This window comes from Streptomyces sp. NPDC090119 (genome assembly GCF_044747085.1).
In the GTDB taxonomy this organism is placed as follows: Bacteria; Actinomycetota; Actinomycetes; order Streptomycetales; family Streptomycetaceae; genus Streptomyces.
Genome location: NZ_JBIVDK010000005.1, coordinates 504,611 through 617,406 on the forward strand (window position 1 = coordinate 504,611; position 112,796 = coordinate 617,406).

The 112,796-nt window shown below is 72.2% G+C and carries 101 protein-coding genes, 6 tRNA genes, 1 other RNA gene and 1 riboswitch (2 of these 109 running past the window's edge); of the genes, 50 read left to right on the plus strand and 58 right to left on the minus strand.

Features of this window, described 5'->3' with window-relative positions; all coding sequences use genetic code 11:
- Positions 1 to 456, minus strand: partial view of a GNAT family N-acetyltransferase gene (locus ACIPPM_RS23815; RefSeq protein WP_401451180.1) — the 5' portion only. Its footprint begins 411 nt before the window's first position; the window shows 456 of its 867 coding nt (coding positions 1-456); the start codon lies at positions 454 to 456; its stop codon lies beyond the left edge, outside the window.
- A 342-nt stretch (positions 457 to 798) separates the two neighbouring features.
- Here ACIPPM_RS23815 and ACIPPM_RS23820 point away from each other — a divergent pair, with 342 nt between their 5' ends.
- Positions 799 to 2,031, plus strand: coding sequence for a globin domain-containing protein (locus ACIPPM_RS23820; RefSeq protein ID WP_401451182.1), 1,233 nt, complete (start codon positions 799 to 801; stop codon positions 2,029 to 2,031).
- A gap of 15 nt (positions 2,032 to 2,046) precedes the next feature.
- Here ACIPPM_RS23820 and ACIPPM_RS23825 read toward each other — a convergent pair whose 3' ends face one another.
- The 5 genes from ACIPPM_RS23825 to ACIPPM_RS23845 form a co-directional block, all read right to left on the minus strand.
- Positions 2,047 to 2,529 carry an NUDIX domain-containing protein gene (locus tag ACIPPM_RS23825; protein ID WP_401451184.1) on the minus strand — a complete coding sequence of 161 codons (483 nt, stop codon included), beginning with the start codon at positions 2,527 to 2,529 and terminating at the stop codon, positions 2,047 to 2,049.
- Between the two features lie 89 nt (positions 2,530 to 2,618).
- Positions 2,619 to 3,524: a LysR family transcriptional regulator gene (locus ACIPPM_RS23830; RefSeq protein WP_401451187.1), complete on the minus strand. Its 906-nt coding sequence runs from the start codon at positions 3,522 to 3,524 to the stop codon at positions 2,619 to 2,621.
- Positions 3,525 to 3,716: 192 nt separating this feature from the next.
- A complete protein-coding gene (locus tag ACIPPM_RS23835) occupies positions 3,717 to 4,859 on the minus strand; it encodes a cystathionine gamma-lyase (RefSeq protein ID WP_401451189.1) in 1,143 nt (380 codons plus the stop codon).
- Complete coding sequence (locus ACIPPM_RS23840) at positions 4,856 to 5,347, minus strand: low molecular weight protein-tyrosine-phosphatase (protein ID WP_401451192.1); 492 nt, start codon at positions 5,345 to 5,347, stop codon at positions 4,856 to 4,858. The genes ACIPPM_RS23835 and ACIPPM_RS23840 overlap by 4 nt, the downstream gene beginning before the upstream one ends.
- A gap of 7 nt (positions 5,348 to 5,354) precedes the next feature.
- Positions 5,355 to 5,732, minus strand: coding sequence for a phage holin family protein (locus ACIPPM_RS23845; RefSeq protein ID WP_389003596.1), 378 nt, complete (start codon positions 5,730 to 5,732; stop codon positions 5,355 to 5,357).
- Between the two features lie 59 nt (positions 5,733 to 5,791).
- On the opposite strand from ACIPPM_RS23845, the gene ACIPPM_RS23850 reads away from it, so the two are divergent.
- From ACIPPM_RS23850 to ACIPPM_RS23865, 4 genes are all read left to right on the plus strand, one after another.
- Entirely contained in the window at positions 5,792 to 6,109 is a 318-nt protein-coding gene (locus ACIPPM_RS23850; protein ID WP_401451195.1) for a cupin domain-containing protein, read from the plus strand.
- A gap of 130 nt (positions 6,110 to 6,239) precedes the next feature.
- Positions 6,240 to 6,452: a DUF5326 family protein gene (locus ACIPPM_RS23855; RefSeq protein WP_401451197.1), complete on the plus strand. Its 213-nt coding sequence runs from the start codon at positions 6,240 to 6,242 to the stop codon at positions 6,450 to 6,452.
- A gap of 203 nt (positions 6,453 to 6,655) precedes the next feature.
- Positions 6,656 to 7,513: an IclR family transcriptional regulator gene (locus tag ACIPPM_RS23860; protein ID WP_401451200.1), complete on the plus strand. Its 858-nt coding sequence runs from the start codon at positions 6,656 to 6,658 to the stop codon at positions 7,511 to 7,513.
- A gap of 97 nt (positions 7,514 to 7,610) precedes the next feature.
- Complete coding sequence (locus tag ACIPPM_RS23865) at positions 7,611 to 8,048, plus strand: SsgA family sporulation/cell division regulator (RefSeq protein ID WP_161147327.1); 438 nt, start codon at positions 7,611 to 7,613, stop codon at positions 8,046 to 8,048.
- 119 nt (positions 8,049 to 8,167) lie between these two features.
- Here the strand turns inward: ACIPPM_RS23865 and ACIPPM_RS23870 are convergent, their stop codons facing one another.
- On the minus strand, positions 8,168 to 9,643 hold the full coding sequence (locus ACIPPM_RS23870; protein WP_401451203.1) for a YibE/F family protein: 1,476 nt from the start codon (positions 9,641 to 9,643) through the stop codon (positions 8,168 to 8,170).
- A 71-nt stretch (positions 9,644 to 9,714) separates the two neighbouring features.
- Positions 9,715 to 9,887, plus strand: a riboswitch (TPP riboswitch).
- Here ACIPPM_RS23870 and thiC point away from each other — a divergent pair.
- On the plus strand, positions 9,880 to 11,685 hold the full coding sequence (thiC, locus tag ACIPPM_RS23875; RefSeq protein ID WP_401451206.1) for a phosphomethylpyrimidine synthase ThiC: 1,806 nt from the start codon (positions 9,880 to 9,882) through the stop codon (positions 11,683 to 11,685). It overlaps the preceding riboswitch by 8 nt.
- Before the next feature lie 24 nt (positions 11,686 to 11,709).
- On the opposite strand, the gene ACIPPM_RS23880 is transcribed toward thiC, so the two are convergent.
- The 3 genes from ACIPPM_RS23880 to ACIPPM_RS23890 all read right to left on the minus strand — a co-directional run bounded on the left by ACIPPM_RS23880 (position 11,710) and on the right by ACIPPM_RS23890 (position 15,249).
- Positions 11,710 to 12,573, minus strand: coding sequence for a hypothetical protein (locus ACIPPM_RS23880; protein ID WP_401451209.1), 864 nt, complete (start codon positions 12,571 to 12,573; stop codon positions 11,710 to 11,712).
- 194 nt (positions 12,574 to 12,767) lie between these two features.
- Positions 12,768 to 13,841 carry a metallophosphoesterase gene (locus ACIPPM_RS23885; protein WP_393913288.1) on the minus strand — a complete coding sequence of 358 codons (1,074 nt, stop codon included), beginning with the start codon at positions 13,839 to 13,841 and terminating at the stop codon, positions 12,768 to 12,770.
- 295 nt (positions 13,842 to 14,136) lie between these two features.
- Entirely contained in the window at positions 14,137 to 15,249 is a 1,113-nt protein-coding gene (locus tag ACIPPM_RS23890) for a LacI family DNA-binding transcriptional regulator (protein ID WP_389003572.1), read from the minus strand.
- A 418-nt stretch (positions 15,250 to 15,667) separates the two neighbouring features.
- Here ACIPPM_RS23890 and hisC point away from each other — a divergent pair, with 418 nt between their 5' ends.
- From hisC to cydD, 4 genes are all read left to right on the plus strand, one after another.
- Positions 15,668 to 16,762 carry a histidinol-phosphate transaminase gene (hisC, locus tag ACIPPM_RS23895; RefSeq protein ID WP_401451212.1) on the plus strand — a complete coding sequence of 365 codons (1,095 nt, stop codon included), beginning with the start codon at positions 15,668 to 15,670 and terminating at the stop codon, positions 16,760 to 16,762.
- A 222-nt stretch (positions 16,763 to 16,984) separates the two neighbouring features.
- On the plus strand, positions 16,985 to 18,493 hold the full coding sequence (locus ACIPPM_RS23900; RefSeq protein WP_401451215.1) for a cytochrome ubiquinol oxidase subunit I: 1,509 nt from the start codon (positions 16,985 to 16,987) through the stop codon (positions 18,491 to 18,493).
- Positions 18,494 to 18,509: 16 nt separating this feature from the next.
- Complete coding sequence (gene cydB, locus ACIPPM_RS23905) at positions 18,510 to 19,514, plus strand: cytochrome d ubiquinol oxidase subunit II (protein ID WP_401451217.1); 1,005 nt, start codon at positions 18,510 to 18,512, stop codon at positions 19,512 to 19,514.
- A 59-nt stretch (positions 19,515 to 19,573) separates the two neighbouring features.
- A complete protein-coding gene (cydD, locus tag ACIPPM_RS23910; RefSeq protein ID WP_401451220.1) occupies positions 19,574 to 23,128 on the plus strand; it encodes a thiol reductant ABC exporter subunit CydD in 3,555 nt (1,184 codons plus the stop codon).
- A gap of 9 nt (positions 23,129 to 23,137) precedes the next feature.
- On the opposite strand, the gene ACIPPM_RS23915 is transcribed toward cydD, so the two are convergent.
- Positions 23,138 to 24,064, minus strand: a complete 927-nt coding sequence (locus ACIPPM_RS23915) for an HAD family hydrolase (RefSeq protein WP_401451222.1) — start codon at positions 24,062 to 24,064, stop codon at positions 23,138 to 23,140.
- Positions 24,065 to 24,171: 107 nt separating this feature from the next.
- On the opposite strand from ACIPPM_RS23915, the gene ACIPPM_RS23920 reads away from it, so the two are divergent.
- Positions 24,172 to 25,074 carry an LLM class flavin-dependent oxidoreductase gene (locus ACIPPM_RS23920; protein ID WP_401451224.1) on the plus strand — a complete coding sequence of 301 codons (903 nt, stop codon included), beginning with the start codon at positions 24,172 to 24,174 and terminating at the stop codon, positions 25,072 to 25,074.
- A gap of 13 nt (positions 25,075 to 25,087) precedes the next feature.
- Here ACIPPM_RS23920 and ACIPPM_RS23925 read toward each other — a convergent pair whose 3' ends face one another.
- Positions 25,088 to 25,636 carry an RNA 2'-phosphotransferase gene (locus tag ACIPPM_RS23925; protein ID WP_401451227.1) on the minus strand — a complete coding sequence of 183 codons (549 nt, stop codon included), beginning with the start codon at positions 25,634 to 25,636 and terminating at the stop codon, positions 25,088 to 25,090.
- Positions 25,637 to 25,920: 284 nt separating this feature from the next.
- The gene (locus ACIPPM_RS23930; RefSeq protein WP_401451229.1) at positions 25,921 to 27,672 is read right to left on the minus strand and encodes an SDR family oxidoreductase; all 1,752 of its coding nucleotides are present in this window, start codon (positions 27,670 to 27,672) and stop codon (positions 25,921 to 25,923) included.
- A 183-nt stretch (positions 27,673 to 27,855) separates the two neighbouring features.
- Between ACIPPM_RS23930 and ACIPPM_RS23935 the strand changes: the two genes are divergently transcribed.
- Genes ACIPPM_RS23935 through ACIPPM_RS23950 form a run of 4 tightly spaced genes read left to right on the plus strand, consistent with a single transcriptional unit; the run spans position 27,856 to position 31,363 of the window.
- Positions 27,856 to 28,818, plus strand: a complete 963-nt coding sequence (locus tag ACIPPM_RS23935; RefSeq protein ID WP_389004455.1) for an ABC transporter ATP-binding protein — start codon at positions 27,856 to 27,858, stop codon at positions 28,816 to 28,818.
- Positions 28,808 to 29,725 carry an ABC transporter permease subunit gene (locus ACIPPM_RS23940; RefSeq protein ID WP_401451231.1) on the plus strand — a complete coding sequence of 306 codons (918 nt, stop codon included), beginning with the start codon at positions 28,808 to 28,810 and terminating at the stop codon, positions 29,723 to 29,725. The genes ACIPPM_RS23935 and ACIPPM_RS23940 overlap by 11 nt, the downstream gene beginning before the upstream one ends.
- Positions 29,722 to 30,633, plus strand: a complete 912-nt coding sequence (locus ACIPPM_RS23945; RefSeq protein ID WP_393594377.1) for an ABC transporter ATP-binding protein — start codon at positions 29,722 to 29,724, stop codon at positions 30,631 to 30,633. The genes ACIPPM_RS23940 and ACIPPM_RS23945 overlap by 4 nt, the downstream gene beginning before the upstream one ends.
- 10 nt (positions 30,634 to 30,643) lie before the next feature.
- Positions 30,644 to 31,363 (plus strand): ABC transporter permease subunit, encoded by a 720-nt coding sequence (locus ACIPPM_RS23950; RefSeq protein WP_393594378.1) that lies wholly within the window; start codon positions 30,644 to 30,646, stop codon positions 31,361 to 31,363.
- A 308-nt stretch (positions 31,364 to 31,671) separates the two neighbouring features.
- Here ACIPPM_RS23950 and ACIPPM_RS23955 read toward each other — a convergent pair whose 3' ends face one another.
- The 9 genes from ACIPPM_RS23955 to ACIPPM_RS23995 all read right to left on the minus strand — a co-directional run bounded on the left by ACIPPM_RS23955 (position 31,672) and on the right by ACIPPM_RS23995 (position 41,733).
- Complete coding sequence (locus tag ACIPPM_RS23955) at positions 31,672 to 32,475, minus strand: HAD family hydrolase (RefSeq protein WP_401451234.1); 804 nt, start codon at positions 32,473 to 32,475, stop codon at positions 31,672 to 31,674.
- A complete protein-coding gene (serS, locus tag ACIPPM_RS23960; protein WP_401451236.1) occupies positions 32,472 to 33,749 on the minus strand; it encodes a serine--tRNA ligase in 1,278 nt (425 codons plus the stop codon). The genes ACIPPM_RS23955 and serS overlap by 4 nt, the downstream gene beginning before the upstream one ends.
- 389 nt (positions 33,750 to 34,138) lie before the next feature.
- On the minus strand, positions 34,139 to 35,071 hold the full coding sequence (pheA, locus tag ACIPPM_RS23965; RefSeq protein ID WP_401451238.1) for a prephenate dehydratase: 933 nt from the start codon (positions 35,069 to 35,071) through the stop codon (positions 34,139 to 34,141).
- Between the two features lie 113 nt (positions 35,072 to 35,184).
- Positions 35,185 to 36,462, minus strand: a complete 1,278-nt coding sequence (efeB, locus tag ACIPPM_RS23970; protein ID WP_401451241.1) for an iron uptake transporter deferrochelatase/peroxidase subunit — start codon at positions 36,460 to 36,462, stop codon at positions 35,185 to 35,187.
- Between the two features lie 8 nt (positions 36,463 to 36,470).
- A complete protein-coding gene (locus tag ACIPPM_RS23975; protein ID WP_401451243.1) occupies positions 36,471 to 38,774 on the minus strand; it encodes a copper resistance protein CopC in 2,304 nt (767 codons plus the stop codon).
- Positions 38,775 to 38,787: 13 nt separating this feature from the next.
- Positions 38,788 to 39,240 carry a copper chaperone PCu(A)C gene (locus ACIPPM_RS23980; protein ID WP_161187838.1) on the minus strand — a complete coding sequence of 151 codons (453 nt, stop codon included), beginning with the start codon at positions 39,238 to 39,240 and terminating at the stop codon, positions 38,788 to 38,790.
- The gene (locus ACIPPM_RS23985; RefSeq protein ID WP_401451245.1) at positions 39,237 to 39,899 is read right to left on the minus strand and encodes an SCO family protein; all 663 of its coding nucleotides are present in this window, start codon (positions 39,897 to 39,899) and stop codon (positions 39,237 to 39,239) included. Before ACIPPM_RS23985 ends, ACIPPM_RS23980 begins: the two co-directional genes overlap by 4 nt.
- A 91-nt stretch (positions 39,900 to 39,990) precedes the next feature.
- Positions 39,991 to 40,737 (minus strand): YcnI family protein, encoded by a 747-nt coding sequence (locus tag ACIPPM_RS23990; protein ID WP_401451247.1) that lies wholly within the window; start codon positions 40,735 to 40,737, stop codon positions 39,991 to 39,993.
- A gap of 144 nt (positions 40,738 to 40,881) precedes the next feature.
- Positions 40,882 to 41,733 carry a hypothetical protein gene (locus ACIPPM_RS23995; protein WP_401451249.1) on the minus strand — a complete coding sequence of 284 codons (852 nt, stop codon included), beginning with the start codon at positions 41,731 to 41,733 and terminating at the stop codon, positions 40,882 to 40,884.
- 222 nt (positions 41,734 to 41,955) lie between these two features.
- Between ACIPPM_RS23995 and ACIPPM_RS24000 the strand changes: the two genes are divergently transcribed.
- A complete protein-coding gene (locus ACIPPM_RS24000) occupies positions 41,956 to 42,405 on the plus strand; it encodes an ATP-binding protein (protein WP_393594389.1) in 450 nt (149 codons plus the stop codon).
- Positions 42,406 to 42,467: 62 nt separating this feature from the next.
- Here the strand turns inward: ACIPPM_RS24000 and ACIPPM_RS24005 are convergent, their stop codons facing one another.
- Both ACIPPM_RS24005 and ACIPPM_RS24010 read right to left on the minus strand, forming a co-directional pair.
- Positions 42,468 to 43,937, minus strand: coding sequence for an aminopeptidase P family protein (locus tag ACIPPM_RS24005; RefSeq protein WP_401451251.1), 1,470 nt, complete (start codon positions 43,935 to 43,937; stop codon positions 42,468 to 42,470).
- 130 nt (positions 43,938 to 44,067) lie between these two features.
- Positions 44,068 to 45,444: a SpoIIE family protein phosphatase gene (locus tag ACIPPM_RS24010; protein ID WP_401451253.1), complete on the minus strand. Its 1,377-nt coding sequence runs from the start codon at positions 45,442 to 45,444 to the stop codon at positions 44,068 to 44,070.
- 605 nt (positions 45,445 to 46,049) lie between these two features.
- Here ACIPPM_RS24010 and ACIPPM_RS24015 point away from each other — a divergent pair.
- Complete coding sequence (locus ACIPPM_RS24015) at positions 46,050 to 46,715, plus strand: bifunctional DNA primase/polymerase (protein WP_401451255.1); 666 nt, start codon at positions 46,050 to 46,052, stop codon at positions 46,713 to 46,715.
- A 55-nt stretch (positions 46,716 to 46,770) separates the two neighbouring features.
- The gene (locus ACIPPM_RS24020) at positions 46,771 to 47,322 is read left to right on the plus strand and encodes a hypothetical protein (protein WP_401451258.1); all 552 of its coding nucleotides are present in this window, start codon (positions 46,771 to 46,773) and stop codon (positions 47,320 to 47,322) included.
- A gap of 205 nt (positions 47,323 to 47,527) precedes the next feature.
- On the opposite strand, the gene ACIPPM_RS24025 is transcribed toward ACIPPM_RS24020, so the two are convergent.
- From ACIPPM_RS24025 to ACIPPM_RS24035, 3 genes are all read right to left on the minus strand, one after another.
- On the minus strand, positions 47,528 to 48,499 hold the full coding sequence (locus ACIPPM_RS24025) for a DUF5926 family protein (protein ID WP_389003492.1): 972 nt from the start codon (positions 48,497 to 48,499) through the stop codon (positions 47,528 to 47,530).
- A gap of 138 nt (positions 48,500 to 48,637) precedes the next feature.
- A complete protein-coding gene (locus ACIPPM_RS24030) occupies positions 48,638 to 49,279 on the minus strand; it encodes an ATP-binding protein (RefSeq protein WP_401451261.1) in 642 nt (213 codons plus the stop codon).
- Between the two features lie 57 nt (positions 49,280 to 49,336).
- Positions 49,337 to 50,155, minus strand: a complete 819-nt coding sequence (locus tag ACIPPM_RS24035) for a glycerophosphodiester phosphodiesterase (protein WP_401451263.1) — start codon at positions 50,153 to 50,155, stop codon at positions 49,337 to 49,339.
- A gap of 415 nt (positions 50,156 to 50,570) precedes the next feature.
- Here ACIPPM_RS24035 and ACIPPM_RS24040 point away from each other — a divergent pair, with 415 nt between their 5' ends.
- Complete coding sequence (locus tag ACIPPM_RS24040) at positions 50,571 to 52,019, plus strand: S1C family serine protease (protein WP_401451264.1); 1,449 nt, start codon at positions 50,571 to 50,573, stop codon at positions 52,017 to 52,019.
- Between the two features lie 70 nt (positions 52,020 to 52,089).
- Positions 52,090 to 52,176, plus strand: a tRNA-Ser gene (locus tag ACIPPM_RS24045).
- A 60-nt stretch (positions 52,177 to 52,236) separates the two neighbouring features.
- On the opposite strand, the gene ACIPPM_RS24050 is transcribed toward ACIPPM_RS24045, so the two are convergent.
- The 3 genes from ACIPPM_RS24050 to ACIPPM_RS24060 all read right to left on the minus strand — a co-directional run bounded on the left by ACIPPM_RS24050 (position 52,237) and on the right by ACIPPM_RS24060 (position 54,397).
- Positions 52,237 to 53,004 (minus strand): phosphotransferase, encoded by a 768-nt coding sequence (locus tag ACIPPM_RS24050; protein WP_401451503.1) that lies wholly within the window; start codon positions 53,002 to 53,004, stop codon positions 52,237 to 52,239.
- A gap of 44 nt (positions 53,005 to 53,048) precedes the next feature.
- Positions 53,049 to 53,435: a VOC family protein gene (locus ACIPPM_RS24055; protein WP_401451506.1), complete on the minus strand. Its 387-nt coding sequence runs from the start codon at positions 53,433 to 53,435 to the stop codon at positions 53,049 to 53,051.
- 107 nt (positions 53,436 to 53,542) lie between these two features.
- Complete coding sequence (locus ACIPPM_RS24060; protein WP_401451267.1) at positions 53,543 to 54,397, minus strand: bifunctional DNA primase/polymerase; 855 nt, start codon at positions 54,395 to 54,397, stop codon at positions 53,543 to 53,545.
- Between the two features lie 551 nt (positions 54,398 to 54,948).
- Between ACIPPM_RS24060 and ACIPPM_RS24065 the strand changes: the two genes are divergently transcribed.
- Positions 54,949 to 55,539: a SigE family RNA polymerase sigma factor gene (locus ACIPPM_RS24065; RefSeq protein ID WP_401451270.1), complete on the plus strand. Its 591-nt coding sequence runs from the start codon at positions 54,949 to 54,951 to the stop codon at positions 55,537 to 55,539.
- Between the two features lie 178 nt (positions 55,540 to 55,717).
- Positions 55,718 to 57,370: a long-chain fatty acid--CoA ligase gene (locus ACIPPM_RS24070; protein WP_401451271.1), complete on the plus strand. Its 1,653-nt coding sequence runs from the start codon at positions 55,718 to 55,720 to the stop codon at positions 57,368 to 57,370.
- Between the two features lie 60 nt (positions 57,371 to 57,430).
- Here ACIPPM_RS24070 and ACIPPM_RS24075 read toward each other — a convergent pair whose 3' ends face one another.
- A complete protein-coding gene (locus tag ACIPPM_RS24075) occupies positions 57,431 to 61,657 on the minus strand; it encodes a PAS domain-containing protein (protein ID WP_401451273.1) in 4,227 nt (1,408 codons plus the stop codon).
- Positions 61,658 to 61,968: 311 nt separating this feature from the next.
- On the minus strand, positions 61,969 to 62,574 hold the full coding sequence (locus ACIPPM_RS24080; RefSeq protein WP_401451276.1) for an SSI family serine proteinase inhibitor: 606 nt from the start codon (positions 62,572 to 62,574) through the stop codon (positions 61,969 to 61,971).
- Positions 62,575 to 62,774: 200 nt separating this feature from the next.
- Here ACIPPM_RS24080 and ACIPPM_RS24085 point away from each other — a divergent pair.
- Positions 62,775 to 62,865 (plus strand) — tRNA-Ser (locus ACIPPM_RS24085).
- A gap of 214 nt (positions 62,866 to 63,079) precedes the next feature.
- Positions 63,080 to 63,152 (plus strand) — tRNA-Arg (locus ACIPPM_RS24090).
- 54 nt (positions 63,153 to 63,206) lie between these two features.
- Here ACIPPM_RS24090 and ACIPPM_RS24095 read toward each other — a convergent pair.
- Complete coding sequence (locus ACIPPM_RS24095; RefSeq protein ID WP_401451509.1) at positions 63,207 to 64,328, minus strand: helix-turn-helix domain-containing protein; 1,122 nt, start codon at positions 64,326 to 64,328, stop codon at positions 63,207 to 63,209.
- Positions 64,329 to 65,473: 1,145 nt separating this feature from the next.
- Here ACIPPM_RS24095 and ACIPPM_RS24100 point away from each other — a divergent pair.
- Positions 65,474 to 66,220 (plus strand): hypothetical protein, encoded by a 747-nt coding sequence (locus ACIPPM_RS24100; protein ID WP_401451279.1) that lies wholly within the window; start codon positions 65,474 to 65,476, stop codon positions 66,218 to 66,220.
- A gap of 59 nt (positions 66,221 to 66,279) precedes the next feature.
- Here ACIPPM_RS24100 and ACIPPM_RS24105 read toward each other — a convergent pair whose 3' ends face one another.
- Together ACIPPM_RS24105 and ACIPPM_RS24110 are read right to left on the minus strand one after the other, a co-directional pair.
- A complete protein-coding gene (locus tag ACIPPM_RS24105; RefSeq protein WP_401451511.1) occupies positions 66,280 to 66,426 on the minus strand; it encodes a DUF4287 domain-containing protein in 147 nt (48 codons plus the stop codon).
- 714 nt (positions 66,427 to 67,140) lie between these two features.
- Positions 67,141 to 67,611, minus strand: coding sequence for a MarR family transcriptional regulator (locus ACIPPM_RS24110; protein ID WP_401451281.1), 471 nt, complete (start codon positions 67,609 to 67,611; stop codon positions 67,141 to 67,143).
- A gap of 78 nt (positions 67,612 to 67,689) precedes the next feature.
- Between ACIPPM_RS24110 and ACIPPM_RS24115 the strand changes: the two genes are divergently transcribed.
- From ACIPPM_RS24115 to ACIPPM_RS24150, 8 genes are all read left to right on the plus strand, one after another.
- Positions 67,690 to 68,040 carry an HGxxPAAW family protein gene (locus ACIPPM_RS24115; RefSeq protein WP_401451283.1) on the plus strand — a complete coding sequence of 117 codons (351 nt, stop codon included), beginning with the start codon at positions 67,690 to 67,692 and terminating at the stop codon, positions 68,038 to 68,040.
- Positions 68,041 to 68,088: 48 nt separating this feature from the next.
- On the plus strand, positions 68,089 to 68,964 hold the full coding sequence (locus tag ACIPPM_RS24120) for a DUF2797 domain-containing protein (RefSeq protein ID WP_401451285.1): 876 nt from the start codon (positions 68,089 to 68,091) through the stop codon (positions 68,962 to 68,964).
- 73 nt (positions 68,965 to 69,037) lie between these two features.
- The gene (locus ACIPPM_RS24125; RefSeq protein WP_401451288.1) at positions 69,038 to 69,778 is read left to right on the plus strand and encodes a response regulator transcription factor; all 741 of its coding nucleotides are present in this window, start codon (positions 69,038 to 69,040) and stop codon (positions 69,776 to 69,778) included.
- On the plus strand, positions 69,775 to 71,370 hold the full coding sequence (locus ACIPPM_RS24130; RefSeq protein WP_401451290.1) for an ATP-binding protein: 1,596 nt from the start codon (positions 69,775 to 69,777) through the stop codon (positions 71,368 to 71,370). The genes ACIPPM_RS24125 and ACIPPM_RS24130 overlap by 4 nt, the downstream gene beginning before the upstream one ends.
- Before the next feature lie 14 nt (positions 71,371 to 71,384).
- Positions 71,385 to 72,704, plus strand: a complete 1,320-nt coding sequence (locus tag ACIPPM_RS24135; protein ID WP_401451292.1) for a glycosyltransferase — start codon at positions 71,385 to 71,387, stop codon at positions 72,702 to 72,704.
- Positions 72,701 to 74,914 carry an ArnT family glycosyltransferase gene (locus tag ACIPPM_RS24140; RefSeq protein ID WP_401451294.1) on the plus strand — a complete coding sequence of 738 codons (2,214 nt, stop codon included), beginning with the start codon at positions 72,701 to 72,703 and terminating at the stop codon, positions 74,912 to 74,914. The genes ACIPPM_RS24135 and ACIPPM_RS24140 overlap by 4 nt, the downstream gene beginning before the upstream one ends.
- Positions 74,915 to 74,977: 63 nt before the next feature.
- A complete protein-coding gene (locus ACIPPM_RS24145) occupies positions 74,978 to 76,417 on the plus strand; it encodes an MFS transporter (protein WP_401451297.1) in 1,440 nt (479 codons plus the stop codon).
- 69 nt (positions 76,418 to 76,486) lie between these two features.
- Positions 76,487 to 77,257, plus strand: coding sequence for a TetR/AcrR family transcriptional regulator (locus ACIPPM_RS24150; RefSeq protein WP_401451299.1), 771 nt, complete (start codon positions 76,487 to 76,489; stop codon positions 77,255 to 77,257).
- Between the two features lie 35 nt (positions 77,258 to 77,292).
- Here ACIPPM_RS24150 and ACIPPM_RS24155 read toward each other — a convergent pair whose 3' ends face one another.
- The 4 genes from ACIPPM_RS24155 to ACIPPM_RS24170 form a co-directional block, all read right to left on the minus strand.
- Positions 77,293 to 77,763, minus strand: a complete 471-nt coding sequence (locus tag ACIPPM_RS24155; protein ID WP_401451302.1) for a PPOX class F420-dependent oxidoreductase — start codon at positions 77,761 to 77,763, stop codon at positions 77,293 to 77,295.
- Between the two features lie 25 nt (positions 77,764 to 77,788).
- The gene (locus ACIPPM_RS24160; RefSeq protein ID WP_401451305.1) at positions 77,789 to 78,610 is read right to left on the minus strand and encodes a YceI family protein; all 822 of its coding nucleotides are present in this window, start codon (positions 78,608 to 78,610) and stop codon (positions 77,789 to 77,791) included.
- Between the two features lie 93 nt (positions 78,611 to 78,703).
- Entirely contained in the window at positions 78,704 to 81,226 is a 2,523-nt protein-coding gene (locus ACIPPM_RS24165) for an MFS transporter (RefSeq protein WP_401451308.1), read from the minus strand.
- 13 nt (positions 81,227 to 81,239) lie between these two features.
- Positions 81,240 to 81,731, minus strand: coding sequence for a MarR family winged helix-turn-helix transcriptional regulator (locus tag ACIPPM_RS24170; protein ID WP_393594438.1), 492 nt, complete (start codon positions 81,729 to 81,731; stop codon positions 81,240 to 81,242).
- Between the two features lie 205 nt (positions 81,732 to 81,936).
- Here ACIPPM_RS24170 and ACIPPM_RS24175 point away from each other — a divergent pair, with 205 nt between their 5' ends.
- Complete coding sequence (locus ACIPPM_RS24175) at positions 81,937 to 82,131, plus strand: hypothetical protein (RefSeq protein ID WP_161189568.1); 195 nt, start codon at positions 81,937 to 81,939, stop codon at positions 82,129 to 82,131.
- A 94-nt stretch (positions 82,132 to 82,225) separates the two neighbouring features.
- On the opposite strand, the gene ACIPPM_RS24180 is transcribed toward ACIPPM_RS24175, so the two are convergent.
- From ACIPPM_RS24180 to ACIPPM_RS24215, 8 genes are all read right to left on the minus strand, one after another.
- Positions 82,226 to 83,185 (minus strand): RNA polymerase sigma factor SigF, encoded by a 960-nt coding sequence (locus tag ACIPPM_RS24180; protein ID WP_401451312.1) that lies wholly within the window; start codon positions 83,183 to 83,185, stop codon positions 82,226 to 82,228.
- Positions 83,186 to 83,499: 314 nt separating this feature from the next.
- Entirely contained in the window at positions 83,500 to 84,351 is an 852-nt protein-coding gene (locus tag ACIPPM_RS24185; protein ID WP_202494712.1) for an RNA polymerase sigma factor SigF, read from the minus strand.
- A gap of 184 nt (positions 84,352 to 84,535) precedes the next feature.
- Positions 84,536 to 84,829 (minus strand): Dabb family protein, encoded by a 294-nt coding sequence (locus tag ACIPPM_RS24190; protein WP_401451314.1) that lies wholly within the window; start codon positions 84,827 to 84,829, stop codon positions 84,536 to 84,538.
- A gap of 29 nt (positions 84,830 to 84,858) precedes the next feature.
- Entirely contained in the window at positions 84,859 to 85,038 is a 180-nt protein-coding gene (locus tag ACIPPM_RS24195) for a hypothetical protein (RefSeq protein WP_030806336.1), read from the minus strand.
- Positions 85,039 to 85,217: 179 nt separating this feature from the next.
- Positions 85,218 to 85,302, minus strand: a tRNA-Ser gene (locus ACIPPM_RS24200).
- A 68-nt stretch (positions 85,303 to 85,370) separates the two neighbouring features.
- A complete protein-coding gene (gene tadA / locus ACIPPM_RS24205) occupies positions 85,371 to 85,835 on the minus strand; it encodes a tRNA adenosine(34) deaminase TadA (RefSeq protein WP_389003412.1) in 465 nt (154 codons plus the stop codon).
- A gap of 53 nt (positions 85,836 to 85,888) precedes the next feature.
- On the minus strand, positions 85,889 to 86,425 hold the full coding sequence (locus tag ACIPPM_RS24210; protein ID WP_401451514.1) for a hypothetical protein: 537 nt from the start codon (positions 86,423 to 86,425) through the stop codon (positions 85,889 to 85,891).
- Positions 86,426 to 86,741: 316 nt separating this feature from the next.
- The gene (locus ACIPPM_RS24215) at positions 86,742 to 86,966 is read right to left on the minus strand and encodes a hypothetical protein (protein ID WP_401451317.1); all 225 of its coding nucleotides are present in this window, start codon (positions 86,964 to 86,966) and stop codon (positions 86,742 to 86,744) included.
- A gap of 97 nt (positions 86,967 to 87,063) precedes the next feature.
- Here ACIPPM_RS24215 and upp point away from each other — a divergent pair, with 97 nt between their 5' ends.
- Positions 87,064 to 87,699 carry a uracil phosphoribosyltransferase gene (upp, locus tag ACIPPM_RS24220; RefSeq protein WP_393594443.1) on the plus strand — a complete coding sequence of 212 codons (636 nt, stop codon included), beginning with the start codon at positions 87,064 to 87,066 and terminating at the stop codon, positions 87,697 to 87,699.
- 57 nt (positions 87,700 to 87,756) lie between these two features.
- On the opposite strand, the gene ACIPPM_RS24225 is transcribed toward upp, so the two are convergent.
- Positions 87,757 to 88,398, minus strand: coding sequence for a LytR C-terminal domain-containing protein (locus tag ACIPPM_RS24225; protein WP_401451320.1), 642 nt, complete (start codon positions 88,396 to 88,398; stop codon positions 87,757 to 87,759).
- Positions 88,399 to 88,521: 123 nt separating this feature from the next.
- Entirely contained in the window at positions 88,522 to 88,818 is a 297-nt protein-coding gene (locus tag ACIPPM_RS24230; protein ID WP_003986294.1) for a type II toxin-antitoxin system VapB family antitoxin, read from the minus strand.
- 131 nt (positions 88,819 to 88,949) lie between these two features.
- On the opposite strand from ACIPPM_RS24230, the gene ACIPPM_RS24235 reads away from it, so the two are divergent.
- Positions 88,950 to 90,524, plus strand: a complete 1,575-nt coding sequence (locus tag ACIPPM_RS24235) for a helicase HerA-like domain-containing protein (RefSeq protein ID WP_401451322.1) — start codon at positions 88,950 to 88,952, stop codon at positions 90,522 to 90,524.
- Between the two features lie 29 nt (positions 90,525 to 90,553).
- Here the strand turns inward: ACIPPM_RS24235 and ACIPPM_RS24240 are convergent, their stop codons facing one another.
- From ACIPPM_RS24240 to ACIPPM_RS24260, 5 genes are all read right to left on the minus strand, one after another.
- On the minus strand, positions 90,554 to 90,676 hold the full coding sequence (locus ACIPPM_RS24240; protein WP_401451324.1) for a hypothetical protein: 123 nt from the start codon (positions 90,674 to 90,676) through the stop codon (positions 90,554 to 90,556).
- A 56-nt stretch (positions 90,677 to 90,732) separates the two neighbouring features.
- Complete coding sequence (locus ACIPPM_RS24245) at positions 90,733 to 91,056, minus strand: hypothetical protein (RefSeq protein WP_401451326.1); 324 nt, start codon at positions 91,054 to 91,056, stop codon at positions 90,733 to 90,735.
- A 113-nt stretch (positions 91,057 to 91,169) separates the two neighbouring features.
- Positions 91,170 to 91,787 (minus strand): HdeD family acid-resistance protein, encoded by a 618-nt coding sequence (locus ACIPPM_RS24250; protein WP_401451517.1) that lies wholly within the window; start codon positions 91,785 to 91,787, stop codon positions 91,170 to 91,172.
- A 155-nt stretch (positions 91,788 to 91,942) separates the two neighbouring features.
- Positions 91,943 to 92,542: an HhH-GPD-type base excision DNA repair protein gene (locus ACIPPM_RS24255; protein ID WP_401451328.1), complete on the minus strand. Its 600-nt coding sequence runs from the start codon at positions 92,540 to 92,542 to the stop codon at positions 91,943 to 91,945.
- Positions 92,543 to 92,566: 24 nt separating this feature from the next.
- Positions 92,567 to 93,289 carry a siderophore-interacting protein gene (locus ACIPPM_RS24260; RefSeq protein ID WP_401451330.1) on the minus strand — a complete coding sequence of 241 codons (723 nt, stop codon included), beginning with the start codon at positions 93,287 to 93,289 and terminating at the stop codon, positions 92,567 to 92,569.
- 82 nt (positions 93,290 to 93,371) lie between these two features.
- On the opposite strand from ACIPPM_RS24260, the gene ACIPPM_RS24265 reads away from it, so the two are divergent.
- From ACIPPM_RS24265 to ACIPPM_RS24300, 8 genes are all read left to right on the plus strand, one after another.
- Positions 93,372 to 95,708: a penicillin acylase family protein gene (locus tag ACIPPM_RS24265; protein ID WP_401451332.1), complete on the plus strand. Its 2,337-nt coding sequence runs from the start codon at positions 93,372 to 93,374 to the stop codon at positions 95,706 to 95,708.
- Positions 95,701 to 96,309: a GNAT family N-acetyltransferase gene (locus ACIPPM_RS24270; protein WP_401451334.1), complete on the plus strand. Its 609-nt coding sequence runs from the start codon at positions 95,701 to 95,703 to the stop codon at positions 96,307 to 96,309. The genes ACIPPM_RS24265 and ACIPPM_RS24270 overlap by 8 nt, the downstream gene beginning before the upstream one ends.
- A gap of 91 nt (positions 96,310 to 96,400) precedes the next feature.
- Positions 96,401 to 98,107, plus strand: a complete 1,707-nt coding sequence (locus ACIPPM_RS24275; RefSeq protein ID WP_401451337.1) for a copper resistance CopC/CopD family protein — start codon at positions 96,401 to 96,403, stop codon at positions 98,105 to 98,107.
- Between the two features lie 6 nt (positions 98,108 to 98,113).
- Positions 98,114 to 98,707, plus strand: a complete 594-nt coding sequence (locus ACIPPM_RS24280) for a poly-gamma-glutamate hydrolase family protein (protein WP_401451340.1) — start codon at positions 98,114 to 98,116, stop codon at positions 98,705 to 98,707.
- Positions 98,704 to 99,237 (plus strand): hypothetical protein, encoded by a 534-nt coding sequence (locus ACIPPM_RS24285; protein WP_401451343.1) that lies wholly within the window; start codon positions 98,704 to 98,706, stop codon positions 99,235 to 99,237. Before ACIPPM_RS24280 ends, ACIPPM_RS24285 begins: the two co-directional genes overlap by 4 nt.
- A 511-nt stretch (positions 99,238 to 99,748) precedes the next feature.
- Entirely contained in the window at positions 99,749 to 100,561 is an 813-nt protein-coding gene (locus tag ACIPPM_RS24290; RefSeq protein ID WP_401451346.1) for a hypothetical protein, read from the plus strand.
- Positions 100,562 to 100,782: 221 nt separating this feature from the next.
- The gene (locus tag ACIPPM_RS24295; RefSeq protein ID WP_355287986.1) at positions 100,783 to 101,145 is read left to right on the plus strand and encodes a hypothetical protein; all 363 of its coding nucleotides are present in this window, start codon (positions 100,783 to 100,785) and stop codon (positions 101,143 to 101,145) included.
- Between the two features lie 127 nt (positions 101,146 to 101,272).
- Complete coding sequence (locus ACIPPM_RS24300; protein ID WP_401451348.1) at positions 101,273 to 101,653, plus strand: site-specific integrase; 381 nt, start codon at positions 101,273 to 101,275, stop codon at positions 101,651 to 101,653.
- Positions 101,654 to 101,912: 259 nt separating this feature from the next.
- Here the strand turns inward: ACIPPM_RS24300 and ACIPPM_RS24305 are convergent.
- Positions 101,913 to 102,000 (minus strand) — tRNA-Ser (locus ACIPPM_RS24305).
- Positions 102,001 to 102,119: 119 nt separating this feature from the next.
- Here ACIPPM_RS24305 and ffs point away from each other — a divergent pair.
- From ffs to ACIPPM_RS24335, 6 genes are all read left to right on the plus strand, one after another.
- Positions 102,120 to 102,216, plus strand: an RNA gene (ffs, locus tag ACIPPM_RS24310) — signal recognition particle sRNA small type.
- Between the two features lie 104 nt (positions 102,217 to 102,320).
- The gene (locus ACIPPM_RS24315; RefSeq protein ID WP_401451350.1) at positions 102,321 to 104,543 is read left to right on the plus strand and encodes a DNA polymerase III subunit gamma and tau; all 2,223 of its coding nucleotides are present in this window, start codon (positions 102,321 to 102,323) and stop codon (positions 104,541 to 104,543) included.
- Positions 104,544 to 104,979: 436 nt separating this feature from the next.
- Complete coding sequence (purD, locus tag ACIPPM_RS24320; protein WP_401451352.1) at positions 104,980 to 106,248, plus strand: phosphoribosylamine--glycine ligase; 1,269 nt, start codon at positions 104,980 to 104,982, stop codon at positions 106,246 to 106,248.
- Between the two features lie 276 nt (positions 106,249 to 106,524).
- Entirely contained in the window at positions 106,525 to 108,282 is a 1,758-nt protein-coding gene (locus tag ACIPPM_RS24325) for a hypothetical protein (protein WP_401451354.1), read from the plus strand.
- Between the two features lie 308 nt (positions 108,283 to 108,590).
- Positions 108,591 to 110,099 carry a N,N-dimethylformamidase beta subunit family domain-containing protein gene (locus ACIPPM_RS24330; protein ID WP_401451357.1) on the plus strand — a complete coding sequence of 503 codons (1,509 nt, stop codon included), beginning with the start codon at positions 108,591 to 108,593 and terminating at the stop codon, positions 110,097 to 110,099.
- Between the two features lie 93 nt (positions 110,100 to 110,192).
- On the plus strand, positions 110,193 to 111,089 hold the full coding sequence (locus ACIPPM_RS24335) for a phosphoribosylaminoimidazolesuccinocarboxamide synthase (RefSeq protein ID WP_401451359.1): 897 nt from the start codon (positions 110,193 to 110,195) through the stop codon (positions 111,087 to 111,089).
- 39 nt (positions 111,090 to 111,128) lie between these two features.
- Here the strand turns inward: ACIPPM_RS24335 and ACIPPM_RS24340 are convergent.
- The 3 genes from ACIPPM_RS24340 to ACIPPM_RS24350 all read right to left on the minus strand — a co-directional run.
- Positions 111,129 to 111,204, minus strand: a tRNA-Gly gene (locus tag ACIPPM_RS24340).
- A gap of 23 nt (positions 111,205 to 111,227) precedes the next feature.
- Positions 111,228 to 111,854 carry a response regulator transcription factor gene (locus tag ACIPPM_RS24345; RefSeq protein ID WP_401451361.1) on the minus strand — a complete coding sequence of 209 codons (627 nt, stop codon included), beginning with the start codon at positions 111,852 to 111,854 and terminating at the stop codon, positions 111,228 to 111,230.
- A 29-nt stretch (positions 111,855 to 111,883) separates the two neighbouring features.
- Positions 111,884 to 112,796, minus strand: the 3' portion of a protein-coding gene (locus tag ACIPPM_RS24350; RefSeq protein ID WP_401451363.1) for a histidine kinase. It continues 368 nt past the right edge of the window; the window shows 913 of its 1,281 coding nt (coding positions 369-1,281); its start codon lies off the right edge, out of view; its stop codon occupies positions 111,884 to 111,886.

Genomic DNA, 112,796 nt, shown 5'->3' on the forward strand with positions numbered 1-112,796 from the left:
CGCGGCCCGCGTCGCCACCGACGGCTCCGACCCGTCCGGCGTGAAGTGCCCCATGAGCATCTCCGCCCGGCCCACGGTCTTGAAGCCGATCTCCTCGTACAGCGGGCGGCCCACCGGCGTGGCGTGCAGGGTCAGGGGAGTGCCGTCCATGGCCGCCACGACATGCCGCATCAGGCGGCGCCCCACGCCCTTGCGGGAATGGCGTTCGGCGACCAGGACCATACCGATGGCACCCAGTTCCAGCCGCTGCCCGGAGCCGTACTCCGTGACGACGCACGCGGCGACGAGGCCACCGTCGGGATCGTCGATGCCGAAGCCGTTTCCGGCGGTCAGCAGGAGCCCCCACTTGTGTTCCTCGCGGGACCACCCCCGGTCCTCGGACAGATCGGCGCAGGCGGCGAGATCGCGCGGAGTCAGACGGCGGATGGGCAGCGCGGCGAGTGAAGAGATCGGCACGCCGGTCAGGCTGTCCGAAGGACACCCTCCACGTCCACCGGATTCGGAGACTTCTTACCGCTTCCGGCCAGTTCCGGCAGGGGTGTTTCACGTGAAACACCCCTGCCGAACGACGCACCGCGCACCGAAGTCGATCAACCCGGTGGACTCGCAAGAGGTTTGGCGGCCAACAGCGTAACCGGACGAAGCGCGTCAAGAGCTGTGTTTCCGGGTAACCCGACGCGGCATCCGGCCACGGTGCCACGCTGCGGAACGAGTGCTGCGGTCCTCCGCCTCGTCGGGGCTCACGCGCTTCCGAGGGGGAGAGCGCAGACCGTCGCAGGAGTGCGAGCGAGGGCACACATGGAAGCTCCGGCCACCCCGTCGGGGAACGACGGCCTCCCGGACCACGGCGACCGACGCCTGAGCCGCGGAGCCGAGACCGAGCCGGTCGTCGCGCGCCCGGCGCGGCCGCTCGCCCAGGCGTCCTGGGACGCGCTGCTGATCCGCCGCACGATGGCGGAGATCGCGCCCGTCGCCGACAAGGTGACCTCGTACTTCTACGCCCTCCTCTTCGTGCGCCACCCGGAGCTGCGGCCCCTGTTCCCGCCCGCGATGGACACCCAGCGGGACCGGCTGCTGCGGGCACTGCTCACGGCGGCGGAGCACATCGACAACACGCCCGTGCTCGTCGACTACCTGCAGAACCTCGGCCGGGGGCACCGCAAATACGGCACCCGGGCCGAGCACTACCCGGCCGTGGGCGCGTGCCTGATCGGCGCTCTGCGCACCTACGCCACCCACACCTGGAACCCGCAGGCGGAGGCGGCCTGGGGCCGGGTCTACGCGACCATCTCCCAGGTCATGATCGACGCTGCCGCGACGGCCGGCCGGGAGGCTCCGCCCTGGTGGCATGCCGAGGTCGTCACCCACGACCTGAGGACGCCCGACGTCGCGGTCCTCACTCTGCGCCCCGACCAGCCGTACCCCTTTCTGGCCGGGCAGTACGCGAGTGTGGAGACCCCTTGGTGGCCGCGCGTCTGGCGGCACTACTCCTTCGCCTCCGCACCCCGCGCCGACGGCCTGCTCACCTTCCATGTGCGGGCGGTTCCGGCAGGCTGGGTCTCCAACGCCCTGGTGCACCGCGCCTGCCCCGGGGACATCGTGCGCCTCGGGCCACCGGTCGGCTCGATGAGCGTCGACCACGGCACCGACAGCGGCCTGCTCTGCCTGGGCGGTGGCACCGGTATAGCCCCGATCAAGGCCATGGCCGAGGAGGTGGCCCAGCACGGCGCCCGCCGCCCGGTGGAGGTGTTCTACAGCGCCCGCCATGACCACGACCTGTATGACATCGACACCCTGCTCCGGCTGCGGCAGGCCCACCCCTGGATATCCGTCCGGTCGGTCATCGACCGGGAGGACCGCCACCTCCACGACGCCGTGCGGGCGCGCGGCCCCTGGCGGGACTACGACGCCTATCTCTCCGGTCCGCCCGGCATGATCCGCAGCGGTGTCTCCGCATTGCAGTCGCTCGGTGTCCCCGCGCCCCGCATACGGCACGACCCGGTCGAGGACCTGGTGGTCGCCGGTTTCTGAGTGAGCGGGCCCCGGCTAGCCGAGGTCGGGGGCGTGCATGGCGCGGACGCCTTCGATGTTGCCGTCCAGGTAGTGGCGCAGCGACAACGGCACGAGGTGGACGGAGGCGATGCCGACCCGGGTGAACGGGATACGGACGATCTCGTACTCCCCGGCCGGCTCCTCCACCTCGGGGCCATGGCGGAGGGAGGGGTCCATGGACTCCAGTCGGCAGACGAAGAAGTGCTGGACCTTCACCCCGGTCGCGCCGCCGTCCTCGCCGATGTGCTCCACGGTGTCCACGAAGCAGGGCACGACATCGCTGATCTTGGCGCCGAGTTCCTCGTACACCTCGCGGTGCAGGGCGTCCACGACGGTCGGGTCCGCTGGCTCGACCCCGCCACCGGGGGTGACCCAGTAGGGATCGACGCCGGGCTTGGTGCGCTTGATCAGGATGAGGTCGTCACCGTCCAGCAGGACGGCGCGGGCGGTGCGCTTGACCACGGGTCGGACGGTCATGGGAACAATGTGGCCCGGCTGGTTCCACGTGAAACATCGCAGGCGACTTCGGCCGCACGACGGGGAGGCATTCCCGGCGGAAAGTCCCCTCAGCACCAGCGAGAGGCCGCCCGCTGAAGCCACTCGTGTGCCCGCGCCACATGGGGCAGAGCCAGCGATCCGGTGCGCACCACCAGGAAGTACGTCCGCAGCGGCGGTACGGCCGGGTCATGCAGCAGCACCACCTCGGCGCGGTCCAGGGCAGCGGCGCACAGATAGCGCGGCAGCACCGCGAGCCCGGCGCCCGCTCGGGCGCATGCCAGCACGGCGCGCAGGTCGGGGACGATGACCGTGCCGGAGACCCCCGGACGTGTGTCGAAGACGGCGGCCCAGTAGCGCGAGACGAAGGGCAGCGACTCGTGGACCTCGACCACGGGCAGGTTCTTCAGCGCGGCCGCCCCGGTCCGCCGTAGCGCTTCCGGACCGATCCGCTCGGCCCAGCACGGGGCGGCGACCAGCACATGCTCCTCGTCGCAGAGCGGGCTCGCGCTCAGCAGGGCACCGCGCGGCCGGAGCGTACTGATGGCCAGCTCGTGATGGCCTGCCGCGAGACCTTCCAGCACCTCCTCCGCGGTGCCGAAGGAGGCGCGCAGGGCGAGGCCCTGGCCGTCGGCGCCGGTCAGCTCCGTCAGGGCGGGCAGCGCGCGCTCGGCGGTGAACTCCGGGGGCCCGGCGAGATGGAGTGTGCGCAGCGAGGACTCGTCGTCCAGGCCGCTCTCGGCTATCTCCACCAGGGCGTCGAGATGCGGTGCCGCTTTGTGGGCCAGCTCGTCGCCGATGGTCGTGGGCGTCACCCCGCGGGCCTGCCGCAGGAAGAGGGGGCGGCCGAGCTGGCGCTCCAGCGTGCGGATCTGGGAGGTGACGGCGGGCTGGGACAGGCCCAGCAGGGCGGCGGCGCGGGTGAAGGAGCCGGCCCGGTGCACGGTGACGAAGGTCCGCAGCAGGGCCAGGTCCATGCGGGTCCCCCTTTCCCTGCCTCCTTCAGTGGCTGGGCAGGCCCCAACTATAAATAAGTCGATAGGTCTCTGTCGTTACCGTGATTGGACACTGACGCAGAGTCAACTAGCCTTGTTCGCGCGGTTCTTCGCGCGCGGAACCGGTGACGGTCCGAGCCACGAGGGGGGAGGCTCGGACCGTCCGCACCGCCTTCAGCCCGCGGACTCGCCGGACTCGTTCAAGGCGCGCAGCACGTCCGCCACCAGGTCGTCGGCGTCCTCGGCCCCGACCGACATGCGGATGAAGCCCTCCGGCACCGCGTCCCCGCCCCAGCGGCCGCGCCGCTCGGCCGTGGAGCGCACCCCGCCGAAGCTCGTCGCGTCCTCGACCAGCCGCAGCGCCTCCAGGAACCGCTCGGCGCGCTCGCGGGTGGGCAGCGTGAAGGAGACCACGCAGCCGAAGCGGCGCATCTGCCGCGCGGCGACCGCGTGCGACGGGTCGTCGGGCAGCCCCGGATACCGCAGGCCGGAGACCTCGGGACGCCCGCGCAGCGCCTCGGCCACCGCGAGCGCCGTGGCGTTCTGCCGGTCGACGCGGAGCGGGAGCGTGGCGATCGAGCGGTGGGCGAGCCACGCCTCCATCGGGCCGGGGATCGCCCCGACGATCTTCCGCCAGCGGCGCACCGCGTCCATCGCCTCGCCCGTGCGCCCGACGACGTAACCCAGCAGGACGTCACCGTGCCCGGTGAGCTGCTTGGTGCCGCTGGCCACGGCGAAGTCGGCGCCCAGCTCCAGCGGACGCTGCCCGAGCGGCGTGGCGAGGGTGTTGTCGACCGCCACCAGCGCGCCGCGCGCGTGGGCCTCCTTCACCAGCCGCCGGATGTCGCACACGTCGAGCCCGGGGTTGGACGGCGACTCGATCCACAGCAGCCGTGCCCCGTCGAGCACGTCGAGCTGGGCGTCGTCGCCGGTGGGCGCGGTGCGCACCTCGATGCCGAACGCCTCCAGCTGGGCCCGGACCAGGGGGAGCGCCTGGTAGCCGTCCGAGGGCAGCACGACCGTGTCGCCGGAGCGCAGCTGGGAGAAGAGCACGGCGGAGATCGCGGCCATCCCGGAGGCGAACACCAGCGTCTCGGTGTCGTCGTCGCCGGGCGCCTCCAGCTCGCCGATGGCACGCTCCAGGAGGGTCCAGGTGGGGTTGCCGTCGCGGCCGTAGGAATACGGGCCGCTGACCTCGCCGGGCAGGTGGAAGTGCGCGGCGAACACCGGCCCCGGCAGGGTCGGCTCGTGCTTCACCGGCTCGGGAAGACCGGCCCGGACGGCGCGCGTACCGTCGCCGGTGGAGTTGTCGTTCATACGGGCCGTTCCTCCAGATGTTCGCGTACGGAGTCGAGCAGTCCCGCGCTCGCCGCCTCCACCATCTCAAGGCACTCCTCGAAACCCGCACGGCCCCCGTAGTAGGGGTCCGGCACATCGAGGTCGGCGTCGGCCGCCGGGTCGTAGGAGCGCAGCAGACGCACCTTGCGCGCGTCCGCCTCGGTCGGGGCGAGGCGGCGCAGGGCCTCCAGGTGGTCGGTGTCGAGGGCGATCACCAGGTCGAGGTGGCCGAACCAGGACGGCCGGAACTGCCGCGCGGTGTGCCCGGTGTCGTAGCCGTGCTCGTCGAGGACGGACACGGTGCGCGGGTCGGCGTCGTCGCCCTCGTGCCAGCCACCGGTACCGGCGCTGTCGACCTCGACCAGGCCGTCGAGTCCGGCTTCGGCGACGCGCGCCCGGAAGACCGACTCGGCCATCGGGGAGCGGCAGATGTTGCCGGTGCACACGAAACAGACGCGGTAGGTCATGACCGGATCAGTCCTCGTCGGGCAGGACGAGGTTCAGCGCCCAGGAGACGATGGAGATGATCAGCCCGCCGAGCACGGCCGTCCAGAACCCGTCGACGTGGAAACTGAGGTTGAGCTGCCCGCACACCCACGAGGTCAGCAGCAGCATCAGCGCGTTGACGATGAGGGTGATCAGGCCGAGGGTCAGGATGAACAGTGGGAAGGTCAGCACCTTCACGACCGGCTTGACCAGAAGGTTCACCAGTCCGAAGACCAGCGCGACCACGATCAGCGTGCCGACCTTCTTGCCCGTGCTGTCACCGGTGAGGGTGATCTTGTCGAGGAGCCACACGGCGACCGCGAGGGCGCCCGCGTTGGCGATCGTCTTGACTACGAGATTCTTCATGTGTCTGATCGTTGCAGACCAGAATCAGAGTGGCGGCGGGGCAAGGGCGGGCGACGGCGATGAAGGCATTCCGGCTGGACGATCTGGAGGCGGAGCGCTCCGCCAACGAGGGCGCCTATCTCCAGTTCCTGCGCGAGCGGAACATGTCGGTCGGCCTGTACGCCCTCGACGCGGGCTCCCATGACCCGCAGAAGCCGCATCTCCAGGACGAGGTGTACTTCGTCGTCAGCGGCCGGGCCTCGATCACGGTCGGGCTGGAGACCACGGAGGTCGCGCGGGGCAGCGTGGTCTACGTACCGGCGGGCGTGGCCCACAAGTTCCACCACATCAGCGAGGACCTGAGGGTCATGGTGGTGTTCTCTCCCCCCGAGGCGTGAGGGTCGGTCCTCAGGGTTCCCTAGGGGATGGATCAGGGGACGACAAGGGGTGCGAGGCCCCCACGGAGACCCTCGGCGGCTCTAGCATCGAAGCGGGACATCGAGAACCGCTAGCGCAAAGGACGAGGCGATGCGAGAGATCTTCACGGGGTTGCCGTGGTGGGTGAAGTGGATCGCGGTGCCGGTCATCGCGCTGGTCGTGTTCGGCGGCCTGATAGCGACCGTGGTCGGCTTCCTGATCGGCCTGCTCTTCAAGCTCCTGCTCTTCGTCGCCCTGGTCGGCGGACTCGTCTACGTGGTGCGGAAGTTCACCGCCGGTTCCTCCTCGCGCGGCGACTGGTGACGCGCGCGGCGGCCGGGGAGCGGTAACACGGAGCGCGGGTTCCCTCGGGCGGGGGAAGTTTCCCCGGCAGGCCGTCCGCGCGCGGTGGTGGACGGTTAGAGTCCGGAACCTCCGTGGGGCCCCGAACCCCACGGGCGGCACGCACCCCACCCGTGTCCACCCCGCACGGGCCGCCCCCACCTCCGCGCTTCGGGAGTAAATCCTTGGCCACGGTCGACACCGCTCCGGCAGGACCCCACGCACCCCCGGCTCCGGCGCGGTCCTGCGCGCCTCCGATGCAGCGGCCCCCCGCCGCCACCGCCCCCGACAAGCACTCCGCGACCCTCATCGGCTCCGTCCAGCGCGCCATGCGCCTGCTGGAGACGGTCGCCGGGCACGAGTACGGCGCCCCCGCCAAGCAGCTCGCCCGCGAGACCGGCCTCGCGCTCCCCACGGCGTACCACCTGCTGCGCACCCTGGTGCACGAGGGCTATCTGCGCCGGGACAAGGGGCGGTTCTTCCTCGGCGACGCGGCGGACCGGCTGAGTAGCAGCGGAGCGCAGCAGAAACGTCGCAGCACGGTGGCCGACATCCTCGAGCACTGGCGCGATGCGATCGGTGCCCCGGTGTACTACGCGATGTACCGGGACGGCGAGATCGAGGTCATGTGCGTGGCCGACTCGCGCGAGACCCCGGCCGTCGCGGAGTGGGCCGACTTCCGCGAGACCGGACATGCCCACGCGATCGGGAAGTGCCTGCTCTCCCAGCTGGACGAGGACGCCCGCCGCGACCACCTCGCGCGCTACCCGGTGCGCTCCCTCACGCCGTACACCGTGCGCGACAACGATGCCCTGCTCCGGCGGCTGGCCAGGACCCGGCGGATGGAACCGGTGGTGGAACGGCAGGAATACGCCCTTGGAGCGGTCTGTGCGGCGGTGCCGATCACTGTCGGTACAACCGCCGCGACGATGGCGATCTCGCTCCCGGCCCATCAGGCTGATCAACTGCCGTGCATGACAAGGAGGTTGCAGTCGGAGATGGGCCGTCACATGGGAGCGCTGGCGCTCTCTATCAGCATCTGAAAACTCACTCCTTGTGATCTGCCATGCACGTTCAGCTAGATTTGACCCCAGTCAGGGATTAAACCCGGCCAGTCGATGTCATACGACGGGGTAGGCGATGCGCGAGTCCGTACAGGCAGAAGTCATGATGAGCTTTCTCGTCTCGGAGGAGCTTTCCTTCCGTATTCCGGTGGAGTTGCGCTATGAGACGAGTGATCCTTATGCGGTCCGGCTCACCTTCCATCTGCCCGGTGACGCCCCGGTGACCTGGGTCTTCGGCCGGGAGTTGATGATCGACGGGGTCGGCCGGCCGTGCGGCGAGGGTGATGTGCACATCGCCCCCGTCGACTGCGAGGTGCTGGGCGAGGTGCTGATCCGGCTTCAGGTGGGCGGCGATCAGGCGCTGTTCCGCTCCTCTACCCCACCGCTCGTGGCGTTCCTGGACCGCACCGACAAGCTGGTGCCGCTCGGTCAGGAGGGTGCGCTGGCCGACTTCGACACCCACCTCGACGAGGCCCTGGGCCGCATCCTGGCCGAGGAGCAGAGCGCGGGCTGACGCGGGCCCGGTCGGGGGCGCCGAGCGTTCCGCCGGGCTCCGTGAACCTTTGAAGAAACGCTTCTGCAAGGGTTCACGGGCAGCCGGTCCCGCCCGTCCCGACGGGTCCGACGGCTCCCTCAGCGCTTCCGGCGCCGTCCCCTGCCGCCGGAGGCCGCGACGGGCTTGCCGGCCGCGGGAGCCGCCGTACCCGGCGCGGGGCGGTCCGCCGAGACGACCAGGGCGGCGAGCGCGGTGGTGACCGGAACCGAGGCGACCAGACCGATCGAGCCGACCAGCGTCCGCACGATCTCCTCCGCGACCAGCTCGCTGGTGGCCACGGTGCCCACCCCGCTCTGCGCGATGGAGAACAGCAGGAGCAGGGGCAGCGCGGCGCCCGCGTAGGCGAGGACGAGGGTGTTGACGACGGAGGCGATGTGGTCGCGGCCGATGCGGATGCCCGCCCGGTACAGCCCCCGCCAGCCCATCGAGGGGTTGGCCTCGTGCAGCTCCCACACTGCCGAGGTCTGGGTGACCGTCACATCGTCCAGCACGCCCAGCGAGCCGATGATGACGCCCGCGAGCAGCAGGCCGCTCATGTCGATGGACGGGTAGAGACCGTGGATCAGGCCGGTGTTGTCGTCCGTGTTGCCGGTGAGCGCGGCCCAGCCGATGAACTGCGAGCCGAGCAGACCGATCAGCAGCAGGGAGACGAGGGTGCCCAGCACCGCGACGGAGGTCCGCGCGGACAGGCCATGGCACATGTACAGCGCGATGAGCATGATCGCGCTCGACCCGACCACGCCCACCAGCAGCGGATTCGAGCCCTGGAGTATCGCGGGCAGGATGAACAGGGTGAGCACCATGAAGCTCACCGCCAGGGCCACCAGTGCCATGACGCCGCGCAGTCGGCCCACCACCACGACGGCGACCGCGAAGATCCCGGCGAGCAGGGCCATGGGGAACTTGCGGTCCAGGTCGGTGACCGCGTACTGGAGTTCCCTCGGCGCCTTGGGCTCGTAGGCGACCACGACCTTGTCGCCCTGGTGCAACTGCCGGGTCTGGTCGGGCTGCACCAGCTCGGTGAAGGTGCGTCCCTGGTCCTTGCCGGTGTCGACCCGGACCGTCGCCTTCTTGCAGGGGCCCTTCTTGTCCTCCTGGGCGGCCGGACCCGCGCCCGTGGCCGAGGGATCACCGGCCGGGGCTCCCCCGCCCACCCCGCCGACCTGGCAGCTCACCGAGGTGACCTGGGTGACCGTGGCCTGCTGGGTCTGGCGGTCGAAGCCGACCCCGGAGCGCTGGTGCGGGGGCGCGCCTCCGGGCCAGAGCACCACCAGACCCACGACGACGGCCGCGCTGAACGGGATCAGGATGGCCGCGATGACCTTGCGCAGATGTCTGGAGACCGGCGCGGCGGGGCCATGGCTGTGCGAGTGCCCGTGCCCGTGCCCGTGGCCATGCCCGCCATGACTCCCATGACCGCCGTGACCCCCGTGCCCGCCATGGCCGTCTCCGGGACCGGACCCGTGCCCGCTCCCGTCGCCGGGGCCTGGTCCGGAGCCCGGCCGGTGGGGTGGGCCGGGAGGAGGGTAGGGAGGCTGCTGCGTCGTGGTCACGGCCCGATCATTGCAAGAACGGGGGAGGCCCACTGTTCATCCCGTCACAGAGGGCGCTAGCGTGGAGGCACCTTTGCACACGCGGGAGCTCGGAGCACCGGGCTGAGAGGGCGCTGACCTCCGTCGTTGCGATGTTTCACGTGGAACATGGTTCCCCGAGGACATCTGCGGACGGAAATCGCTGCGTCGACCGCCGAACCTGTTACCGGGTAATGCCGGCGTAGGGAGTAGGTCTCATGACCAACAAGGACGCACGCACGCCTGCCTCCGCGCAGACCACGACGACCAGTTCGTCGGGCGAGGAGGCCGGGAAGTCCATCGGCTGGCACAAGGCGTATGTCGCGGGCTCGCGCCCCGATCTGCGGGTGCCGGTCCGTCAGGTGCACCTCACCAACGGGCGGTCGGTCACGCTGTACGACACCTCCGGCCCGTACACCGATCCGGAAGCCGACACCGATGTCCGCCGGGGGCTGGCCCCGCTGCGGGAGAACTGGATCGTCGCCCGTGGCGACACCGAGGAGTACGCGGGCCGTCCCGTCCGGCCGGAGGACGACGGGATCAAGCACACCTCGCCGCGCGGCGGGCTGCGCAATCTGGACGCGGTCTTCCCCGGGAGGCCCCGCCAGCCCCGGCGTGGCCGGACGGGCCGGGCGGTCACCCAGCTCGCCTATGCCCGCCAGGGGGAGATCACGCCCGAGATGGAGTTCGTGGCGCTCCGGGAGAACGTCGCCCCCGAGGTGGTCCGCGAGGAGATCGCGGCGGGCCGGGCCGTGCTGCCCGCCAATGTGAACCATCCGGAGATCGAGCCGATGATCATCGGCAAGCGGTTCCTGGTGAAGGTCAACGCCAACATCGGCAACTCGGCGGTCACTTCCTCGATCGAGGAGGAGGTGGAGAAGATGACCTGGGCGACCCGCTGGGGCGCCGACACGGTCATGGACCTCTCCACCGGCCGCAACATCCACACCACCCGCGAGTGGGTGCTGCGCAACTCCCCCGTGCCCATCGGCACGGTGCCGCTCTACCAGGCCCTGGAGAAGGTCGACGGCCGGGCCGAGGAGCTGACCTGGGAGGTCTACAAGGACACGGTGATCGAGCAGGCCGAACAGGGCGTGGACTACATGACGGTGCACGCGGGTGTGCGACTGCCGTACGTCCCGCTGACGGCGAACCGGAAGACCGGCATCGTCTCGCGCGGTGGCTCGATCATGGCGGCCTGGTGCCTGGCGCACCACAAGGAGTCGTTCCTGTACGAGCACTTCGAGGAGCTCTGCGAGATCCTCGCGGCCTACGACGTCACCTACTCGCTCGGCGACGGTCTGCGGCCCGGTTCGATCGCTGACGCCAATGACGAGGCGCAGTTCGCGGAGCTGCGCACGCTCGGGGAACTCAACCGGATCGCCCGGCGCTTCGACGTGCAGACGATGATCGAGGGCCCCGGGCATGTCCCGATGCACAAGATCAAGGAGAACATCGACCTCCAGCAGGAGATCTGCGACGAGGCCCCGTTCTACACACTCGGCCCGCTGACCACCGACGTCGCGCCCGCGTACGACCACATCACCTCGGGTATCGGTGCCGCGATGATCGCCTGGTGGGGCACGGCGATGCTCTGCTACGTCACGCCCAAGGAGCACCTGGGCCTGCCGAACCGGGACGACGTCAAGACCGGCGTCATCACCTACAAGATCGCCGCCCACGCGGCCGACCTGGCCAAGGGGCACCCCGGCGCCCAGGAGTGGGACGACGCGCTCTCGGACGCCCGCTTCGAGTTCCGGTGGGAGGACCAGTTCAACCTCGCCCTGGACCCGGACACGGCACGGGAGTTCCACGACGAGACGCTGCCCGCCGAGCCCGCGAAGACGGCCCACTTCTGCTCCATGTGCGGGCCGAAGTTCTGCAGCATGAAGATCTCGCAGGACATCCGGCGCGAACACGGCGGCAACCGGGCCGAGATCGAGGAGGGCATGGCGAAGAAGTCGCTGGAGTTCGCGGCCACGGGCAACCGGGTCTACTTGCCGATCGTGGAGGACCAGCCCTAGCCGGATCGGGCGCCGGTCGGATGCTCAGTCCGGCTGGTGTTCCGGGCCGCCGAAGTCCGGGCTCGTGTAGTCCGGGCTGCTGAAGCGGGGGCGGTCGGTGGTCGTTCCGTCGTCGGGGCTGCTGAAGCCGGGGCGGCCGTAGCCGAGGCGTGGCATCCGGCCGCTCGGTCCGGGGGCCGGGAGGGGCTGTGCGGCGGGGGCGCCGGGCTGGGCGAGGGCGTCGCGCAGGAAGGGCAGGATGCCGCGCTCGAGCAGCGCGTCCCGCCACTCCTGACGCGCCCTCGCCACCGCCTCGCGCGCTTCCTCCTGGGCGGCGGCCCCGGCGGAGGAGCTGTTGCGCAGGGCGGTGATCAGGAGCGCCACCCCGGCGGTCAGGATCGCCACCGCCGTCAGGGCGCCGAAGACCCAGCCGACGGTGAGCATGGTCCGGCCGAACTGCCGACCGGGGGCGAGCATCTTCAGGAGGTAGCCGACCAGCAGGAAGATCACGGTGGCCGTTCCGGCGAGCACGGGGGCCAGGACCGCGATCATCGCGCTGGCGCCCGCGCCGACGGCCTCGGCGGTCTCACCGAGGGCGGCGGCGAGCCCCAGCGGGCCCGCTCCCGGCTCCGCCGAGCCGGATTCGGCGCCGGACGCCTCGGCGGGGGGTGCCGGACGGCGCAGTTCCTCGCGGGTCTTGACGTAGTGCTGGTACTCGGTGGCGGCGGCCGCCGTAATGAGGGCCGTGGCGTTGAGCGCCATCGTGCGCAGCTGTTCCGGGTTGAGCCGTTCTCCGACGGCGGACAGCTCCGGGTGGTCGGGTGCGGAGCGCAGCGCCTCATCGAGGAGCCGCTCGAATTCCCGGCGGTCCTCGCTCAGCAGGTGCTGCGGAACGCTGTTCATGTGCATCCCCCGATGCTCCGTAGGGCTTGGGGCTCGCATGGCGGCGAGCCGTCGGGCAGAAACGGAGGGGAGCCTGCTACGGATAAGCCGATGGTAGAGCTGTCACACCGCACGGTGACAGGGGGTTGCCGGAAATTGCGGCGATGCCCGGTGCCGGTTCCGCGCCGTCCCGGCCCGGTGCCGGGCGGCGCGGCGAAGGGTCAGGCGTCCAGGGGGAGTTGCTGGACCAGCAGCTTTCCGGCCATGGTCACGCCGCCGTCCATGGCGATGGCGAGGCCGTCGGCGTAGACGTGCGGACCCTCGACATGGGGCTCGCCGCGGTCCTCGTTCTCCTCGGAGCCGACCTGGCCGAGCAGATAGGGGATCGGGCTGTGGCCGTGCACGACACGGGTGCCGCCGTACGTGTCGAGGAGGGAGCGCACGGCGTCGGCGCCGCCCTCGTCGCGGAAGGAGAAGCGCTTGGTGAACTTGCGGAACAGGTCCCACACCTCGTCCGCGTCGTTGCGGGTCAGCGCCTCGCGGACGGTGTCGTTGACGGCCTCGATCGAGTCGCCGTAGTCGAGGTAGGCGGTGGTGTCGGAGTGGACCAGCAGATGGCCGTCGACCTCCTCGACCGCGTCGAGCCGGGCCATCCACTGGAGGTGGTGGTCCTGGAGGCGGTCCATGTCGGTCTTCTGGCCGCCGTTGAGCAGCCAGGCCGCCTGGAAGGTGGCAGTGCCCGCGCCGGAGTTGACCGGGGTGTCGCCGAACCGCTTGGCGCCCAGCAGCAGCAGCTCGTGGTTGCCCATCAGGGCCTTGCAGTAGCCGCCGGCCGCCGCGGCCTCGGCGGACAGCCGCATCACGAGGTCGATGACGCCGATGCCGTCCGGGCCGCGGTCGGTGAAGTCGCCGAGGAACCACAGCCGGGCGGTTCCCGCGCACCACTGGCCGGCCTCGTCGACCAGGCCCTTCTCCCGCAGCGCGCTCAGCAGCTCCTCGATGTAGCCGTGGACGTCGCCGACGACGAAGAGCGGGCCGGGACCCGCGTCGGACTGCGGCGCCGGGGCGGCCGCCGGTTCGACGGGCGGCGGGAGGGTGTCGCCGCGCTGGATGACCGGCAGGTCCCGCTCGGTCGGCGTGTACCCGTCGGGGTGCTCCTCCTCGTGCGGAGGGACGACGTCACCGGGGTGCACGTCGGCGTACGGACCGGTCTCATGGACGTACGCGGGCACCCGGAAGTCGCGCAACGTCGCCGTTCGCTCCGTCTCGGGTCCCTGACCGGCCCCCTGAGTCATCAGACCCCTCCACCATCGCGCCGCAGCTGCACCGCTTCGGACTGCCTGGTCGCAGCGGCCCGCGGTGTCGTGGGCCCATCATAGGAATGCGCGTCGCGCCTTGTGATGACCCAGGGGTGGTGAATCACGGCGAGGCTCCTGATCGCCGAGGCTTTCGTCCTGATTGGGCAGGAGTTCGACGGGTTGCCCGGCCGTGATCGGCTCGGCCGCCGGGCGGTCGTCCGCCCCGGTTCGGCGAGCCGCGACCGCCCGCCTCTCCCGCCGGGCGGCCCGGCCCCCCTCGGGCCCGGTTCCGTCAGTCCCGCTCCGGTGCCCTGGGCGGGCTGACCGTGGTGCGCGGCGGACGGCGCTGGGACGAGGTGCGCACGATCAGCTCGGTCGGCATCACCTGCTCGACCGGCTGGTCCGACTCGACCCCCTCGATGGCGTCGATGAGCAGTTGGACGACCGCCGTGCCGATGCGGCGCGGCTTGAGCGAGAGCGTGGTGATGGGCGGCTCGGTCGTCGCGTACACCGTGGACTCGCTGCAGCACACCAGCAGCAGGTCGTCCGGCACGCGCAGCCCGTAGCGCCGGGCGGCGGCGAGCAGGTCGGTGCCGTTGGGGTCGAAGAGGCCGTAGACGGCGTCCGGACGGTCGGGGCGGGCGAGCAGCCGGTCGGCGGCGACGGCGCCCGCGCACGGGTCGTGCGCCGGGTACGACTCGTAGACCGGGTCCTGGCCGACCCGCTCGCACCAGCGCAGATAGGCGGTGGTGGACAGATGGGTGTACGTGTCCGTGGTGGTGCCGGTGAGCAGTCCGATGCGGCGCGCCCCGGCGGCGGCGAGGTGGTCGAGGATGCCGAGGACGGCGGCCTCGTGGTCGTTGTCGACCCAGGCGGTGACCGGGAGGGAGCCGGCCGGGCGGCCGTCGGAGACGACCGGTAAACCCTGCCGGACCAGTTCGCTGACGACCGGGTCCTGGTCGGAGGGGTCGATGACGACCGTGCCGTCCAGGGCGACGTTCGACCAGACGTCGTGGCGGGAGGTGGCGGGGAGGATGACGAGGGCGTAGCCGCGGGCGAGCGCGGCGGAGGTCGCGGCCCGCGCCATCTCGGCGAAGTAGGCGAACTCGGTGAAGGTGAAGGGTTCGTCCCCGTACGTGGTCACGGTCAGGCCGATCAGGCCGGACTTGCCGGTACGGAGGGTGCGGGCGGCGGCCGAGGGCCGGTAGCCCAGTCGGTCCGCGACCTCGCGGACATGGCGGCGGGTGGCATCCGGGAGCCGCCCCTTGCCGTTGAGGGCGTCGGAGACGGTCGTGATGGAGACCCCGGCGGCGGCGGCCACGTCTCTGATGCCCGCCCGGCCCGGCCGGCTGCCTCGCCGGGAGGTTTCCCCGCGGCTCACCTGGTGCTTCCCTGCTGCTGTCATGGCGAGCCGATAGTAGGGCTCTTGTGGTGGGGTAGGGCGGACGCATATGCATGCGTTGACAGGCACGTTTCTGCATGATCATTAGGTGGCAACGGCCTTGGAAAGCAAGTCAGTTGACGGGCCCAGTGGCAGGACGTGACTTGTCGACGCGTGTGGGCCTGCCAAGTGCCCGATGTTTCGAAGAGGTCTCAACTCACCTTCACGGGGGATGCGCGCCACGGCGCGAGCCACCGGCGCATGGACAAATGCGCGATGCGCCCCCTATTGCGCGGCCAGTCGCCCGATGCGTCCCATGATGCCCCTGGGGCGGGGGAAGCGGCGGCGCACAGGTACGCAAGCGCGCCGAATCCTCATAAGGTGAGGAGCATTGGATGCCGGCGGCGTCGACGGTCCGCCGGTGGTCGCGAGGAGGACTGCGGTGAGCGAGACGAGCCCCAAGCTGCGCGCCGAGCTGGAGGGTATCCCCACCTACAAGCCGGGCAAGCCCGCTTCGGCCGAGGGTCCGGTCGCCTACAAGCTGTCCTCCAACGAGAACCCCTATCCCCCGCTGCCCGGTGTCATGGAGCGGGTCGCGGCGGCCGTCGCCGAGTTCAACCGCTACCCCGACATGGCGTGCGGCGGCCTGATGAACGAGCTGGCGGAGCGCTTCGGCGTCCCGGTCTCCCACCTGGCCACGGGCACCGGCTCGGTCGGTGTGGCCCAGCAGCTGGTGCAGGCGACCAGCGGACCGGGCGACGAGGTGATCTACGCCTGGCGCTCCTTCGAGGCGTACCCGATCATCACGCGGATCAGCGGTGCCACGCCGGTGCAGGTACCGCTCACGCCGGGCGATGTGCACGACCTGGACGCGATGGCGGACGCGATCACCGACCGGACCCGGCTGATCTTCGTGTGCAACCCCAACAACCCGACCGGCACGGTGGTGCGGCGGGCCGAGCTGGAACGGTTCCTCGACCGGGTACCGAAGGACGTCCTGGTGGTGCTGGACGAGGCGTACCGGGAGTTCATCCGCGACCCCGAGGTGCCCGACGGCGTCGAGCTGTACCGGGAGCGGCCCAACGTCTGCGTGCTGCGCACCTTCTCCAAGGCGTACGGGCTGGCCGGGCTGCGGGTCGGGTTCGCCATCGCGCACGAGCCGGTGGCCGCCGCGCTGCGCAAGACGGCGGTGCCGTTCGGCGTCAGCCATGTCGCGCAGGAGGCGGCGATCGCCTCGCTCCAGGCCGAGGACGCGTTGCTGGGCCGGGTCGGTTCGCTGGTGTGCGAGCGGGCCCGGGTGGTCGACGCGCTGCGCGCGCAGGGCTGGACGGTGCCGGAGACGCAGGCCAACTTCGTGTGGCTGCGGCTGGGGGAGCGGACCATGGAGTTCGCGGCGGCGTGCGAGGACCACGGTGTGGTGGTGCGGCCGTTCGCCGGTGAGGGCGTGCGGGTGACGGTCGGGGAGACCGAGGCGAACGACCTGTTCCTGAAGGCCGCGGAGGCGTTCCGCCGCGAGGTGGCGGGCGACGCGAGCTGACGTCACCGATCTCCCGGCGATGAGTGAGGGCCCCGCTTCGGCGGGGCCCTTCGTCGTGCCGGGAAGTTGGCGAGGACCCCCCTTTCGGGTGCCGAAAACCTGTGCGCCATAATGGCTTGTGAATGTGAACGCTTTCACAAGCTCCGACCGGATTGCCCCGTATATGGGGGGCATAAGCGGCAAAGGCCGCACCGGAACGGCGAAGTAAGGAGGGGTGACGACGTGGACCTGGCGCTGGCGCCGGAGACCCTGGCGCGCTGGCAGTTCGGCATCACCACCGTCTATCACTTTCTGTTCGTCCCTCTGACGATCTCCCTGGCCGCGCTCACGGCCGGGCTGCAGACGGCCTGGGTACGCACGGAGAAGGAGGTCTACCTCAGGGCGACGAAGTTCTGGGGCAAGCTCTTCCTGATCAACATCGCGATGGGCGTGGTCACCGGCATCGTGCAGGAGTTCCAGTTCGGCATGAACTGGTCCGAGTACTCGCGCTTCGTCGGCGACGTCTTCGGCGCCCCGCTGGCCTTCGAGGCGCTGATCGCCTTCTTCTTCGAGTCGACCTTCATCGGGCTGTGGATCTTCGGCTGGGACAAGCTGCCGCAGAAGATCCACCTGGCCTGCATATGGATGGTCTCGCTCGGCACGATCCTCTCGGCGTACTTCATCCTGGCGGCCAACTCCTGGATGCAGCACCCCGTGGGCTTCCGGATCAACAAGGAGCGGGGGCGCGCCGAACTCACCGACTTCTGGGCCGTGCTGACCCAGAACACCGCGCTCAGCCAGGCGTTCCACACCCTCTCCGCGGCCTTCCTGACCGGCGGCGCCTTCATGGTGGGCCTGGCGGCCTATCACCTGGCCCGGCGCCGCCACATCAGGGTGATGCGGATGTCGCTGCGGCTCGGCCTGGTCACCGTGGTGATCGCCGGTCTGCTCACCGCCATCAGCGGCGACACCCTCGGCAAGGTCATGTTCAAGCAGCAGCCGATGAAGATGGCCGCCGCCGAGGCCCTGTGGGACGGTCAGAAGCCCGCGCCCTTCTCGGTGTTCGCCTACGGCGACGTGGAGAAGGGACACAACTCCGTCGCCGTCGAGGTGCCGGGCATGCTGTCCTTCCTCGCCAACAACGACTTCTCCTCGTACGTCCCCGGCATCAACGACATCAACAAGGCCGAGCAGGAGAAGTACGGGCCCGGCGACTACCGGCCCGACATCCCGGTCGCCTACTGGGGCTTCCGCTGGATGATCGGGTTCGGCATGGCGTCCTTCACCCTCGGGGCACTCGGCCTCTGGCTGACCCGGAAGAAGTTCCTGCTGCCCCAGCACCTGCGCACCGGCGACGACGAGGTGCCGCATCTGGTGCTGTTCGGGAAGCGCACGCTGAGCCCGAAGCTCACCCACTGGTTCTGGCGCGTGGCCACCTGGACGATGGCCTTCCCGCTGATCGCCAACTCCTGGGGCTGGATCTTCACCGAGACGGGCCGCCAGCCCTGGGTGGTCTACGGCCTGTTCCAGACCCGGCAAGCGGTCTCCCCCGGTGTCTCCCAGGCCGAGGTCGCCATCTCCATGGCCGTCTTCACCACCCTGTACGCGATCCTCGCGGTCATCGAGGTGCGGCTGCTGGCCAAGTACGCCAAGGCCGGGCCGCCGGAGCTGACCGAGGCCGACCTCAACCCGCCCACGAAGATCGGCGGCGACCACCAGGACGCCGACCGGCCGATGGCCTTCTCGTACTAGAGCTGGGGGAACAGCCATGGAACTGCATGACATCTGGTTCGTCCTCATAGCCGTGCTGTGGACCGGCTACTTCTTCCTGGAGGGGTTCGACTTCGGAGTCGGTGTCCTCACCCGGCTGCTCGCCCGGGACCGGCCCGAGCGCCGGGTGCTGATCAACACCATCGGCCCGGTCTGGGACGGCAACGAGGTGTGGCTGCTCTCCGCGGCCGGTGCGACCTTCGCCGCCTTCCCGGAGTGGTACGCCACCCTGTTCTCCGGCTTCTATCTGCCGCTGCTGCTCATCCTGGTCTGCCTGATCGTGCGCGGCGTGGGCTTCGAGTACCGGGTGAAGCGCCCCGAGGAGAACTGGCAGCGCAACTGGGAGTGGGCGATCTTCTGGTCCTCGCTGATCCCGGCGTTCCTGTGGGGCGTGGCCTTCGGGAACATCGTGCGGGGCGTGAAGATCGACCGGAACTTCGAGTACGTCGGCGGCCTGGGCGATCTCTTCAACCCCTACGCCCTGCTCGGCGGCGCGGTGACGCTCACCCTGTTCACCTTCCACGGGACGGTGTTCACGGCGCTCAAGACCGTCGGCGACATCCGGACCAGGGCCCGGACACTGGCGCTGCGCCTCGGCCTGGTGACCGTCGTCCTGGCGCTCGGGTTCCTGGTCTGGACGCAGCTCCACAGCGGGGACGGTGCCAGTCTGGTCGCCCTCGTCGTGGCGGCCGTCGCCCTGGTCGGCGCACTGGGCGCCATCTGGCGGGTGCGGGAGGGCTGGTCGTTCGCGCTGTCCGGGATCACCATCGCGGCCACCGTGGCGATGCTCTTCCTGTCGCTCTTCCCGAACGTCATGCCGTCCACCCTCGACCCGGCCTGGAGCCTCACGGTCACCAACGCCTCGTCGAGCCCGTACACCCTGAAGATCATGACCTGGTGTGCCGTCATCGCCACCCCGCTGGTCATGCTCTACCAGGGCTGGACCTACTGGGTCTTCCGCAAGCGCATCGGTACCCAGCACATCGCCGAAGCCGCACACTGACCGCCTCAAGGGTATGTTTCACGTGAAACACACTCTCGGGACTGAAGGACACGTTTCACGTGAAACCGATCGATCCCCGCCTCATGCGCTACGCCCGTGCCACGCGCTTCTTCCTCGTGGCGGTCGTCCTCCTGGGCGGGCTCGGCGCCGGTCTGGTCATCGCCCAGGCCATGCTGATCGCCGAAGTCGTGGTCGGAGCCTTCCAGCAGGGCAAGTCGGCAAGTGACCTGGTCACGCCGCTGGCGCTGCTGGCCGGTGTCGCCTGTGGCCGGGCGCTGGTCTCCTGGCTCACCGAGCTGGCGGCGCACCGGGCCAGCGCGGCCGTGAAGTCCGAGCTGCGGGAGCGGCTCGTGGAGCGGGCCGCCGTGCTCGGACCGGGCTGGCTGAGCGGACAGCGCACCGGCTCGCTGGTCACCCTGGCCACGCGCGGGGTCGACGCCCTGGACGACTACTTCTCGCGGTACCTGCCGCAGATGGGGCTCGCCCTGGTCGTCCCGGTGGCGGTGCTGGCGCGGATCGTCACCGAGGACTGGGTGTCGGCGGCGATCATCGTCGCCACCCTGCCCCTCATCCCGATCTTCATGATGCTCATCGGCTGGGCCACCCAGTCCCGGATGGACCGGCAGTGGTCCCTGCTGTCCCGGCTCTCCGGACACTTCCTGGACGTGGTCGCGGGGCTGCCCACGCTGAAGGTGTTCGGCCGGGCCAAGGCGCAGGCCGATTCCATTCGCAAGATCACCGGCGAGTACCGCCGCGCCACCATGCGGACCCTGCGGATCGCCTTCCTCTCCTCCTTCGCGCTGGAGCTGCTGGCCACGCTCTCCGTCGCGCTGGTCGCCGTCACCATCGGCATGCGACTGGTGCATGGCGGGATGGACCTGTACATCGGCCTGGTCATCCTGATCCTGGCCCCCGAGGCGTACCTTCCGCTGCGCCAGGTGGGCGCGCAGTACCACGCGGCGGCGGAGGGCCTGGCGGCCGCCGAGGAGATCTTCGCCGTGCTGGAGACGCCGGTCCCGGCCACCGGCACCGCGCCGGTCCCCTCCGGCTCGATGGCCTTCGACTCCCTGACGGTCCGCTATCCGGGCCGGTCGGCGGACGCCGTCACCGATGTGTCCTTCTCCGTCGAGCCCGGCGAGACCGTGGCGCTGATCGGGCCGAGCGGCGCGGGCAAGTCCACCCTGCTGAGCGTGCTCCTCGGCTTCGTCCGGCCCACCGAGGGCCAGGTCCGGGTCGGTGGCGCCGACCTCGCCGACCTCGATCTGGAGGAGTGGCGTTCCCGCATCGCCTGGGTCCCGCAGCGGCCGCACCTGTACGCCGGGACCATCGCGGAGAACGTACGGCTGGCCCGCCCCGACGCGGACGACACCGCCGTACGCCGGGCGATGGCGGACGCGGGCGCGCTGGAGTTCGTGGACGCGCTCCCCGCGGGCGCGGACACGGTGCTCGGGGAGGACGGCGCCGGTCTCTCCGCGGGCCAGCGGCAGCGGCTGGCCCTGGCCCGCGCGTTCCTCGCCGACCGGCCGGTGCTGCTCCTGGACGAGCCCACCGCCGCACTGGACGGTGCGACCGAGGCCGATGTCGTCGCCGCGGTGCGGCGGCTCGCGGTGGGCCGCACGGTGCTGCTGGTCGTGCACCGGCCCGCGCTGCTGGAGGTCGCCGACCGGGTGGTGCGGCTGGAGCTGTCCGAGCCGGCCGCCGCTCCCGAGCCGGTCCTGGCCGAGGCGCTCGCCCCCGAACTGGCCGCCGCCGCGCTCGACGCGCAGGTGCCCGAGCCCGCCGCGCCCGGCAAGGCTTTCTTCCCCGAGCCGGACGACGCCGACGACGACCTGGGCGAGTCCGCGCCCGAGACGGCGGCGGCCCGTGAACAGGGCATCCTGGCCCGCGTCCGCTCCGTGGCCGCGGCCCGGCGTGGCCGACTGCTCTTCGCACTGCTGCTCGGCAGCCTGGCCCTCGGCTGCGCCGTCGGGCTGATGGCGACCTCCGGCTGGCTGATCTCCCGCGCCTCGCAGCAGCCCCCGGTGCTGTACCTGCTGGTCGCCGTCACGGCCACGCGGTTCTTCGGTATCGGCCGTGCCGTCTTCCGGTACAGCGAGCGGCTGGTGTCGCACGACGCCGTGCTGCGCATGCTCGCCGACACCCGTGTCGCCGTCTACAAACGGCTGGAGCGCCTGGCCCCGGCCGGACTGCGGGGCACCCGACGCGGCGATCTGCTCACCCGGCTCGTCGCCGACGTGGACGCCTTCCAGGACTACTGGCTGCGCTGGCTGCTGCCCACCGGGGTGGCGGTCGTCGTCTCCGCAGCATCGGTCGGCTTCACGGCCTGGCTGCTCCCCGAGGCGGGCGCCGCGCTCGCCGTCGGCCTGCTGCTCGCCGGGGTCGGCGTCCCGCTGATCACCGCGGCCGTCGCCCGGCGCACCGAACGACGGCTGGCGCCCGCCCGGGGCGTGCTGGCCACCCGGGTGACCGACCTGCTCACCGGCACCGCCGAGCTGACCGTCGCCGGGGCGCTGCCCTCGCGTACGGCGGCCACCCGGCAGGCCGACGGCGTCCTCACCCGGATCGCCTCCCGTGCCGCCGGGGTCACCGCGCTCGGCGACGGCCTGACCGCGCTGATCTCGGGGCTGACCGTCACCGTCGCGGCGCTGCTCGGTGCGCAGGCGGCGGCCGGGGGCCGTATCCACGGCGTGCTGGTGGCCGTGGTCGTCCTGACCCCGCTGGCCGCGTTCGAGGCGGTGCTCGGCCTCCCGCTGGCCGTGCGCTACCGGCAGCGGGTCGCCCGTAGCGCCGAGCGCGTCTACGAGGTCCTGGACGCCCCGGTGCCGGTCCACGAGCCCGAGCAGCCCCGCGAGGCACCCGCCTCGCCGTTCCCGCTGGTGGTGAAGGATCTGACCGCCCGCTACGAGGACCAGCACCGCGACGCGCTCAACGGGCTCGACCTCACCCTGGACCGGGGCCGCCGGATCGCCGTGGTCGGCCCCTCCGGCTCCGGCAAGACCACCCTCGCCCAGGTGCTGCTGCGCTTCCTGGACGCCGGTTCGGGCACCTACACGCTCGCCGGGGTTCCGGCGGCGGAGATGGACGGCGACGACGTACGGCGGCTGGTCGGGCTGTGTGCCCAGGACGCCCACCTCTTCGACAGCAGCGTGCGGGAGAACCTGCTGCTGGCGCGGAAGGACGCGACCGAGGCCGAGCTGCGCGACGTGCTGCTGCGGGCCCGGCTGCTGGACTGGGTGGACGGGCTCCCCGAGGGCCTGGACACGCATGTCGGCGAGCACGGGGCCCGGCTCTCCGGCGGCCAGCGGCAGCGGCTGGCGCTGGCCCGCGCGCTGCTCGCGGACTTCCCGGTGCTGGTGCTGGACGAGCCCGCCGAGCACCTCGACCTGCCCACGGCGGACGCCCTCACCGAAGACCTGCTGGCCGCGACCGAGGGCCGTACCACGCTGCTGATCACGCACCGGCTCGCCGGTCTCGCCGCCGTGGACGAGGTGCTCGTCCTGGACGCGGGCCGCGTGGTGCAGCGCGGCCCGTACGCCGAGCTGCTCACCGTGGACGGCCCGCTGGCCACGATGGCCCGCCGCGAGGCCGAGGCGGAGTCCCTGGTGGTGCTGTAGCCGGAGGGGTCAGATCCGTCCGGCGAGCAGGTCCTCGATCACGCGGGCCACGCCGTCCTCGTTGTTGACGTGGGTGCGGCCGGTGGCGGCGGCCAGGGTGTCGGGGTGGGCGTTGCCCATGGCGTAGGAGCGCCCGGCCCAGGTCAGCATCTCGATGTCGTTGGGCATGTCGCCGAAGGCGACGACCTCCTCGTGCGAGATGCCGCGCTCGGCACAGCACAGGGCCAGGGTGCTGGCCTTGGAGACGCCGGGTCCGCTCAGCTCCAGCAGGGCGCTGGGGCTGGACCGGGTGACGTTGGCGTGGCCGCCGATGGCGATCCGGGCGAGGGTGAGGAAGGCGTCCGGGTCGAGGTCGGGGTGGTGGGCGAGGATCTTCAGCACCGGCTGGCTCGCGGCGACCCCGTCCGGTGCGAGCAGTTCCTCGGCGGACCGCAGGGTGTCCGGGATCTCCATGTGCAGCTTGGGGTAGGCGGGCTCCTGGTGGAAGCCGTAGGTCTGCTCGACCGCGAACAGGGTGCCGGGGGCCGCCTCGCGCAGCAGCCGCACGGACTTCAGGGCGTTCTCCCTGGCCAGCTCGCGCACCTTCACGAACCGGTGGGCGCCGGGCCCGCCGTGCAGGTCGACCACGGCCGCGCCGTTGCCGCAGATCGCCAGGCCGTGGCCGTGCACATGCTCGCTGACGACGTCCATCCAGCGGGCGGGGCGGCCGGTGACGAAGAAGACCTCGACACCCGCCTTCTCGGCCGCGGCCAGCGCGGCGACGGTACGCGTGGAGACGGTCTGGTCGTCGCGCAGCAGGGTGCCGTCGAGGTCGGTGGCGATCAGGCGCGGTGGCGGGAGAGCGGCCCCTCCTCGTCCGGACGGGGCCGACGGCTGGGCGGAGGCCGGGGTCCCCGGCTGTCTGGTCGCTGAGGTCACCCGGTCATTGTCGCGCATATGCGCGCACGGCCGCGTGTGAGTCCGCACAGATGAGGTCGGGGATGCGTCAGATGAGTTCAGGATCGCGTTCCGGGCGGCCATCCGGGCGTCGTAGGCTCATCGGCATGGCCCTTCGTCTCAGTACCTTGATCCTTCCCGTCGACCGCTGGCACGAGGGAGGCCGGGCGAAATGGGAGCGGGCCGAGGAGCTCGGGTTCCACGCCGCGTACACCTACGACCATTTGTCGTGGCGGACCTTCCGGGACGGGCCGTGGTTCGGGGCGCTGCCGACACTGACGGCCGCCGCCGGGGTGACCGAGCGGCTCCGGCTGGGGACGATGGTGACCTCGCCGAACTTCCGGCATCCGGTGACGCTGGCCAAGGAGCTGATCTCCCTGGACGACATCTCCGGCGGCCGGGTCACCCTGGGGATCGGGGCGGGCGGCTCCGGGTTCGACGCGACGGCGCTCGGGCAGGAGGCGTGGTCGCCGCGGGAGCGGGCCGACCGGTTCGCGGAGTTCGTCTCGCTGCTGGACCAGCTGTTGACCGAGGACGCGGTGTCGTACGCGGGCGACCATTACTCGGCGCACGAGGCTCGCAACATTCCGGGCTGCGCGCAGGAGCCCCGGCTGCCGTTCGCGGTGGCGGCGACCGGTTCGCGCGGGCTGCGGCTGGCCGCGCGGTACGGGCAGGCGTGGGTGACCACGGGCGACCCGAAGCTGTTCGAGACCGGCACCCCCGAGCAGTCGGTGCTGGCGGTGGAGGGGCAGCTCGGCCGGCTCACCGAGGCGTGCGCGGAGATCGGCCGGGACGTCGCCGATCTGGACAAGATCATGCTGACCGGGTTCACCCCGGACCGCGCCCGTCCGCTGGAGTCCGTCGACGCGTTCGTGGACTTCGCCGGCCGGTACGCCGCGCTGGGCGTCACCGAGCTGGTGATCCACTGGCCCATCCCGGACTCGGACTTCGCGGCCGACCAGGCCGTCTTCGAGAAGATCGCCACCGAGGCCGTCGCCCAGCTCGGCTGAGCGGGCGGGGACCTCAGCGCGGCTCGGAGAAGCGCAGGTAGCGCGGCGGAACGGCGTCGGTCAGCCAGACGCCGTTCGCGCTGACGTGGAAGACGTGGCCGTCGCGGTGCATGGCGCCCGCGTCCACGGCGAGGACGACGGGCCTGCCACGGCGGGCGCCCACCCGGGTCGCGGTCTCGCGGTCGGCCGAGAGATGCACGTCGTGCCGGTTCATGGGGCGCAGCCCCTCGGCGCGGATCGCGTCCAGGCTGCGGGCGACGGTGCCGTGGTACAGGTACGGCGGTGGGGTGGCCGGGGGCAGGCCGAGGACCACCTCGACGCTGTGGCCCTGGCTGGCGCGGATTCTGCCGCCCTCGACGGCGAAGCGCCGCTTGTCGTTGACCGCCACCACATGATCCAACTCGGCGCGGGTGACCGGGAAGCCATGGGCCGCCGCCGCGGCGAGCAGCGCGTCGATCTCCACCCAGCCCGCCGGATCGAGGGTGAGCCCGATGCGTTCGGGCTGGTGCCGCAGGTGCTTCGAGAGGTACTTGGACACCTTTACGGTGCGTCTGTCATCCATTACTTCCGATGTACCCACTTCCACCTTTTCTCTCATGTGATGCTTGTCGTATCTCCCTCTCTTCGGGCTGCTCCGCGTTTTCGGCCCGATCTCGGCGCCTCCCCAGCCTCCCGGAGAGACGCGGATCACGCACATGATTTACGCGGGCAGGTTTGGTCCACAGCCAACGCCCTTTATCCACAGCCTTTTTGACGATTCTGTGGACAACCGGCGCCCGTTTCAGGCAGGTTGATCAACTTCCGCGTGCTTCACGGTGGATGGCGCACCGGAGACCGATCCCCGACTCACAACTTCGGCTCCAACCGCGCCACTTTGCGCAGCGCCCCCGGCAGGAACCGCGCCAGCAGATACGCCCCCCGCGCCTCAGGAGTCACCGGCACCACGGCCCGGTTCTCCGCCACCGCGTCCAGGATCGCCCTGGCGACCTTCTCCGGCGGGTAGTTGCGCTTGCCGTACAGCAGGGACGACCGCTCCTGACGCCGCCGCGCCTCGGCCTCGTCCACCCCCGTGAAGCGTGTCGTCGACGTGATGTTGGTGTTGACGATCCCCGGGCAGATGGCCGTAACTCCGATGTCCTGCCCGGCCAGTTCGGCACGCAGGCACTCCGACAGCATCAGCACCGCCGCCTTCGACGTGCTGTACGCCGGAAGCGCCCGCGAGGGCTGGAAGGCCGCCGCGGAGGCGATGTTGACGATGTGGCCGCCCTGCCCGCGCTCGGCCATGCGGGCGCCGAAGAGACGGCAACCATGGATCACACCCCACAAGTTGACGTCCAGCACCTTGCGCCAGTCGTCCGGGGTCGTGGTGAAGAAGGAGCCGGACAGCCCGATGCCCGCGTTGTTGACCAGGACGTCCAGCACCCCGTACTCACGGTGCACCCGCTCGGCCAGTTTCTCCATGGCCTGCTCGTCCGAGACGTCCACCGTCTCCGACCAGGCAGCCGACGCGCCCGCAGCCAGCGCCAGTTCGGCGGTGCGGGCGGCCGTCCCGGCGTCCCGGTCGACCACCACCACCCGCGCCCCGGCCTCCGCGAGAGCGAGTGCCGTGGCGCGTCCGATGCCGCTGCCCGCACCCGTGACCAGCGCCAGCTGCCCGCCGAATCGGTCGGCATGAGGACCACTGCCCCGTGAAGGCTCGCCCTGCTCCACGGAGGTCGCGAACTCCTCGATCCATCGCGCCAGTTGGTCGGGCCGGGTGCGCGGCACCCAGTGCTTGGCCGGGAGCGTGCGCCGGGTCAGCCTCGGCACCCACCGCTCCAGGTCGTCGTAGAGCCGCTCCGACAGGAACGCGTCGCCCTGCGGGGTGATGAGCTGCACCGGCACGTGCGCGACGGCGTCCGGGCGGGGGTGGCGCAGCCGGGGGCGGACGTTGTCCCGGTACAGCCAGGCGCCGTGGGCCGCGTCCGTGGGGAGGGAGGCCGTCGGATAGTCGCCGGACGGGACCTTCTCGGCCCGCTCCAGCAGCTTCGGCCACCGCTTGCCCAGCGGCCCGCGCCAGGCCAGCTCCGGCAGCACGGGCGTGTGCAGCAGGTACACGTACCAGGACTTGGCGCCCTGGCCGAGGAGTTGGCCCACCCGGCGCGGGGTCGGCCGCTTCACGCGGGCGCCGATCCAGTGGCCGAAGTGGTCCAGCGAAGGGCCGGACATGGAGGTGAACGAGGCGATGCGGCCCTGGGTCCGCGCGACCGTCACGAACTCCCAGGACTGCACCGAACCCCAGTCGTGCCCGACCAGATGCACCGGCCGGTCCGGGCTCACCGCGTCGGCCACCGCGAGGAAGTCGTCCGTCAGCTTGGCCAGGGTGAAACCGCCGCGCAGCGGCTTCGGCGCGGTCGAGTCGCCGTGGCCGCGCACGTCGTAGAGCACCACATGGAAGTCCTCCGCCAGGCGGGCGGCCACCTCGGACCAGACCTCCTTGCTGTCCGGGTAGCCGTGCACCAGCACCACGGTGGGGCGTTCCGGATCGCCCAGTTCGGCCACGCACAGCTCGATCCCCCCGGTGCGCACCCGCCGCTCACGCGCGTCCTTCAGCGTCACTTGTCCTCCGCCCGCATCCGTCCGACTCCGTTCAGCGAATGTGGCAGTTGTTAGAGGTGGCGTCAATAGGGAGCCTCGGGTCCTCCACCCCCTAGGGCCCCGTACTACCCGAGACGGACCCCAAGACGGCTCTGTGGTCTGACGACCCGCGTGCCCCACGTCACTACCGTCGAGGACGTGACTGTGATCGTGACCGAGAGCCTGAGCAAGCGGTTCCCCCGGGTGACCGCGCTCGACCGGCTGTCCGTGGACATCGGACCCGGTGTGACGGGACTCGTCGGTGCCAACGGCGCCGGCAAGTCCACCCTGATCAAGATCCTGCTGGGTCTGTCCCCCGCCACCGAGGGCCGCGCCGCCGTGCTCGGCCTCGACGTGGCGACCGAAGGCGCCGCCATCCGCGAACAGGTCGGCTACATGCCGGAGCACGACTGCCTGCCGCCCGACGTCTCGGCCACCGAGTTCGTCGTGCACATGGCGCGCATGTCCGGCCTCCCGCCCGCCGCCGCCCGCGAGCGCACCGCCGACACCCTGCGCCACGTCGGGCTGTACGAGGAGCGCTACCGCCCCATCGGCGGCTACTCGACCGGCATGAAGCAGCGGGTCAAGCTGGCGCAGGCGCTGGTGCACGACCCCCGGCTGGTCTTCCTGGACGAGCCGACCAACGGCCTCGACCCGGTCGGCCGGGACGAGATGCTCGGCCTGATCCGGCGGGTCCACACCGACTTCGGCATCTCGGTCCTGGTCACCTCCCATCTGCTGGGCGAGCTGGAGCGCACCTGCGACCACGTCGTGGTCGTCGACGGCGGCAAGCTGCTGCGGTCCAGCTCCACCACCGACTTCACCCAGAACACCACGACGCTGGCCGTCGAGGTCACCGACAGCGACACCCACCCCGACGGCACCCGCGCCCTGCGCGAGGCGCTGCACGCGCGCGGGATCGACACCCACGACGACGGCGGCGGGCTGCCCGGCGCCGGTCACATCCTGCTGCTCACCGCGCAGGGCGAGGAGACGTACGACCTGGTGCGCGACACCGTCGCCGGACTCGGTCTCGGCCTGGTCCGGATGGAACAGCGGCGCCACCACATCTCCGAGGTGTTCACCCGCGACGAGCAGCGGAAGGAGGCAGTCGGCCATGGCGGTTGACCAGCCCGTCCCCACGGCACCGGTGCCCTCGGGCGACCAGTCCCGCATCCACGACATCGGCTACCGCGGCTACGACGGCCCGCGCCTCGGCCGCGCCTACGCCCGTCTCTCGCTGTACTCGCAGTCCCTGCGCGGCGCCTACGGCCTCGGCCGGTCGGCCAAGTCCAAGGTGCTGCCGATGCTGCTGTTCGCGGTGATGTGCGTACCCGCCGCCATCATGGTCGCCGTCGCGGTGACCACCAAGGCCCACGAACTGCCGGTCCCCTACACCCGGTACGCGATCATCATGCAGGCCGTGATCAGCCTGTTCGTCGCCTCCCAGGCACCGCAGTCCGTCTCCCGCGACCTGCGCTTCAAGACGGTCCCGCTGTACTTCTCGCGGCCCATCGAGACCGCCGACTACGTGCTCGCCAAGTTCGCGGCGCTCGCCTCGGCCCTGTTCATCCTCACCGGGGGCCCGCTGCTCGTGCTGTACGTGGGCGCGCTGCTCGCCAAGATGGGCGTGGCGCACCAGAGCGAGAAGTTCGGCCAGGGACTGGTCGCGGTGGTCCTGCTCTCCCTGCTGTTCGCCGGGATCGGCCTGGTCATCGCCGCCATCACCCCGCGCCGCGGCTTCGGCATCGCCGCCGTGATCGCCGTCATGACCATCTCCTACGGCGCCGTCTCCACCCTCCAGGCCATCGCCGACTCCCAGGGCAACAGCGGCGCGGTGCCGTGGATCGGCCTGTTCTCCCCGGTCACCCTGATCGACGGCGTCCAGTCCGCGCTGCTCGGCGGCACGTCGTCCTTCCCCGGCGGGGTCGGCCCGACGACCGGCCAGGGCTTCGTCTACCTGATCGTCGTCCTCGGCCTGATCGCCGCGTGCTACGGCCTGCTGCTGCGCCGCTACAAGAAGGTGGGCCTGTGACCACGCTCCAGATCGACCACGTCTCCCGCTGGTTCGGCAACGTGGTCGCCGTCAACGACATCACCATGACCATCGGTCCCGGTGTCACCGGCCTCCTCGGCCCCAACGGCGCGGGCAAGTCCACCCTCATCAACATGATGGGCGGCTTCCTCGCCCCCTCCACCGGCACCGTCACCCTCGACGGCCGGCCGGTGTGGCGCAACGAGACGGTGTACCAGCACATCGGCATCGTCCCCGAGCGGGAGGCGATGTACGACTTCCTCACCGGCCGCGAGTTCGTCCTCGCCAACGCCGAGTTGCACGGACTCGGCGCCAAGGCCGCCCAGCGCGCCCTGGCCACGGTCGAGATGGAGCCCGCCCAGGACCGGAAGATCTCCACCTACTCCAAGGGCATGCGCCAGCGCGTGAAGATGGCGTCCGCGCTCGTGCACGACCCCTCGCTGCTGCTGCTCGACGAGCCGTTCAACGGTATGGACCCGCGCCAGCGGCTCCAGCTGATGGAGCTGCTGCGCGCCATGGGCGACGAGGGCCGCACCGTGCTGTTCTCCTCGCACATCCTGGAGGAGGTCGAGCAGCTCGCCCGGCACATCGAGGTCGTCGTCGCCGGACGGCACGCGGCCAGCGGCGACTTCCGCAAGATCCGCCGCCTGATGACCGACCGCCCGCACCGCTACCTGGTCCGCTCCAGCGACGACCGCGCGCTGGCGGCCGCCCTGATCGCCGATCCGTCCACGGCGGGCATCGAGGTCGACGCCGTCGAGGGCGGGCTGATCGTCCAGGCCGTCGACTTCGGCCGCTTCACCACGCTGCTGCCCAAGGTCGCCAGTGACCAGGGCATCCGGCTCCTCACGGTCTCGCCCTCGGACGAGTCCCTGGAGTCCGTCTTCTCGTATCTCGTCGCGGCGTAGGAGGCCGAAGATGTACGACCCCACAGTCGCCCGGCTCACCTACCGGGCCCTGCTCGGCCGCCGCCGGGCCCTCGTCCTCGGCGCCCTGCCCCTGCTGCTCATCGTGATCTCGGTGGCCGTCCGCCTGCTCACCGGGGCCGACGACCAGGTCGCCGCCGACGTGCTCGGCGGGTTCGCGCTCGCCACCATGGTGCCGATCATCGGCGTCATCGCGGGCACCGGCGCGATCGGACCGGAGATCGACGACGGTTCCGTGGTCTATCTGCTGTCCAAGCCGCTGAAGCGGCCGACGATCATCTTCACCAAGCTGATCGTCGCCATCGCGGTGACCATGGTGTTCTCCGCGCTGCCCACCCTGATCGCGGGCCTGATCCTCAACGGCAACGGCCAGCAGGTCGCCGTCGCCTACACGGTCGCCGCGCTCGTCGCGTCCATCGCCTACTCGGCGCTGTTCCTGCTGCTCGGCACGGTCTCGCGGCACGCGGTGGTCTTCGGCCTGGTCTACGCCCTGGTCTGGGAGGCCCTGTTCGGCTCCCTGGTGTCCGGCGCCCGCACCTTGAGCGTCCAGCAGTGGTCGCTCGCGGTCGCGCACAAGGTGGTCGGCAGCAACCTGATCACCTCCGACGTCGGGCTGCCCACGGCCACCGCCCTGCTGATCGTGGTCACCGTCGCCGCCACCTGGTACGCGGGCCAGCGACTGCGCGCGCTGACGCTGGCGGGCGAGGAGTAGGAGGGCGGCCCGCGCCGGGGTAATTCGCTGGCGCCGGGCTTCCGGGCCCGGGCACAGTGGGGGAGCCGACGCCGGGTCAGGGAGCCCGGCGCGCCCCCGTACCGGGAGTGGAGCCGGACGATCTCACGTCCGGCTTCCGTCAGGACGGACCCGGGCGGGCTCCGGCGCGGTCGACGCGCCGTCGAGCCCGCTCCCGCACAGGGACCGTCCGGGGCGGCCGCTTCGAGCACGCGATGTCGCTCTCGCGTGGGCCGCCCACCCGGAGAACCGGCCGTGAGGCGGGGCACGGTCGTGCCGTGCCCCGCCTCTCAGCCGAGCAGTCGCTCCAGGACCAGCGCGATGCCGTCGTCCTCGTTGGAGGCGGTCACCTCGTCGGCCACGGCCTTGAGTTCCTCGTGGGCGTTGGCCATGGCCACGCTGTGCGCGGCCCAGGCGAACATCGGCAGGTCGTTCGGCATGTCGCCGAAGGCGATCGTGTCGGCCGCCTTCAGCTTCAGCCGCCGGGCGGCCAGCGACAGTCCGGTGGCCTTGGACAGCCCGAGCGGCAGCAGCTCCACGATGCCCTCGCCCGCCATGACGACGGTGACGAAACCGCCCGCCGCGCGCGAGGCCGCCTCCGCCAGCTCGTCCGTGGACAGCGTCGGATGCTGGATGTAGATCTTGTTCAGCGGCGCTTCCCAGAGGTCGGCCGCGTTCGTGAACGCCTTCGCCGGGAGGTGGCCGGTGACCGAGTAACCGGGGCCCACCATGACGTCGCCGTCCAGGCCGTCCCGGCTCGCCGCCAGGTACAGCGGGCCCACCTCGGCCTCTATCTTGGCCAGGGCCACGCCCGCGAGCTGCCGGTCCAGGGTCACCGAGGTCAGCAGCCGGTGCTGTCCGGCGTCGTAGACCTGGGCGCCCTGGCCGCAGACGGCGAGGCCCTGGTAACCGAGGTCGTCCAGGATGTGCCGGGTCCAGGGGACCGCGCGCCCGGTGACGACGATGTGCGCGGCGCCCGCGGCCGTGGCGGCGGCGAGCGCCTCCCGGGTGCGCGGCGAGATCGTCTCGTCGCCGCGCAGCAGCGTGCCGTCCAGGTCGGTCGCGATCAGCCGGTAGGGAAGGGGGCTGCTCACTTGGTGACCGGCTCCAGGACTTCCCGTCCGCCCAGGTAGGGGCGCAGGACCTCGGGGACACGGACCGAGCCGTCGGGCTGCTGGTGGTTCTCCAGGATCGCCACGATGGTGCGCGGTACGGCGCACAGGGTGCCGTTCAGCGTGGCCAGCGGGCGGACCTGCTTGCCGTCGCGCATCCGGATCTGCAGGCGGCGGGACTGGTACTCGGTGCAGTCCGAGGTGGACGTCAGCTCGCGGTACTTGCCCTGGGTGGGAATCCACGCCTCGCAGTCGAACTTGCGGGCGGCGGAGGAGCCCAGGTCACCGGTGGCGACGTCGATCACGCGGAACGGCAGCTCCAGCGAGGTCAGCCACTGCTTCTCCCACTCCAGCAGACGCTGGTGCTCGGCCTCGGAGTCCTCCGGGGCGACGTAGGAGAACATCTCCACCTTGTCGAACTGGTGGACCCGGAAGATGCCGCGGGTGTCCTTGCCGTGCGAACCGGCCTCACGGCGGAAGCAGGGGGAGAAACCGGCGTACCGCAGCGGCAGCCGGTCCGCGTCGATGATCTCGTCCATGTGGTACGCGGCGAGCGCCACCTCGGAGGTGCCGACCAGGTAGAGGTCGTCCTTGTCCAGGTGGTACACGTCTTGCGCGGCCTGGCCGAGGAAGCCGGTGCCCGCCATGGACTGGGGGCGGACCAGCGCCGGGGTCAGCATCGGCGTGAAGCCCGCCGCGGTGGCCTGCGCGATGGCCGCGTTGACCAGGGCCAGCTCCAGCAGGGCGCCGACGCCGGTGAGGAAGTAGAAGCGGGAGCCGGAGACCTTGGCACCGCGCTCGGTGTCGATCGCGCCGAGGATCTGGCCGAGTTCGAGGTGGTCCTTGGGCGCGAAGCCCTCGGCGTCGAAGTCGCGGATCGCGCCGTGCGTCTCCAGGGTGACGAAGTCCTCCTCGCCACCGACCGGGACACCGGGGTGCACGAGGTTGCTGACGCCGAGCAGCAGGCGCTGGGTCTCCGCGTCGGCCTCGTCGCGCTCGGCGTCGGCCGCCTTCACGTCGGCCTTCAGCTGCTCGGCACGGCCGAGCAGCTCGGCCCGCTCTTCGGGCGTGGCCTTGGGGATCAGCTTGCCGAGCTGCTTCTGTTCGGCGCGCAGCTCGTCGAAGCGGACGCCTGAGGACCTGCGCCGCTCGTCGGCAGACAGGAGGGAGTCGACGAGCGCGACATCCTCTCCACGGGCACGCTGAGAGGCGCGCGCACGGTCAGGGTCCTCACGAAGCAGGCGAAGGTCAATCACAGGCCCCAGGCTACCGGTGCGCGTGGAGCGCACGGGCGGACGGGACCCAGATAGCCGGGCTCCACCCGGGGCTGCTGTGCGCATCCACACCCTGGGAGAAGTTATCCACAGGCTGTGTGGAGTGACTGTGGATTTCGGAATTGATCATTCCGAGTGAGTTGTCTCCCGAGGAATTCCCGGTTCAAACTCCCTGGATAACCACTTTCGAGTGGAAAGTGGTCGTCCCAAAAGCTGAATCGATGGAAACAAGTGGACGAAGGGTGATCCAGGCTGGGCTGAATGCACCTGCGGGCTGTGAACCGATTTGTCGACCGAGTGGGCCTTGTTGTCGACTTGTCCCCAGGTAGAGAAGCGGACCTGTGGATAACTTCTGTGGATAACGGAACCCGCTAGAAACGGCCGTCCTGGCAGCGCGTGACCCAGTCGGAGGCGGCCACGAACTCCTGGTCCGACGTACCCGGCAGCATGGGCCGTGCGCCGCCCGGCGCGATGTCGGCACGCGGATAGGAACCCAGGAATCGCACCTGGAGACAGAGCCGCTTCAGCCCCATCAGCGCCTCCGCCATCCGCCGGTCGGAAACGTGCCCCTCGGCGTCCACGCAGAAGCAGTAGTTTCCGATGCCCTCGCCGGTCGGCCGGGACTGGAGCAGCATCAGGTTGATGCCCCGGGTGGCGAACTCGCCGATCAGATCACGCAGGGCACCGGGATGGTCGTCCCGCTGCCACAGCACCACCGAGGTCTTGTCGGCGCCGGTCGGCGCGGCGGGCCGGGCGGGCCGGCCGACCAGCACGAACCGGGTCTGCGCGTTCTCCGCGTCGTGGATGTCGGTCTCCAGCGGGACCAGGCCGTACCGCGCCGCCGCGAACTCGCCCGCGAAGGCCGCGTCGTACCGGCCCTCCTGGACCAGGCGGGCGCCGTCCGCATTCGAGGCGGCCGACTCCCACAGGGCGTCCGGGAGGTGGGCGCGCAGCCAGTTGCGGACCTGCGGCTGGGCGGCGGGATGCGCGGTGACCGTCTTGATGTCGGCGAGCTGCGTGCCCGGCCGGACCAGCAGCGCGAAGGTGATCGACAGCAGCACCTCGCGGTAGATCATGAGCGGCTCGCCCGCGACCAGCTCGTCCAGGGTGGTGGTGATCCCGCCCTCGACCGAGTTCTCGATCGGGACGAACGCGGCCTCCGCCTCGCCGGTGCGCACCGCGTCCAGCGCGGACTGCACCGAGACGTAGGGGATCAGCTCGCGGGTGGCGGCCTCCGGGAGAGTACGGAGGGCGACTTCGGTGAAGGTGCCTTCAGGACCGAGATACGCGTAACTCGCTGGCATGCCCTCACCCTAATGGCCGTGCCGCGACCCGGCCCGACCGTCTCACCGCAGCCACCCTTCCGGGTGGTTTCGATCCCGGACGCCTGTGAAGACGGCGCCCGTGGCGCACCCTGTCAGCCCTCCAGCAGCCGCTGCCCCACGTACTCCCCCCGCGCCGCGCCGCCCGGCACCGCGAACAGCCCGCTGGCCTCGTGCCGCAGATAGCGCGACAGCGCGTCGCCCCGATCGAGCTTGCGCTGCACCGGTACGAAGCCGCGCAGCGGGTCGGCCTGCCAGCAGATGAACAGCAGCCCGGCGTCGGGGACGCCGTCCGCGTCGAAGCCGTCATGGAAGGAGAACGGGCGCCGCAGCATCGCGGCTCCGCCGTTCTGGTCGGGCCGGGTGATCCGGGCGTGCGCGTCGAGCGGGACGACGTACTGGCCCTGCGCGTCCGCCTTCTCCAGGTCCATCGCGGTGGTCTCGTCCCCGCCGGACAGCGGGCCGCCGTCCGACTTGCGGCGGCCGATCACCGCCTCCTGCGCCGGGCGCGCCAGCTTCTCCCAGTCGTCCAGGAGCATCCGGATGCGGCGGACGACCGCGTACGAGCCGTTCGCCATCCAGCCGGGCTCCCCCGAGGCGGGCACGAAGATCCGCCGGTCGAAGTCGGGCTCGGCGGGCTTGGGGTTGCGGGTGCCGTCGATCTGGCCCATGAGGTTGCGCGTGGTCATGGGGTGCGCGGTGGTGCCGGGTGAGCGGTTGAAGCCGTTCATCTGCCAGCGGACCCGCGCCGCGTCGCCCGCCTCCTTCTGGAACGTGCGCAGCGCGTGGAAGGCGACCAGCGCGTCATTGGCGCCGATCTGCACCCAGAGGTCGCCCTCGCCGCGCTTCTTGTCCAGGTGGTCGGCGGAGAAGTCGGGCAGCGGGTCCAGCGCGGCCGGCCGCTGCTTCTCCAGTCCGGTGCGGGCGAAGAAGCTGTGGCCGAAGCCGATGGTGACGGTCAGCGAGGAGGGTCCGGCGTCGCGGGCCACGTCGGTGTCCTCGTGCGGGGCCGCCTCGCCCGCCATCAGCCGCTCGGCCACCGCCGACCAGCGGCGCAGCAGGGCCGCGGCCTCCTTGCGGCCCGCGCCCGGCTTCAGATCGAAGGCGACGAGATGGCCGTGGGCCTGGAGCGCGTCGGTGATGCCGGGCTGATGTTTCCCGTGAAACATCGCGCGGTCCGTGCCGATCGCGGTGAGCGGCGTGGCCGGGGCGGGCGCGGCGGCGTACCCCAGGGCGCCGCCCGCCGCGCCGAGCACGAGGCCGGTGGCCCCGGCGGTGCCGAGCAGGGTGCGCCGGGAGACGCCCCGACCCTGTTCGGGGGCGGGCTTCGCGGCTTCCGGGGTGCGGGCCTGGGGGACGGACGGGTCGGGCATGGTGCGGTTCAGCCGATCTGCGCGTTCTTGGAGACGGTCACCTGGTCGATGTCGGAGGTCCGTACGGTGACGGCGACCTCCCAGTCTCCCGCCATGGGGACCTGGACACCGCTCGCCGCCCAGTGGCCGGTGGTGATGTGTTCCGGGGCCACGGGCAGCGGCCCGATCTTCTTCGCCTTCAGGGTGAGGGCGACCTTCACCTCGGGGATGTCGTACGGGCGGCCGTCGGGCCGCTGGACGTAGAGGTGCATCTCGTTGGCGCCGACGCGGGCCGGGTCGAGGTCGATCCGGACCAGGCCCTTGCCGTTCGTGCCGCCGGTGTCGAAGGGCATGTCGAGGGTGAGGGCGCCGGAGGTGTCGGCCGGGGAACTGGCGGCCGGGGCAGCGGCCGCCCTGGCCTCCTGCTCGGTGCGGCCGGGCTCGGTCTGGGTGAGCGCGGTGGTCACGGCGAGCAGGACGACGGCCACGGCCGCCTCCGCGAGCACCGACCGACGCAGGCCGGAACGGTTCGGATCGGCGTCGCGCAGCCGCTTGCGCCGGGCGTCCTCGACGGCGTCCCGCTGCCGGGCGAGCTGAGCGGCCCGGCCGGGGTCGGCGTCTGCCGACCCGGCGACTCCCGCAGAATCCGCGCCCTTCCCGTCCGGCCCGGCGGCGGCGGCGAGGGGAATCTGCTCGCTGTCGGTCGGCTCGGTGGTCGCGGTGGCGACCTCTCCCCGCCCATCCCGCTCGGCGGTGGCAGCCGTGACGGAGAGGGGCGCCTGCTCATGAGCCCCGGTGCCGGACGGCTCGGTGGCTGCCGTGGAGGCCTCCTTCTCGCCACCGGCCCCGGCGGCGGAGTCGCCCGGCACGGTGGTGGCGCGGGCGGCCTGCCCGGGCACGTGGGCACGCTCGTCGACGGGCGGCTCAGCCGTCGCCGCCGCACCCGCCCCGGCCTGCCCCGCGCCGCCGACCTCGGCCGCTGCGGCGGGAGTCGGCACGGTGGCGGAGAGGGGTGTCTCCTCCTGCGCCTCGGCCGACGGGGCATCCTCGGCTGCCTCGGCTTCAGGCATCCCCCGCTCGGCCAGCCGCCCCGTCCACCGCCGCGAGATCCACGCCAGCCCCACCATGACGGCCACGAGACCCAGCTTGACCAGCAGCAACTGCCCGTACCGCGTGTCGGTGAAGGCCGACCAGGAGCCCAGCTGGCGCCAGGACTGGTAGACGCCGGTGGCGACCAGCGCGAGGACGGAGGCGAAGGCGAGCCGGGAGAAGCGCCGCACGGCATCCGTGCCGAGCGGGGTCTCGGCGGGCGCCCGGTACAGGGCGACGAGCAGCGCGGTCAGCCCGCCGAACCAGCCGGCGACGGCGAGCAGGTGCACGATGTCGACCGGCATGGCGATGCCCGGCTGGAGCCCGGTGGAGGCGTGCTCGGCCATGGCCCAGCTCGCCGCGAGCCCGGCCGCGACGACGATCCCGCCGATGGCGAGCCCGAAGCCCAGGTCACGCCGCTCGGCGGCCGCGTCCTCGTCGGCCCCCGCCTCCTCTTCCCGCCGCGCGTACGCCCCGAAGAGCACCGCGACGAACAGCGCGGCGGCGGCGAGCAGCAGCAGCCGGGAGACCAGCGCCGCACCGGTCTTGGTCTGGAGCACCTGCCCGAGCAGATCGAGGTCGAAGACGTCCCCGAGCTTGCCGGACGAGGTGTACGAGCCGCGCAGGAGCAGCAGCCCCAGCGTGGCCGCGGTGAGCGTCAGCCAGCCCCCGACCACCAGCCGCTGCAGCGCCCGTACCCCCGCGCCCTGCCGCCAGCAGGCCAGGACGAAGGCGGCGCCGCCGACCAGCACGATGAAGCCCGCGTAGGACAAGTAGCGGCCGACGGCGTACAGCCCGCCCACGACTCCGCCACCCGCTCCCGCCCCCGCGTCGGGGGAGACGACGGTGCGCGAGGGGGCGCCGATGGAGAAGGTGTAGGCCCCGGCGACGGGATGGCTGTCGGCGGAGACGACCTGGTAGGCCACCGTGTAGGTGCCGTCGGCGAGCCCGGCGTGCAGCCGGACCGCGTACGTGGTGCCGCTGACGTTCACCGGGCCGCCCGACTGCACCGGCTTGCCCTTGGGGTCGAGCACGCGCAGCGAGTTGTCGCCCATCGCCACCTGCTCGGAGAAGGTGAGCGAGATCTGGGTGGGCGCCCGGTCGACCACCACCCCCTGCGCGGGGTCGCTGCCGGTCAGCGCGGCGTGCGCGGAGGCGGGCGCGGCGCCCGCGAGCAGCGCGCCGGTGACGGCGAGGAGCAGCAGTACCAGGGTGCGCAGCCGGGGGGTGATGGTCGGCGTCAAGGTGGTCCCTCCCTCAGTGTCCGGTCGACGGGTTGTACGTGGCGGACCGCACCGGCATCTCGACGGTGAGCGGACCGGACCGGGCGAAGCCCAGCTTGAGCTTGACGGTCTGCCCCTGGCGCGGCTTCTGCTTGAGCTGCTCGAACATCAGGTGGTTGCCGCCGCTCCGGAAGACGAGCCTGCCGTGGGCGGGCACCGCGAAGGAGGTGCGCTCGGCCATGGTGCCGCCGCTGGTGCTGTGCATGGTGACCCGGCCGATGTCGCTGCTGACCGAGGTCAGCTCGTCCTGCTCGCCGCCCTTGTTGGTGACGGTGAGGAAGCCCGCGGCCATGTCGGCGGCGACCGGCTGGGGCATGTAGGTGGCGCTCACCGACAGCTCGGGCTCGCCGGACCCCTGTCCGGAGCCGCAGCCCGCGAGGGCCAGGGCGGCGGCGAGGGCGGTGACGGGCAGTGCGGCCCGCTTCACGGCTTCGCCCCGCGGACGAGCTTGGGCAGGTCCTTGGTCCAGTCGTCGACGGTGGCGTCCTCGCCGTAGAGGACGTAGCCGCCGTCCGTCTTCGGGGAGAAGGCGATGACCTGGGTGCCGTGGACGGAGACGGTCTTGCCGTTCTTGTCCTTGCTGGTCGGCTCGATGGAGATGCCCAGCGAGCGGGCGCCCGCCTGGATGGTGGAGAAGTCGCCGGTCAGGCCGGTGAAGCCCGGGTCGATGCTGTTGAGCCACTTGCCCAGCTCGGCCGGGGTGTCGCGGCCGGGGTCGGTGGTGACGAACACGACGCGGAGATCGTCCTGCTCGGCCTTGGGCAGCGCCTTCTTGGCGACGGCGAGGTTGCTCATCGTCGTGGGGCACACGTCGGGGCAGTGGGTGTAGCCGAAGTAGACGAGCGTCGGGTGGCCCTTGGTCGCGGCCCGCAGGTCGTACTTCTTGCCGTGGGTGTCGGTGAGGACCAGGTCGGGCTTGGCGAAGGGCTGGTCGAGGACGGTGGCGGCCTTGTCGGAGCCGCCCTCCTCGGAGACCACGGAGACGGGCGAGGCGGAGTCGTCATCGCTGCCGCAGGCGGACAGGGTGAAGGCGGCGGCGGCCAGCAGCGCGGCCGCGGCCAGGGTCTTCTTGCGCGGAGAAAGCATGGAGAGATGTCCCAGGGGGGTCGAGAGCTCCCGCGTGCGCCGGGGCCGTACCGGGCGGGCACGGCCCCGGCGCACGCGGATCAGAGAGGGGTCAGGCGGTGCGGCGGCGGCCCGCGAGGACGCCGTAGGCCACGCCCGCGACGCCGATCACGATGCCGACGATGCCCAGCACCCGGGCGGTGGTGTCGGTGCCGTCGGAGTCGGCGGCGGCCGTCGCCTCATGGGCGTCGTCCTTGTCGCCGCCCTTGGCGTCGTCACCCGCGGCCGCCGCCGTGCCGTGGTGGTCGTCGGTCGCGGCGGACAGCGCCAGCGTCGGGGCCGGGTTCTCCGGCTCGTCCTGGCCCTCCTGCGGCACCTCGATCCAGCGGACGACCTCCTTGTTGGAGTACGTCTGGATCGCCTTGAAGACGAGCTGGTCGGTGTCCTCGGGCAGCGCGCCCAGGGAGAGCGGGAACTTCTGGAAGTAGCCCGGCTCGATGCCCTTGCCGTCGGCGGTCCAGGTGACCTTGGTGACGGCCTCGCCGATCTTCTCGCCGTGCATGGTCAGCGGCTTGTCCAGCTTGGACTTGGTCACCTGCACCTTCCAGCCCGGCACCGGCTGCGGCATGACGGAGGCCAGCGGGTGGTCGGCGGGGAGGTTGACCTCGAGCTTGGTGGTGGAGGCGTTGTCACGCTCGTTGGGCACCTTGAAGTCCACGGTGGCATAGCCGCCCTTGGCCGCGGTGCCCTCCGGCTGCACGCTGACGTGAGCGAACGCGGGGACCGACACGGCGAGGACGGTCGCGCCCGCCACGGCGACGGCGGCGGTGACACGGGAGGCGGTACGGGAGATCTGCATGCTGGGGAAACTCCGCTCTTGAGCGAGATCCGGTGCTGAGCCCGGTGACGGTGAGGGGTGCGCGGGACGCCCGAGAGGCGCACGCGCGCGTGCCGCACGACGGCGGCCCCTCCCCTCCTCGTACGTACGGGAGCGGTGGTCGCGTCAGGCGGCGAGACGGAACCCGTCGGCGGGCGGGCCGCGCCGGATCACCGAGTGCTGGAGTGCCTCGGCCCGCGGCAGCGGTGTCTCGTCCCGGCCGGTGCGGCGCACGCGCGGAACGGGCCCGGTCGCGGGCAGCAGCCCTGCGTACAGGGCGCGGGTCAGCGCGAGCGCGGCGCGCAGCGAACGGACGAGCGCGCCCTCCGCGACCCCGTGCGTCGACAGCTCGATCAGCCGCAGCACGGCCAGGTCGCCCCGGCGCAGCAGCCAGCCCAGGGCGAGGGCCGCGAGGAGGTGGCCGAGAAGCATCGGCAGTGAGGGCAGCCAGCCGAGCGGCGAACCGGCCAGGTCGGAGGCGTGCCCGCCGGTGGGCGCGCGGTCCGTGAAGCGGCCCGAGGCGTCGATGAGGCGCGCGTCGAGCAGCAGCCGGTAGGCGTGGCCGGGGGTGAGGGTGGCCGGGCCGGACCCGCACAGCAGCTGCGCGGCCCGCTGGACCATCTCGTCGTCGGCCGCACCGGAGTGCGTGGCGCCCATGGAGGCCATGGCGCCCATCGGGGTCCCGCCGCCCGTCGCCGCCGTGTGCTGGCCGAGGCCGAACAGCGTGTGCAGGGCCAGCTGACCGAGGGCGAGGAGGGCCGCGATGGCGGGCACCGAGCGGGCACGGCCGGCGAGCGGCGCCATGACCAGCAGGGAGCCCAGGAATCCTGCGCCGAGCGTCCACAGGGGGACGTTCGCGCAGGAGGCCATGGTGTGCCCGGCGGCGGCCAGCACGACACAGACCGCGGCGAAGACCGCGGCCCGCAGAAGCCGGACCCGGGGTCCGGACCGCGCCGTGCGCGGGTGAGGGGCACTCATGGCGGGGCTCATCATCGCACTGCGCCCGCCGCACCCCCGAGGCAGGGCCGCCGGATCACGCCACCACCGGGACGCGCGCCGCCGCATCGGCCGTACGTCATACCCCGATTCGTCCCGGCGCACATCGACCATATGGGGGGCATCACGTCATCGGGGGGCTTACCGGTGCGCACGCGCGGCAATAGGTAACGGTATGTCGAGCCGCGGCCAGGAGGCTGGAGCATGAGCATCTGGTGGTCACTCCATCTGCGCCGCGACGCCGCGAGCGTCCCGCTCGCCCGGCGACTGCTGATCGGCACCATGGAGACGGCCGGGGTCGACCCCGACGTCTCGTACGACATCTCCGTGGCCCTGACCGAGGCGTGTGCCAACGCCGTGGAGCACGGCGGCACCGCGTGCGGGGAGCGCTCGGAGGCGTACCGGGTGACCGCCTATCTGGACGGCGAGAAGTGCCGCATCGAGGTGGCCGACTCGGGCCCCGGTGTCGCGCCCGCACCGGCCCTGGGCATCCGGATGGCCCGCGTGGACGCCGAGGACGGCCGGGGTCTGTGTCTGATCCGGGAGCTGGCCGACCACGTGCACATCGGCGCCCGGCCGGGCCGCACTGGCACCGTGGTCAGCTTCGACAAGGTCCTGAAGTGGAAGAAGGACCCCTCGCTGCTCACCGCGTGAGGGGTCCGACACGGAAGGGCCGGGCACGATGCCCGGCCCTTCGTCATGCGTTCGTCGTGCCGTCAGGCCTTGAGCGACGCCATCCACGCCTCGACGTCCGCGGAGCGGCGCGGCAGGCCCGCCGACAGGTTCCGGTTGCCGTCGGCGGTGACGAGGATGTCGTCCTCGATCCGGACGCCGATGCCCCGGTACTCCTCGGGCACCGTCAGGTCGTCGGCCTGGAAGTACAGGCCGGGCTCGACGGTGAGGACCATGCCGGGCTCCAGGGTGCCGTCGACGTAGGTCTCGGTGCGGGCGACCGCGCAGTCGTGGACGTCCATGCCGAGCATGTGGCCGGTGCCGTGCAGGGTCCAGCGGCGCTGCAGGCCCAGCTCCAGGACGCGCTCGACCGGGCCCTCGACGAGGCCCCACTCCACCAGCTTCTCGGTGAGCACGCGCTGGGCGGCGTCGTGGAAGTCGCGGAACCCGGCGCCGGGCTTCACCGCGGCGATCCCGGCCTCCTGGGCCTCGTACACCGCGTCGTAGATCCTGCGCTGGACGTCGGTGTAGGTGCCGTCGACCGGGAGGGTGCGGGTGACGTCGGCGGTGTAGAGGGTGTGGGTCTCCACGCCCGCGTCGAGCAGCAGCAGGTCGCCGGAGCGGACCGGGCCGTCGTTGCGCACCCAGTGCAGGGTGCAGGCGTGCGGGCCGGAGGCGCAGATCGAGCCGTAGCCGATGTCGTTGCCCTCCACGCGCGCGCGGAGGAAGAAGGTGCCCTCGATGTAGCGCTCGGAGGTGGCCTCGGCCTTGTCGAGGACCTTCACCACGTCCTCGAAGCCGCGCACGGTGGAGTCGACGGCCTTCTGCAGCTCGCCGATCTCGAAGTCGTCCTTGACGAGGCGGGCCTCGGAGAGGAAGACGCGCAGCTCCTCGTCGCGTTCGGCGGTGACCTTGTCGGTCAGGGCCGACTCGATCCCGGCGTCGTGGCCGCGCACCACGCGGACCGGGCCGGTGGCCTCGCGCAGCGCGGCGGCCAGCTCGCGGACGTCGGCGGCCGGGATGCCGTACAGCGCCTCGGACTCGGTGAGGGAGTGGCGGCGGCCGACCCACAGCTCGCCCTGGCCGGACAGCCAGAACTCGCCGTTCTCGCGGTCGGAGCGGGGCAGCAGGTAGATGGTCGCGCGGTGGCCGCCCGCGGTGACCGGCTCCAGGACCAGGACGCCGTCCTCGGTCTGGTTGCCGGTGAGGTAGGCGTACTCGGTGGCGGCGCGGAAGGCGTACTCGGTGTCGTTCGAGCGGGTCTTCAGGTTGCCCGCGGGGATCACCAGGCGCTCGCCGGGGAAGCGGGCGGACAGCGCGGCGCGGCGGCGCGCGGTGTCGGCGGCCTGCGGGATCGGCGCCAGGTCACGCAGCTCGGTGTCGGCCCAGCCGGAGCGCATGTTCTCCGCCAGCTCGTCGGAGACACCGGGGTAGAGGCCGTTCTTGCGCTGCTTGATGGGCTTCTCGGCCTCGGTGGCCTCGTCGGGAACGGCCGGGTTGAGCTCGTCGGACACTGATCCTCCTCGGTACGGCGTGTGATCTCCCCCAGGGGGCACGCGGCGCTCGCGTCCATGCCCGAGCAGGGGTGCCTCCCATCATCGTACGTTCGTACCGAAACCGGACCGGTCGTGCTCATGCCGGGGCTCAGCCGAAGCGGGCCGCAAGCAGCACCACGTCCTCGTCGCCGCGGGCGGTGTCGCCCGGCAGGAGGGTGGCCAGGACATGGTCGGCGACGGCGCCGGGGTCGCCGCGCAGGGCCCGCGGCACGCTCGCAGCGGCCGAGCGCAGCCGGGCGAAGGCCCGGTCCATGGTCTCGCCTGTACGGCGCAGCAGCCCGTCGGTGTAGAGCAGAACCGTCTCTCCGGGCTCGACGCGGAACTCCACGCTGGGCGCCTCCCAGCAGGCGAGCATGCCGAGCGGGGCGGACAGGGAGGTCTCGGCGTACTCGGTGCGGCGCTCCCCGGTCAGCAGCGGCGGGCTGTGCCCGGCACCGGCCAGGGTGATCCGGCGTGCGCCGGGCTCGCAGTAGGCGAACAAGGCGGTGGCCGAGCGGGCGGGCTCGGTCAGCCGCAGCAGCAGCTCCAGGTCGGACAGGACGGCGACCGGGTCCTCGCCCTCCATCACGGCGTAGGCCCGCAGCGAGGCGCGCAGTCGGCCCATCGCGGCGACGGCGCCGGGTCCGCCGCCGGTGACCGAGCCCACGGAGAGGCCGAGGGCGGCGTCGGGCAGCGGCAGCGCGTCGTACCAGTCGCCGCCGCCGCGCGGGCCGGTGCGGTGCCGGACGGCGAGCTGGACGCCGGGCAGCCGGGGGAGCCGGGCGGGCAGCAGTTCCCCGGTGAGGGTCGCCGCGTACGCGCGGGTGCGCTCCACCTCCAGCAGCAGGGCGAGGTGTTCGGCGGCCTGGCGGAGGTAGCGGCCGATCAGATGTCGGTGGTGTTCGTCGGGTGCGGCGGGCTCGTCGTAGAGCCAGACGGCGGTGCCGAGGCGGGCGTCGTCGGTGGCCAGGGGGACGGCGTGTTGGGCGGCGTAGCCGAGGCGGGCGGCGACCTCGCGGTGGCGGGGGTCGAGGCCGGGCTCGGCGAGGAGGTCCGCGGTGCTGGTCAGCAGGGCCTCGCGCGGGACGGTCTCCAGGTGGCCGAGGTCGGCTCTGCCGAGGCCGTGGCCGACGGTGGTGCGGGGGCCGAGTCCGTCGTCGGGCTCCCATACGACCAGACCGCGCCGGGCGCCCACGAGGGCGGCACCGGCGCGCAGGAGTTCCTCAAGTGCGGTGTCCAGGGCGGAGGTTCTGCACATCCGCTCGGTCAGCTCATGGAGGGTGGTGAGGTCGGATACCCAGCCGGCCAGCCGGTCCTGGAGCAGACTGCCGGGGGCGCCGGAGACGGCCACGGGGGGTGGAGTGCCTGCCGGGGCGTCCGGTGCGGGACCGGCTTCCGGGACGGGGGGTGCGGGCGCGACAGTGTGGGTCGGAGTGGGAACCGTGGGATCGATTCCGGCCACTTTCGGAGGGTGAGGGGCGTTCATGGCGTCCGGCTCTCGGACCGGTGCGTCTTACTGAAAAGCATCGCAAACCCCCATGTGATTCTGCGCCGCTAGCAGTGTCTCCACATGTACACGCACTCGTGAGGGGATGTCCAGCATTGTCCTGCGGGGATTCCTGGTGTTGGTGGGGCCGGCGAGGGATTGCCCGGAACCCCTTGCCCTACTGGCAAGTTGGCTTGAAACTGCCTCGGGTGGAGCTGCATTGCGGTCGACTGGCCCTGCTCGACGGAGCGTCACCACGGTCGTGCGGGGTACGTACTCGAGAGAAGACCAGGGGTGGCCGGAGGCCGCCCGGAACCTGGCGAAGGACTCGGACGTCATAACCACCGACGGCCGTGCCCCATCCTCCCGCGGCGGAGGCGGAGAGAAACACGCGCGACGGCAAAACGCCAGACTTCGCCACCCCCGTGCCGTGTCCGTGCTCCTGCGGAACCGCACGTCGGACGCGTCCGATGCTCCACCCCTGGGGGTTCCCCGCGCCGTACGCGGGGGCGTGATGCGCCAACAGGTACGCACAGTGAAGTGATCCACACATGTTGTGATGTCCACGGTGTTGCCAGCGGTGCAACGGAAAGGAACGAGCGCTCATGCGCGAGATCCTCGGAAGGCGACGCGGACTGCCGCCCCGGCGGGACGACGACGGCCCGGCGCTGATCGACGCGGCCACGACCGTCGCGGCGACCTGGCGATGGCCCGTACTGCCCGGCGTGGCCCCCGATCCGCGGGGCCCGGCCGGCTGCTCCTGCCCCGACCCGGCCTGCACGGTGCCCGGCGCCCACCCCGGCGACCCCGATCTGCTCGCGGCCACGACCGACGCCCGCATGGTGCGCTGGTGGTGGACCAGCAGGCCGGACGCGCCGATCGTCCTGGCCACCGGCGGCCAGGCACCCTGCGCGGTCAGCCTGCCCGCCGAGGCCGGAGCCCGCGCGCTCGCGCTGCTCGACCGGCGCGGCATGCGGCTCGGCCCGGTCGTCGCCGCCCCGCACCGTTGGGCGATCCTCGTGAAGCCCTATTCCATGGAGCAGTTGGGCGAACTGCTGTACGCCAAGGACTTCGTCCCCGGCTCGCTCCGCTTCCACGGCGAGGGCGGCTACCTCGCCCTCCCGCCCTCCACGACCGGTGCGGGCGACGTCCACTGGGAGCGCGCCCCGCTGCCCGGCTCCGCCTCCCCCTGGGTGCCCGACGTGGAGGCCGTGGTGGACGCGGTGGTCGAGGCCCTCACTCGTACGGGTGTGAGCGCGCCCGAGTTGTAGGGGTGTCGGGGGCGCGCGGGGCCTTCGGGCCGCGCGCGCTCGTTATGTTCCGCCCATGCTGCGAAATCACCGGCCCCGCGCGGACGGGCCGGTAGCCGGACCGCTCCGCACCTCCGTCCTGGCGACCCTGGTGGCGGCCGCGCTGCTGCTGCCGCTGACCGTGGCGTCGGCCGGGCCGGTGGACGGTTCGGACGAGGGTGCGCCCGCGCGGGCCGGGGTCTCGCGTGTGCCCTCGGCTTCCGCGTCCCGTTCTGCGGACCGGATCACCGTCACCCGCTGCGGACCCGAACTCGCCTCGCCGGACGGGCTGGAGGCGCAGACCTGTGTGCTGACGCGGGGCGGTGACACCTGGGCGCGGGTCTACTACCGCAACACCACCGGCGAGCCGCTGGACGCTTCCTTGAGTCTGCTGGGACCGGACGGCCGGGCCGTGCGCACCACGTGCGCCATCGGCGCGGACGACGCTCCCGCCACCTGTGAGACACCCCGCGAACGCACCCGGGGGACGGTAGCCGCCTACACGGCCGTCTCCGAGTTCGCGGCCGGGGCCGAAGGCCCGCTACTGCTCCGCTCGGGCAGCAACTCCGTTGATGTGAACGGAAGTTGAGGATCAGCTACGGCTGACGCCACGCGGTGCGGGCATAGAAAGACCCGGTTGCTGGCGACGGGGGATGCACCAGCAACCGGGCTACTCGAACGGTAACAAGAGATCGGCGGTTCGCAAATTCGGTCCGGCCCATTCGGACACCGATTCGCTTGTCACACCGAGGAGTTGTGACAGGAGTCACCCGCTCCACACGGCCTCGGCCGGGTCAGCTGAGGGTGACCTGCCGGTTGGTGAGACCGCCACGCGCCCGGCGCTCCTCCGGGGTGAGCGGCTCGGTCACCGCGAGGGCCGCGGCCAGCCGCTCGGCGAACTCCGCCGCGGGCTTCTCGATCTCCTCGGCACCGACCCCGCTCGGCAGGTCCCACACCGGCACGGTCAGCCCGTGCGCGCGGAACGAGCCGACCAGCCGGGTGCCCTCGCCCAGGCTGGAGGTGCCCGCCGCGTGCAGCCGGGCCAGCGCGTCCAGCAGGTGCTCCTCCTCGTGCGGCATGACCCAGCGCAGGTGGTTCTTCTCCGGGGTCTCGCACCAGTACGCGGCGTCCACGCCCGACAGCTTCACCGTGGGGATCGCGGCGGAGTTGGCCCGCTCCAGGGAGGCGGTCACCTCCGGCGTGGCGTTCTCCGCGTCCGGCACCCAGAACTCGAACCCACTGTGCACGACCGGCTCGAAGGCGCCGTCGGCGTCCAGCAGGTCCTGGAGGCGGGGCGCGCCGGAGGGGGCGCGGCGGCCCTCCACCGGGGTGCCCGGCTCGGCGACCAGGGCGCGCTGGAGCGTGTCGGCGAGGTCGCGGCTGATGTCGCCGGAGGCGGTGTCGTTCTGCAGGCCCAGCAGCACCGAGCCGTCGTCGCGGCGCAGCGCGGGCCACGCCATCGGCAGCACGGTGGCCAGCGTGACCGAGGGGACGTCCGCGGGCAGGCCGTCCTTCAGGGTCAGCTCGACGGTCGCGGCCGGGACCAGCTCGCGCAGCGCCACCCAGTCGCACTCGCCGGGCAGGCCCTCGAACGGGCGCTGCACCAGCTCGGTCACCGCGTGCGCGGCCGCCCGGCCGTGGCACGCCTTGTAGCGGCGGCCGCTGCCGCAGGGGCACGCCTCGCGGGCGCCGACGACCGGAACCTCGCCCTCGGCCCCGTGCGGCTGCGGGCGCTGGCCCTTGGTCTGGGGTCGCTTCTTGGCCATCGTGGCTGTCTCCCGGTTACGGCTGGTCTCGTACGGGCGGGAGCCTAGTCGTTCGGGCCACGAGCGACGGGAACCTGTGGACGACGCGGGGTGGGACGGTCCGTACCTGTGGACAACGGCCCCTTCTGCCGGGCCCGTTCAGGCCAGGCCCTCGAAGGTGTCCGTGAAGCCGAGTTCGGCCAGCGCGGCGACCGGCGCGGGGGTGGTGACGCGCGTAGCGAAAGACTCGGGCGGGCCCCCGGCATCGGGATCGTGCACGTCCGCGTGGACCACCACCCAGACCGTCACCTCGCCCGGCACCTCGTCCCGGACACCCCAGTCGTCGGCGAGCGCGTCGATGATGCTCAGGCCCCGGCCGCCGTGCGCGGTGACCGAGGGGGTGGCCGGAGCCGGGCGGGTCGGGCCGCCGCCGTCCGTCACCTCCACGATGAGCCGTCCGCGCGGGTCGACGCGCCAGGCCGCGCGCACCGCGCCGTCCCCGGCCCGCGCCCCGCCCAGCGGGCGCCCATGGCGGCACGCGTTGCTCAGCAGCTCCGACAGAATCAGCACGGCGTCGTCCACGACCGGTTCGGGGACCCCGCCGCCGCGCAGTTGCGCACGCATCCGGTGCCTCGCCTTCCCCACGCCGGCAGGGCCATGAGGTACGGCCATGCTCGACGACGCGGGCACTTCTTGTGCCACCACCAACGCCACCCCCGAGACCTCCTTCGCCTCACGCCACGGTGTGGATGCCCCTTTGGCCTGAACCGGAAACCGGCCAGTCTCGTTCCGCCGACGCATTCGCGACCCCGGTGCGGGAGGCGAACGCGCCGGAGCACTCCTTCAGGAGGGCAGAGGTCAGCGGCCGAGGCGGCTCAGCACCGCGCGCGGACGGTTGGTGATGATGGCGTCGACGCCCAGGTCCACACAGAGGTCCACGTCCGCGGGCTCGTTCACGGTCCACACGTGCACCTGGTGCCCGGCCTCCTTGAGCCGCCGTACATAGGCGGGATGGCTGCGGGCGATCCGGACCGAGGGGCCCGCGATGGTGACGCCCTCGGGCAGCCGTCCGTCGCGCAGCCGGGGGGTGACGAACTGGGCGAGCAGCACCAGGGGCAGGGTCGGGGCGGCGGTGTGCACCCGGTGCAGGGAGCGGGCGGAGAAGCTCATCACGCGGACCGGGGAGGCTTCGGGGGAGGCGGGGGCGTGCAGCCCGTACCGGCGCAGCAGGGTGAGCAGCCGTTCCTCGACCTGCCCGGCCCAGCGGGTGGGGTGCTTGGTCTCGATGGCCAGCTCCACCCGGCGCCCCGCGTCGGCGACGAGTTGGAGCAGCCGTTCCAGGGTGAGCACCGAGGTCTCCTCGCGGTCCTCGGGGCGGTGCTCCCAGTCGGGTTCCTCGTCCCGGCCCGCGCGGCCCTTCCAGGAGCCGAAGTCGAGGGCGGAGAGGTCGGACAGCTCCAGCGCGGAGACGGCGCCGCGGCCGTTGGAGGTGCGGTTCACCCGGCGGTCGTGGACGCAGACCAGGTGCCCGTCGGCGGTGAGCCGTACGTCGCACTCCAGGGCGTCCGCGCCGTCCTCGATGGCCTTGCGGTAGGCGGCGAGGGTGTGTTCGGGCGCGTCCTCGGAGGCTCCACGGTGGGCGACGACCTGGATGGTGTGGTGTGGTGCGTGGGTCACCGCGTCATGGTGCCACCGACGTGGGGTTGTGCGGGGCGCGCGAGCGGGCATGCGCGGGGGAGGAGCGCGCCATCGAGCGGGCTTCCGCGCATACTTGTCTCACTTTTGTCCGGGAAGTCTTATATAAAGAGTGCCCACGGTCCCACAGGGACCGCTTACGGTGCCCTGACGGCCCGTGGGAAAAGCTGAGTGCGTACAACAAGAACAGACACGGGACCACGCGCGGCCCGCTCGCGCCGGTCCGAGCGTCTCGGACGACGGGCGTGCGCGCGACCACGGGCATGACCGACCATGGACCGACGTGACCGATCGCGACCCGTATCCGACGCGACGCGACCGGTGGCGACACCGAGCACGATCGGGTGCGACCGAGCGCGACCGACGACAACAGCCGTGGATCGAGGAGAGAAGAGCTGTGAGCACCGAGAACGAGGGCAACGCGGTACCCCCGGCCCCGTCCGCACCTCCTGTGCCGGTGGCATCTCCCGCTGCTTCCCCGCAGGGCGGTACGCCCGACGCGGGTGCGACGGCTCAGCTTCCGCCGGTGCCCCCGGGCCCGCCCGGAGCCCCGGAGCAGCATCCGTACGGACCCGGCGCCACCCAGACCTACGGCGCCCCCGAAGGCGCCTGGCCGCCCCCGCCCCCGCCGCACGGCACGCCGGGTTACGGCGAGGCGGCGGGCGCGGGCGGTGCGGGCGGCGGCTGGGGTGCCGCCTACCAGCAGCCCGCGCCCAAGCCGGCCGGCGGCGGGCGCGGCGGCCTGATCGCGGCGGTGCTGGTGGCCGCGCTGGTCGCGGGCGGCCTGGGCGGCGGCCTCGGCTACACCCTGGCCAAGGACAACGACGGCCAGGGCTCCACCACCGTCACCGCCGCCGACAACGGCGCCTCGCAGGTCAAGCGGGCGCCCGGCACCATCGCGGGCGTCGCCTCCAAGGCGCTGCCCAGCACGGTGACCATCGAGGCGGAGAGCAACAGCGGCGAGGGCGGTACGGGCACCGGGTTCGTCTTCGACACCCAGGGCCACATCGTCACCAACAACCACGTGGTCGCCGAGGCGGTCGACGGCGGCAAGCTGTCGGCCACCTTCCCGGACGGCCGGAAGTACGACGCCGAGGTCGTGGGCCACGCCCAGGGCTACGACGTGGCCGTGGTCAAGCTGAAGAACGCCCCCTCCGACCTCAAGCCGCTCTCCCTCGGCAACTCCGACCAGGTCGCGGTGGGCGACGAGACGATCGCCATCGGCGCCCCCTTCGGGCTGTCCAACACGGTGACCACCGGCATCATCAGCGCCAAGAACCGCCCGGTGGCCTCCAGCGACGGCAGCTCCGGCAGCAAGGCGTCCTACATGAGCGCCCTGCAGACCGACGCGTCGATCAACCCGGGCAACTCCGGCGGCCCGCTGCTGAACGCCTCCGGCGCGGTGATCGGCATCAACTCCGCCATCCAGTCCACCAGCGGCGGCAGCTTCGGCTCCGGCCAGTCCGGCTCGATCGGCCTCGGCTTCGCCATCCCGATCAACCAGGCCAAGTACGTGGCCCAGCAGCTGATCAAGAACGGCAAGCCGGTGTACGCCAAGATCGGCGCCTCGGTCTCCCTGGAGGAGTCCACGAACGGCGCGAAGATCACCGACCAGGGCTCGGGCGGCGCGGCCGCGGTCGAGCCGAGCGGCCCCGCCGCGAAGGCGGGCCTCAAGCCCGGCGACGTCATCACCAAGCTGGACGACTCCGTGATCGACAGCGGCCCCACCCTGATCGGCGAGATCTGGACCCACAAGCCCGGCGACAAGGTCAAGGTCACCTACACCCGCGGTGGCTCCCAGCACACGGTCGACCTCACCCTGGGCTCCCGAGTCGGCGACAGCTGAGCCGGTTCCCCCGCCCGCCCCTCGCTCCCGGTACGCTGTACCCCGCTCCGCCCCAGGTGGGCGGCGGCGGGGAGGTGTGCCCGAGCGGCCTAAGGGAACGGTCTTGAAAACCGTCGTGGCAGCGATGTCACCGTGGGTTCAAATCCCACCGCCTCCGCAGAGCAAGGGGCGCTCCCGTCCAAGGGGGCGCCCCTTCTGCGTGCGGTACCTCGGCCGGTCAGTTCAGCAGGGCTGCCGTGAACGTCTCGCGGTGGTCCGCCAGCCAGGTCCGCAGGCGGTCCCAGCGCTCCCAGCCGCCACGGTCGGCCAGTGCCCGGAGGTAGCCGGGGTCGCCCTCGGCCACGCGCCGGGTGACGAAGGCGCGGCAGACCTCCGTGGCCTGTTCGATGACGCCGGGCAACTCGGCGCGCTCCCCGGCCGAGAGGCCATAGCCGTCGGCGAGGACCCGCAACCGCGCGGGCGCGTCCAGGCCGACGGGGTACGTGACTGCCGCGGATGCCGGATCGAGCATGGGCACCCAGTAACGGGCCGTCATGGCCACGTCCCAGAGGGGGCGGCCCGGAGCCGCCATGTCGAAATCGATCAGGGCGGCCGCGCGTCCCTCACGGAAGACGACGTTCTCGGGGCAGACGTCGTTGTGGCACAGCAGCGTTCCCCCTGCCGGGTCGGCAAGGTCCCGGGGCCACTCGGCACGGGTGTCGACCGCGACGGCCGCTCCGGCCTCGTGCAGGCGCCGCAATAGGCTCCCCACCGATCGGAGCGCGGCCGTCGTCATGAACCGGTCCGGGAACGGCGGCAGCGCCACGTCGCCCGGGACGAAGGTCAGTCGCTCACGGCCGTCCGCGGTGAGACCGACAGGCGTCGGAGCCGCGTCGAAGCCGTGTTCCTTCAGCGCGCGGAGGTACGGATGCAGGGCGCCCGCAGTGGATGGGGCCGGGCGCTCCACCAGCTCACCCCGGCGGAAGACCGCCCCCACGTTCACCATGCCGCCGACCAGCGCCTCGGCCTCGGCATGCTTCCGGTCCGGCGTCACGCCCTCTTGTCCTCCGGGTACCACCGCAGCTCGATCGTGTTGCCGTCCGGGTCCTGGATGTAGATCGACGTCGCCTCGCCCCGCGCGCCCGAGCGCTGGACCGGGCCCTCCAGGACCGTGAAGCGGCCGGAGGCGATGACCTCGGTCCAGTCCAGGGGGTCCACCACCAGGCAGAAGTGGTCGACGTTGGACTCGTGCCGGGTGCCCGCGACGATGTCGATGATCGTGTCCGGGCTGATGCGGACGGAGGGGAACGGGGCCTTCCCGGCGCGCCATTCGTCGACGTTCTCGGGCTGGAGGCCGAGGAGGGTGGTGTAGAAGCCGAGGGAGCGTTCGACGTCGGCGACGTTGAGGACCAGGTGGTCGAATGCCTTGACGTGCAGCTCGGGCACTTTTTCCTCCGAGGAGAGCGGATGCGGTGACGTTTCTACGATCCGCCGGTGCGGGGGCTCCTTCAAGGGGTGATCGCCGACGGTGACGCCCAGACCTCCTAGACCCCCACTCTCCGCGCCGCCGAGGCCAGCGTGGCGCGCGCCTCCGGTTCCGGCAGCCCGGTGTCCAGGGCCGCGTCCAGGAGCGGTCCGGCCAGCGCCGCCCCCATGCCCTGCTCCCACGCCCGGCAGGCCGCCCAGAAGAGGCGGGCGTTGCGCTCGCCCTCGTGCGCGGTGCGGACGAAGTGGACCAGCGCCGCGCCCCCGGCGGCGGAGGGTGCCCGAGGCGGGCGGGGTGGCGGGGGCAGGAGCAGGTGCAGCAGGGCGGGGGGACACGGAGCCGGGCGGAGCCGGGCGGTGTCCGGTGCCACCGTGTACGTGCCGTGGGTGCCGCGTGAGCCGGGGCCGACCAGGTAACCCCCGACGCCCCGGATGTCGATGCCGGGGGCCAGTCGGCTCGCCGAGTTGGGGACGGCCACGTCCGGCGGGCCGGTCAGCCACAGGTGACGCCCGCCGCTCGGGGTGAGGACCACGACCGTCTCGGGGATCGTGAACCGGTGCCGTACCGCGAGGGCGCGCAGCGCGGCCCGGGAGTCCGTGCCGGGCTTGGTGTCCAGGTCGACGCCGATCAGCCGGTGCGGGGGCAGCCCGCAGGCGATGCCGTAGCCGGTGGCCCAGGGCGCGGCGGCGAACAGGGCGCGCACCCGGACGGGGTCCGCGGAGGCGTCGTGCACCCCGTGCCCGAAGCGGCCGCACTCCCCGTGGCACGGCGGACGCGTGGGGTCGGCCCGGTGCGGGGAGCGCAGCGCCGGGAGCTTCCGCCGGGACAGGGGGATGACGGCCAGCCCGCGCTCGGCGGCTGACAGCGCGTGGGCGAGGGCCAGTGTTCTGGCCTGCCGGTCGGAGGTGGCCATGCCTCCATGGTCGTACACGCGTTCGAGTATGGGAAGTGGGCGGGGATGTCCGGTCTGAACCACACGGCGAAGAAATGTGGCGATGGGGGTTTATCGACTTGTCATCACGCTTGCGTGGTAATCGTGCCCCCTGGGGAGATTGGGGCGGGACGGGACGGGCAGTACTCCGGTGCGACGCCGCAGGAAACGAGTCGGGATGGTCGGCCAACCTCCCTGACTCAACCCGTAGTCGGGTCTGGAGGAAGAGATGGACAGCAGTCACCGCGGACCTCTCCGGTGAGACCGGGGCGGGGTCCCTGGGGAGGGGCTCCGCCGGGGTGTGCTTCGGGGTCATGACAGCGGCGCGGCCGGCACTTCGGTGCCCGCCGCGCCGCTGTCGTGCTCGCGTCCCGGCCCGCTCCGGGAACCCCTCCGGGAGAACCCCCAGGCCGGGTGGAGGTCCACTCCACCTCCAGGAGGTCCGGCGAACCCCACCCCTACAACCTGAGGCGGACCCGGTTTCGGGACCTCCGGCCGATCCCCGGAGCCGCGCCCGCTCCTAGCGTGGAGTCATGACCGCACCCGTCTGCACCAGCGCCTCGGCCGCCGCCGCACCAGCGCGGCAGACCCTTCCCCACCCCCGGCTCGCGCCGGGCGGCACCTCGCTGTACCCCTCCTTCGCCTCCTACGTCCACGCCCGCCACCCCGCCCTGCTGCGCACCGCCCGCTCGCTCACCGCCAACCCGAGCGATGCCGAGGACCTGCTGCAGACCGCGCTGGCCAAGACGTACGTCGCCTGGGAGCGCATCGAGGACCATCGGGCGCTCGACGGCTATGTGCGCCGCGCCCTGCTCAACACCCGTACCTCGCAGTGGCGCAGACGACGGGTGGACGAGTTCGCCTGCGACGAACTGCCCGAGCCCGAGCCGCGGTCCGGCGGCGACGACCCGGCCGAGCGGCAGGCGCTGCGCGACGCGATGTGGCGGGCGGTGCTGCGCCTGCCCGCCCGCCAGCGGGCCATGGTCGTCCTGCGCTACTACGAGGACCTCAGCGAGGCCCGGACCGCCGAGCTGCTCGGGGTCTCCGTCGGCACCGTGAAGTCCGCCGTCTCCCGCGCCCTCGGCAAACTCCGCGAGGACCCGGAGCTGGGCCTCGCCCGCTGAGAAGCCCTGCGCGAATCACCGCGCCGATCACCGTGCGAATCACCGCGTCAAGCACCGCGCGAGGCACAGGACACAGCGCCGACTTTCCCTCCCCCTAGTGACATACCGCTCGGTATGTGCGCAGAATCAGCGCGACTCTACTTCCGTACAGGCAACGCTGCCGGGGAGGACGCCCGCCGTGCTGAGCACCATGCAGGACGTACCGCTGCTGATCTCGAGGATTCTGACCCACGGCTCGACCGTGCACGGGTCGTCGCGGATCACCACCTGGACCGGCGAGGCCGAGCCGCACCGGCGCACCTTCGCCGAGATCGGCGCCCGCTCGGCCCAGCTCGCGCACGCCCTGACCGCCCTCGGGGTGCGGGACGACGACCGGGTCGCGACCCTGATGTGGAACAACGCCGAGCACGTGGAGGCGTACTTCGCCGTCCCGTCCATGGGCGCCGTGCTCCACACGCTCAACCTGCGGCTGCCCGCCGAGCAGCTCGCGTGGATCGTCGACCACGCCGCCGACCGCGTGATCATCGTCAACGGCTCGCTGATCCCGCTCCTCGCGCCCCTGCTGCCCCAACTCCCCACCGTCGAGCACATCGTGGTGACCGGCCCCGGCGACCGCGCCCCGCTCGCGGCGGGTACGGCACGCGTGCACGAGTACGAGGAACTGCTCGCCGGCCACCCGGAGACGTACGACTGGCCCGAGCTGGACGAACGCCGGGCCGCCGCCATGTGTTACACCTCCGGCACCACCGGCGACCCCAAGGGCGTGGTGTACAGCCACCGTTCGGTCTACCTGCACTCCATGCAGGTCAACATGACCCAGTCGATGGGCCTGACCGACCAGGACACCTCGCTGGTGGTCGTCCCGCAGTTCCATGTCAACGCCTGGGGTCTGCCGGACGCCGCCTTCATGACCGGCGTCAACCTGCTCATGCCGGACCGGTTCCTCCAGCCCGTGCCGCTCGCCGAGATGATCGAGACCGAGCGCCCGACGCACGCGGCCGCCGTCCCCACCATCTGGCAGGGCCTGCTCGCCGAACTCGGCACCAACCCCCGCGACGTCTCCTCCCTCGTCCAGGTCACCATCGGCGGCGCGGCCTGCCCGCCCTCCCTGATGGCGGCGTTCGACGCGCTCGGCATGCGCGTCTGCCACGCCTGGGGCATGACCGAGACCTCCCCGCTCGGCACGATCGCCCGGCCGCCCGCCCACGCGATCGGCACCGAGGAGGAGTTCGCCTACCGGCTCACCCAGGGCCGCTTCCCCACCTCCGTCGAGGCCCGCCTCACCGGCCCGGGCGGCGAACGCCTCCCCTGGGACGGCGAGTCGGCGGGCGAGCTGGAGGTGCGCGGCCCCTGGATCGCGGGCGCCTACTACAACGGCCCCGACGCCGAACCCCTGCGCCCCGACGACAAGTTCAGCGCGGACGGCTGGCTGAAGACGGGCGACGTCGGCACCATCTCCCCCGACGGCTTCCTCACCCTCACCGACCGCGCCAAGGACGTCATCAAGTCCGGCGGCGAGTGGATCTCCTCGGTCGCGCTGGAGAACGCCCTGATGGCCCACCCGGACGTCGCCGAGGCCGCCGTGGTCGCCGTGCCGGACGAGAAGTGGGACGAACGCCCGCTCGCCACCGTGGTGTTGAAGGAGGGCGCCGACGTCGGCTTCGAGGCGCTGCGCGTCTTCCTCGCCGAGGAGTGCGGGATCGCCCGCTGGCAGCTCCCCGAGCGCTGGACGATCGTCGAGACCGTCCCGAAGACCAGCGTCGGCAAGTTCGACAAGAAGGTGCTGCGCAGGCGGTACGCGGACGGCGAGCTGGACGTCACCCAGCTCTGAGCCGACGACGAAGGGGCCGGGGGTACGAACACCCCCGGCCCCTTCGTCAGTTGGTGCCGGTCAGTTGGTGCCGATCCGGGCCAGCAGATCCACGATCCTGCCCTGCACCTCGTCGCTGGTGGAGCGCTCCGCGAGGAACAGCACCGTCTCGCCCGACGCCAGCTTCGGCAGGTCCGCCTGCTCGACGGCCGCCGTGTAGACGACCAGCGGGGTCCGGTCCAACTGCCCGTTGGCACGCAGCCAGTCCACGATCCCGGCCTGGCGGCGCTTGGTCTGCATCAGGTCCATCACCACGAGGTTCGGCCGGAACTGCCCGGCCAGCGTCACCGCGTCGGCGTCGCTCGCGGCCCGCGCCACCTGCATCCCGCGCCGCTCCAGCGTCGCCGTCAGCGCCAGCGCGATCTCCGCGTGCTCCTCGATCAGCAGCACCCGCGGCGGATGCTGCTCGCTGTCACGCGGCGCCAGCGCCTTCAGCAGTACGGCCGGATCGGCCCCGTATGCCGCCTCGCGGCTCGCCTGGCCCAGCCCGGCCGTCACCAGCACCGGCACCTCGGCGGCGACGGCCGCCTGGCGCAGCGACTGGAGCGCGGTCCGGGTGATCGGGCCGGTCAGCGGGTCCACGAACAGCGCGGCGGGGAAGGCCGCGATCTGCGCGTCGACCTCCTCGCGTGAGTGCACGACCACCGGCCGGTAGCCCCGGCTGCTCAGCGCCTCCGACGTCGTCACGTCCGGCGCGGGCCACACCAGCAGCCGACGCGGGTTGTCCAGCGGCTCCGGGGGCAGCTCGTCGTCCATGGGCTGCGGGCGCGGGGTGTCCGCGACCTCCACCGCGCCACCGGGACCGTCCAGCGGCTCGGGCCCCTCGGCGGCGTTCGCGTCCGGCGCCCCTATGGCGTACGACCGTCCGACGCCCTCGGTGCCCGGAGCCCGGCGCGGCTGCGCGGGCGTCGGCGTCGCCTCGGGGTGCGCACGGGCGCCCGCCTCGGGCTGTGCCTCCGGGCGCGCGGGCGGGGTGCCCAGCTTGCGGCGCCGTCCGCCGCCGTTGGTGGGGTGCGGCGGCGGGGTCGCGGTCGGCTGCTGCACCTGCGCGGCCTGCCGCACGAACGGCACGCCCTGCCCCAGCGTGCGCACGCTGATCGCGCGCCCCTGGGTGGAGCCGGAGTCCGCGGCACCCGGCGCCTCGGCGGGCAACGGCTGCGCGGCACGCGGCTGTTGGCGCGGCGTGAACTGCGGCGGCAGCGCGGCACCGGGCAGGCCCGCGCCCGCCGTGTCGTCGTCCTCGTCATCGGGCCACGGCTGCGGAACCGGCGCCGCCGGAGCGGGAGCCGCCGGAGCTGTCGGAGCGGGAGCCGTCGCGGCGGGCGCGGCCTCGGCGGGCAGCGGCTGCGCGGGTACGGCCGCCTCGGGTGCGGTCGCCTGCGCGGGCACGGGGAGGGGCTGGGCGGGCGGCGTGGCCTGAGCCGGGATCGCCGCCTCCTGCTGCTGCTGCACCGGCTGGGCCACGGCGCGGCGGCGCCTGCCGGTCGGCGCGGTGGTCGGATGCGGCTGCGGCGGCGTGTGGTCCTCGGACTGGTCCACGGGCACCGCGTCGTGCCGCCCACCATCGACGGGCTCGCCCTCGGCGGGGGGCTGGGGCTGCGGGGGTACGGGGGCGGACCGGGCCGGGGCCACCGGTGCGGGGGCCGGGTCGGCGACGGGCACCATGCCCGGAGCCGACCCCGTACCCATGGCGGTACCCGGCGCGGGAGCCGCACCCGGCGCACCGGCACTCGGTGCCGGAGCGGGACCAGCACCCTGGGTTGGAACCATGCCCGCACCCGGAGGAACCGGGCCCTGAGCCGGGACCGGAGCGGCGCCCACGGCCATCCCCGGAGCGGCCCCCGTACCCGCGGCCGTGTCCAGCGCCGGAGCGCCGGGCAGCGGACCGACGCGCACACCCGGCGCCGCTGCCTCGGGCTCCGGCGTCCGGTCCGCCTCGGCCGGGGGCAGGGCGAAGACCGTACGCGCACCCGTGTCCTGCGCGGCGGCACGCTCGGCCGCGGCGGCCAGCGCTCGGCGGCGACGGCCGGTCGGCTGCCCGTCCTCGGACGCGTCCTCCGCACTCGGGGCGGGCAGCGCGGGCGGCAGGGCGGCCTGCTCGCCCGCGCCCTGCGGGGCCCGCTGCCCAGCGGGCACCGGTACGCCCTGCGGCGGCACGGCGCCACCAAGTCCCGTGTTCGAAGCGGCGGTTCCGGCGGCATGCTCGGCCGCTGTCAGCACGGCGCCCTCGGCCGCCACCCCGTCACCGGTCTCGGCGGGACGACCCCGCCGCCGTCCGGTGCCGCTGGAGCCCGGCTCCGCGCTCTCGATCGCGGCCGGTGCCAGTTCCTCGGCCGCCGGGGCACCGCGCCTGCGGCGTCGCCCGGTGGGCGCGGGAGCACCCGGCGCGTCGGCCGCCTCGGCGCCCGCCACCTCGCTCTCCAGGAACGCGTCGGTCGACGACCGCCGCGCCCGCCGTCGGCCGCCCTGCTCGCCCGCGTCGCCCACGAGGGCGATCTCGGCGCCGGTCGACACGGCGGCGCGGGGGTCCGGGACGGGCGCGGCGACCGTTCCGGCGCCACCGCCCAGCGGCACTTCGAGGACATAGGCGCGCCCACTCATGCCCGGCACCTCATGTGTCTGGAGCACACCTCCGTGGGCCCGGACGATGCCTCGCACGATCGGCTCGTGCACCGGGTCGCCCCCGGCGTACGGTCCGCGCACCTCGATCCGCGCGACCTCGCCGCGCTGGGCGGCCGCGACCACGACGGTGTTGTCCAGGTAACCGGCCGCCGACACGGGCGCGTTGCCGGTGGCGTCCACGCCCGCGACGTCCGCCACGAGGTGGGCCAGCGCGATGGCGAGCCGCTGCGGGTCGACCTCGGCCTCTATGGGCGGCGCGTGCACGGCGAACTGCACGCGTCCCGGCCCGATCAGCTCCACGGCCCCGTCGACACCGGCCGCGACGACCGCGTCCAGCATCACCTTGTTCCGGCTGATGTCCTCGGTGCCGGAGTCCAGCCGCTGGAAGCCGAGGACGTTGTCGATGAGGGCGGTGATCCGGGCGTACCCGGCCGAGAGGTGGTGCAGCACCTGGTTGGCCTCGGGCCACAGCTGGCCCGCGTCGTCGGCGGCGAGGGCGGCCAGTTCGCGGCGCAGCTCGTCCAACGGGCCGCGCAGGGAGGCGGCGAGGAGGGTGAGGAGCTGCTCGTGGCGCCCGGCGAGGGCCTCGTACCGGTCCTTCTCGCGCTCGCCGAGGGCGGCGTACCGCTCCTCGCCCGCGGCCAGTTCCTCCTGGAGCTTCTCGCGCAGCTCGGCCAGCTCGGCGGCGCCGCGCTCGGTCAGCTCCTCCACCTCGGTGGCGTGCTTCTGACGCAGCGCGGTCAGGTCGGCGGCGTGCTCCTCGGCGAGCCGCTCCAGCTCCTCGGCGTGCGCCTTCTCCAGCGCCTCCTTCTCGTCCGCGAGCAGCTGGTACGGCCGCCGGTCGGTGAAGGTCATGACGGCGCCGACGAGCTGATCGCCGTCGCGCACCGGGGCGGTGGTCAGGTCGACGGAGACCTCGGCACCGCTCTTGGCCCACAGCACCTGCCCGCGCACCCGGTGCTTGCGCCCGGAGCGCAGGGTGTCGGCGAGCGGGGACTCGTCGTACGGGAAGGGGGAGCCGTCGGCGCGGGAGTGCGTGACGAGGGTGTGCAGCTCCTTGCCGCCCAGTTCACCGGCGCGGTAGCCGAGGATCTGCGCGGCGGCGGGGTTGACCAGCACGACCCGGCCGTCGGTGTCCGTGCCGACGACGCCCTCGGAGGCGGCGCGCAGAATCATCTCGGTCTGCCGCTGCGAACGGGCCAGCTCCGCCTCGGTGTCCACGGTCCCGGACAGGTCCCGCACCACGAGCATCAGCAGCTCGTCGCCGGTGTAGGCCGAACCGTCGTACGCCTGCTGGGGGTTCTCCAGGTTCGCGCTGGTGACCTCGACCGGGAACTCGGTCCGGTCCGTGCGCCGGGCGACCATCCGCGTCGGCTTGGTCCGGCCGTGCGGGTCCATGTGGTCGGGGCGGCGCATCGAGCCGGGGATGAGCTTGGAGTCGAACTGCGGCAGCAGATCGAGCAGGCCCCGCCCCACGAGCGCCGTACCGGGTGCCTCGAACGCCTCCAGGGCGATGGTGTTGGCGTTGACGACCGTGCCGTTGGCGTTGACCAGGAGCAACGCGTCGGGCAGCGCGTCGAGTATGGCTGCGAGGCGAGCAGCGCCTCGGGATGGCCTGCTGCTCACGAGACGCTTCCTCCCTGTTACCGCACCTTGCCGACCGCTCGGGCCATCTTGCCAATCCGCCCGCGGGGTGTCACGCGAGGGAGTCTAAGGGCTCCGCTCGCGCACACGCCGCCGGATGCGGGGGAGGTACCACGACGAAGTGACGCCGAACATATGCCCGCATCCCACCACGGGTCGCCTTCCATGGCCCCCGACTTGCCCCTGACGTGCACTCCGGCCCGCCGTCGCGCGGCACCGGCGACGAGGTCCGGACGAGGGTGCCGACGGCGCCGCCACTCCCCGAGACCTTCGCGGGACCTTTACGGGGATTTCTACGACCCGGCGCTCGGCAGGAACGGCACCAGCCGGTCCCAGCGGGCGATCTCGCATCCGTTGCGGCGGCTGAAGTCCGCGTCCACGGGGCGGCCGGCCCAGTACCCGGTGACGTGGGCGGTGGCCGGGCCGCCGTCGATCATCGTGCAGACGCTGTCCGGGGGGACCGGGGCGAAGGTGTCCCGCCCCCACCGGGTGCTCTCGTCGAGGGCACGGCAGGCGGCGGCGGGGTCGGGGTGATCACCGCTCTCGGGATGACAGAACAGCTGCCGCACCCCGTCCCGGCCGACCCCGGCGCCGTGGACGACGAGGGTGAGGTGATCGCCGGCGCGGTCGTCGGGGAGCGGGGGTGGGGGGATGGCGGGGGTGGTGTGGGCCGGGGCGGCGTGGGCCAGGGGGACTAGGGCCGGGGCCGGGGTGGTGCTGGCCGGGGTGGCGGCTGGGGTCGTGTGCGCCGGGTTGGCGGCGAGGGTTGCGTCGGCCAGGGTGGCGGCGGGGGCCGCGTCGGCCGGGGTGGCGGCGAGGCCGCAGAGGAGGGGGACGGCGAGGGAGAAGGCGAGGGGGGCGGCCAGGGCCGCGCTGCCGCGCCGAGGGAGAGCACTCATACCCATCCCAACGCGCACCCCCGCCGGACGTTGCGCCGACCTGCGCGACCGTCCCCCCGAAGGTCCCCGCGCCTCGCCGGAAGAAGCCCTTTGCCCTGTGGGCATCCCGCCTAGTACCGTGGGGACCGATTGGTGACACCGCGCTTGCCTGTGTCATCATCTGCACGCACCATTCGCGCGCTCGCGGGAGTGGTTGTGCTGGAGGCGTCGCCTAGTCCGGTCTATGGCGCCGCACTGCTAATGCGGTTTGGGTTTTAAAGCCCATCGAGGGTTCAAATCCCTCCGCCTCCGCCCTGATCCGAAGCCCCGGTCCACTTGGACCGGGGCTTCGGCGTTGCCGGGGTCGTCCGAGGTGGCGCCCACTCGATCTAGGTTTCGACGTTTCCGCAGGTCAGGCAGGGTGCGGGGAACGGATTTCACATGGCGGCGGCAGTCATGTAATGTTCTTCCTGTCGCCGGGACAGGCCGAAAGGCCAGGGAAACGGAGACAAAAACAAAAGAACAAGCACTCGTAGCTTAACGGATAGAGCATCTGACTACGGATCAGAAGGTTGCAGGTTCGAATCCTGCCGAGTGCACAGTAAAGAGGCCCCGGAGAAATCCGGGGCCTCTTGCGTTTGCGGTGAACATGCCTAGCGAGCGATCTCGTGCGCGGCATCCACGAGCCAGGTCGGCCCGTCCCGATCGATGGCACGAAGGGTGGACCGGAGCCGGACGCGGGTTCGTGACGAGGTGACCGTCCGCAGAATCGGATCAAGCCGGACCAGCGGGACCTCAGCCTCCCGCCACGCCCCCAGCCGGACCAGGGCGGTCAGCTCGGCGAGGACATTGCCGAACTCCCGCCGCCCCCCGTCGCGGGAGGCGTCGGAACTCCGCTGAAGGTGCGGCAGCGCGGCGCGAGGGTCCCCGAGGCTCAACAACGCCTCACCGGTGTGCAGCCCGACCTCGGTGGCGTTGATCCACCAGGTGAACGCGGGGTCGTCGGCGCGTACGGAGTCCTGAAGCCCGCCTGCGGCCTGCTCCAGTTCGCCCAGGGCGCGGGTGCGGTCCCCTGCTTGGGCCAGACTTCGCGCGCGTCGTACCCGTGCCATGAGGGCTACCCGCCCGGGCACTTGCCGTCCGGTCAGCATCTCGTCCGTGATCGCGAAGGCTTCTCCGACGCGGCCGGTGTGCACGTCGACCATGGCGATGAGATCCAGGATGCACCACTCCAGCGGAGCGTCCCCGGCGAGCCGGGCCAGGGTGTGCGCCTCGGCGAGGGTGGCACGGGCCTCGCGGAACCGGGAGGCGTCGTGCAGCAGCCAGCCGGCCACTTCCCTGATCTCGGCGACCTGGGCGAGGTGCTGCTTGTCGTCCCCCTTGATCCGCCCGCGCTCGGCCTCCCAGACCTGTACGGCGGCGTCGGCCACGTGATCCCCACCATGACGATCGTCGTGCGCGAGCAGCCAGCCGACGGCGTCCCTGACGTAGGCGTCCGGCTCGCGACGGGTGTCCGGTACGGAGCCGCTCCGCGCCCGTTCGGCCTGTCCCGCCAGCTCGTCCAGGGGCACGTCGAGAACCTGCGCGAGTGAAGGCAGCCAGGCATTCGGGATGCGGCCCCCGCGCTCCCAACGGGAAACTCCGTGTCGGGTCAGGGTGATGATGCCGGACGCGGTGCATGAACGCGCGGCCAGGTCGCGCTGGGAGAGGCGGGCGCGCTGCCGTAGCCCCGCCAAGTAACTGCCGAACTGAGCGCGTCGTGCCGGGTTTTCCATAGTCACGCCCTTCTCCCTCTCAAGCTACTTCCGCAGGCCCCTCGCGTGGCCCCCTTCGCGGCCACTCCCCACGAACGAGGAGCCCGCTTACCTGATCGCAGAGCTGCGCTCCGCTCCGCCGGGCCCGCTCCCAGCTCCGCTGCGGGTGGCGCTCCTGCCTCCGGCCCCCTCTGCCCGCACTGCGCCGACGCGCGCCCACAAATGGATAGGCCGAAGCCATGAGGCGAGCACCGCAGAGCGTGCACCACGGTCAGGGCGATGCCTCCGGCGAGGGATCGGCCGACACCGGGGGGAGGGGGCGCCGCTCCCGACCGCGGGTCCGTAGTGGTGGGCGTGGGGTGCTTCCGTCCCGTACGCCATCGACCCAGGCAGAGCCGCGCGGTGTGTGGGTCGACGGCGGACGGGATGGGAGCTGGGGGTGGGTGGAGGAGGGGAGCAGGTACGGCAGGTCGTTGGTTGCACGCGAAACATTGATATGCCCCAACTCCTATGGCTTTCAGATAAGTTGAGAGCATGCAGCAGGCGCACGTAGTGAGAGCGCCGCTGGGAAGGGGCATCAAAGGGAGTTGTGTGGCACGATCTCCCGCGTGGAGTGGGGGACGCTTGCCGGGACGGCACTTGGAGCGGTGTTCGGCATTGGGGCGACGCTGGCCGGCGAGCACTTGCGTTGGCGGCGGACTGTCAGGGACAACAGGCTGCAAGACCGCCGAACCGTGTACGTGGACTGTTTGGTGGCCCTCCGTCGTGCGCATGAGGCTATGCGGTTGGCCGCCGACGAGGCCTACTCGGACCCGCAGACGAGGGCAGCCAAGATCCGGCAGGCGTTCCAGGCATCGGGGTGTGATGAGGCGCGAGAACGGCTCGTTCTGACGGCAGCCACCGGGGTATCGGAAGCCATGGACGCTTCGTACCACTCCTTGCGTCAGGTTCGAGAAACACTCGCGTCCGGATGCACGGTGACGTCGGATGAGTACCACACCGCCAGGCAGGCTCACGGAGACGCGACCCGGGCGGCACGTACGGTCTTCCGGCAAGACCTGGCGACCCTGGAGCTCTGACCCGTTGCTGTACAGCAGCGAAGTCATGGCGATCTGCGGGTGCACCTTGAGCCCGATCCAGGAGCGAGCCCTGTCCAGGTTGGGCCTGTGAACCGCAGCCTTCCCGACGCCGAGGCGCCCCTCGAGCCTGACCTGCCGCCCTACCAGGTGATCCTGGCCGAGACCGATTGGGATTCGCTCCAGACGGCTTTCGGTAGCGGTGCGGACCTTCCCGGTGTTCTGGCGCGGCTGTTGGAGCCCGATCCCAAGGTTCAGGTCTCCGCGTTGTCGGAGCTGGGTGAGCTGGTCGGCCACCAGAACACCATCTACGAGGCCACCGCCCCCGTCGCCCTGTACATCGCCGGCGTCCTCACCCACCCGGCGGCCATGACCCTCCGCCCCTATCGCAACGTCCCCCTCCGCGCGACGCTGTTGAACTGGTTGGCTTCCACCGCCTACGACGCCTCCGATGAGATCGTGGGCCGCACGGAGCAGTACTTCCCCGGCTTCCTCGCCGCCGGCACGATCGTGGCGGCGTTCCGGGACCTGCGCCCCATGCTCTACCGGGCCGTCGCGCCCTTCCTCCGCGACAGCCACGAGGACGTGCGCGAAGCCGCCGTCGTCGCGGCGCTCATCCTCGCCGAGCACCCCGCGCTCGCTGAGCACCGCGATCACCTCGCCGTGCACGCGCGCACCCTCCTGGACACCGGCAGCGACGACCTCAACCGGCGAGTCGCCCGCAAGGCACTCGAAGCAGGGGGCCACGACATCCCCGACTCCGAGCCTCTCCGGGAGGAGCCCTGGGACTGGGGGCCGCATGGCGACAGCCGCGGCGATCTCGAACCTCCCTTCTGACCGATCACAAGGTTGCAGGTTCGAATCCTGCCGAGCGCGCCCGCGAGCCTCCCGGTCACTTACCGGCCGGTCTCCTCGGCGAGGGTGTGGGCGACGAGGGCGTTGGCGTGACCGTGGCCGAGGCCGTGCTCGGTCTTGAGCCAGCTGACCAGCTCCATGTGCTTGGTGAGCGGGGAGACGTGGATGAGGCCCTTCCACTCGGCGATGGGACGGCCTTACTTCTTCTCGATGGAGGGGAAGAGGGGCGTGTCGTCACGTGCCGCTGGATGCGGTGCACCGGGGACGGCCGGGGATCCGAAGCAGCGAATGCCGATAGCTCAGGCGTGGTGGGGGCGATGCCCGCGGCGGCGCTGACCTCGCGGGAGAGGGCGATGTTCTGCCTGGTGTCGCCTGCGTCCGGTGCCGGCAGGATCGGCCTCGCCGCGGGGGAAGGCCCTGGCGGTGGTAGGGCTGTTGCCGCCGTTGAAGACCAGGTTGGGGACACGTGAGCGACAGCCGGCAGGCCATCACGCCGACCCGCCCTCCGCTCATGACCCTGACGCCCTCTCATGCGCCGCAGGCACCCCCCCGGCCGCGGTCGTCAGCGGCGCCGGAGGCAGGCCAGGACGATCCCGATCGCTGCCAGTACGCCGACCATGTTCACGAACCAGGTGGGCATCAGCTCGAGCCCCTTGTAGGCGAGCAGGATGGTCATGAGCATGTCCTCCTTGGGTGGGAACAACGCTCGGATGCCCGGCGCCGAGATCGAGATGCACGGCTCCGCCCAGCCGGCGCCTCTCGCGATTTCGTAAAGGGGACTTGGTGCGGGCGGGGCGGGGCGTAGGGTCCCGGTGTTCGATCTTCGAGGGGGCTGGGGGATGTTGATCCGGGGGAGGGGGTCGACGGGGTGGTGGCTCGGTGGGGCGAACTGCTCCGGCGGGTCAGGTCGGCTGTTCCGCTCTCGACTCGTGGGCCAGCGCCGTCGCTCGGGTGAACCAGTCGGTGATGACCGCCAGTTCGGCCGGGGTGTAGTCCGCGAACAGGGTCATCAGGCGGACGTAGTGGGGGCCGTACGCCGCCTCCACGCGGGCCACCGCCGCTGGGACCGCTGCCACGCGGACCCGGCGGCGGTCCGTCGGGTCCGGGCGGCGGGTTACGAACCCTGCCCGCTCCAGACGGTTCAGGATGCCCGTCACCGCGCCCGTCGTGACCTGGACGCGGGACGCGAGGTCGCCCGCCGTGAGGAGGTCCGGGCCCGCCTGGAGGACGTAGCCGAAGCAGGTGAGGTCGGTGACGGCCAGGCCCAGTCGCCGGGCCATCTCCTGCTGGCCGATCAGGTGCGCGGCGATGAGGTCGTCCATCGCGGTCAGCGCCTGCGCGGGGGTCGCGGGCGGGCGGGACTTGCCGTCCATCTTCCTTGATTCCTTAGTCCGTGAGATATTCGAGAGATAAATCTCTTAGAGTATGAGAGACCTGTAGGAGGCCGTTCCATGAGTCTGTACGACGAGGGTCACACGATCGCCGGGTGGACCGGGTGCGCCATCGCCACCCTCGGCAGTGGTGTCGCGGGCGCCGGAATGTGCACGGGGTCCGTTCCGGCGCTCGTCGGCGGGGCGGTGCTCGTCGCGGTCAGCGTGCTGGTCACCTGGGTGCTCCACCTCAGCGGGTGGGGCAAGCCGCCGGGTGTCCGGCCGCGCGAGGAGTGGCGGCTGGGGGCGCGGGACACGCAGGCCCGCGGTGGGCACCCGGGGTGCGTGGCCTGCGCGCTGGCGGGCCGTCGTCCCGCCTCCGCACCCGTGGTCACCCGCGCCGAAGCGATACCGCTGTCGTCCGTCGAGTGAACCTGCCCGGGCGGGCGGTGTCGGCGGCATCTCCTACCCTCACGAATGATGGCAGCACAGATGTGGACGTGTACGGGACTGCGCTGGTCCCCGGAGGGGCCCGAGCTGGTGTGGTCCGGCGGGCGGCGCAGCGCGCTGACGTGGGGGAAGCGGGTCGCTTTCGGGGTACGGGAGGACACCCCCCGGCAGTGCGTGGGCGCGCGGGGCCACGCGTGCCCCACCAGGGCCCCCGTGCCCGGCCGCAGCACCGGCGCCCGCTGTGAGGAGTGCGCCCGCCTGGACCGCGCGCACTCGGTGGCCGCCGACACGATCGCCGACGACCCCCGCCCGTACCGCGTCTACCTCGCCTGGTTCGGCCCCGGCCTGGTCAAGGTCGGCATCACCCGCGTGGAGCGCGGCTCGGCCCGGCTGCTGGAGCAGGGTGCCGTCTGTTTCAGCTGGCTCGGCACCGGCCCGCTGATGGCCGCCCGGCGCACCGAGGAGCTGCTGCGGGCCGCGCTCGGCGTCCCGGACCGGATTCCGTACGCCGTGAAGCGCACCGTACGGGCCGCCCTCCCGGCCGGTCCCGAGGAGCGGGCGGCGGAGGTGCTGGACCTGCACGCGCGGGCCGTCTCCCTCGGGAACTGGCCCGAGTCCGTCGTACGGGAACCCTGCCAAGTCACGGACCACATGGCCGACTTCAACCTCCAGCACGCCGAGCCCGCCACCGGCGCCGTGACCGAACTGGTCGCCGGAGGACACCTGGCCGGGGAACTCGTCGCCGCCGCCGGACCCGACCTGCACCTGGCCACCGGGGGACACCGGGGTGTACTCGTGCTCGACACCCGTCTGCTTCCCGGCTGGGAGCTGATCCCGGCTCAGGGAAAGACAGAAATCACCGTCCCCGCCAAGGACTTCGGCGCCCGCCAGGACGGCCTCTTCTGACTCTCACCCCTTTCTCAGCGAAATCACAGACTGCCGAAAGGGCTCTCTCAGAGCGGGCGGACAAGGTCTCATCATGACCACGACGTCGCCCCAGGGGCGCACCGAACTGCTGAGGCCGGACGGGAGCCCCGTCCGCGTGCTGGTGGTGGACGACGAGCTGTCGATCACCGAACTGCTGAGCATGGCGCTGCGCTACGAGGGCTGGCGGATAAGGAGCGCGGGGGACGGCCAGGGCGCGCTGCGCGCGGCCCGCGAGTTCCGGCCCGACGTGGTGGTGCTGGACATGATGCTGCCGGACATGGACGGGCTGACCGTGCTGAGCCGGCTGCGCCGTGAACTCCCGGACGTACCCGTGCTGTTCCTCACCGCCAAGGACGCGGTGGAGGACCGTATCGCCGGGCTCACCGCGGGCGGGGACGACTACGTCACCAAGCCGTTCAGCCTGGAGGAGGTCGTGGCCCGGCTGCGCGGGCTGATCCGGCGCTCCGGCGCCACCGACCGGCGCCCGGACTCCGTACTGGTCGTGGGCGACCTCAGCCTGGACGAGGACAGCCACGAGGTCTGGCGGGCCGAGGAGTCCATCCACCTCACCGCCACCGAGTTCGAACTGCTCCGCTTCCTGATGCGCAACCCGCGCCGGGTGCTGAGCAAGGCGCAGATACTGGACCGGGTCTGGTCGTACGACTTCGGCGGGCAGGCGAACGTCGTGGAGCTGTACATCTCCTATCTGCGCCGGAAGATCGACGCGGGCCGCGAGCCGATGATCCACACCCGGCGGGGAGCGGGTTACCTGATCAAGCCCGCGGTGTCGTGAGGACGAGGCGTTCCCCCGGGCGCCTCGGAAAGCCGCGCACCCTGCGGGCCCGGCTCGTCGTCGCGTCCGTGGCGCTGATCGCCGTGGTGTGCGCGGTGATCGGCACGGTCACCACACTGGCCCTGCACGCCCACCTCTACGAGCAGCTGGACGGCAAGGTCACCGAGGTCGCCCGGCGCGCCGTCGGCCACCCGCGCCTGCTCCCCGAGCTGCCCGGCCTCGACACCGGCGCGGCGACGGCCATGGACACCGCGACCCCCGCCGAGAAGGTCGCGGCGCTGCTCACCAAGGGCCCCGCCCAGAAACGGACCGTCGCCGCGTACGTGAGCGGCGGCTCGATCGTGTCCGCCGCCAAGTCCGAGGAGCAGAACGACGGGCGCGGGGTCTTCTCCCCGATGCGCGCCTCCCGGCTGACCGACGCCCAGTCCGCCGCCCTCGCCGATGTGCCCCGGGACGACAGCGCGCACACCGTGCACCTGCCCGGCCTCGGCGACTACCTCGTCCGGTACGCGGTGAGCCGGGACAGCGCCGACCGCTACTACGTCGCCCTGCCCACCGCCGAGATGGACGGCGTCGTCGACACCCTGGTGCTGGTCGAGGTCTGTGTCACCGTCGCCGGGCTGATCGCGGCCTCGCTGGCCGGGACCGTCATCGTCGGCGTCGCCACCCGCCCCCTGCGCCGGGTCGCCCGCACCGCCACCCGCGTCTCCGAACTCCCCCTGCACTCCGGCGAGGTGAACCTCCACGAGCGGGTACCGGAGTCCGAGTGCGACCCGCACACCGAGGTCGGCCGGGTCGGCGCCGCGCTCAACCGGATGCTCGACCACGTCAACGGCGCCCTGCACGCCCGCCAGGAGAGCGAGACGCGGGTGAGGCGCTTCGTCGCCGACGCCAGCCACGAGCTGCGCACCCCGCTCGCCTCGATACGCGGCTACGCCGAGCTGACCCGGCGCGGCCGGGAACAGGTCGGCCCGGACACCCGGCACGCGCTGGGCCGGATCGAGTCCGAGGCCGGCCGGATGACCCTGCTGGTGGAGGACCTGCTGCTGCTGGCCCGGCTGGACGCGGGCCGCCCGCTCCAGTTCGACCGCACCGACCTGGTCCCACTGGTCGTGGACTCCGTCAGCGACGCCCGTGCGGCCGGACTCGACCACGTCTGGCGGCTGGACCTGCCCGACGAACCGGCGCCGGTGACCGCCGACGCGGCCCGGCTCCAGCAGATCCTGGTCAACCTGCTGGGCAACGCCCGCAGCCACACCCCGCCGGGCACCACGGTGACCGCGCGGGTGCGCAGGCAGGGCGACCGGATGTGTGTCCAGGTCGAGGACGACGGTCCGGGCATCCCGGCCGCGCTGCTGCCGGACGTCTTCGAACGGTTCGCGCGCGGCGACTCCGCCCGTACCCGTGCCACCGGCTCCACCGGACTCGGTCTCGCCATCGTGCGGGCCGTCGTCACCGCGCACGGCGGCACCGTGGACGTCGAGAGTGCGCCGGGCCGGACGCTGTTCACCGTACGGCTGCCCGCGGCGGCACCGGAGATGTACTCACAGCCGGGCCACAGCGTCACCACACGGGCGCGACAGGGGAGTTGAGAAGAGTCGGTCCCATGCGAACCGACTCTTCTCCCGGCACCCTCCCGGCACGGGAGCACCTCCCGGCCACGGCCGCCGGCACCCCGGTGCTGGACGTGGTGGTCCCCGTCTACAACGAGGAGAAGGACCTGCGCCGGTGCGTGCTCAGACTGCGCGAGCACCTGGCCCGCACCTTCCCCTACGCCTTCCGGGTCACCATCGCGGACAACGCCTCCACCGACGGCACCCCGCTCATCGCCGCCGAACTCGCCGCCCGCTACCCGGAGGTGGCCAGTGTCCGGCTGGAGCGCAAGGGCCGGGGGCGCGCCCTGCGGACGGTGTGGTCCGCCTCCGACGCGCCGGTCCTCGCGTACATGGACGTCGACCTGTCCACCGACCTGAACGCCCTGCTCCCGCTGGTCGCCCCGCTGATCTCGGGCCACTCCGACCTGGCGATCGGCTCCCGGCTCAGCCGGACCTCGCGGGTGGTGCGCGGGCCGAAGCGGGAGTTCATCAGCCGGGCCTACAACCTGATCCTGCGCGGCTCGCTCCAGGCCAGGTTCTCCGACGCCCAGTGCGGCTTCAAGGCGATCCGGCGCGAGGTGGCCCAGGTGCTGCTGCCGCTGGTGGAGGACACCGGCTGGTTCTTCGACACCGAGATGCTGGTGCTGGCCGAGCGGGCCGGGCTGCGCATCCACGAGGTGCCGGTCGACTGGGTCGACGACCCGGACTCCACCGTGCACCTCGTGCGCACCGCGACCGACGACCTGAAGGGCGTGTGGCGGGTGGGGCGGGCGCTGACCACCGGTTCGCTGCCGCTGGACCGGCTGGCCCGGCCGTTCGGCGACGACCCCCGCGACCGCGACATCACCGACGTACCGAAGGGCCTGGCCCGCCAGCTCGTCGGGTTCTGCGTGGTCGGCGGTCTCTCCACCCTCTTCTACCTGCTGCTCTACAGCGCTTTCCGGCAGTTCGGCGGCTCGCAGTTCGCCAACGCGCTCGCCCTGCTGCTCTCCGCGCTCGCCAACACGGCCGCCAACCGGCGCCTGACCTTCGGGGTGCGCGGCCGGGGCGGCGCGGTGCGGCACCAGGCGCAGGGCCTGGTCGTCTTCGCCATCGGCCTCGCCCTGACCAGCGGTTCCCTGGCCGCCCTCAACGCGGCCACCAGCAGCCCCGCGCACACCACCGAGATCGCGGTCCTCGTCGTCGCCAACCTCGCGGCGACCGTCCTGCGCTTCCTGCTCTTCCGTGCCTGGGTCTTCCCGGACCGCGACCGCCGCGACCCCGCGCCGGTGCCCAGCCCGACCCCAGCCCACACCGAACCCGCCACCATCGCTACGGGGGACCCCCGATGACCACCCAGTACGCCCAGCCCCCGCAGGTCGCGGCGCGGCCACCCGCGCCGCTCGCCTCCTTCGCCCACCGTGCGTGGCGCGGCCGAGCCGAGGACCCGAGCTGGGCCCGCCCCGCGCTCTGGGCCCTGCTCGCCGCCACCCTCGTGGTGTACCTCTACAACCTGAGCGCCTCCGGCTTCGCCAACTCCTTCTACTCGGCGGCCGTGCAGGCGGGCAGCACCTCCTGGAAGGCGTTCTTCTTCGGCTCGCTGGACGGCGGCAACGCCATCACCGTCGACAAGCCTTCGGCGTTCCTGTGGCCCATGGAGCTGTCGGTCCGGATCTTCGGCCTGAACTCCTGGGCGGTCCTGGTCCCCGAGGTCCTCATGGGCGTCGGCTCGGTGGCGGTCGTGTACGCGGCCGTACGGCGCCGGTTCAGCGCGGTGGCCGGACTGGTCGCGGGCGCGGTGCTGGCGCTGACCCCGGTCGCGGCGATGATGTTCCGGTTCAACAACCCGGACGCGATGCTGGCCCTGCTGATGTCGCTGGCCTGCTACTTCACCGTCCGCGCGGTCGAGGACGGCCGGACCCGCTGGCTCGTCTGGGCGGGCGTCGCCATCGGCTTCGCCTTCCTCGCCAAGACCCTCCAGGCGTTCCTGATCCTGCCTCCGCTGGCGATCGTCTACGCGGTCTGCGCGCCGGTGCGGTTCGGTAAGCGGCTGGTGCAGCTCGCTCTGGCCACGCTCGCGCTGGTGGTGTCCGGTGGCTGGTGGGTCGCGGTGGTCGAGCTGTGGCCTGCGTCTTCCCGGCCGTACGTCGGCGGCTCGCAGAACAACAGCTTCCTGGAGCTGACCTTCGGCTACAACGGGCTCGGCCGGATCAACGGTGACGAGACCGGCAGCGTAGGCGGCGGAGGCGGCGGCGGTATGGGCGGCGGCGGTGGCCGCTGGGGTTCGACCGGCTGGGACCGGATGTTCGGCGCCGAGGTCGGCGGCCAGGTCTCCTGGCTGCTCCCGGCCGCGCTGATCCTGCTGATCGCGGGCCTGTGGGCCACCCGCAAGCTGGGCCGCACCTCGGTGACCCGCGCGTCGTTCCTGGTCTGGGGCGGCTCACTGCTGATCAGCATGGTGGTCTTCAGCTACATGGCGGGCATCTTCCACCAGTACTACACGATCGCCCTCGCGCCGTACCTCGCCGCCGTGGTCGGCATGGGCGCCGGGCTGCTGTGGGAGCGCCGCGCGGAGACCTGGGCCGGATGGGCGCTCGCCGCCGCCTCGGTGGCCTCGGCCGCCTGGGGGTACGTCCTGCTCAACCGCACCTCCGACTATCTGCCCTGGCTGAAGTGGCTGGTGCTGGTCGGCGGTCTGCTGGCCGCGCTCGGCCTGCTGTTCCTCGGCCGCGCGCCCCGGAACCTGGCGCTCGGCGCGGCCGCGCTGGCCCTGGCCGCGGCGCTCGCCGGACCGACGGCGTACACCCTGAGCACGGTGAACTCCGCGCACACCGGGTCGATCCCGACGGCCGGACCGGCGGGGGCCAGCATGATGGGCTTCGGCGGCGGGCGGCCGGGCGGCCGGGGCATGCGCGGGGGCTTCCCGGGCGGGCAGAACCAGGGCCAGGGGCAGCAGAACCGGCAGGGCCAGACCCCGCCCAACGGCGGCACCGGGCAGAACGGCCAGACCGGCCAGGGCTTCCCCGGCGGCGGCCTCCCGGGCCAGAACGGCGGGCAGGGCCAGCAGGGTCAGCAGGGCCAGGGTCAGAACGGCCAGAACTTCCCCGGCAACACCCGCACCAACGAATCCGGCCGCATGGGCGCCCCCGGCGGCGCGGGCGGCCTGCTCAACGGCGCCAGCGTCTCCGCGAAGGCCAAGAAGCTGCTCCTCGCCGACGCCGACTCCTACACCTGGGTCGCCGCCTCCACCGGCTCACAGAACGCGGCCAGCTACCAACTCGCCACCAACAAGGCGGTGATGGCGATCGGCGGCTTCAACGGCACCGACCCGTCCCCGACCCTCGCCCAGTTCAAGCGGTACGTCACCGACGGCAAGATCCACTACTACATCTCCGGCGGCGGCATGGGCGGCGGCATGGGCCGCACCGGCGAAGGCCGCGGCTTCGGCGGCGGCGCCAGCGGCACCGCCTCCGCCATCAGCACCTGGGTCGAGGCCAACTTCAAGAAGGTGACGGTCGGTTCGGCCACCTTCTACGACCTCACCCAGCGGAAGGCGGGCTGACCGAAACACCCTCGGCCGATAATGCTGTACACCGTATAGGGAATTCGCTATACGGTGTACAGCATGTCCGCTCCCGACGTCTCGGCACCACCGCTCACGAAGGCCCCCGAGGGCCACCCCCGCCGTTGGCTGATCCTCGGCGTGATCTGCCTCGCCCAGCTCACCGTGCTGCTCGACAACACCGTGCTGAACGTGGCGATCCCCTCGCTCACCCACCGGCTGCACGCGGCCACCTCCGACATCCAGTGGATGATCAACGCGTACTCCCTGGTCCAGTCCGGCCTGCTGCTCACCGCGGGCAGCGCCGCCGACCGGTACGGCCGCAAGAAGATGCTGATCGCGGGCCTCGCGGTCTTCGGCCTCGGCTCGCTGGCCGCCGGACTCTCCACCACCACGGGCCAGTTGATCGCCGCCCGCGCGGGCATGGGCATCGGCGGCGCCCTGCTGCTGACCACCACCCTCGCCGTGGCCATGCAGATCTTCGCGCCCGCGGAGCAGCCGAAGGCGATCGGCATCTGGGCCGCGGTCAACTCGCTGGGCTTCGCGGCCGGTCCGCTGATCGGCGGCTTCGTGCTCGACCACTTCTGGTGGGGCGCGATCTTCCTGATCAACCTGCCCGTGGCCGCCCTCGGCCTGGTCGCCGTGGTGGCGCTGGTCCCGGAGTCCAAGGCCACCCGCGCCGTCGGCGCCTCGGGCCTGCCCGCCCGCCCGGACCTGCTGGGCGCGCTGCTCTCCACGATCGGCATGACCGCCCTGGTCTTCGCGGTCATCTCCGGCCCGCACCACGGCTGGACCTCGGCCCGCGTGCTCGGCTCGGCGGCCGTCGCGGTGGCCGTACTGGCCCTCTTCGCCTACTGGGAGAGCCGGGTCGAGGAGCCGATGCTCGACCTCGCGTTCTTCCGGGACCGCAGGTTCACCGGCGCGGTCGCGGGCGCGGTGCTCATCACCTTCGGCATGGGCGGCGCGCTGTTCCTGCTCACCCAGCACCTCCAACTCGTCCTCGGCTACGGCCCCCTGGAGGCGGGCGCGCGCACCGCACCGCTGGCGCTCACCGTCGTCCTGCTCAACTTCACCGGGCTCTCCGCGAAGTGGGCGGCCAAGCTGGGCACCCCGGTGGCGATCGCGCTGGGCATGGCACTGATGGCGGGCGGCCTGGTCTCCATCGCCGAGCTGGCCTCCTCCGGCTATCCCGGCACGCTGCTCGGCCTGGTGCTGATCGGCGCCGGGGCCGCGCTGGCCAACCCGGCCATGGCGCACGCCATCATGAGCGCCATCCCGCCGGAGAAGGCCGGGGTCGGCGCCGGGATCAACGGCACGCTCGCCGAGTTCGGCAACGGCCTCGGGGTGGCCGTATTGGGCGCGGTGCTCAGCTCGTTCCTGGCCCACGGCCGCACCCTGTCGGCCGGGCTCAGCGCCGGGCAGCTGGTCGGCGCCGTCTCCGTGCTGGCCGGTGGCCTGGTCGCGGCGGCCCTGCTGAAGCGGGCCCAGCGCGATGCCGTCTGAGCCGAGGTGGTTGAGCCGCCCGGACCTGGCAAGGTGTGCGATGAGCGACGGCCCACGGAGGGAAGCCCGGTGGTGAAGCAAGACGGCCCCCCTGAGGACCGCCCCAAGGCCCGCGGCAGCGTCTGGCTGACCGGCAAAGAACGGCGCCCCCGGAACGCCCAGCCCTCCGGCCTGGACCGGGACCGGATCACCGCCACCTCCGTCGCCCTGCTGGACGCCGAGGGCCTGGACCGCTTCTCCATGCGCCGCCTGGCGGGCGAGCTGAACGTGACCGCGATGTCCCTGTACTGGTACGTCGACACCAAGGACGACCTGCTCGAACTCGCCCTGGACACCGCCTTCGGCGAGCTTCCGCTGCCCGACGCGGAGGACACGGCGGCGGACTGGCGCGCGCAGCTGCGCACCCTGGCGACCGACTACCGGGCGATGATGGTCCGCCACCCCTGGCTGTCCCCGATCGCGGGCCGCTTCCTCAACATCGGCCCCCACTCCCTGGCGTTCTCCCGGGTGGTGCAGCAGGTGGTGGGCCGCGCCGGGCTGCCCGCGCACGGGGTGACCGGCGCGATCTCGGCGGTCTTCCAGTTCGTGTACGGCTACGGCACGATCGAGGGCCACTTCCACGCCCGGATCGCGGACACCGGGCTGAGCGCCGACGAATACTTCCGGCACTCCCTCACCGTCGCCTCCGAGGTGGCCGGGACCGCCGAGGTGATGAAGGAGTCCTACGCGCTGATGGCCGCGCGCGGCGGTGACACGGTCGAGGAGATGCTCGACCGGGACTTCGTCTTCGCGCTGGACCTGCTGATCGCGGGCATCGAAGCGATGGTGGCCCGCGGCTGACCCCGTCGGGGGTCGGCCACGGGCCACCACAGCACTTACGAGTCCGACGCCAGCCGAGCCGGGAACCCGCCCGTCGCCACCGGCCCCCACCGCTCCGGCGTCACCCGGATGATGGACTTGCCCTGCTCGGCCATGGCCGTGCGGTACTCGTCCCAGTCCGGGTGCTCACCGGCGATGTTCCGGTAGTACTCGACCAGCGGCTCGATCGAGTCCGGGGTGTCGAGCACCTCGGCCGTGCCGTCGATCTGGACCCAGGGCCCGTTCCACTCGTCGCTCAGCACGATCATGCTGACCCGCTCGTCCCGCTTGGCGTTCCGGGTCTTGGCCCGCTCCGGATAGGTGGAGGCCACGATCCGGCCGGAGTCGTCCACCCCGCAGGTCAGCGGGGAACCCTGCGGGGAGCCGTCGGAACGCCGGGTCAGCAGGATGGCGCGATGGCGGGGTCGTACGAAGTCCAGCAGTTCCGGCAGGGTCACTTTGGTGTTCGTAGCGATGTTGGGTGCCATGCGCCGAGCGTAGGACGTACCGGTGTCAGAGCGACGGCAGCGCGTCGCCCTGGACCGCCTGGATGTCCAGCTCGATCCGCAGGGTGGTGCCGATGGCGGCGATGCCCGCCTGGAGGACCTGGTTGTAGTTCATGGCGAAGTCGTCCCGGTGCAGCTCGGCCGTCGCGCGGAACGCGGCCCGGGTGCCGCCCCAGGGGTCGGCGCCGGTGCCGAGGTAGGCGAGGTCCAGGTCGACCGGGCGGACGATCCCGCGCATCGACAGCTCCCCGTGCACGGTCCAGCGGTCCGGCCCGGCCTGGGTCAGCCCGGCCGAGCGGTAGGTCAGCTCCGGGTACGTCTCGACGTCCAGGAAGTCCGCCGAGCGCAGGTGGGTGTCCCGCATCCCGTTGCCGGTGTCGATGGACGAGGCCCGGATGACCGCCTCCACGCGGGACTTGGTGATGTCGTCGGGCGCGATCTCGACCCGCCCGCCGAACTCGGTGAACCGGCCCCGCACGCTGGAGATGCCCAGGTGCTGCGCGACCGCGCCGACCGAGGAGTGCACGGGGTCGATGGTCCACGGGCCGGGCGGCGGCAGCTCGCTGCCGCCCTGGCGGGCCAGGGTGACCGAGCCGACCTCGGCCCGGCCGCTCGCGGTGACCAGCGCGCTGGACGCGACGGGCGCGTACCCGACGGCGGTCACGATCACCGTGTACGCCCCCGGAGCCAGCACGGTGTCGTCGCGTACCGCGCCCTCGGCGTCCGCCTCGGCCCGCAGCACCTGCGTACCGGTCATGTCGGCCACCGTGACCACCGCGTGCGAGACGGCCCAGCCGTCACGGGTGCGGATTCTCGCGGTCAGTGCCATGGCGTTCTTCTCCCTGCGCGGCTCAGCGCGCGTAGATCAGGGGACCGGCCCGTGGCCCGCGCTCGGAGGCGGGCCACGGGCCGGTCGGAGGAACTACTCGCCGGGGTGGGCGAGTGCGATGTCGTGGCCGTCCGTGCCGGTACCGGCGACGGTCAGCGCGGTGGCGACCGGCGGGTAACCCGTGGCGATCACGGTGTACTCGCCGCCGTCCAGGTCGGTGAAGGCGTACGCGCCGTCCGCACCGGTGGTGGCGCTGCCGACCACGTTGCCCGCCTGGTCGACCAGGGTGACGCGGGCGTCGGCCAGCGGACCGTGCGGGGCCCGGACGACACCGCTGAGCAGCGCGCCGGTGTCCAGGTCGACCTCCACCCGGGTGACCCCGGTGGTGGCGACCTCCACGGGCAGCGCACGCGGCCGGTAGCCGCCCGCGTTGACCGCGATCGTCACGGTGCCGGGGACCAGCTCGGTGAACCCGAACTCGCCCTGCTCGCCGGTCTGCGCGGCGGCCAGCAGATCACCGCGCACATCGGTGACGACGACCATCGCGTCCTTCACCGGCAGCGCGCTCCCGGCGGCCCGGACCACACCGGTCAGCCCGCTGGTGCCGCTGAGCAGGATGTCGTACGACAGCGCCTCCTCGCCCACCACGACGGTGGACGCCTGCGGCTGGAAGCCGTCCGCGGAGGCGATCAGCACGTACGAGCCGGTGCCGGGGGCGGCCAGCCCGTAGGAGCCGTCGGCCTGGGCGACCGCGCGGCCGAGCTGGCGGCCGGCCAGCGAGATCAGCGTGACCGCCGCACCCGGGACCGGGGCGCTCTCGGCGCCGCGCACGAAGCCGTGCACCGGGGTGCCACCGGCCGGACCGGACTCGCCGGCCATGGCGACCGCCGTGACCTGCGGGGCGGTCGCGGTGGCCGTGCCGTCGGCCGAGGGGGCGCCCTCGGTGGTGGCGAAGGCCATGGCCGGGACCTGCTGGGCCTCGGCGACCGCGGGGGCGGCGGCCGGGTCGGTGACGGGGGCCGCGGCCTCCGAGGACTGCGCGAGCGCGCCCTTCGTCTTCAGCGGGACCTCCTTGATGAACAGGGTGATCAGGAACGCGATGGCGGCGAGCGCGCCCGCGATCATGAAGACGTCGGCGATGCCGTGCCCGTAGGAGCTCTCCAGCAGGTTCCGGATCGGACCCGGCAGGCTGTCCATGTCCGGGATGGTGTCGGTCGAGCCGGACTTCGCCATCGCGGCCTGGTACTTCGGGCTGAGCCCGCCGATGCCGTCCGTGACGTAGTGCGTGATCCGGTGGGACATCACCGCGCCGAGCGCCGAGACGCCCACCGCGCCGCCGAGGGAGCGGAAGAAGGTGACCGTGGAGCTGGCCGAGCCGAGGTCGGACGGCGCCACCTGGTTCTGCGTGGCGAGCACCAGGTTCTGCATCATCATGCCGATGCCGAGACCCAGCAGGGCCATGAAGATGGCCATCTTCCAGTAGTCCGTGTCGTACCGGATGCCGCCCAGCAGGAGGAGTCCGGCGGTGACCAGGACGCCACCGCTGACCAGCCACGCCTTCCAGCGGCCGGTACGGGTGATGAACTGACCCGAGACGGTCGAGGAGATGAACAGACCACCGATCATCGGGATGGTCAGGACACCGGACATCGTCGGCGACTTGTCGCGGGCGAGCTGGAAGTACTGGCTGAAGAACACGGTGCCGCTGAACATGGCCACGCCGACGAACAGCGAGGCGAGCGAGGCCAGCGTGATGGTGCGGTTCTTGAACAGGCGCAGCGGGATGATCGGCTCGCTCGCCTTGGCCTCGACGAGCACGAAGAGCGCGCCGAGGACGATCGAGCCACCGACCATCGCAAAGGTCTGCCAGGACAGCCAGTCGTACTTGTCACCGGCGAAGGTGACCCAGACGAGCAGCAGGGAGACGGCGGCGGCGATGAGGGTCGCACCGCCCCAGTCGACCTTGACCTCGCGCTTGACCACGGGCAGGTGCAGGGTCTTCTGGAGGACGATCAGCGCGATGATCGCGAACGGGACACCGACGTAGAAGCACCAGCGCCAGCCCAGCCACGAGGTGTCGGTGATGACACCGCCGAGCAGCGGGCCGCCGACGGTGGCGACGGCGAAGGTCGCGCCGAGGTAGCCGGAGTAACGGCCGCGCTCACGCGGGGAGATCATCGCCGCCATGACGATCTGCGCCAGGGCGGACAGACCGCCGACGCCGATGCCCTGGACGACACGGCAGGCGATCAGCATGCCGGGGTTCTGCGACAGACCGGCCGCCATCGAGCCGACGACGTAGATGACCAGGGCTATCTGGACGAGCGCCTTCTTGCTGTACAGGTCGGCGAGCTTGCCCCACAGCGGGGTGGCCGCCGTCATCGACAGCAGGGCCGCGGTGACGACCCAGGTGTAGGCGGACTGGCCGCCGCCGAGGTCGCCGATGATGTGCGGGAGGGCGTTGGAGACGATCGTGGACGACAGGATCGCCACGAACATGCCGAGCAGCAGCCCGGAGAGCGCCTCCATGATCTGCCGGTGGGTCATCGGGGCCTCGTCGGCCCCGCCCCCGTGCTTGGCGTGAGCCCGCACACCGGATGGTGTGGTGGTTGCCATGAGCTTCCTTTACTTACGTGATCGCGGGTGTACGGGTTTCTGCGGAAACGGGGGCGGCCGGTCGCGGCACATGGGTGCGGCAGTCGCCGAACGACGCGCGCAGCCGGGTCATCAGCTGGATGAGCTGGGCGACCTCGTCGTCGGTCCAGTCGCTCAGCCGCTCTTCGAGCAGCCGGCTGGTGCGCAGCGACAGCTCCATGAGCTGGTCGTTGCCGGCGGGCGTCAGGCGCAGGATGCGCGAGCGCTTGTCCGCCGGGTCCGGCGACCGCTCGATCCAGCCGCGCGCGGCCACGTGGGCGACATGCCTGCTGGTCACCGACAGGTCGACGGCGAGCAGCTCGGCGAGCTTGCTCATGCGCATCTCCTCGTGGCGGCCGAGCAGGGTCAGCACGGCGGCCGAACCGGCCGGGCAGTCGGGCGGGAGTATCCGCCCGATGTCGCGCTTCACGGCGCCGACGGCACTGAGCTGACGTGCCAGCTCCTCGAACTGCGCCTGCTCGGCCATCACACCTCCCGTATTCGTTGCTTTGGGCAACCATAGAGATGCTTGGTTGCTGTAGGCAAATAAATCAGGGGTCGGCGCCGCAAAAACTTGGCAAAGGCAAGTATTGCGATCGTAAACATGCAGGTGGACGCGGGTGACCTGCCCGCCTCTGTCCCCATGGCCCCGCACTTGGGGTGGGCACCCGGATTCGCTAGTGTCTCGGCCCATGGCTAACACCCAGGGCCCCCAGGGCAATTACGACCCCGCAGGCAGCACCCAGATGTTCCGCGCGTTCGTCGACGAGACTCCCCCGGCTCGCCAGCAGGAGGCCGCTTCCTCCGGTCCCCGCGTCGGCCTGATCATCGGCATCGTCGTGGCCGTGGCCGTCGTCGCGGCCGTCGCCTGGCTCGCGCTGAAGTGACCCCCGGCTCCCTCGTGGAGCCCCCTTCCATGGCCGCGGCCCGCGTCCGCGCCGAAGCGCGTGACACGGGCCGGGCAGATCTTCTCCGGGTCCGTCAGTCCGAGACGAGCCCCTCGCGGAGCTGCGACAGCGTGCGGGTCAGCAGCCGCGAGACGTGCATCTGCGAGATGCCGACCTCCTCGCCGATCTGCGACTGGGTCATGTTGGCGAAGAAGCGCAGCATGATGATCCGGCGCTCGCGCGGCGGCAGCTTGGCCAGCAGCGGCTTGAGCGACTCCCGGTACTCCACGCCCTCCAGCGCCGTGTCCTCGTAGCCGAGGCGGTCGGCCAGCGAGCCCTCGCCGCCGTCGTCCTCGGGGGCCGGGGAGTCGAGCGAGGAGGCGGTGTAGGCGTTGCCCACCGCCAGACCGTCGACCACGTCCTCCTCGGAGACCCCGAGCGCGGCCGCCAGCTCCGGCACGGTCGGGGAGCGGTCGAGCCGCTGGGACAGCTCGTCGCTCGCCTTGGTCAGCGCCAGGCGCAGCTCCTGCAGCCGGCGCGGCACCCGCACCGACCACGAGGTGTCGCGGAAGAACCGCTTGATCTCACCCACGACCGTCGGCATGGCGAACGTCGGGAACTCCACGCCCCGTTCGCAGTCGAAGCGGTCGATCGCCTTGATCAGCCCGATGGTGCCGACCTGGACGATGTCCTCCATCGGCTCGTTGCGGGAGCGGAAGCGGGCCGCCGCGTACCGCACCAGCGGGAGGTTCAGCTCGATCAGGGTGTCCCGGACATAGCCCCGCTCGGGGCTGTCCTCACCGAGCGCGGCGAGCCGCAGGAACAGGGAGCGGGACAGCGTGCGGGTGTCGATGTCCCCCGAGCGCACTGGCAGTTGCGCGGCCTCCTCGGCGGCCGGTGCCACGTCGGGCGCCGGGGCCGGGACGGCGGGGGCGGGCGCGGCGTCGAGGGCCTCAGCGCCCTCGAAGCCGTCGAGGACGTCGAGAGCGTCGAGCTTCTGCGGCGCTGCCACGGTCTTCGTGAGCACCTTCGAGCTGCCCTGTTCTGCGGACATGCCACCCCCTTTGGGTCGCGGGACGGTCGCGGCACGCTGTCCTGATCGAACAGCGCGGCCTTCACCTGAATTACCGGCGCCGAAGCCCCGGCAAACGCGCTTCCCGCAGAATGTCACATGTCGGCAACGCGCTGTAGTGACATGTCGACACGTGAGACGCCAAGAAGCCCTGGCAGAACGGGGTCTGACGGGCTTTCGGCGCACAATTGCCGACACTGTCGACGTGCCGTGATTCGCTCCTGACGGTGATCATTCGATCCCGCATACGAACGGCTGCTACCTGCTGTTTTCCGTTCCGTGCTCCCGTGCGCCGGTCATGCCTCGATCCGGTTCGCCGATCTGAGCCGCTGGAAGCTCCGGGCGAGCAGCCGCGACACATGCATCTGGGAGACACCGAGTTCGGCGCTGATCTGCGACTGGGTCAGGTTGCTGTAGTAGCGGAGCAGCAGGATGCGCTGCTCGCGCTCGGGGAGCTGGACCAGCAGGTGCCGGACCAGGTCGCGGTGTTCCACGCCGTCCAGCGCCGGGTCCTCGTACCCGATGCGGTCCAGCAGTCCGGGCAGCCCGTCGCCCTCCTGCGCGGCCTCCAGGGAGGTGGCGTGGTACGAGCGTCCGGCCTCGATGCAGGACAGCACCTCCTCCTCGCTGATCCGGAGCCGTTCGGCGATCTCGGCGGTGGAGGGTGATCTGCCGAGCGCGGTGGTGAGGTCCTCGGTGGCCCCGTTCACCTGCACCCACAGCTCGTGCAGCCGACGCGGTACGTGCACCGTGCGGACGTTGTCCCGGAAGTACCGCTTGATCTCGCCGACCACGGTCGGCATGGCGAAGGTCGGGAACTGCACGCCCCGGTCGGGGTCGAAGCGGTCGATGGCGTTGATCAGCCCGATGGTGCCGACCTGGACCACGTCCTCCATCGGCTCGTTGCGGGAGCGGAAGCGGGCGGCGGCGTAGCGCACCAGCGGAAGGTTGGCCTCGATGAGCGCCCCCCGCACGCGGTTGTGCTCCGGCGTGCCCGGCGTCAGGTTCTTCAGCTCGCCGAAGAGCACCTGGGTCAGGGCCCGGGTGTCGGCGCCCCGGCGCTTCTCGGGAGGGGGTGTGGCGGAGGGCTCGGGGAGGGTCGCGGGCGCCTCCGCCTGGGGTGGCGCAGTACTGGCCGACACGGTCAACGCCACCTCTTCATCGGTCAATCATCCGTCAAAAGCGGTCATAGCATCACAAGACATGTGCACTGTGTGCAAGCACCGCATAACGCCGTGTTGGCCCTCAAACGACGCCAATGGATGGATCGGAACACGCGAAAAGCCCCCCGCCGTGGAGGCGGAGGGCTCGCGGTCCTCGGTGCGGTCCGGCTCAGAACTCGTAGTCGGCGATCACCCACGTGGCGAACTCCCGCCACAGGGCGACGCCCGCCTGATGGGCGGGGTGCTCCAGATAGCGCTGGAGGGCGCCGGTGTCCTCGACGGAGGAGTTGATGGCGAAGTCGTAGGCGATGGGGCGGTCGGTGACGTTCCAGCCGCACTCCCAGGAGCGCAGCTCGTCGATCTGCCCGCCGAGCGCGCGGAAGGCGGCCACGCCCTCCTGGACACGCGGCTCGTCGCGCTCGACGCCCTCGTGGAGCTTGAACAGGACCAGGTGCCGGATCATGCGACGTACCTCTTGCTCTTGCGGCCGGGTCAGTTCTTCGCGCCGTCCACGACCCAGGTCATGAAGTCCCCGATGGCCCCGGCGGCGTCCGATATGCCCTCGAAGGCTATCTGGACGTAGTCGGCCGCCTTGGCCGGGTCCGTGATGATCACGTACATGGCGAAGACCACGAGCGCGAACACGACGATCTTCTTGGCGTTCACCGCCACCGCGGCCTCCCCTGTCCCTCGGGACCCTCAGGTCCCACGAACCCCACTGACCTGCCTGCGGCGGTGAGTGTAGTCGTCACGGGCCTCCGCGCACCCAACAGAACGGGCACGATCGTCAATTGAGGGTTCCGAACCGGGACGCACGAAGGGCCCCGTCCGAAGACGGGGCCCTTCTCAAGCGGTAGCGGAGGGATTTGAACCCTCGGTGACTTGCGCCACACTCGCTTTCGAGGCGAGCTCCTTCGGCCGCTCGGACACGCTACCGAGGGAGACCTTACAGCAAGGTGCCCCATCACCAGAAATCGATGGTCCGGGCCCCCCGAGCGGCCCGCTCAGCGGCCTCTGAAGAACTCCGTCAGCGGCCGGGCGCACTCCTCGGCGAGCACGCCCGCGACCACCTCCGGCCGGTGGTTGAGCCGCCGGTCGCGCACGACGTCCCAGAGCGAGCCGGCCGCGCCCGCCTTGTCGTCACGGGCGCCGTAGACGACCCGGTCGACGCGGGACTGCACCAGCGCGCCCGCGCACATCGTGCACGGCTCCAGCGTCACCACGAGCGTGCAGCCGGTCAGCCGCCACTCGCCGAGCACCGCGGCGGCCCGGCGCAGCGCCAGCACCTCCGCGTGGGCGGTCGGGTCGCCGGTGGCCTCACGTTCGTTGTGCCCCGCCCCCAGCACGGTGGTGCCGTCCGGGCCGAGCACGACGGCGCCCACCGGGACGTCACCGCCGAGCGCGGCCCGCCCGGCCTCGGCCAGGGCGAGCCGCATCGCGGGACGCCAGGGGTCGCGCACCGGGTCCATGTTCTTCGGGTTCTTCAAGGGCGTCGGGGGCTTCGGGGTCTCGTGCGGAGCGGTCAGCGGACGGTCTCCAGTACCTCCGAGGCGCCCAGCGCCTCGGCGATCGTGCCCAGGGCGTCGTCGGCGTCCAGGGCACGCAGCTCCTTCTCGCCGATCCCGAGATCGCCGAGGATCTCGCGGTCGCCGACCGGGCTGTGCGGGACGGCGTCGGCGTCCGGGGACTCCTCGCCGTCGTCGTCCTCGTCGGACTCGCCGTCCTCGGTGCCGTCGAGGTCCAGGGAGTCCAGGTCGGGCCCGTCGTCGGCGCCGGGCTCACGGCCCAGCAGCTCATCGGTGAGGAGCAGCTCCCCGTAGGCGCTGCGGGCGGCCGCGGCCGCGTCGGAGACATAGATACGGGGGTCCTCCTCCCCGTCCACCCGGACGACCCCGAACCAGGAGTCCTCCTGTTCGATCAGGACGAGCACCGTGTCCTCCTCCGGCGACGCCTCGCGGGCGAGGTCGGCCAGATCGGACAGGGTCTCCACGTCGTCGAGCTCCGTGTCGCTCGCTTTCCACCCGTCTTCGGTGCGCGCGAGCAGTGCGGCGAAGTACACCGTGACTCTCCCACTGGTCATAGGCGTGCCGGTTGGGGGTCCCCCCGGCGGAGGTCCGGGCGGGAGGGAGCTGATGCGCTCCGGGGTCCGCCCACTGGGAATCGTGGCAGAAACAAGTCGCTCGAGGGGCGTCTTCGGCTCCCCGTGTCCGGCTGTTTCGATCGTCCGCCGCCAGACGGCCGACCGTGGGTCCGTGAAGGGCTCGGCAGCGCGTCCCGTTGCCGCCACCTGCGGATCGTACGCGGCTGCGTGGACGCCGATCATGCTCGCCGGGAGTTTCCCGGTGCCTGCTGACAGGACCGTACGACGGCGGGGGCTACCAGCGGAACGTTCGCATGCGCATGGCGTGGCGCAGCCGGGCCGCCTTGGCGCGGCGCGGCTGGACCCGGTCGCGCAGCTGCCGGGCCTCGGCCAGGTCGCGCAGGAACTGGGCCCGCCTGCGCCTGCGTTCGGCGTCGGTCTCGGGCCGCGGGGGCCTGAAGGGTCCGATCTCCCCGGTCGTCGCCGGGCCGTTCTTCGGCAGGTCTGGCAGGTCAGGCACGGTGTCACCACCCCGGGTCGGTCTCCTGCGCATTCCCCCGGACGGGCGGTTTGATGCCGACACGAGGCACGGGGCGGGCACGGTTACTGTTGAAGACATGCGTCTCCACGTCGTCGACCACCCCCTGGTCGCTCACAAGCTCACCACGCTGCGCGATGAGCGCACCGACTCCGCGACCTTCCGTCGTCTCGCCGACGAGCTGGTCACCCTGCTCGCCTACGAGGCCACGCGGGACGTGCGCACCGAGGTCGTCGACATCCAGACGCCGGTCGCCCGGACCACCGGCGTCAAGCTCGCCCGCCCGCGCCCGCTGGTGGTGCCGATCCTGCGCGCCGGCCTCGGCATGCTGGACGGCATGGTCCGGCTGCTGCCGACCGCCGAGGTGGGCTTCCTGGGCATGATCCGCAACGAGGAGACGCTCCAGGCGGAGACCTACGCCTCGCGCATGCCGGACGACCTCTCCGGCCGCCAGGTGTACGTCCTGGACCCGATGCTGGCCACCGGCGGCACCCTGGTCGCGGCCATCCGCGAGCTGATCGCGCGGGGCGCCGACGACGTGACCGCCGTGGTCCTGCTGGCCTCCCCGGAGGGCGTGGAGGTCTTGGAGCGCGAGCTGGCGGGCACCCCGGTCACCGTGGTGACGGCCGCGGTGGACGAGCGCCTGAACGAGCAGGGCTACATCGTCCCGGGCCTGGGCGACGCGGGCGACCGCCTGTACGGCTGCGCCGAGTAACGCCGAGCGACAGTGGTGCGCGGGGCCGCCCCGGCCGGGGCGGCCCCGCGTTCGGCTTCAGCAGCTCTTCTTCTTGGCGGTCGTGACCGCCGGGACCTGCTCGGGGGCGGTCAGCTTGGTCACCGCGCTGTCGGCCGCGGGCCGCAGGGTGAGGGACTTGAACTTGTCCCCGATGACCAGGTCCAGGACGGCGCCCTTGCGGGCGGCGTCGGTGCGGCGCTCGGCGTCGGTCAGCTGGGTGCTCAGCACCGGCAGCGTGGTGTCGAGGGCGGTGGCGGGACCGATGAGCATCCCGGTGCCCTTGACCTTCTTGTCGTACTGCTTGTCGGCGTTGCCCACGTCGCCGATCTTGAAGCCGCGCTTCTTCAGCTCGTCCGCCGTCTGCTTGGCGAGCCCGGAGCGCGTGGTGGCGTTGTAGACGTTCACGGTGATGGTGCCGGGCTTGGGCAGGGCCTTGACCGGTGCCGCCTTGGCGACCTTGGTGCGGCAGTCCGCCGCGTGACCGGACACCGAGCCGTCGCCGCCGGTGAAGACGTCGATGAGCTGCAGCGTGCCCCAGCCCGCGACGCCCAGCGCGGCCACGGAGGCCACGACGGCGGCGACGAGCCTGCCGCGTCGCCGGGGCGGGCGCATCCGAGGGTAGGTGTCCCCTGTGATCCGGTATTTACCGCCCATGCCGGGGGGAGTCAGCATGCTCATGAGCGCAGCGTAGTGCGCCGAAGCCGCGATGCCTATTAGATGATCAGTCCATCCGGCGTAGCGGAACCCGAAAGGGGTAACCGGCGGGCCGTACGGGTCAGTCGAGCGCGCGCGAAGAGCCCGTCAGCCCAGTTCGAGGACGCGGGCGTGCAGCACCTGGCGCTGCTGGAGCGCGGCGCGGACCGCGCGGTGCAGCCCGTCCTCCAGATAGAGGTCGCCCTGCCACTTCACGACGTGGGCGAAGAGGTCGCCGTAGAACGTGGAGTCCTCGGCGAGCAGCGTCTCCAGGTCGAGCTGCTGCTTGGTGGTCACGAGCTGATCGAGGCGGACCGGGCGCGGCGCGACGTCCGCCCACTGCCGGGTGCTCTCCCGGCCGTGGTCGGGGTACGGCCGGCCGTTTCCGATGCGCTTGAAGATCACACGGAAAGCCTACCGGCCCAGACGTTCCGGGCGCAGCCATGGCGGGGGAGTGCGACGCTGAAAAAGACACGGCAAAGCGGGCATTACGGGGACTTCCGGCAGCGGTGGTCACCGGGACGAGGGGCCTTGAGATGAGCGACAGCGCGACCACGCCCGCCCCCGACGGCTCCGGCCCGGCGCAACTGCCCGCCCCGGCCCGCGAGATCGCCGCCGGGTACGCCTTCACCGGCCCCGCCCTGGACCTCGGCGCGCTGCTGTGGGACGGGGTGTGCCACCCGGACGCGGCGGTGCGGGTGCCGCTGCCGATGCTCAACCGGCACGGGCTGGTCGCGGGCGCCACCGGCACCGGCAAGACCAAGACGCTCCAGCTGATCGCGGAACAACTCTCCGCGCAGGGCGTCCCGGTGTTCCTCGCGGACGTCAAGGGCGACCTCTCCGGCATCGCGCGGCCGGGCCGGGGCGGCGACCGGGTGGACACCCGCGCCGCCGAGACCGGGCAGAGCTGGTCGGCGGAGGGCTTCCCGGTGGAGTTCCTGGCGCTCGGCGGGATCGGCCACGGCATCCCGGTGCGGGCCACCGTCACCAGCTTCGGGCCGGTGCTGCTGTCCAAGGTGCTGGGCCTGAACCGCACTCAGGAGCAGTCCCTCGGCCTGATCTTCCACTACGCCGACACCAAGGGCCTGGAGCTGATCGACCTCAAGGACCTCCGCGCGGTCGTCGCCTTCCTCACCTCCGACGAGGGCAAGCCCGAACTGAAGGGCATCGGCGGCCTGTCCACCGCCACGGCCGGGGTGATCCTGCGTTCGCTGACCGCGTTCGAGGCGCAGGGCATGGCGGACTTCTTCGGCGAGCCCGAGTTCGACACCGCCGACCTGCTGCGCCTCGCGCCGGACGGGCGGGGCCTGGTCTCCGTACTGGAGTTGCCCGGGGTGCAGGACAAGCCGCAGCTGTTCTCCACGTTCCTGATGTGGCTGCTGGCCGACCTCTTCCACGACCTGCCCGAGGCCGGGGACCTGGAGAAGCCGAAGCTGGTGTTCTTCTTCGACGAGGCGCATCTGCTCTTCCACGACGCCTCGGCCGCGTTCCTGGACGCCATCGCGCAGACCGTGCGGCTGATCCGGTCCAAGGGAGTCGGTGTCTTCTTCGTGACCCAGACCCCGAAGGACGTGCCCTCCGACGTGCTCGGCCAGCTCGGCAACCGCGTCCAGCACGCCCTGCGCGCCTTCACCCCGGACGACCAGAAGGCGCTGAAGGCGACCGTGAAGACCTTCCCCGACTCCCCGTACGACCTGGAGGAACTCCTCACCGGGCTCGGCACCGGCGAGGCCGTGATCACCGTGCTCAGCGAGAACGGCGCCCCCACCCCGGTCGCCGCCACCCGGCTGCGCGCGCCGGAGTCCCTGATGGGCCCGGTGGACCCGGCCGAGCTGGACCGGGCGGTACGGGAGTCCCCGCTCCACGAACGTTATGCACAGGCTGTGGACCGCGAGTCGGCGTACGAGAAGCTGACGGCCGCCCAGGCTCAGGCCCGGCCTCCCGCCGAGGCGCCCAAGGCGAAGCGGGAGAAGGCCCCCGCCGAGGACCCCTCGCTGGTGGAGCAGGTCGTCGGCAGCGGGATGTTCAGGTCGCTGGCCCGCTCGGTGGGCACCCAGATCGGCCGGGAGATCACCCGCTCCCTGTTCGGTACGGCCCGGCGGGGGAGGTAGCCCGTAGGTGGCCCGCCCCCGCCGGTGCGTCAGCGGCGCTTCTCCTTCGTCGGGCGCTGTCGCTGGGCCGTCTCGTCCCGCTGGCCGGATGCGTTGCGGCGGGCCTCGGCGCGCAGCAGGGCGCGCAGGACCGCGTAAGGGTCGGTGGGCATGGGTGTCGTCCTCCTGCTTTCGGGCTGACGTGAGCGGTGCCGACTGCTCGGCCCGCTCAGCAGCGCAGGACGACCGTGCTCAGGAGGGGTGCGGGGTACGGGGACCGGGTGCGCTCCGGGTCCGGTTCCGCGCCGGACGGCCCGGACGCGGGGGCGGGCGGGGGAGCGGTGCGGTCGGGGAGGTCGGCGTGGCTGCGGGCGCGGGCGCCGGGGCGGGCCGGGGTGGCGGGCAGGTCGTGCTCGCACTCCTGGGCCATGCCCGGCACCGGGCCCGGCTGCGCGAGGGCCACATGGCCGCCGGGCACCGACAGGGCGAGCAGCAGCACGAGCGCCCGGAACCAGCTCCGGGCGCGCGAGGCACGAGGACGCGCGGTGCTCACCCTGGTCATCTCCCCACCGGAGCCCCCCGCTCCGCCTCCGGCCGCCCAAGTCCGCCCACACGGCGTACGACCGCGGCGGGAGGTTGACGACCGAGGGGAGCGGGGGGCGGGGGTCAGACCGTCTGCGGGATCTCCTTGGCCCGGCCCTTGATCCGGATGGCGGTGATGATCTCGACGATGCCGACGACGATCAGCCACCAGCCGCCGACCAGCGTCAGCACGGCCACCGACTCGAAGGGGGAGTCGATCAGCACGATGCCCGCGATGAAGGTGACGACGCCGAGGAAGATGTGCCAGCCGCGGGCGGGCATGCCCTTGTCGGAGACGGCGGCCATGGTCTGGGTGACGCCCCGGATCAGCCAGCCGATGCCGATCCACAGGGCGAGCAGCAGGATCGACTGCATCGGCCCCCGGAAGCAGAGCAGCCCCAGCAGGATCGACAGACCGCCGCTGAGGAAGGCCAGCACCCGCAGCGAGGTCTTCTTGTGCGTGCCGAAGGCGGAGACCAGCTGGAAGATGCCGCTGACCAGGAGGTAGAGGCCGAACAGCACGCCCACCGCGACCAGTGTGGCCCCCGGCCAGACCAGCACCAGGATGCCGAGGATCAGCGAGGCGATACCGGTGAGCAGGACGACCTGCCAGGCCGCCTGGGACAGCATGTGCAGCGGTCCCTCGAACGGCTCCTCGGGCTCATGGTGTCCCCGCTCCACACGCTCGCGGTCCTTCTCCATGCGCGGTGGCTCGGTACCGGGCGGGGCCTGGCCCACGCCGGGATTCGGGTCGTACGGGCCGCCCTGCGTGGGGCCGCCGATGGGAGGCTCGGTCATGTTCCATGCTTGGACCGAACGGGGACATTCCGCCACTCGGGGGGCGCCCGACGGGGGTTCTACTTCTTCGGCTGGGCCGCCTTCGCCGCCTTGGCCGCCGCCTTCATCTCCTGCTTGTGCGCCCGCACCTTGAGCAGCGAGTCCGGCCCGGTGATGTCGGCGACGGAGCGGTACGACTTCGCCTCGCCGTACGCCCCGGCCGCCTCCCGCCACCCCTTCGGCGTCACCCCGAGCTGCTTGCCGAGCAGGGCGAGAAAGATCTGCGCCTTCTGCTTGCCGAACCCCGGCAGCGCCTCCAGCCGCTTCAGCAGCTCGGCCCCGCTGTCCGCGTCCCGCCACACCGCCTCGGCGTCACCGTCGTACGTCTCGACCAGGTAGTGGCACAGGGCCTGCACCCGCTTGGCCATCGACCCCGGATAGCGGTGCACGGCCGGCTTCTCGGAGAGCAGCGCGGCGAACTCCTCCGGGTCGCGGGCCGCGATGTCGTGCGCGTCCAGGTCGTCGGCGCCCATGCGGCGCGCGATCGTCTCCGGGCCCTTGAACGCCCACTCCATCGGGATCTGCTGGTCCAGCAGCATCCCGGTGAGCGCGGCGAGCGGGCTGCGGCCGAGCAGCGCGTCGGCCTCGGGGTCCTGGGCGAGGTGCAGGGTGACGTCCATGCGTCCATGATCCCGCGCGCGGAGTCAGTCCGCCCGCCAGTACCCCAGCGCGTGCACCCGCTGCTTGGGCACGTTCAGCTCCTTGCGGACGTACGAGCCCAGCGCGCGGGTCGTCGCGGTGTCGCAGGCGATCCACACGTACGGGTGCTCGGTGCCGGACAGGATCTCGGGCAGTTCGGCGCGGACGCGCTCGACCAGGTGCTTCCCGGCCTCCTGGCGCGGCACCTCGCGGATCTCGTGCCGCTCCGGGTCGGCGCCGGACGGGAGCCCGTCCAGGGTGCCCTCGAACCAGACGGTCGCCGGGGCCGAACCCAGCTCCTCAAAGAGGGAGTTGATCGCGGGCAGCGAGGCGGTGTCGCCGACCACCAGGACGTGCGAGGGGTCGGGTTCTGGGCGCTGGAAGCCGGTGCCCTGCACGGTCGCCTCGACGGTGTCGCCCTCCTCGGCCGCGCGGGCCCAGTCGGAGGCGACGCCCTCGTGCAGCGCGAACTCCAGGGAGAAGGTGCCGGTCTCCGGGTCGGGGTCGACGAGGGTGTACGCGCGCTGGTGGGGGCGGCCGTCGTCGGAGAACCACAGGCGGACCCACATGGTGGGGTGCACCCCGGTCGCGGCGAGCAGTCCGCCGTCGCTCATCCGCAGCCGCCGGTAGTGCGGGGTGACGTCCTCGGTGGCGGTCACCGTGAACGTGAAGTCCTTGGCCCGCAGCAGCTTGAGTACCGCGCCCTCCCAGCCCCGACCCTGACCCATCGTGTCTCCACCCCTCGCGTACGATTCCTTCACCTGCTGTGAAGTTAGGCAAGGCTAACCTAAAAGGGAAGGGTCCTCCAGGGTGACCACCGAGACCTACCGCGACGCCTGGGGCATCCCCCACCTGCGCGCCACCAGTGCCCGTGAACTCGCCCGCGCCCAGGGCAGGGTGACGGCCGTCGACCGCGCCTGGCAACTGGAGGTCGAACGGCACCGCGCCCAGGGCACCTCCGCGTCCTTCCTCGGCGCCTCCGCCCTCCCCTGGGACCTCTTCGCCCGCCGCGCCCGCCTCGACGACACCGCGAGACGCTGCTTCGCCGCACTGGAGAGACGGGACCCGGAGACGGCGGACTGGGTCCGCGCCTACGTCGACGGCGTCAACGCAGGCCTGCCCGAAGGGGCCGCGCGCACACCGGAGTTCGCCCGAGTGGGTCTCGCCCCCGGCCACTGGGAGCCCTGGACCCCGCTCGGCGTCTGGCTCGCCACGCACATCCTGTTCGCCGGGTTCCCGGCCAAGCTGTGGCGCGAGGAGGCGGTACGGCACCTGGGTCCGGACGCGGTCGGCCTGTTCGCCACGGACGGCCCCGGCACCGCCGGAAGCAACGGCTGGCTCCTCTCCGGCGCCCGCACCACCACCGGCCTGCCCCTCCTCGCCGGTGACCCGCACCGCTTCCTGGAGGAGCCCGGCGTCTACCAGCAGATCCGCCTCTCCTGCCCCGAGTTCGACGTCGTCGGCCTCGCCGTCCCCGGCGTCCCCGGCATCGCCCACTTCGCCCACACCGGCACCGCCGCCTGGTCCATCACCAACGCCATGGCCGACTACCAGGACCTCTACCGGGAACGCCTCCGGCGCACGGGCGCGGGCGTGGAGGCCCTGTCCCCGGAGGGGGCGTGGGTGCGCGCGGTCCGACACGTGGAGTTGGTGGCGGTCGCGGGGGAGGAGACGGTCGAGGTCGAGGTCATCGAGACGGAGCGGGGGCCGGTGATCGCCGGGGGACCAGAGGGGCTGGGGGGACTGGAGGGGGCGGAGGTGCGCCCGCATGCGGCCGGGGTCACCTTGAAGGTGGCCGATGAGACGGCCCCCTCCCTGGCGACCTCGAAGGTGGTCGAAGAGGATGCCCCCTCTCCCGTCCCCCTCCCGCCTGCCGCCGACGGCGAGTCCGCCCCACAGGGGCCACCCGCACCCGAAAGTCGCACGGGTGGTGCGGGTGGGAACCAAACCCCCGCCGAAGGCGAAGCCGAGGCGGAACCCCCCGCCACAGCCCTCGCCCTCCGCTACCCACCCCGCGTATCAGAGGACCTCGGCTTCAGCGCCCTCCTCCCCCTCCTCAGAGCCCGCACGGTCGCCGACATCGACAGCGCCCTGGACGCCTGGACCGAGCCGGTGAACGTCGTCCAGGCCGCCGACACCACGGGCGCCGTACTCCACCGCATCGCCGGCCGGGTCCCCCTCCGCCCCCGTACCAACAGCCTCCGCCTGGTCCCCGCCTGGGAGAAGGGCAACGAGTGGCAGGGCTGGCACACACCCCCGCACGCCACCGTCGACAACGGCATCGCCGTGATGGCGAACCAGCGCGGCCCCGCCACCCCCCTCGGCGTCGAGTTCGCCCCGCCCCACCGCGCCGACCGCATCCGCACCCTCCTCGAACAGCGCCCCACCTGGTCCGCCACCGACCTCCCCGCCATCCACACCGACACCCACCTGGCCTCGGCCGCCCCCCTCCTGGACCACCTCGCGCGACTCCACACCCTCACCCCCGAGGCGACCTGCCTCCGCGAGCGCCTGCTCTCCTGGAACCGCCACATGGACGCCGACAGTACGGACGCAGCCGTGTACGCGGCCCTCCGCACCGCGGTGGTCCGCCGCCTCGCCGCCCACCCCGCCTTCGCCGCCCTCACCGAACCCCCCGCCTACCCCGAGGTCCTCCTCCCCTGGATGTCCCTCACGGCCCGCATCGGCTTCGCGCTGGAACACCTGCTGAGAGCAGAGGAGTTGTACGGGATCGACCGCCGGGAGACCGTACGCGCGGCCCTGGAGGAGATCGCCTCCGCACCCCCCACCGCCTCCTGGTCCGAGACCCACCGTGTGGCACCCTGGCGGGCGCTGCCCGAAGGCCCGTACACGGAACCGGGGTTGGCGGGCGACCACGACTGCGTGCACTGCACCACCGCCGTCCCCGGCATCACCGATCTCGCCGCCCGAGGCCCGGCGGCCCGCTACGTCTGGGACCTGGCCGACCGCGAGAACAGCCGCTGGATCGTCCCCTTCGGCGCGGACGGCGTACCCGGAAACACCCACCACCGCGACCAACTCCCCCTGTGGCTCACGGGAGATCTGGCCCAGGTCGTCACCGACTGGACCCGACTCACCCTCGAACACACCGACACCACCGACCTCTCCGAGGAAGCACATGCCTGACACCGCCCGCCACGAACAGCGCGTCCCCGACTACGGCATCGTCGCCATCCGCCCCCTGGACCCCGCGACGGACGCCCCCGCGATCCACGCCTGGGTCTCCCAGGAGAGAGCCGCCTTCTGGGGGATGACGAACCTCACCGAGGCCCAAGTGGCCGAGATATACGCCCACATGGCCACCCTCGACACCCACCACGCCCACCTCGTCACCAAGGACGGCGAACCCGCGGCCCTGCTCCAGACCTACGACCCCGCCGCCGACCGCGTGAGCGAGTGCTACGAGGTCCGCCCGGGAGACATAGGCGTCCACCTCCTCCTCGCCCCCGCCGCCCCGGACGCCCACCGCCCCGGCTGGACCTCGGCGCTGCTGACCGTGGTCGCGGACTACGTCCTGCGCGTACTGGACCGCACCCGGGTCGTGGTCGACCCGGACGTCCGCAACACCAAGGCCATCGCCCGCTTCGAACGCCAGGGCTTCGCCCCCGGCCCCGAGGTCGTCCTCCCCGAGATCGACCTGCCGGACGTGTACCTGCCGGAGAAGCGGGCCCGTCTCGCCTTCCTCACCCGCGAGACCGCGTTCCCGGAGGCCATCGGTACGGTTTGAGCGCGCCGCCGCGAACATCCGTACAGGCGGGGGACAGGGCGGGGTCCGATGACGGAGGCGGGACGACGTGCGCGACCGTGAACGAGCGCTCATGCGCGTGCTGTTGGCGGTCGGGAGCCTGCTCCTGCTCCTCCTCGGCACCGCCTCCCCCGCCTCCGCGCACGCGGCCCTGCGCGCGACCGACCCGGAAGACGGAAGCGTCCTCCAGCGAGCCCCGCGCACGCTGACCCTGACGTACACCGAGTCGGTGGGCCTGCTCACCGACTCGTTCCGGATCTACGACCCCGAGAACCACCGCCTGCGCACCGGCCCGGCCGACCACGCCCCCGGCCGCGCCGACACGGTCCAGGTGCCGCTCCCGAAACGGATGGCCAAGGGCACGTACGTGGTGGCGTGGCGCGTGGTGTCCGCCGACAGCCACCCCGTCTCCGGCGCGCTCACCTTCTCGGTGGGCGAGCGCACGGTGACGACGGCGACGGCACCTGACCAGGCGGAGAACGGCACCACCACGAGCCTCTACAACATCGCCCGGTACCTGGCGTACCTCGCGGTGGCGCTGGTGCTGGGCGCGGCCGCGTTCGTCGCGTACTGCCGTCCGCCGCAACGCGCCGTGCTGCGCCCGCTGTTCGTCGTCGGCGCCACAACCCTGCTCGTCACGACACTGGCCCTGCTCCTGCTGCGGGGCCCGTACGAGGAGGGAACGGCACCGCAGTTCACCTCGCTCGGCCACACCCTGACCACGCGACCCGGTGAACTCCTGCTAGCTCGGCTGGCGTTGCTGCTGCTCGCGGTGGTCTTCGGGCTGGCCCTGCGCCGCTGGTCCATACCGCGCCCCGCCGCCGTGACCGCGGGCGCGATCCTGGCGGTGGCCCTCGCCCTGACCTGGTCGGCGGCCGAACACGCCTCCGCCGGTATCCAGGTCCCGCTCGCCATCGCCTCCACCACCCTCCACCTGCTGGCGACGGCGGCCTGGCTGGGCGGCCTCGCGGCCCTGCTGCCGACCCTGCGCGCCGGGCTCCCCCCGGAGGTCGTCACCCGCTTCTCCCGCATGGCCCTCACCTCGGTGATCGTCCTGGTGGTGACCGGCGTCTACCAGTCCTGGCGCGGCCTCGGCGGCTGGCAGGCGCTCACGGACACGACGTACGGCCGCGTACTGCTGGCGAAGCTGGCGGCGGTCGCGCTGCTGCTGACGGTGGCGGCGTGGTCGCGCCGCTGGACGGCCCGCCTGGCGGCGGTCCCGGCGGTGGTCCCGGCGGCGGAGGTCCTGGAGCCCGCGGGTGGCCCGGCCCTCCCCGCACCCGCCCCGCCCGCCCCCGGCATCCCCGTCCGCGCCCTGCGCCGCTCGGTACTGGCGGAGGCGGCCGTCGGCGTGGTGATCCTCGTCCTGACCACCCTGCTGACCAGCACCCTTCCGGGCCGCGCGGCCGAGGAGGCGGCCACGGCGGAGACGGGCATCCCGGCGGCCTCGGTCACCACGGTCCCGTTCACGGTGGGCGCGAACGGCCGCGGCAAGGTCCAGATCACCTTCGATCCCGGCCGGGTGGGCACGAACTCCGTCCAGGCGGTGGTCTACGGCGCGAACGGCGCCCTGGCCGCCGTCCCCGAACTCCGCATCACCATGACCCTCCCGGCCCAGCGCCTGGGCCCCCTGGACACCGAGGTCGCCGACCGCGGCGGCTACTGGGCCACGAACTCCTTCGACCTCCCGATCCCCGGCACCTGGACGATGAAGGTGACGGTACGGGTGTCGGACCTGGACCAGGTGACGGTCTCGCGCACGGTACGGGTGACACGCTGAGCCGTGATGCACACGGAGCGAGTGACCATCGAGGGCGTGGACTTCCTGACCACGCTGCACCTGGCAGGCCCCATCGGCCTACTGGCCCTGCACGGCGGCGTGGAAGGCGGCACGGCGGAACTGGCGACGGAGGTGGCGACCCGCACGGGAGCGACCCTGCTGACCTTCACCCAGCCGGAGGGCCCCCCGACCCACATCCCGTCCATCCGCATGTCGGAGTGCCCCCCGCTGCACACGTTCGCGGCCCACGTGAGCCTGACGATCTCCCTCCACGGCCACAACCGCCGATCGACCCCCCGAACGATCTACGTAGGCGGCTCGAACCGCCCGGCGGCCCGAGCCTTGGCGACCGCCCTGTCCGCCCGGGCCCCGGCCTTCGTCCCCCTCACCACCCTGTCCGACATCCCCGCCCCCCTCCGCGGCCTCCACCCGGACAATCCGGTGAACCGGGCCAGGGACGGCGGCGTCCAACTCGAACTCCCGGTCCTGGCCCGCACGAGCCACCCGGCCCCGACGCACCCCGAGATCCCGCCGGAGGAGATCGTGGAGGCGTTGACGGCAGGAGTCCGGTCGCTGATGGAGAGAGCCGAACACGGATGACGATCACCCGAAGCGCCCTGATCACGGCCGTGGCCGTGGTGACCCTGTCGATCCCGGTCTCGGCCGGCCTCCTCTGGGCCACGAGCGACCGCCCCCTGGAGCAGGCGGCCGACGCCCACTGGGCCGAGGGCATCACCCCGGAGTGGATGAGTGCCCACATGGGCCTGGACCTCCCGGCCTCCGCCCGCTCGGCCGACGCCGCGTACGAGACGACGTCCCGCTTCGACACGGGCCTGCTGACCTTCACCCTCCCGCGGGCGGACGCGCGGAGATACCTCGCCAGGCACCCCCCGGAGGGCAGATGGCTGACCCCGGCCCCGTCCCAACCAACGCCACCCGCGCACGACTTCACCCACCTGAACGTGCCCGAACCGGAAACCCTCCGAGCAAACACCCACCACGGCGACGTCTGCCCCACCACCACCGACCAGTGCGTCTCCCTCTGGACCCACGACTACACACCCACCCGCACCCGCATCTACGTACGCGCCCACTACGAACCAGGCATCAGCCCACTCCCGAAAGCCTGATCGCCCGGGGTAAGCACCGTAACGGGCCCACCGCCACGATCACCGTCGTGTTCCTCGGGCACTGCAGCCAGTTCACCGACATCTCCCAGACCTGATCTAGCGCCCCTGTAAGCCCTTCTGGGTGCACGTCAGCCATCCCTGGGCTCTCATGGGTTGGCGGCGGCCGAGTTCGGCTGTGAGATCGCCGCACAGGGTGGCGAGTGGTCGTGCAGGCCAGGCTTTAGGACGGACGCGCAGTCCAGGAGGGTGAGTTGGTCGGCAGGGTCCGCTGTCGCGCTGGAGGACGGCGTCCGGACGTGCAGAGTCCGAAGCTGAGGTGTCCCGACTCCCGAGAGGTTTAGTCATCTCAGATGTCCTCTCAGCTTGACCTCTCACTCGGTCCTTCCAGTGGATCTCACATTTGGCACTTACATACCCCCGCTGGCACATCCATGATCATGCCCCAGTCCGTCAGCTTCAACGCGGGTGAATCGTTTGGGTGTTGAATGCTGGCGCAGCTACCGTCTGAGGCATGAAGACGACAACCGCAGCCATGCAGGACGTGCGGAAAAATGAGGCGACCGGACGGGACACCCGGGCGGCCATTCTGAAGCGCTCGATCCGGGCCAACGTGCCGCTGCGCAAGACCTTCGTGCAGGCGAACAAAGGGGGCGATAGCCGGCACGGGCCCCTGAGGGACTTCGTCACCGGCAGGGACCTGCGGGGTCTTCGGGCCTACCTGATGATCGTGGCCGCGTGCAGCAACGGGGACAAGGGCTGGACGACCGAGCACGACAGCGCGGTGTGGGCGCGGCTGATGGACATCCACGAGACCGCGACCAGTCAGTCGGCGCGTACGGGCGCCTGGCGTGCCCTGCGCCGGCTGGCGGACCGCACCCTCATCGAGTGCAGCCGCAGCGGCACCAAGATCAAGGTGACGCTGCTGCGCGAGGACGGCACAGGGAAGCCCTACGACCGGCCCAAGGGCGACACTGAAGAGGACCGCTTCCTGCAGATCCCGACGACGTTCTGGACGCAGGGCCGTGACGAGAAGCTGAGTCTGCCCGGCCTGGCCCTGTTCCTGGTCGTCGCCCGCGAGAACGAGAAGGACTGGGCGTCCTTCCCCGGGGACAAGGCCGACGAGTGGTACGGCTGGTCCGCCGACACCCATGAGCGCGGCCTGAAGCAGCTCGTCGAACTCGGGCTCGTCCAGAAGAAGCCCTTCAAGAAGAAGGCGCCGCTCGCGCCCGCCGGCTTCACCATCGCCCACAAGTACCAGCGTGCCCCCATCACGAAGTCGCGCAAGGCACCGGTGAAGAAATCCGCCGCATCCGCTACCGCTTGACACAGAGCTTCAGCGGTGCCGCCCGCGTCCTGCCGCTGAGACGGGGTGAGCCCGGCCGGTAAACGACTCCTTTGTTGAGTGATGAGTCCAGCTCTTCCAGCGCGGTGTGACGGCCGCTTGCGCGGCTAACCCCGCCGCGTCGCACTGTGCTGCCCGAACCCCGGACTTCACCCCGGGACACAAACGGTCGGAGTGTGGTCTGCTCCGGCCCGCTCCACACCGTGGCCGCCGATTTCGTCGGTCCACGCTGTCTGCGCACCCAGCCCGAACCCAAGGTGTGGAGCACCACCTGCTCCGCCCGTCATCCGCCCCAGGGGGAAAACATGGCCACCACTTCGAACACGACCCAGCCTGATGATGTTCCTGCACCGGTGCCCGAGCCCCCGTCCATTCCCGACCGGGCGGGATGGGTGGTGCCGGTGACCGTGATCGGGGTGGTAGTTGCGCTGATGGCCTGCGCGTTCGGCGCGTTCCTCGTCCACGCGTACCCGGTACTCAAGGAGCCGTTGACGGTGGCCCTGAGCATCGCCACGCTGGCCGGGCTGATCGTCACCACGGTGGTGTCGCTGAACCGCAGGCGATGAACGCTGGTGAGGCGGAAGCTCCCTACTTCTCGGCATCATCGAGGGGAGGAGGAGTAGCCGCGATGAAGTCGGCGGTCAGCTGGTCGGCGTACGGGGCCGCCCAGCTCCTGCCCCGCCTCATCGGCCGATGGACCGGACCCGCGGCCCGCTGTTCCTCACCAACTGCAAGGCTCCGGCCGGAACGCCGATGTTCGACGTGTGCCCGAAAACCGGCCGGGCCCGGCTCTTCTACCGTCGGGCCGAGGAGATCTTCGAGGAGAACACCCTGCTGCTGGCCAACCCGCTCGCCTCACCCGAGGACATCGAGGACACGGACGGCTGGACCCTTCACCGGCTCCGGCACAGTGCCCTGACCCACGATGCCGAGGACGGCACCTCCACCCCGATGCTGCTGGCCCGCTCCCGCTACGCCTCCGTCCGCTCCCTGGAGCGGTACGCCCGCCCCGGCGTCGACTCGGTCGCCCGGCACGTCGCCGAACGTGACCCCGCCGCCCGGCGTCGCAGGTGAGTCCGAGAGCATCAGGGCTTCAAGATCATCTCGTTGCCCGTTTGACGAGTATCTCGGTCACCCCCACCAGGCGCCACTGCTGGCCCGGCAAGCGAGATCTCCGCGGGTGAACATCCTGACCGCGGCGACACGGGTGGTGGCGTCTCTGTTCCGCAGCGTGGGACCCATGAGCCGTGCCGGACGGCAACTGAGACCACACACGTCGAAGGGCCCCGCTGCAAGCAGCGGGGCCCTTCGACGTTAGTGCCCGGTGAGGCACTGGCGGAGGATACGAGATTCGAACTCGTGAGGGGTTGCCCCCAACACGCTTTCCAAGCGTGCGCCCTAGGCCACTAGGCGAATCCTCCGGGGCAAACATTACATGACCGCGGGGAGTGCTCGCGAACCTCGTTCGGCGGCCTCGGACGGGCGCTCATCAGGGGTTCGTGCGAGGTACCTCGCAGCGGTCCGGATCGGGTACTCTTTCCGCAGCCCCCCACGCGGTGCTATCTGACTGAACTCCCCCAGGGCCGGAAGGCAGCAAGGGTAGGTCGGCTCTGGCAGGTGCGTGGGGGGCCCTTGTGTTTTCCGGGGTCGGAGGCAGGGTTCCCGGCTGTGACCTGCGGCGGGGACGGGGCCGTTTCCGCCGCGCGGCCGGTTGTCGGTGCTCCCCTATAACCTCGTATGCGTGTCGTCTCTCGCCTTGTACCGCCGCTACCGCCCGGAGACCTTCGCCGAGGTCATCGGGCAGGAGCACGTAACCGACCCGCTGCAGCAGGCGCTGCGGAACAACCGGGTCAATCACGCGTACCTGTTCAGTGGTCCGCGCGGCTGCGGCAAGACGACCAGTGCCCGCATCCTGGCCCGCTGCCTCAACTGTGAGCAGGGTCCCACCCCGACCCCCTGCGGCGAGTGCCAGTCGTGCCAGGACCTCGCGCGCAACGGGCCCGGTTCCATCGACGTCATCGAGATCGACGCCGCCTCCCACGGAGGCGTGGACGACGCCCGTGAGCTGCGCGAGAAGGCGTTCTTCGGGCCCGCGGGCAGTCGGTACAAGATCTACATCATCGACGAGGCCCACATGGTCACGTCGGCCGGCTTCAACGCGCTGCTGAAGGTCGTCGAGGAGCCCCCGGAGCACCTCAAGTTCATCTTCGCCACCACCGAGCCCGAGAAGGTCATCGGGACCATCCGGTCGCGTACGCACCACTACCCCTTCCGGCTCGTCCCGCCCGGCACCCTTCGGGAGTACCTGGGTGAGGTGTGCCAGAAGGAGGACATCCCGGTCGCCGAGGGCGTGCTCCCGCTGGTCGTGCGCGCGGGCCAGGGCTCCGTGCGTGACTCCATGTCCGTCATGGACCAGCTCCTCGCCGGTGCCGGTACGGACGGTGTGACCTATCCCATGGCCACCTCCCTCCTGGGCTACACCGACGGGTCTCTGCTCGACTCCGTCGTCGAAGCCTTCGCCACCGGTGACGGCGCCGCGGCCTTCGAGGTCGTGGACCATGTCATCGAGGGCGGCAACGACCCCCGCCGCTTCGTCGCCGACCTGCTGGAGCGGCTGCGCGACCTGGTGATCCTCGCCGCCGTGCCCGACGCCGCCGAGAAGGGGCTCATCGACGCCCCCGCCGACGTCATCGAGCGCATGCAGGCCCAGGCCGAGATCTTCGGCGCCGCCGAGCTGAGCCGCGCCGCCGACCTCGTCAACGAGGGCCTCACCGAGATGCGCGGCGCCAACTCGCCCCGTCTCCAGCTGGAACTGATCTGCGCGCGCGTGATGCTGCCCGCCGCGTACGGCGACGAGCGCTCCGTCATGGCCCGGCTCGACCGCATCGAGCGGGGCGTGAACTTCTCCGCCGGTGCCGCCGCTCCCGCCATGCAGTACGTCCCCGGTCCCGAGGCTCACCCCGGCGCGGTGGCCCCGGCACCCGTCATGGACGGGCCCGCCGTACCGCCCGGCGGTGGTCCCGCGGCTGCCCGCGCGGCCGTACGGAATCCCGGTGCCGGTGCCGGTGCCGGTGCGGGTACGGAGGCGGCGGCGCCCGCTCCTGCTCCCACCCCGGCGCCGACCCCAGCGCCGACCCCGCCGCCCGCTCCCGCTCCCGCTCCGGCCCCGGAAGCCGCGCCCGCGCCCGGTGCGTGGCCCACCGCTGCCTCAGCCGGTGGCGGCCGACGTTCCGGCGCCTGGCCCACCGCGACCCCGGCGGGCAGCCAGCAGCAGTCGCAGAGTCAGCCGAGCCGACCTCAGGCCCCGGCCCCCGCCCAAGCTCAGGCCCCGAGTGAGGCCCAGCAGCCTCAGCAGCCCCAGGCTCCCGCTCCGACGGCACCCGCTCCCACCTCCGGTGGCCTCGACCCCCGGATGCTCTGGCCGAACATCCTGGAGGCCGTCAAGAACCGTCGCCGCTTCACCTGGATTCTGCTGAGCCAGAACGCCCAGGTCACCGGCTTCGACGGCACCACCCTCCAGCTCGGCTTCGCCAGCGCGGGTGCGCGGGACAACTTCTCCGCCAGTGGCAGCGAGGACGTGCTGCGGCAGGCGCTGGCCGAGCAGTTCAACGTGCAGTGGAGGATCGAGGCGGTCATCGACCCCTCCGGCGGCGGCTCAGCGCCTCCGCCCCCTAGTGGCAACCCGGGCTTCGGCGGAGGCGGCGGCGCGGGCGGGTACGGTGCTCCCGCTCCCTCGCGCCCTGCGGCGCCTCAGCAGAGTGCGGCCGCCCCTACCGGCAACGCCCAGTCGGCCCCGGCCCCTGCTCCGAGACCCCCGGCCCCCGAAGCGCCCCCCGTCTCCCTTGAGGACGACACCCCTGCCGACGACGACCCCGACCTCGACGAGTCCGCCCTCTCCGGCCGCGACCTGATCGTCCGCGAGCTGGGCGCCACCGTCCTGGACGAGTTCTCCCACGACCAGTAGGACCCTGCCGCCGCGGTGGCTGGTCGCGCAGTTCCCCGCGCCCCTGGGTGGGCACAGCACGAGTCTGTCGAGGGGCCTCTGTTCGTTCAGTGGCCCGTGGTCGGCTGCCGCTGCATCGTGGCTGGTCGCGCAGTTCCCCGCCCCCTGGGTGGGCACAGCCGAGGTCGGTCCAGGGGCCTCTGTCCGCTCAGTGGTGCGTGGTCGGGTGCCGCTGTGTTGTGGCTGGTCGCGCAGTTCCCCGCGCCCCTTGGTGGGTGCAGCGCTGGGCGGTCAGGGGCGCAGGGGAGCCGGACTGCTCGGACCGCCTCCACCGCCCCCACCCCAGGGGCGCGGGGAACTGCGCGACCAGCCACGACGGACCGGCACCCGCCCTGGTAGGTTCCTCCAACTTCCCCACCCCCCAATCTTCGGCGGCCCAGCCGATAGGCTGACCCCCGTGAAGGTCCTCGTCATCGGCGGCGGCGCCCGCGAACACGCCCTGTGCCGCTCCCTGTCCCTCGACCCCGACGTCACCGAACTGCACTGCGCCCCCGGCAACGCGGGCATCGCCGAGGTGGCCCAGCAGCACCAGGTGGACGCGCTCGACGGCAAGGCCGTCGCCGCGCTCGCCGGGGAACTGGAGGCCGACCTCGTCGTCATCGGCCCGGAGGCCCCGCTGGTCGCCGGGGTGGCCGATGCCGTGCGGGAGGCGGGCTTCCCGGTGTTCGGGCCGTCCCGCGAGGCCGCCGTGCTGGAGGGTTCCAAGGCGTTCGCGAAGGACGTCATGGCCGCGGCCGGGGTGCCCACCGCGCGCTCGTACGTCTGCACCACCGCCGAGGAGGTCGCCGAGGCGCTCGCCGCGTTCGGTGCCCCCTATGTCGTCAAGGACGACGGGCTGGCCGCGGGCAAGGGCGTCGTCGTCACCTCGGACGTCGAGGAGGCCAAGGCGCACGCGGCCGGGTGCGAGCGGGTGGTGATCGAGGAGTTCCTCGACGGCCCCGAGGTCTCGCTCTTCGCCGTGACCGACGGCGTGACCGTCGTACCGCTGCAGCCCGCGCAGGACTTCAAGCGCGCGCTGGACGGCGACGAGGGCCCCAACACCGGTGGCATGGGCGCGTACTCCCCGCTGCCGTGGGCCGAGCCCGGGCTGGTGGACGACGTGCTGCGCACCGTGCTCCAGCCGACCGTGGACGAGCTGCGCAGGCGCGGCACCCCGTTCTCCGGCCTGCTGTACGCGGGGCTCGCCATGACCTCGCGCGGGGTACGGGTCATCGAGTTCAACGCCCGTTTCGGCGACCCCGAGACGCAGGTCGTGCTGGCCCGCCTGAAGACCCCGCTCGCCTCCCTCCTAGCCGCCTCCGCGAACGGCACCCTCGCCGACCTGGAGCCGCTGCGCTGGAGCGAGGACGCGGCCGTCACCGTGGTCGTCGCCTCGCACAACTACCCCGGCACCCCGCGCACCGGTGACCCGATCACGGGCCTGGCCGAGGTGGCCGCGGAGGACGCCCCGCACGCCTACGTCCTGCACGCCGGGACCAAGCAGGACGGGGACACCGTCGTCAGCGCGGGCGGCCGCGTGCTGTCCGTCACGGCCACCGGTGAGGACCTCGCCGAGGCCCGCGAGCGGGCGTACCGCGCGGTGGACCGCATCGGGCTCGACGGCTCGCACCACCGCACCGACATCGCGGCGAAGGCGGCCGACACGGCCGCGACCGGCGTGGCGTAGAGCCCCTGTTGAAGCTCCCGCTCCACCCCAGGCCCCGGACCCCGAAATCCGGGGCCTGACCTTTGCCGTCTGTCACCCAGCTCTGACCAAGGCCATTCCATCGAGTGAGCAATGCGCCATCCGGCTGACGGGGGCCGGGGCCCCAACTATGGTGCGGCGCATGCGGTCCGGCACTTGGCCCACCGGCATTGCGATGTCAGTGACGGGTGCCACAGTGGGGGAGTGGGCAACCGCCAGGACAGGACGCGATCGGCACGGAGGGGGTGAGCGTCGCGCATGACCGGAACCGGTGGGGAGCTGGGCGCACGGGCCGCGCGTTCGCGCGCGCTGGCCGTGCTGCGGGTGCGTAGCCGGGCGCTGGCCGTGGCACTGCTGCCCGCGGCCGCCGAGGTGATCCTGCTGACCGGTGGTGCCACCGGCCAGTTCGCCGGCCCGGGCTGGGACACGGCCCGCTGGGTGGTGGGCGTCCTCGCGGTGCTGGTGCTGCTGGCGGCCGCCGCCGTCGCCCTCGTGGTGGCCCGCGCCCGCCCGGCCGCGAGCCCCACGGTGGCGGTGTCCGAGCGCTCCGCCCCCGACCTGTACCGGATGGTGCGCGACCTGGCCGACCGGCTCGACGTGCCCGCGCCCTCCGCGATAGCGCTCACCCCGGACTGCGACAGCTGGCTGGAGGACCGTACGCACCCGGCTCACGCCCCGCCCGTGACGCGCGCGCCGGACGAGCCGGTGATCCCCGGCACCCGTGCCGAGCGTCGGCCCGCCGTCCCGGCGCCGGTGCTCGTCATCGGGTCGCCGTTCCTGTGGTGGATGCGGGTCGCCGAGCTGCGCGCGGTGCTCGCCCCGGTCGTCGCCGGTACGGGCCCGTCCGCGCAGCCCGACATAGCCGCCGCCCGCCGCTTCGTCCGTGGCCTGGACGCCGCGGTGGCCGTGGCCGACGCACCGGGCCGCGGCCCGCTGACCCGCGGTGGGTACGCGGCCCTCGGCCGGGTGGCCCGGCTGCTGCTGCGCGGCTGCCGTGAGCACGCCGCGCTGATGGAGCGCGGGGTGGCCACGGCCGCCGCCGAGCGCGCCCAGTCGGTGGACTACGGACCCCGGATCGCCGCCCAGGAGCAGGTCGGGCTGGCGTACGCGGGCTGGGACCGGCTGCTGACCAAGGTGGCGCTGCCCGCCTGGCGGATGGGCCGGTGGCCCTCCCGGCTGGACGTGGGCGTGGCCGCCGCGCTGACCGAGCTGTCCCGGCGCGACCGGCTGGCCGACGGCTTCGCCGCCCGCCTCGGCGAGCGTCCCGCCTGCGATCTGCTGGAGGAGCCCGGCGCGGTGGACGAGGCGGTGTCCCTGCTCACCGCCCGCCTGTTCCACGGCGGCCCGGCCGAGTCCGGTCCCCGCTGGGCGCCGGTGGACTGGCAGGCGTACCCGGAGGAGGTCGTGGACCGCACCTGGCGCGCGGAGGCGGCCCGGCTGCACCGGGTGCTGGACTCGCTGGGCGTCAGCCCCAGCCTGGACCCGGCCACCCCCGATCCCGGCGGCCCCACCCTGGCCCGCGTCCTGGACCACCTCGCCGAGCCCGCGGCGGACGCCGTCCCGACGGTCCCGGCACCCACGGTGCCCCCCGACGACGAGGACGGCGCCGACCCCGACCCCGCCACCGAGCGCAGCGCGCTCCTCGCGGCCGGGCTCAGCGCGGCCCTCGCCCGTGAGGAGAGCGCCGTACCGCAGGGCGTGCGGGCGCAGGGCCCGGACAGCGCGCTCTGGGAGGACGGCGACCTGCCGCTGTTCCCGCTCCAGCCCCCGCGCACCGGCCGGGAGCTGCTCGCCGCGCACATCACCGCGATGATCTGCTGCGCGGCCGTCGACACCGCCGGAGCCGCCCCCGGCCTGGACTGGCTGGACGGCCCCACCCTGCTGCTGGACGGCGAGCGCGCCGCCGACCTCACCCCGAAGGTGCTCAGCCTGATCGAGGAGGGCGATCCGGCCCCGCTGCGCGCCTGGCTGGCCGAGTCCGGGATACGGCCGGAGAAGCCGGTCCGGCTGAGCTGAGCCACGACCCCACGAGCCACGACCCCACGAGCCACCACCGGGCACCAGGAGTCCCGGCGGTTCCCCGGCGTAACGGAGCAGTGCCTTCCACTTCAGGCCAATTCACAACGAACAGTGACCGGAGTCGTGCGTTATGTGATGTGCTGGGACCGGCACGCACATGGCACGGGCATACGACACACGCCCGCACGGCCGAGCGATCCGGCGCACCGAGCACACCCGAGACGGCAGGCGACGGCACCGGGTCCGGTCCTGGCACCACAGACAACGCCATAACGGCAACGGGGGACACGAGGGAGGGGGCGTCCATGACCTCGGAACACATCCGCCGCTGGGAGTCGGGAGCGCTCGCGCACGCCGTCACCGACCCCTTCGGCCAGGGCCCGGTCCCCTGGCTGCGCGGCAGTGAGACCTACTTCGACGACACCGGCCAGGTGGTCCCCTGGTACGTCGACACCACCCAGCCGGTCACCACCCGGCCCGGCCGTGCCGGAACGCCCCGGGTCCCGGCCCCGCGTTCGGCCGGTCCCGGGCCGCGCTCGGCCGACGACGTGGGCCGCCAGATCAAGGGGTTCGCGTCCACCGGCGCGGTGGCGCCCGGCGAGGCGATCGACTTCCACATCACGGTCGACCCGCCGCAGGAGTTCAGCGTCGACATCTACCGGATCGGCCACTACGCCGGTCACGGCGCCGCCAAGATCACCACCAGCCCCCGGCTCTCCGGCATCGTCCAGACCGCGCCGCTGGCCGCCGACCGCACGGTCTCCTGCCACCACTGGTGGCTGTCCTGGCGCCTCCAGGTGCCCGCCGAGTGGCGCGTCGGCGCGTACGTCGCCGTCCTCACCACCGCCGACGGCTACCGCTCCCACGTGCCGTTCACGGTTCGCGACGACGAGCCCGCCGACCTCCTGCTGCTGCTCCCGGACATCACCTGGCAGGCGTACAACCTGTACCCGGAGGACGGCCGGACCGGTGCCAGCCTCTACCACGCGTGGGACGAGAAGGGCTCCCTGCTCGGCGAGGCCGACGCCGCCACCACCGTCTCCTTCGACCGCCCCTACGCCGGTGCGGGCCTGCCCCTGCACGTCGGCCACGCCTACGACTTCATCCGCTGGGCCGAGCGCTACGGCTACGACCTCGCCTACGCCGACGCCCGCGACCTGCACGCCGGACGCGTCGACCCCACCCGGTACCGGGGCCTGGTCTTCCCCGGGCACGACGAGTACTGGTCGGTGCCGATGCGGCGGGCGGTGGAGGAGGCCCGCGACCGGGGGACCTCGCTGGTCTTCCTGTCGGCCAACACCATGTACTGGCAGGTGGAGTTGTCGCCCTCCGCGTCCGGGGTGCCGGACCGGCTGCTGACCTGCCGCAAGCGCAAGGGCCCCGGCAGGCCGGTGCTGTGGCGGGAGATCGACCGCCCCGAGCAGCAGGTGATCGGCATCCAGTACGCGGGCCGGGTGCCCGAGCCGCATCCGCTGATCGTCCGCAACGCCGGACACTGGCTGTGGGACGCCACCGGTGCCCGCGAGGGCGACGAGATCGAGAACCTGGTCGCGGGCGAGGCCGACCGGTACTTCCCGCGCACCGCCCTGCCCGAGCACGAGGAGCGCGTCCTGCTCGCCCACTCCCCCTACACCGACGGCGAGGGCGCCCGGCGGCACCAGGAGACCTCGCTGTACCGCGCCCCCTCCGGCGCCTGGGTCTTCGCCTCCGGCACCTTCGCCTGGTCCCCGGCGCTGGACCGGCCCGGCCATGTGGACGCCCGCGTCCAGCGGGCCACCGCCAACCTGCTGGACCGTATCTGCAAGCGGGACTGACCCGTATCCGCAGGCGGGACCGACCCTGCCACCTGCCCGGTCACCGGCATACGGGAGAATCGAGGCAGTTGGACAGAACCACGGGGAGGAACCGTGTCCGGATTCGTAGAAAAGCCCGAGCCGATCCAGGTTCCGGGGCTGGTGCACCTGCACACCGGCAAGGTGCGCGAGCTGTACCGCGACGCGGCGGGCGACCTCGTGATGGTCGCCAGCGACCGCATCTCCGCGTACGACTGGGTGCTGCCCACCGAGATCCCCGACAAGGGCCGGGTGCTGACCCAGCTGTCGCTGTGGTGGTTCGACCAGCTGCGCGACCTGGCGCCGAACCACGTCATCAGCACCGACCTGCCGAAGGGCGCCCCGGCCGACTGGGCGGGCCGCACCCTGGTCTGCAAGTCGCTGGACATGGTCCCGGTGGAGTGCGTGGCCCGCGGCTATCTGACCGGCTCCGGCCTCGCGGAGTACCAGGAGTCCCGTACGGTCTGCGGGCTCGCGCTGCCCGAGGGCCTCGTCGACGGCTCGGAGCTGCCCGGCCCGATCTTCACCCCGGCCACCAAGGCCGAGGTCGGCGAGCACGACGAGAACGTGTCGTACGAGGAGGTGGCCCGCCAGGTCGGCGCCGAGACCGCCGCCCAGCTCCGCCAGAGCACCCTCGCGGTGTACGCGCGCGCCCGGGACATCGCCCGGGACCGGGGGATCGTGCTGGCGGACACCAAGTTCGAGTTCGGCTTCGACGGCGACACCCTGGTCCTCGCCGACGAGGTGCTCACCCCGGACTCGTCCCGCTTCTGGCCGGCCGAGACCTACGAGCCGGGCCACGCCCAGCCGTCGTACGACAAGCAGTTCGTGCGGGACTGGCTGACCGGCCCCGAGTCCGGCTGGGACCGCAAGAGCGAGCAGCCCCCGCCCGCGCTGCCCGAGCAGGTCGTGGCGGACACCCGCGCCAAGTACATCGAGGCGTACGAGCGGCTGACCGGCACCCGCTGGTGACGCGAGAAGCCCCCGGTCCGAGAACCGGGGGCTTCTTCATGGAGCGGACGACGAGGCTCGAACTCGCGACCTCAACCTTGGCAAGGTTGCGCTCTACCAACTGAGCTACGTCCGCAGTGCGCCGTGGCGCGGAGCCAACTATACCCAACCCCGGTCGCGTGCGAGACGCACCGCGGTGTGCCGGTTCTCCGCGCCCAGCTTGGTGACGGCCGAGGACAGATAGTTCCGCACCGTCCCCGGCGACAGCGCGGCCCGCTCGGCGATCTCCGTGACCGGTGCCCCGTCGGCCGCCAGTTCCAGCACCTCGGCCTCCCGCGCGGTCAGCGGGGAGTCCCCGGCGGAGATCGCGTCGGCGGCCAACTCGGGGTCGACGTACCGGCTTCCGGCGTGCACGGTCCGGATGATCTCGGCGAGCCGCTCGGCGCTGACCGTCTTCGGGACGAACCCCCGCACCCCTGCCGCGAGCGCCCGCTTCAGATGGCCGGGGCGCCCGTGCCCGGTCACGATCAGCACCTGGCAGTCGGGCAGTTCGGCCCGCAGGGATGTGGCCACCCTCACACCGTCGGCGCCCGGCATCTGCAGATCCAGCACCGCCACGTCCGGGGCGTGGGCCCGCGCCATCGCCAGCGCCTCCGGCCCGCTCGCCGCCTCCGCGACGACGACCAGATCGTCCTCCAGCGAGAGCAGCGCGGCCAGCGCGCCCCGGATCAGATGCTCGTCGTCGGCGAGCAGCAGCCGTACGCGAGTGGGGGGTGTCGTCGTCATGGGGACCTCGTCGGTCGATGGGACCTGGTTCACCGCTGCGTGCCCTCCGCCGAGAGCTCCGGCTCGCCGTCGGACGGGACCCGTGGCGCCGCGTCCCCGGCCGGGCTCAGCGGCACGCGCGCCGTCAGCCGGTAGCGGCCCGGCCCCACGGGCCCGGCGCGCAGGGTGCCGTCGAGTCCGGCCAGGCGTTCGCGCAGACCGGCCAGACCCGTGCCCGGGCGGTCACCGGGCGGCGCGGGGCGTACGCCGTCGTTCTCCACGCAGAGCTCCACACCGGAGTCCGTCACGCTGAGGGTCACCGCGCACTCACGGGGGTCGCCGTGCCGGAGCACGTTGGTCGCGGCCTCCCGGACCACCCAGGCGAGGCCGGACCGCACCTGGAGCGGCAGCTCGGCCGCCGACCGGCTGCCGGTGATCGAGCAGTCGATCCCGGCGGCCGTCAACACGCCCTGGGCACCTGCGAGTTCCGCGGCGAGGTCGACCTCCCGGTAGCCGCGCACCACCGCGCGCACCTCGCGCTGCGACTCCTGCGCCAGCCGCTGCGCCTCGATCATCTGCTCCACCGCCTCCGGGCTGCCGCGCCGCCCCAGCCGCACCGCCAGCTCGGCCTTCAGGGCGATCACCGCCAGATTGCGGCCCAGTACGTCGTGCAGGTCGCGTCCGAAGCGCAGCCGCTCCTCCGCGACGGCGAGCCGGGCGCGCGTCTCGCGGGCCTCGTCGAGCTCGTAGACGGCGTTCAGCAGCCAGACGGAGAACAGGGAGGTGAAGGCGAGGAACCCGGCGCCGATCAGCACCGCCAGCGTCGTGCCGAGCCCGGTGAGCCCGGGGATGTGGAGCGGGTAGGTGTACAGGCCCGCGCCGGCCGCGAAGCCCACCACGATCGCGAGCACCCGGCGCCGGTCGCGCACACCGAGCGCGATGGTGCCGCCACCGAAGCTGAGC

Coding starts and splice junctions, on each gene's coding strand:
- ACIPPM_RS23820 (WP_401451182.1), top strand. CDS start 799: ATGGAAGCTCCGGCCACCCCGTCGGGGAACGACGGCCTCCCGGACCAC.
- ACIPPM_RS23825 (WP_401451184.1), bottom strand. CDS start 2,529: ATGACCGTCCGACCCGTGGTCAAGCGCACCGCCCGCGCCGTCCTGCTG.
- ACIPPM_RS23830 (WP_401451187.1), bottom strand. CDS start 3,524: ATGGACCTGGCCCTGCTGCGGACCTTCGTCACCGTGCACCGGGCCGGC.
- ACIPPM_RS23835 (WP_401451189.1), bottom strand. CDS start 4,859: ATGAACGACAACTCCACCGGCGACGGTACGCGCGCCGTCCGGGCCGGT.
- ACIPPM_RS23840 (WP_401451192.1), bottom strand. CDS start 5,347: ATGACCTACCGCGTCTGTTTCGTGTGCACCGGCAACATCTGCCGCTCC.
- ACIPPM_RS23845 (WP_389003596.1), bottom strand. CDS start 5,732: ATGAAGAATCTCGTAGTCAAGACGATCGCCAACGCGGGCGCCCTCGCG.
- ACIPPM_RS23850 (WP_401451195.1), top strand. CDS start 5,792: ATGAAGGCATTCCGGCTGGACGATCTGGAGGCGGAGCGCTCCGCCAAC.
- ACIPPM_RS23855 (WP_401451197.1), top strand. CDS start 6,240: ATGCGAGAGATCTTCACGGGGTTGCCGTGGTGGGTGAAGTGGATCGCG.
- ACIPPM_RS23865 (WP_161147327.1), top strand. CDS start 7,611: ATGCGCGAGTCCGTACAGGCAGAAGTCATGATGAGCTTTCTCGTCTCG.
- thiC (WP_401451206.1), top strand. CDS start 9,880: ATGACCAACAAGGACGCACGCACGCCTGCCTCCGCGCAGACCACGACG.
- ACIPPM_RS23880 (WP_401451209.1), bottom strand. CDS start 12,573: ATGCACATGAACAGCGTTCCGCAGCACCTGCTGAGCGAGGACCGCCGG.
- ACIPPM_RS23885 (WP_393913288.1), bottom strand. CDS start 13,841: ATGACTCAGGGGGCCGGTCAGGGACCCGAGACGGAGCGAACGGCGACG.
- ACIPPM_RS23890 (WP_389003572.1), bottom strand. CDS start 15,249: ATGACAGCAGCAGGGAAGCACCAGGTGAGCCGCGGGGAAACCTCCCGG.
- cydB (WP_401451217.1), top strand. CDS start 18,510: ATGGAACTGCATGACATCTGGTTCGTCCTCATAGCCGTGCTGTGGACC.
- ACIPPM_RS23915 (WP_401451222.1), bottom strand. CDS start 24,064: ATGCGCGACAATGACCGGGTGACCTCAGCGACCAGACAGCCGGGGACC.
- ACIPPM_RS23920 (WP_401451224.1), top strand. CDS start 24,172: ATGGCCCTTCGTCTCAGTACCTTGATCCTTCCCGTCGACCGCTGGCAC.
- ACIPPM_RS23925 (WP_401451227.1), bottom strand. CDS start 25,636: ATGGATGACAGACGCACCGTAAAGGTGTCCAAGTACCTCTCGAAGCAC.
- ACIPPM_RS23940 (WP_401451231.1), top strand. CDS start 28,808: ATGGCGGTTGACCAGCCCGTCCCCACGGCACCGGTGCCCTCGGGCGAC.
- ACIPPM_RS23950 (WP_393594378.1), top strand. CDS start 30,644: ATGTACGACCCCACAGTCGCCCGGCTCACCTACCGGGCCCTGCTCGGC.
- pheA (WP_401451238.1), bottom strand. CDS start 35,071: ATGCCAGCGAGTTACGCGTATCTCGGTCCTGAAGGCACCTTCACCGAA.
- efeB (WP_401451241.1), bottom strand. CDS start 36,462: ATGCCCGACCCGTCCGTCCCCCAGGCCCGCACCCCGGAAGCCGCGAAG.
- ACIPPM_RS23985 (WP_401451245.1), bottom strand. CDS start 39,899: ATGCTTTCTCCGCGCAAGAAGACCCTGGCCGCGGCCGCGCTGCTGGCC.
- ACIPPM_RS23990 (WP_401451247.1), bottom strand. CDS start 40,737: ATGCAGATCTCCCGTACCGCCTCCCGTGTCACCGCCGCCGTCGCCGTG.
- ACIPPM_RS23995 (WP_401451249.1), bottom strand. CDS start 41,733: ATGAGTGCCCCTCACCCGCGCACGGCGCGGTCCGGACCCCGGGTCCGG.
- ACIPPM_RS24000 (WP_393594389.1), top strand. CDS start 41,956: ATGAGCATCTGGTGGTCACTCCATCTGCGCCGCGACGCCGCGAGCGTC.
- ACIPPM_RS24010 (WP_401451253.1), bottom strand. CDS start 45,444: ATGAACGCCCCTCACCCTCCGAAAGTGGCCGGAATCGATCCCACGGTT.
- ACIPPM_RS24015 (WP_401451255.1), top strand. CDS start 46,050: ATGCGCGAGATCCTCGGAAGGCGACGCGGACTGCCGCCCCGGCGGGAC.
- ACIPPM_RS24020 (WP_401451258.1), top strand. CDS start 46,771: ATGCTGCGAAATCACCGGCCCCGCGCGGACGGGCCGGTAGCCGGACCG.
- ACIPPM_RS24025 (WP_389003492.1), bottom strand. CDS start 48,499: ATGGCCAAGAAGCGACCCCAGACCAAGGGCCAGCGCCCGCAGCCGCAC.
- ACIPPM_RS24030 (WP_401451261.1), bottom strand. CDS start 49,279: ATGCGTCGGCGGAACGAGACTGGCCGGTTTCCGGTTCAGGCCAAAGGG.
- ACIPPM_RS24050 (WP_401451503.1), bottom strand. CDS start 53,004: ATGGTGAACGTGGGGGCGGTCTTCCGCCGGGGTGAGCTGGTGGAGCGC.
- ACIPPM_RS24060 (WP_401451267.1), bottom strand. CDS start 54,397: ATGGCCACCTCCGACCGGCAGGCCAGAACACTGGCCCTCGCCCACGCG.
- ACIPPM_RS24065 (WP_401451270.1), top strand. CDS start 54,949: ATGACCGCACCCGTCTGCACCAGCGCCTCGGCCGCCGCCGCACCAGCG.
- ACIPPM_RS24080 (WP_401451276.1), bottom strand. CDS start 62,574: ATGAGTGCTCTCCCTCGGCGCGGCAGCGCGGCCCTGGCCGCCCCCCTC.
- ACIPPM_RS24095 (WP_401451509.1), bottom strand. CDS start 64,328: ATGGAAAACCCGGCACGACGCGCTCAGTTCGGCAGTTACTTGGCGGGG.
- ACIPPM_RS24110 (WP_401451281.1), bottom strand. CDS start 67,611: ATGGACGGCAAGTCCCGCCCGCCCGCGACCCCCGCGCAGGCGCTGACC.
- ACIPPM_RS24115 (WP_401451283.1), top strand. CDS start 67,690: ATGAGTCTGTACGACGAGGGTCACACGATCGCCGGGTGGACCGGGTGC.
- ACIPPM_RS24120 (WP_401451285.1), top strand. CDS start 68,089: ATGGCAGCACAGATGTGGACGTGTACGGGACTGCGCTGGTCCCCGGAG.
- ACIPPM_RS24125 (WP_401451288.1), top strand. CDS start 69,038: ATGACCACGACGTCGCCCCAGGGGCGCACCGAACTGCTGAGGCCGGAC.
- ACIPPM_RS24135 (WP_401451292.1), top strand. CDS start 71,385: ATGCGAACCGACTCTTCTCCCGGCACCCTCCCGGCACGGGAGCACCTC.
- ACIPPM_RS24140 (WP_401451294.1), top strand. CDS start 72,701: ATGACCACCCAGTACGCCCAGCCCCCGCAGGTCGCGGCGCGGCCACCC.
- ACIPPM_RS24145 (WP_401451297.1), top strand. CDS start 74,978: ATGTCCGCTCCCGACGTCTCGGCACCACCGCTCACGAAGGCCCCCGAG.
- ACIPPM_RS24155 (WP_401451302.1), bottom strand. CDS start 77,763: ATGGCACCCAACATCGCTACGAACACCAAAGTGACCCTGCCGGAACTG.
- ACIPPM_RS24160 (WP_401451305.1), bottom strand. CDS start 78,610: ATGGCACTGACCGCGAGAATCCGCACCCGTGACGGCTGGGCCGTCTCG.
- ACIPPM_RS24165 (WP_401451308.1), bottom strand. CDS start 81,226: ATGGCAACCACCACACCATCCGGTGTGCGGGCTCACGCCAAGCACGGG.
- ACIPPM_RS24170 (WP_393594438.1), bottom strand. CDS start 81,731: ATGGCCGAGCAGGCGCAGTTCGAGGAGCTGGCACGTCAGCTCAGTGCC.
- ACIPPM_RS24175 (WP_161189568.1), top strand. CDS start 81,937: ATGGCTAACACCCAGGGCCCCCAGGGCAATTACGACCCCGCAGGCAGC.
- ACIPPM_RS24180 (WP_401451312.1), bottom strand. CDS start 83,185: ATGTCCGCAGAACAGGGCAGCTCGAAGGTGCTCACGAAGACCGTGGCA.
- ACIPPM_RS24190 (WP_401451314.1), bottom strand. CDS start 84,829: ATGATCCGGCACCTGGTCCTGTTCAAGCTCCACGAGGGCGTCGAGCGC.
- tadA (WP_389003412.1), bottom strand. CDS start 85,835: ATGGACCCGGTGCGCGACCCCTGGCGTCCCGCGATGCGGCTCGCCCTG.
- upp (WP_393594443.1), top strand. CDS start 87,064: ATGCGTCTCCACGTCGTCGACCACCCCCTGGTCGCTCACAAGCTCACC.
- ACIPPM_RS24225 (WP_401451320.1), bottom strand. CDS start 88,398: ATGAGCATGCTGACTCCCCCCGGCATGGGCGGTAAATACCGGATCACA.
- ACIPPM_RS24235 (WP_401451322.1), top strand. CDS start 88,950: ATGAGCGACAGCGCGACCACGCCCGCCCCCGACGGCTCCGGCCCGGCG.
- ACIPPM_RS24240 (WP_401451324.1), bottom strand. CDS start 90,676: ATGCCCACCGACCCTTACGCGGTCCTGCGCGCCCTGCTGCGCGCCGAG.
- ACIPPM_RS24250 (WP_401451517.1), bottom strand. CDS start 91,787: ATGGAGAAGGACCGCGAGCGTGTGGAGCGGGGACACCATGAGCCCGAG.
- ACIPPM_RS24255 (WP_401451328.1), bottom strand. CDS start 92,542: ATGGACGTCACCCTGCACCTCGCCCAGGACCCCGAGGCCGACGCGCTG.
- ACIPPM_RS24260 (WP_401451330.1), bottom strand. CDS start 93,289: ATGGGTCAGGGTCGGGGCTGGGAGGGCGCGGTACTCAAGCTGCTGCGG.
- ACIPPM_RS24270 (WP_401451334.1), top strand. CDS start 95,701: ATGCCTGACACCGCCCGCCACGAACAGCGCGTCCCCGACTACGGCATC.
- ACIPPM_RS24275 (WP_401451337.1), top strand. CDS start 96,401: ATGCGCGTGCTGTTGGCGGTCGGGAGCCTGCTCCTGCTCCTCCTCGGC.
- ACIPPM_RS24280 (WP_401451340.1), top strand. CDS start 98,114: ATGCACACGGAGCGAGTGACCATCGAGGGCGTGGACTTCCTGACCACG.
- ACIPPM_RS24285 (WP_401451343.1), top strand. CDS start 98,704: ATGACGATCACCCGAAGCGCCCTGATCACGGCCGTGGCCGTGGTGACC.
- ACIPPM_RS24290 (WP_401451346.1), top strand. CDS start 99,749: ATGAAGACGACAACCGCAGCCATGCAGGACGTGCGGAAAAATGAGGCG.
- ACIPPM_RS24300 (WP_401451348.1), top strand. CDS start 101,273: ATGGACCGGACCCGCGGCCCGCTGTTCCTCACCAACTGCAAGGCTCCG.
- ACIPPM_RS24325 (WP_401451354.1), top strand. CDS start 106,525: ATGACCGGAACCGGTGGGGAGCTGGGCGCACGGGCCGCGCGTTCGCGC.
- ACIPPM_RS24330 (WP_401451357.1), top strand. CDS start 108,591: ATGACCTCGGAACACATCCGCCGCTGGGAGTCGGGAGCGCTCGCGCAC.
- ACIPPM_RS24345 (WP_401451361.1), bottom strand. CDS start 111,854: ATGACGACGACACCCCCCACTCGCGTACGGCTGCTGCTCGCCGACGAC.